The 111892-nt window shown below is 68.3% G+C and carries 110 protein-coding genes, 2 tRNA genes and 1 other annotated feature (2 of these 113 only partly in view); of the genes, 48 read left to right on the top strand and 64 right to left on the bottom strand.

What is annotated here, in order from left to right:
* From M9980_RS13925 to M9980_RS13905, 5 genes are all read right to left on the bottom strand, one after another.
* Positions 1-244 carry the 5' portion of a hypothetical protein gene (locus tag M9980_RS13925; protein ID WP_250751965.1) on the bottom strand. It extends 197 nt beyond the left edge of the window, so only the first 244 of its 441 coding nucleotides appear in the window; its start codon is at positions 242-244; its stop codon lies off the left edge, out of view.
* 107 nt (positions 245-351) lie between these two features.
* Entirely contained in the window at positions 352-4824 is a 4473-nt protein-coding gene (gene gltB, locus M9980_RS13920) for a glutamate synthase large subunit (RefSeq protein WP_250754985.1), read from the bottom strand.
* 41 nt (positions 4825-4865) lie between these two features.
* Positions 4866-6308 (bottom strand): NAD(P)-dependent oxidoreductase, encoded by a 1443-nt coding sequence (locus tag M9980_RS13915; RefSeq protein WP_250751963.1) that lies wholly within the window; start codon positions 6306-6308, stop codon positions 4866-4868.
* 160 nt (positions 6309-6468) lie between these two features.
* A complete protein-coding gene (locus tag M9980_RS13910) occupies positions 6469-7266 on the bottom strand; it encodes an undecaprenyl-diphosphate phosphatase (protein WP_250751961.1) in 798 nt (265 codons plus the stop codon).
* Between the two features lie 11 nt (positions 7267-7277).
* Positions 7278-8261, bottom strand: coding sequence for a complex I NDUFA9 subunit family protein (locus M9980_RS13905; protein WP_250751959.1), 984 nt, complete (start codon positions 8259-8261; stop codon positions 7278-7280).
* 57 nt (positions 8262-8318) lie between these two features.
* Between M9980_RS13905 and M9980_RS13900 the strand changes: the two genes are divergently transcribed.
* Positions 8319-8405 (top strand) — tRNA-Leu (locus tag M9980_RS13900).
* A gap of 7 nt (positions 8406-8412) precedes the next feature.
* On the opposite strand, the gene M9980_RS13895 is transcribed toward M9980_RS13900, so the two are convergent.
* The 5 genes from M9980_RS13895 to M9980_RS13875 form a co-directional block, all read right to left on the bottom strand.
* Entirely contained in the window at positions 8413-9984 is a 1572-nt protein-coding gene (locus tag M9980_RS13895) for a recombinase family protein (protein ID WP_250751957.1), read from the bottom strand.
* Between the two features lie 261 nt (positions 9985-10245).
* Complete coding sequence (locus tag M9980_RS13890; protein ID WP_250751955.1) at positions 10246-10881, bottom strand: hypothetical protein; 636 nt, start codon at positions 10879-10881, stop codon at positions 10246-10248.
* 48 nt (positions 10882-10929) lie between these two features.
* Positions 10930-11136, bottom strand: coding sequence for a hypothetical protein (locus M9980_RS13885; RefSeq protein WP_250751952.1), 207 nt, complete (start codon positions 11134-11136; stop codon positions 10930-10932).
* Positions 11136-11330: a hypothetical protein gene (locus M9980_RS13880; protein ID WP_250751950.1), complete on the bottom strand. Its 195-nt coding sequence runs from the start codon at positions 11328-11330 to the stop codon at positions 11136-11138. The genes M9980_RS13885 and M9980_RS13880 overlap by 1 nt, the downstream gene beginning before the upstream one ends.
* A 117-nt stretch (positions 11331-11447) precedes the next feature.
* The gene (locus M9980_RS13875) at positions 11448-12578 is read right to left on the bottom strand and encodes a ParB N-terminal domain-containing protein (RefSeq protein ID WP_250751948.1); all 1131 of its coding nucleotides are present in this window, start codon (positions 12576-12578) and stop codon (positions 11448-11450) included.
* An 854-nt stretch (positions 12579-13432) separates the two neighbouring features.
* Here M9980_RS13875 and M9980_RS13870 point away from each other — a divergent pair.
* From M9980_RS13870 to M9980_RS13845, 6 genes are read left to right on the top strand one after another with little or no spacing between them, the layout of a single operon-like run.
* Positions 13433-14977, top strand: coding sequence for a DUF389 domain-containing protein (locus M9980_RS13870; protein WP_250754983.1), 1545 nt, complete (start codon positions 13433-13435; stop codon positions 14975-14977).
* Entirely contained in the window at positions 14974-16251 is a 1278-nt protein-coding gene (locus M9980_RS13865) for a cation:proton antiporter (protein WP_250751946.1), read from the top strand. The genes M9980_RS13870 and M9980_RS13865 overlap by 4 nt, the downstream gene beginning before the upstream one ends.
* On the top strand, positions 16248-17657 hold the full coding sequence (locus M9980_RS13860) for a DUF2254 domain-containing protein (RefSeq protein WP_250751944.1): 1410 nt from the start codon (positions 16248-16250) through the stop codon (positions 17655-17657). The genes M9980_RS13865 and M9980_RS13860 overlap by 4 nt, the downstream gene beginning before the upstream one ends.
* Complete coding sequence (locus M9980_RS13855; protein WP_250751942.1) at positions 17654-18862, top strand: hypothetical protein; 1209 nt, start codon at positions 17654-17656, stop codon at positions 18860-18862. The genes M9980_RS13860 and M9980_RS13855 overlap by 4 nt, the downstream gene beginning before the upstream one ends.
* Positions 18859-20217, top strand: coding sequence for a chloride channel protein (locus M9980_RS13850; RefSeq protein WP_250751939.1), 1359 nt, complete (start codon positions 18859-18861; stop codon positions 20215-20217). The genes M9980_RS13855 and M9980_RS13850 overlap by 4 nt, the downstream gene beginning before the upstream one ends.
* Positions 20214-21899 (top strand): SLC13 family permease, encoded by a 1686-nt coding sequence (locus M9980_RS13845; RefSeq protein ID WP_340689105.1) that lies wholly within the window; start codon positions 20214-20216, stop codon positions 21897-21899. Before M9980_RS13850 ends, M9980_RS13845 begins: the two co-directional genes overlap by 4 nt.
* A gap of 48 nt (positions 21900-21947) precedes the next feature.
* Here M9980_RS13845 and M9980_RS13840 read toward each other — a convergent pair whose 3' ends face one another.
* The 4 genes from M9980_RS13840 to M9980_RS13825 form a co-directional block, all read right to left on the bottom strand.
* On the bottom strand, positions 21948-23444 hold the full coding sequence (locus tag M9980_RS13840; protein ID WP_250751937.1) for a SulP family inorganic anion transporter: 1497 nt from the start codon (positions 23442-23444) through the stop codon (positions 21948-21950).
* 61 nt (positions 23445-23505) lie between these two features.
* Positions 23506-23561: a sequence feature (sul1 is cis-regulatory element that is thought to sense ions involved in sulfur or methionine metabolism; They are found in Alphaproteobacteria), on the bottom strand.
* 54 nt (positions 23562-23615) lie between these two features.
* A complete protein-coding gene (locus M9980_RS13835; RefSeq protein WP_250751935.1) occupies positions 23616-24386 on the bottom strand; it encodes a sulfite exporter TauE/SafE family protein in 771 nt (256 codons plus the stop codon).
* A 5-nt stretch (positions 24387-24391) separates the two neighbouring features.
* Positions 24392-24910 (bottom strand): rhodanese family protein, encoded by a 519-nt coding sequence (locus M9980_RS13830; RefSeq protein WP_250751932.1) that lies wholly within the window; start codon positions 24908-24910, stop codon positions 24392-24394.
* A gap of 4 nt (positions 24911-24914) precedes the next feature.
* Positions 24915-25232 (bottom strand): ArsR/SmtB family transcription factor, encoded by a 318-nt coding sequence (locus M9980_RS13825; RefSeq protein WP_250751930.1) that lies wholly within the window; start codon positions 25230-25232, stop codon positions 24915-24917.
* Between the two features lie 68 nt (positions 25233-25300).
* On the opposite strand from M9980_RS13825, the gene M9980_RS13820 reads away from it, so the two are divergent.
* Entirely contained in the window at positions 25301-26170 is an 870-nt protein-coding gene (locus tag M9980_RS13820; RefSeq protein ID WP_250751927.1) for an MBL fold metallo-hydrolase, read from the top strand.
* Positions 26171-26380: 210 nt separating this feature from the next.
* Here M9980_RS13820 and M9980_RS13815 read toward each other — a convergent pair whose 3' ends face one another.
* From M9980_RS13815 to M9980_RS13795, 5 genes are all read right to left on the bottom strand, one after another.
* A complete protein-coding gene (locus M9980_RS13815) occupies positions 26381-27250 on the bottom strand; it encodes a hypothetical protein (RefSeq protein ID WP_250751925.1) in 870 nt (289 codons plus the stop codon).
* A gap of 1 nt (position 27251) precedes the next feature.
* Positions 27252-29756: a fimbria/pilus outer membrane usher protein gene (locus M9980_RS13810; RefSeq protein WP_250751923.1), complete on the bottom strand. Its 2505-nt coding sequence runs from the start codon at positions 29754-29756 to the stop codon at positions 27252-27254.
* 118 nt (positions 29757-29874) lie between these two features.
* On the bottom strand, positions 29875-30630 hold the full coding sequence (locus tag M9980_RS13805; RefSeq protein ID WP_250751921.1) for a fimbrial biogenesis chaperone: 756 nt from the start codon (positions 30628-30630) through the stop codon (positions 29875-29877).
* 72 nt (positions 30631-30702) lie between these two features.
* Positions 30703-31170 carry a hypothetical protein gene (locus M9980_RS13800; protein WP_250751919.1) on the bottom strand — a complete coding sequence of 156 codons (468 nt, stop codon included), beginning with the start codon at positions 31168-31170 and terminating at the stop codon, positions 30703-30705.
* Positions 31171-31277: 107 nt separating this feature from the next.
* Positions 31278-31964, bottom strand: a complete 687-nt coding sequence (locus M9980_RS13795; protein WP_250751917.1) for a helix-turn-helix transcriptional regulator — start codon at positions 31962-31964, stop codon at positions 31278-31280.
* A 219-nt stretch (positions 31965-32183) separates the two neighbouring features.
* Between M9980_RS13795 and M9980_RS13790 the strand changes: the two genes are divergently transcribed.
* Positions 32184-33467: a sensor histidine kinase gene (locus M9980_RS13790; RefSeq protein WP_250751915.1), complete on the top strand. Its 1284-nt coding sequence runs from the start codon at positions 32184-32186 to the stop codon at positions 33465-33467.
* Here M9980_RS13790 and M9980_RS13785 read toward each other — a convergent pair.
* Positions 33384-33995, bottom strand: coding sequence for a response regulator transcription factor (locus tag M9980_RS13785; RefSeq protein WP_250751913.1), 612 nt, complete (start codon positions 33993-33995; stop codon positions 33384-33386). The two genes, M9980_RS13790 and M9980_RS13785, sit on opposite strands and share 84 nt — an antisense overlap.
* Positions 33979-35484 carry a sensor histidine kinase gene (locus tag M9980_RS13780; protein WP_250751912.1) on the bottom strand — a complete coding sequence of 502 codons (1506 nt, stop codon included), beginning with the start codon at positions 35482-35484 and terminating at the stop codon, positions 33979-33981. The genes M9980_RS13785 and M9980_RS13780 overlap by 17 nt, the downstream gene beginning before the upstream one ends.
* A gap of 110 nt (positions 35485-35594) precedes the next feature.
* On the opposite strand from M9980_RS13780, the gene M9980_RS13775 reads away from it, so the two are divergent.
* Positions 35595-36230 carry a peptidylprolyl isomerase gene (locus tag M9980_RS13775; protein ID WP_250751909.1) on the top strand — a complete coding sequence of 212 codons (636 nt, stop codon included), beginning with the start codon at positions 35595-35597 and terminating at the stop codon, positions 36228-36230.
* A 317-nt stretch (positions 36231-36547) separates the two neighbouring features.
* On the opposite strand, the gene M9980_RS13770 is transcribed toward M9980_RS13775, so the two are convergent.
* Positions 36548-37150: a TlpA family protein disulfide reductase gene (locus M9980_RS13770; protein WP_250751907.1), complete on the bottom strand. Its 603-nt coding sequence runs from the start codon at positions 37148-37150 to the stop codon at positions 36548-36550.
* Between the two features lie 16 nt (positions 37151-37166).
* Here M9980_RS13770 and argH point away from each other — a divergent pair, with 16 nt between their 5' ends.
* From argH to M9980_RS13745, 5 genes are read left to right on the top strand one after another with little or no spacing between them, the layout of a single operon-like run.
* The gene (gene argH / locus M9980_RS13765) at positions 37167-38543 is read left to right on the top strand and encodes an argininosuccinate lyase (RefSeq protein WP_250754980.1); all 1377 of its coding nucleotides are present in this window, start codon (positions 37167-37169) and stop codon (positions 38541-38543) included.
* Positions 38540-38776 carry a hypothetical protein gene (locus M9980_RS13760; RefSeq protein ID WP_250751905.1) on the top strand — a complete coding sequence of 79 codons (237 nt, stop codon included), beginning with the start codon at positions 38540-38542 and terminating at the stop codon, positions 38774-38776. Before argH ends, M9980_RS13760 begins: the two co-directional genes overlap by 4 nt.
* A gap of 19 nt (positions 38777-38795) precedes the next feature.
* Positions 38796-40052 (top strand): diaminopimelate decarboxylase, encoded by a 1257-nt coding sequence (gene lysA / locus M9980_RS13755; RefSeq protein ID WP_250751903.1) that lies wholly within the window; start codon positions 38796-38798, stop codon positions 40050-40052.
* 26 nt (positions 40053-40078) lie between these two features.
* Positions 40079-40801 (top strand): precorrin-2 dehydrogenase/sirohydrochlorin ferrochelatase family protein, encoded by a 723-nt coding sequence (locus M9980_RS13750; RefSeq protein ID WP_250754978.1) that lies wholly within the window; start codon positions 40079-40081, stop codon positions 40799-40801.
* On the top strand, positions 40798-41745 hold the full coding sequence (locus M9980_RS13745) for a zinc transporter ZntB (RefSeq protein ID WP_250751901.1): 948 nt from the start codon (positions 40798-40800) through the stop codon (positions 41743-41745). Before M9980_RS13750 ends, M9980_RS13745 begins: the two co-directional genes overlap by 4 nt.
* Before the next feature lie 100 nt (positions 41746-41845).
* Here M9980_RS13745 and M9980_RS13740 read toward each other — a convergent pair whose 3' ends face one another.
* The 20 genes from M9980_RS13740 to M9980_RS13645 all read right to left on the bottom strand — a co-directional run bounded on the left by M9980_RS13740 (position 41846) and on the right by M9980_RS13645 (position 59396).
* Positions 41846-42340 (bottom strand): response regulator, encoded by a 495-nt coding sequence (locus M9980_RS13740; protein ID WP_250751899.1) that lies wholly within the window; start codon positions 42338-42340, stop codon positions 41846-41848.
* Positions 42341-42415: 75 nt separating this feature from the next.
* The gene (locus M9980_RS13735; RefSeq protein WP_250751897.1) at positions 42416-42964 is read right to left on the bottom strand and encodes an NADPH-dependent FMN reductase; all 549 of its coding nucleotides are present in this window, start codon (positions 42962-42964) and stop codon (positions 42416-42418) included.
* Between the two features lie 44 nt (positions 42965-43008).
* Positions 43009-43410, bottom strand: coding sequence for a flagellar export chaperone FliS (locus tag M9980_RS13730; protein WP_340689104.1), 402 nt, complete (start codon positions 43408-43410; stop codon positions 43009-43011).
* A gap of 2 nt (positions 43411-43412) precedes the next feature.
* Positions 43413-44849, bottom strand: coding sequence for a flagellar filament capping protein FliD (gene fliD, locus M9980_RS13725; protein ID WP_250751895.1), 1437 nt, complete (start codon positions 44847-44849; stop codon positions 43413-43415).
* A gap of 45 nt (positions 44850-44894) precedes the next feature.
* Positions 44895-46022 (bottom strand): EscU/YscU/HrcU family type III secretion system export apparatus switch protein, encoded by a 1128-nt coding sequence (locus tag M9980_RS13720; RefSeq protein WP_250751893.1) that lies wholly within the window; start codon positions 46020-46022, stop codon positions 44895-44897.
* Positions 46022-46795 carry a flagellar biosynthetic protein FliR gene (gene fliR, locus M9980_RS13715; protein WP_250754974.1) on the bottom strand — a complete coding sequence of 258 codons (774 nt, stop codon included), beginning with the start codon at positions 46793-46795 and terminating at the stop codon, positions 46022-46024. Before fliR ends, M9980_RS13720 begins: the two co-directional genes overlap by 1 nt.
* Positions 46796-47003: 208 nt before the next feature.
* Positions 47004-47273 carry a flagellar biosynthesis protein FliQ gene (fliQ, locus tag M9980_RS13710; RefSeq protein ID WP_250751890.1) on the bottom strand — a complete coding sequence of 90 codons (270 nt, stop codon included), beginning with the start codon at positions 47271-47273 and terminating at the stop codon, positions 47004-47006.
* A gap of 4 nt (positions 47274-47277) precedes the next feature.
* Complete coding sequence (gene fliP / locus M9980_RS13705; RefSeq protein WP_250754972.1) at positions 47278-48036, bottom strand: flagellar type III secretion system pore protein FliP; 759 nt, start codon at positions 48034-48036, stop codon at positions 47278-47280.
* A 77-nt stretch (positions 48037-48113) separates the two neighbouring features.
* Complete coding sequence (locus M9980_RS13700; protein WP_250751888.1) at positions 48114-48389, bottom strand: FliO/MopB family protein; 276 nt, start codon at positions 48387-48389, stop codon at positions 48114-48116.
* A 4-nt stretch (positions 48390-48393) separates the two neighbouring features.
* Complete coding sequence (fliN, locus tag M9980_RS13695) at positions 48394-48690, bottom strand: flagellar motor switch protein FliN (RefSeq protein WP_250751885.1); 297 nt, start codon at positions 48688-48690, stop codon at positions 48394-48396.
* Positions 48687-49649: a flagellar motor switch protein FliM gene (locus M9980_RS13690; protein WP_250751883.1), complete on the bottom strand. Its 963-nt coding sequence runs from the start codon at positions 49647-49649 to the stop codon at positions 48687-48689. The genes fliN and M9980_RS13690 overlap by 4 nt, the downstream gene beginning before the upstream one ends.
* A 6-nt stretch (positions 49650-49655) precedes the next feature.
* A complete protein-coding gene (locus tag M9980_RS13685; protein ID WP_250751881.1) occupies positions 49656-50327 on the bottom strand; it encodes a flagellar basal body-associated FliL family protein in 672 nt (223 codons plus the stop codon).
* 19 nt (positions 50328-50346) lie between these two features.
* Entirely contained in the window at positions 50347-52383 is a 2037-nt protein-coding gene (locus tag M9980_RS13680) for a flagellar hook-length control protein FliK (protein WP_250751880.1), read from the bottom strand.
* 39 nt (positions 52384-52422) lie between these two features.
* Positions 52423-52851: a hypothetical protein gene (locus tag M9980_RS13675; protein WP_250751878.1), complete on the bottom strand. Its 429-nt coding sequence runs from the start codon at positions 52849-52851 to the stop codon at positions 52423-52425.
* Complete coding sequence (locus tag M9980_RS13670; protein ID WP_250751877.1) at positions 52844-54163, bottom strand: FliI/YscN family ATPase; 1320 nt, start codon at positions 54161-54163, stop codon at positions 52844-52846. The genes M9980_RS13675 and M9980_RS13670 overlap by 8 nt, the downstream gene beginning before the upstream one ends.
* Complete coding sequence (locus M9980_RS13665; protein WP_250751876.1) at positions 54157-54888, bottom strand: FliH/SctL family protein; 732 nt, start codon at positions 54886-54888, stop codon at positions 54157-54159. The genes M9980_RS13670 and M9980_RS13665 overlap by 7 nt, the downstream gene beginning before the upstream one ends.
* Before the next feature lie 153 nt (positions 54889-55041).
* Entirely contained in the window at positions 55042-56007 is a 966-nt protein-coding gene (gene fliG / locus M9980_RS13660) for a flagellar motor switch protein FliG (protein WP_250754970.1), read from the bottom strand.
* A 56-nt stretch (positions 56008-56063) separates the two neighbouring features.
* The gene (gene fliF / locus M9980_RS13655; RefSeq protein ID WP_250751875.1) at positions 56064-57746 is read right to left on the bottom strand and encodes a flagellar basal-body MS-ring/collar protein FliF; all 1683 of its coding nucleotides are present in this window, start codon (positions 57744-57746) and stop codon (positions 56064-56066) included.
* A gap of 1 nt (position 57747) precedes the next feature.
* The gene (gene fliE, locus M9980_RS13650; protein ID WP_250751874.1) at positions 57748-58122 is read right to left on the bottom strand and encodes a flagellar hook-basal body complex protein FliE; all 375 of its coding nucleotides are present in this window, start codon (positions 58120-58122) and stop codon (positions 57748-57750) included.
* Positions 58119-59396 carry a sigma-54 interaction domain-containing protein gene (locus tag M9980_RS13645; protein WP_250751873.1) on the bottom strand — a complete coding sequence of 426 codons (1278 nt, stop codon included), beginning with the start codon at positions 59394-59396 and terminating at the stop codon, positions 58119-58121. The genes fliE and M9980_RS13645 overlap by 4 nt, the downstream gene beginning before the upstream one ends.
* A gap of 290 nt (positions 59397-59686) precedes the next feature.
* Between M9980_RS13645 and M9980_RS13640 the strand changes: the two genes are divergently transcribed.
* Both M9980_RS13640 and chrA read left to right on the top strand, forming a co-directional pair.
* The gene (locus M9980_RS13640) at positions 59687-60523 is read left to right on the top strand and encodes a flagellin N-terminal helical domain-containing protein (RefSeq protein ID WP_250751871.1); all 837 of its coding nucleotides are present in this window, start codon (positions 59687-59689) and stop codon (positions 60521-60523) included.
* 296 nt (positions 60524-60819) lie between these two features.
* Complete coding sequence (chrA, locus tag M9980_RS13635; protein ID WP_250751870.1) at positions 60820-62133, top strand: chromate efflux transporter; 1314 nt, start codon at positions 60820-60822, stop codon at positions 62131-62133.
* Positions 62134-62167: 34 nt separating this feature from the next.
* Here chrA and M9980_RS13630 read toward each other — a convergent pair whose 3' ends face one another.
* The 8 genes from M9980_RS13630 to M9980_RS13595 all read right to left on the bottom strand — a co-directional run bounded on the left by M9980_RS13630 (position 62168) and on the right by M9980_RS13595 (position 68275).
* Positions 62168-62920, bottom strand: a complete 753-nt coding sequence (locus tag M9980_RS13630; protein WP_250751869.1) for a sigma-70 family RNA polymerase sigma factor — start codon at positions 62918-62920, stop codon at positions 62168-62170.
* Positions 62917-65004, bottom strand: a complete 2088-nt coding sequence (gene flhA / locus M9980_RS13625; RefSeq protein ID WP_250751868.1) for a flagellar biosynthesis protein FlhA — start codon at positions 65002-65004, stop codon at positions 62917-62919. The genes M9980_RS13630 and flhA overlap by 4 nt, the downstream gene beginning before the upstream one ends.
* 2 nt (positions 65005-65006) lie before the next feature.
* Entirely contained in the window at positions 65007-65864 is an 858-nt protein-coding gene (locus tag M9980_RS13620; protein WP_250751867.1) for a lytic transglycosylase domain-containing protein, read from the bottom strand.
* A gap of 67 nt (positions 65865-65931) precedes the next feature.
* Entirely contained in the window at positions 65932-66246 is a 315-nt protein-coding gene (locus M9980_RS13615; protein WP_250751865.1) for a flagellar protein FlgN, read from the bottom strand.
* The gene (flgM, locus tag M9980_RS13610) at positions 66233-66463 is read right to left on the bottom strand and encodes a flagellar biosynthesis anti-sigma factor FlgM (protein ID WP_250751863.1); all 231 of its coding nucleotides are present in this window, start codon (positions 66461-66463) and stop codon (positions 66233-66235) included. Before flgM ends, M9980_RS13615 begins: the two co-directional genes overlap by 14 nt.
* A 134-nt stretch (positions 66464-66597) precedes the next feature.
* A complete protein-coding gene (locus M9980_RS13605; RefSeq protein ID WP_250751861.1) occupies positions 66598-67131 on the bottom strand; it encodes a flagella basal body P-ring formation protein FlgA in 534 nt (177 codons plus the stop codon).
* On the bottom strand, positions 67128-67625 hold the full coding sequence (locus M9980_RS13600; RefSeq protein WP_250751859.1) for a flagellar motor protein MotB: 498 nt from the start codon (positions 67623-67625) through the stop codon (positions 67128-67130). The genes M9980_RS13605 and M9980_RS13600 overlap by 4 nt, the downstream gene beginning before the upstream one ends.
* On the bottom strand, positions 67622-68275 hold the full coding sequence (locus tag M9980_RS13595) for a motility protein A (protein WP_250751857.1): 654 nt from the start codon (positions 68273-68275) through the stop codon (positions 67622-67624). Before M9980_RS13595 ends, M9980_RS13600 begins: the two co-directional genes overlap by 4 nt.
* A 292-nt stretch (positions 68276-68567) precedes the next feature.
* On the opposite strand from M9980_RS13595, the gene M9980_RS13590 reads away from it, so the two are divergent.
* From M9980_RS13590 to M9980_RS13525, 14 genes are all read left to right on the top strand, one after another.
* Positions 68568-68915 carry a flagellar basal body rod protein FlgB gene (locus tag M9980_RS13590; RefSeq protein WP_250751854.1) on the top strand — a complete coding sequence of 116 codons (348 nt, stop codon included), beginning with the start codon at positions 68568-68570 and terminating at the stop codon, positions 68913-68915.
* A 4-nt stretch (positions 68916-68919) separates the two neighbouring features.
* Entirely contained in the window at positions 68920-69330 is a 411-nt protein-coding gene (gene flgC / locus M9980_RS13585) for a flagellar basal body rod protein FlgC (protein WP_250751851.1), read from the top strand.
* Positions 69331-69333: 3 nt separating this feature from the next.
* Complete coding sequence (locus M9980_RS13580; RefSeq protein WP_250751848.1) at positions 69334-70020, top strand: flagellar hook assembly protein FlgD; 687 nt, start codon at positions 69334-69336, stop codon at positions 70018-70020.
* Positions 70021-70050: 30 nt separating this feature from the next.
* Positions 70051-71349, top strand: a complete 1299-nt coding sequence (locus M9980_RS13575) for a flagellar hook protein FlgE (RefSeq protein ID WP_250751846.1) — start codon at positions 70051-70053, stop codon at positions 71347-71349.
* A 26-nt stretch (positions 71350-71375) separates the two neighbouring features.
* Positions 71376-72125 carry a flagellar basal body rod protein FlgF gene (locus M9980_RS13570; RefSeq protein ID WP_250751844.1) on the top strand — a complete coding sequence of 250 codons (750 nt, stop codon included), beginning with the start codon at positions 71376-71378 and terminating at the stop codon, positions 72123-72125.
* Between the two features lie 24 nt (positions 72126-72149).
* Entirely contained in the window at positions 72150-72938 is a 789-nt protein-coding gene (gene flgG / locus M9980_RS13565; RefSeq protein WP_250751842.1) for a flagellar basal-body rod protein FlgG, read from the top strand.
* A gap of 14 nt (positions 72939-72952) precedes the next feature.
* A complete protein-coding gene (locus M9980_RS13560) occupies positions 72953-73639 on the top strand; it encodes a flagellar basal body L-ring protein FlgH (RefSeq protein WP_250751840.1) in 687 nt (228 codons plus the stop codon).
* Positions 73640-73650: 11 nt separating this feature from the next.
* Positions 73651-74745, top strand: coding sequence for a flagellar basal body P-ring protein FlgI (locus M9980_RS13555; RefSeq protein ID WP_250751838.1), 1095 nt, complete (start codon positions 73651-73653; stop codon positions 74743-74745).
* Positions 74742-75095, top strand: a complete 354-nt coding sequence (locus M9980_RS13550) for a rod-binding protein (protein WP_250751836.1) — start codon at positions 74742-74744, stop codon at positions 75093-75095. The genes M9980_RS13555 and M9980_RS13550 overlap by 4 nt, the downstream gene beginning before the upstream one ends.
* Positions 75092-76441, top strand: a complete 1350-nt coding sequence (gene flgK, locus M9980_RS13545; protein WP_250751834.1) for a flagellar hook-associated protein FlgK — start codon at positions 75092-75094, stop codon at positions 76439-76441. Before M9980_RS13550 ends, flgK begins: the two co-directional genes overlap by 4 nt.
* 10 nt (positions 76442-76451) lie before the next feature.
* On the top strand, positions 76452-77348 hold the full coding sequence (locus tag M9980_RS13540) for a flagellin N-terminal helical domain-containing protein (protein ID WP_250751832.1): 897 nt from the start codon (positions 76452-76454) through the stop codon (positions 77346-77348).
* A gap of 127 nt (positions 77349-77475) precedes the next feature.
* Positions 77476-78339, top strand: coding sequence for a flagellar motor stator protein MotA (gene motA, locus M9980_RS13535; RefSeq protein ID WP_250751830.1), 864 nt, complete (start codon positions 77476-77478; stop codon positions 78337-78339).
* A 169-nt stretch (positions 78340-78508) separates the two neighbouring features.
* Positions 78509-79417: a flagellar motor protein MotB gene (locus tag M9980_RS13530; RefSeq protein ID WP_250751828.1), complete on the top strand. Its 909-nt coding sequence runs from the start codon at positions 78509-78511 to the stop codon at positions 79415-79417.
* 89 nt (positions 79418-79506) lie between these two features.
* Complete coding sequence (locus M9980_RS13525) at positions 79507-80781, top strand: Hsp70 family protein (protein ID WP_250751826.1); 1275 nt, start codon at positions 79507-79509, stop codon at positions 80779-80781.
* Positions 80782-80827: 46 nt separating this feature from the next.
* Here the strand turns inward: M9980_RS13525 and M9980_RS13520 are convergent.
* Positions 80828-80914 (bottom strand) — tRNA-Leu (locus tag M9980_RS13520).
* 113 nt (positions 80915-81027) lie between these two features.
* On the opposite strand from M9980_RS13520, the gene M9980_RS13515 reads away from it, so the two are divergent.
* Positions 81028-82383 carry an MATE family efflux transporter gene (locus M9980_RS13515; protein ID WP_250751824.1) on the top strand — a complete coding sequence of 452 codons (1356 nt, stop codon included), beginning with the start codon at positions 81028-81030 and terminating at the stop codon, positions 82381-82383.
* Between the two features lie 55 nt (positions 82384-82438).
* On the opposite strand, the gene M9980_RS13510 is transcribed toward M9980_RS13515, so the two are convergent.
* Complete coding sequence (locus M9980_RS13510) at positions 82439-84253, bottom strand: ABCB family ABC transporter ATP-binding protein/permease (protein ID WP_250751822.1); 1815 nt, start codon at positions 84251-84253, stop codon at positions 82439-82441.
* Positions 84254-84351: 98 nt separating this feature from the next.
* On the opposite strand from M9980_RS13510, the gene M9980_RS13505 reads away from it, so the two are divergent.
* Both M9980_RS13505 and M9980_RS13500 read left to right on the top strand, forming a co-directional pair.
* Positions 84352-84579: a hypothetical protein gene (locus tag M9980_RS13505; protein ID WP_250751821.1), complete on the top strand. Its 228-nt coding sequence runs from the start codon at positions 84352-84354 to the stop codon at positions 84577-84579.
* Positions 84580-84626: 47 nt separating this feature from the next.
* Positions 84627-85025 carry a hypothetical protein gene (locus M9980_RS13500; protein ID WP_250751819.1) on the top strand — a complete coding sequence of 133 codons (399 nt, stop codon included), beginning with the start codon at positions 84627-84629 and terminating at the stop codon, positions 85023-85025.
* Here M9980_RS13500 and M9980_RS13495 read toward each other — a convergent pair.
* The gene (locus M9980_RS13495) at positions 85022-85393 is read right to left on the bottom strand and encodes a tRNA-binding protein (RefSeq protein WP_250751817.1); all 372 of its coding nucleotides are present in this window, start codon (positions 85391-85393) and stop codon (positions 85022-85024) included. The genes M9980_RS13500 and M9980_RS13495 overlap by 4 nt on opposite strands.
* 47 nt (positions 85394-85440) lie before the next feature.
* Here M9980_RS13495 and M9980_RS13490 point away from each other — a divergent pair, with 47 nt between their 5' ends.
* A complete protein-coding gene (locus M9980_RS13490) occupies positions 85441-86130 on the top strand; it encodes a uracil-DNA glycosylase (RefSeq protein WP_250751815.1) in 690 nt (229 codons plus the stop codon).
* An 85-nt stretch (positions 86131-86215) separates the two neighbouring features.
* Here M9980_RS13490 and M9980_RS13485 read toward each other — a convergent pair whose 3' ends face one another.
* On the bottom strand, positions 86216-86506 hold the full coding sequence (locus M9980_RS13485) for a DUF1244 domain-containing protein (protein ID WP_250754969.1): 291 nt from the start codon (positions 86504-86506) through the stop codon (positions 86216-86218).
* Positions 86507-86578: 72 nt separating this feature from the next.
* On the opposite strand from M9980_RS13485, the gene pyk reads away from it, so the two are divergent.
* Positions 86579-88045, top strand: coding sequence for a pyruvate kinase (pyk, locus tag M9980_RS13480; protein WP_250751813.1), 1467 nt, complete (start codon positions 86579-86581; stop codon positions 88043-88045).
* 130 nt (positions 88046-88175) lie between these two features.
* Here the strand turns inward: pyk and M9980_RS13475 are convergent, their stop codons facing one another.
* Positions 88176-89873 carry an acyl-CoA dehydrogenase family protein gene (locus M9980_RS13475; protein ID WP_250751811.1) on the bottom strand — a complete coding sequence of 566 codons (1698 nt, stop codon included), beginning with the start codon at positions 89871-89873 and terminating at the stop codon, positions 88176-88178.
* A 53-nt stretch (positions 89874-89926) separates the two neighbouring features.
* On the opposite strand from M9980_RS13475, the gene M9980_RS13470 reads away from it, so the two are divergent.
* Entirely contained in the window at positions 89927-90925 is a 999-nt protein-coding gene (locus M9980_RS13470; RefSeq protein WP_250751808.1) for an L-threonylcarbamoyladenylate synthase, read from the top strand.
* Here M9980_RS13470 and msrA read toward each other — a convergent pair.
* Positions 90899-91441 (bottom strand): peptide-methionine (S)-S-oxide reductase MsrA, encoded by a 543-nt coding sequence (gene msrA / locus M9980_RS13465; protein WP_250754967.1) that lies wholly within the window; start codon positions 91439-91441, stop codon positions 90899-90901. The genes M9980_RS13470 and msrA overlap by 27 nt on opposite strands.
* A 76-nt stretch (positions 91442-91517) precedes the next feature.
* Here msrA and galE point away from each other — a divergent pair, with 76 nt between their 5' ends.
* A complete protein-coding gene (gene galE, locus M9980_RS13460) occupies positions 91518-92513 on the top strand; it encodes a UDP-glucose 4-epimerase GalE (protein WP_422921371.1) in 996 nt (331 codons plus the stop codon).
* Between the two features lie 34 nt (positions 92514-92547).
* Positions 92548-93840 carry a M20/M25/M40 family metallo-hydrolase gene (locus M9980_RS13455; protein ID WP_250751800.1) on the top strand — a complete coding sequence of 431 codons (1293 nt, stop codon included), beginning with the start codon at positions 92548-92550 and terminating at the stop codon, positions 93838-93840.
* A gap of 4 nt (positions 93841-93844) precedes the next feature.
* Here M9980_RS13455 and M9980_RS13450 read toward each other — a convergent pair whose 3' ends face one another.
* Positions 93845-94810, bottom strand: coding sequence for a quinone oxidoreductase family protein (locus tag M9980_RS13450; RefSeq protein WP_250751797.1), 966 nt, complete (start codon positions 94808-94810; stop codon positions 93845-93847).
* A gap of 77 nt (positions 94811-94887) precedes the next feature.
* Here M9980_RS13450 and M9980_RS13445 point away from each other — a divergent pair, with 77 nt between their 5' ends.
* Positions 94888-96312, top strand: coding sequence for an aldehyde dehydrogenase family protein (locus tag M9980_RS13445; RefSeq protein WP_250751794.1), 1425 nt, complete (start codon positions 94888-94890; stop codon positions 96310-96312).
* Positions 96313-96471: 159 nt separating this feature from the next.
* On the opposite strand, the gene M9980_RS13440 is transcribed toward M9980_RS13445, so the two are convergent.
* The 3 genes from M9980_RS13440 to M9980_RS13430 are packed head-to-tail and all read right to left on the bottom strand — an operon-like array spanning position 96472 to position 102865.
* Positions 96472-100635 carry a translocation/assembly module TamB domain-containing protein gene (locus M9980_RS13440; protein ID WP_250751791.1) on the bottom strand — a complete coding sequence of 1388 codons (4164 nt, stop codon included), beginning with the start codon at positions 100633-100635 and terminating at the stop codon, positions 96472-96474.
* The gene (locus tag M9980_RS13435; RefSeq protein ID WP_250751789.1) at positions 100632-102590 is read right to left on the bottom strand and encodes an autotransporter assembly complex protein TamA; all 1959 of its coding nucleotides are present in this window, start codon (positions 102588-102590) and stop codon (positions 100632-100634) included. The genes M9980_RS13440 and M9980_RS13435 overlap by 4 nt, the downstream gene beginning before the upstream one ends.
* Positions 102591-102631: 41 nt before the next feature.
* On the bottom strand, positions 102632-102865 hold the full coding sequence (locus M9980_RS13430; RefSeq protein ID WP_250751786.1) for a hypothetical protein: 234 nt from the start codon (positions 102863-102865) through the stop codon (positions 102632-102634).
* 147 nt (positions 102866-103012) lie between these two features.
* Between M9980_RS13430 and M9980_RS13425 the strand changes: the two genes are divergently transcribed.
* Entirely contained in the window at positions 103013-103207 is a 195-nt protein-coding gene (locus M9980_RS13425) for a YtxH domain-containing protein (protein ID WP_250751783.1), read from the top strand.
* A 244-nt stretch (positions 103208-103451) separates the two neighbouring features.
* On the opposite strand, the gene M9980_RS13420 is transcribed toward M9980_RS13425, so the two are convergent.
* Complete coding sequence (locus M9980_RS13420) at positions 103452-104066, bottom strand: S24 family peptidase (RefSeq protein ID WP_250751780.1); 615 nt, start codon at positions 104064-104066, stop codon at positions 103452-103454.
* 92 nt (positions 104067-104158) lie between these two features.
* On the opposite strand from M9980_RS13420, the gene M9980_RS13415 reads away from it, so the two are divergent.
* A complete protein-coding gene (locus M9980_RS13415) occupies positions 104159-104341 on the top strand; it encodes a hypothetical protein (protein WP_250751778.1) in 183 nt (60 codons plus the stop codon).
* Entirely contained in the window at positions 104338-104652 is a 315-nt protein-coding gene (locus M9980_RS13410; RefSeq protein ID WP_250751776.1) for a hypothetical protein, read from the top strand. The genes M9980_RS13415 and M9980_RS13410 overlap by 4 nt, the downstream gene beginning before the upstream one ends.
* 192 nt (positions 104653-104844) lie before the next feature.
* On the opposite strand, the gene M9980_RS13405 is transcribed toward M9980_RS13410, so the two are convergent.
* Together M9980_RS13405 and M9980_RS13400 are read right to left on the bottom strand one after the other, a co-directional pair.
* A complete protein-coding gene (locus M9980_RS13405) occupies positions 104845-105633 on the bottom strand; it encodes a hypothetical protein (RefSeq protein WP_250751775.1) in 789 nt (262 codons plus the stop codon).
* Positions 105630-106871 carry a TIGR04063 family PEP-CTERM/XrtA system glycosyltransferase gene (locus tag M9980_RS13400; protein WP_250751773.1) on the bottom strand — a complete coding sequence of 414 codons (1242 nt, stop codon included), beginning with the start codon at positions 106869-106871 and terminating at the stop codon, positions 105630-105632. Before M9980_RS13400 ends, M9980_RS13405 begins: the two co-directional genes overlap by 4 nt.
* A 90-nt stretch (positions 106872-106961) precedes the next feature.
* On the opposite strand from M9980_RS13400, the gene M9980_RS13395 reads away from it, so the two are divergent.
* The 3 genes from M9980_RS13395 to M9980_RS13385 are packed head-to-tail and all read left to right on the top strand — an operon-like array spanning position 106962 to position 109520.
* Positions 106962-107111 carry a hypothetical protein gene (locus M9980_RS13395; RefSeq protein ID WP_250751771.1) on the top strand — a complete coding sequence of 50 codons (150 nt, stop codon included), beginning with the start codon at positions 106962-106964 and terminating at the stop codon, positions 107109-107111.
* A complete protein-coding gene (locus M9980_RS13390) occupies positions 107104-108459 on the top strand; it encodes a putative O-glycosylation ligase, exosortase A system-associated (RefSeq protein WP_250751770.1) in 1356 nt (451 codons plus the stop codon). The genes M9980_RS13395 and M9980_RS13390 overlap by 8 nt, the downstream gene beginning before the upstream one ends.
* Positions 108411-109520: an acyltransferase family protein gene (locus M9980_RS13385; RefSeq protein WP_340689103.1), complete on the top strand. Its 1110-nt coding sequence runs from the start codon at positions 108411-108413 to the stop codon at positions 109518-109520. The genes M9980_RS13390 and M9980_RS13385 overlap by 49 nt, the downstream gene beginning before the upstream one ends.
* Here the strand turns inward: M9980_RS13385 and M9980_RS13380 are convergent.
* Positions 109517-110062, bottom strand: coding sequence for a type 1 glutamine amidotransferase domain-containing protein (locus M9980_RS13380; RefSeq protein WP_250751769.1), 546 nt, complete (start codon positions 110060-110062; stop codon positions 109517-109519). The genes M9980_RS13385 and M9980_RS13380 overlap by 4 nt on opposite strands.
* Before the next feature lie 116 nt (positions 110063-110178).
* Between M9980_RS13380 and M9980_RS13375 the strand changes: the two genes are divergently transcribed.
* Positions 110179-111189, top strand: a complete 1011-nt coding sequence (locus tag M9980_RS13375) for a DNA topoisomerase IB (RefSeq protein ID WP_250751768.1) — start codon at positions 110179-110181, stop codon at positions 111187-111189.
* A 4-nt stretch (positions 111190-111193) separates the two neighbouring features.
* Positions 111194-111892: the 5' portion of a mechanosensitive ion channel family protein gene (locus tag M9980_RS13370; RefSeq protein ID WP_250751767.1), read on the top strand. Its footprint extends 519 nt past the window's final position; only the first 699 of its 1218 coding nucleotides appear in the window; its start codon is at positions 111194-111196; its stop codon lies off the right edge, out of view.

Here is a 111892-nt window from a genome sequence, read left to right as displayed (position 1 = left end):
GCCGCTTCAAGTCGCGCAGCGTATCGTTGGGACGAATGTCGTCGCGCGGGTCGGTCCAGCGCGCGAGCGGGCCGACGCGCGTGTCGAGCACGATACCGGCAAGCGCGCTGATCGCGGCGGCGGCACCGTCCTGTACCACCGGGTCGGCCATGCGCCGCGCGACGTCGCTTTCGGGCGTGCGGTGCTGCGCGGCGGCAGGAGCGGCGACCACGCACAGCGCGGCGGCGATGGGGATCAGACGCATGGCAACACTCCCGAGTCGAACAGGAAAGATGCAGGCTTATAGCACAATGGCTTAGCCTCGGCTGAACGGGATTTGATTGCCCAAGCCCGACCCCGTGCAGCGAACGGTCACTCCGACGCTTCCATCACCTCGCGGTCGTCGAGCGGGTGCTCGAGCCGTGCGATCATTTCCTTCGGGCAGACCTGGCGAAAAGCGCCGCGCACGCGTTCCCAGTCCTCCAGCAGGCCGGCGGCCCATTTGCTGTCGGTCGCGGCGACATGCCGGGCGATCAGGGCGCGCAGCACGCCCTCCCAATAGGCCGAGGCGAGGGGTTGCCACACGATGCTCTCAGGATTGGCGCGGCGGTCGAAGCTGCCGTCGGCGTCGTACACGAATGCCATGCCGCCGGTCATGCCCGCGCCGAAATTCGCACCGACCGCGCCAAGGATCACCGCGACGCCCCCGGTCATATACTCGCAGCCGTTGGCGCCGCAGCCCTCGACCACCACCTGCGCGCCCGAATTGCGCACCGCGAACCGCTCGCCGGCCTGGCCTGCGGCGTACAGTCGGCCCGAGGTCGCGCCGTAGAGCACGGTGTTGCCGATGATCGTGTTGTCCTGGCTCGCCAGCGGCGACGAGACCATCGGGCGGACCGCGATGATGCCGCCCGACAACCCCTTGCCGACATAGTCGTTGGCGTCGCCGAACACCTCGAGCGTGATGCCCTTGCAAAGGAACGCGCCCAGGCTCTGTCCCGCCGATCCGCGCAGGCGGACGGTGACGTGGCCGTCGTCGAGCATGCTCATCCCGAACGCGCGTGTCACCGCACCCGACAGGCTGGTGCCGACCGCGCGGTGCGTATTGCGGACACTGTAGGTCAGCTGCATCTTTTCACGCCGGGAGAAGACCGCGGCGGCGTCCTTGATGATCTGCGCGTCCAGGCTGTCGGGCACGGCGTTGCGCCACTCGGGGAGCGAATATCGCCGCTCGGCATCGCTCGCGTCGACCTTGGCGAGGATCGGATTGAGGTCTAGGTCGTCGAGGTGCTCGGCGCCGCGACTGACCTGGCGGAGCAGCTCGGTGCGGCCGATCACCTCGTCCAAACTCCGCACGCCCAGCCGCGCGAGGATTTCGCGCACTTCCTCGGCGATGAAGGTCATCAGGTTTATGACCTTTTCCGGCGTGCCGGTGAATTTCGCGCGCAGCCGCTCGTCCTGCACGCACACGCCCACGGGGCAGGTGTTCGAATGGCACTGGCGCACCATGATGCACCCCATTGCGACGAGGCTGAGCGTGCCGATGCCATATTCCTCGGCGCCGAGGATTGCGGCGATGACGATGTCGCGCCCGGTCTTGAGGCCACCGTCGGTGCGCAGCTTCACGCGACCGCGCAAGGCATTGAGGGTCAGCGTCTGGTTGACTTCCGACAGCCCCATTTCCCACGGCGTGCCGGCGTATTTGATGCTGGTCTGCGGCGACGCGCCGGTACCGCCGTTGTGGCCAGCGACCAGGATAACGTCTGCGTGAGCCTTCGCCACGCCCGCCGCGACCGTGCCGATGCCCGCCGAGCTGACCAGCTTCACGCAGACGCGGGCGCGCGGATTGATCTGCTTCAGGTCGTAGATCAGCTGTGCCAGATCCTCGATCGAATAGATGTCGTGGTGCGGGGGGGGTGAGATGAGGCCGACGCCCGGCGTCGCGTGGCGCAGCTTCGCGATCAGTTCGGTCACCTTGAAGCCGGGCAGTTGCCCGCCCTCGCCGGGCTTGGCGCCTTGCGCGACCTTGATCTCGATCTCGTCGCAGGCGTTCAGATATTCCGCTGTGACGCCAAAGCGCCCGCTCGCGATCTGCTTGACGCCGGAATTCGCGTTGTCGCCGTTCTCGCGCGGGGAATAGCGTTCCGAATCCTCGCCGCCCTCACCCGACACCGCCTTCGCGCCGATGCGGTTCATCGCGATCGACAGCGTCTCGTGCGCCTCGGGGCTCAGCGCACCCAGCGACATGCCCGGCGTCACGAACCGCTTGCGGATTTCGGTGATCGCCTCGACCGCGTCGATCGCCATGCCCTCACGCGGGAAATTGAACTCGAGCAGGTCGCGCAGATACACCGGCGGCAGGTCGCGGACCCCGCGCGCGAATTGCAGGTAGGTCGAATAGCTGTCGGTCGCGACCGCGGTTTGCAGCGTGTGCATCAGCTGCGCCGAATAAGCGTGGGTCTCTCCGCCGTGGCGCTGGCGATAGAAACCGCCGATCGGCAGCGTCACCACGCCCGCATCATAGGCCGCATCGTGGCGCATCGTCGCGTTGAGGTAGAGCGAGTTGTAGCCCTCACCCGAAATCTTGGCGGGCATGCCGGGGAAAAGGTCCGCGACCAGCGCGCGGCTGAGGCCCACCGCTTCGAAATTATAGCCGCCGCGGTAGCTGGAGATCACCGCGATCCCCATCTTCGACATGATCTTCAGCAGCCCCTCGTCCACCGCGGTGCGGTGCCGCGTCAGGCACTGGTCGAGCGTCAGGTCACCGAACAGCCCGCGCGCGTGGCGGTCGCGGATTGCGGCTTCGGACAGGTAGGCGTTGACCGTCGTCGCGCCGACCCCGATCAGCACCGCATAATAATGGGTGTCGAGGCATTCGGCGGTGCGGACGTTGACGCTCGCATAGCTGCGCAGGCCGCGGCGGACGAGGTGGGTGTGGACCGCCGCCGCCGCCAGCACGCCGGCGATGGCGACGCGGTCGGGGCCGACGCTCTCGTCGGTCAGGAACAGCTCGGACTTGCCCTGCCGCACCGCCTGTTCGGCCTGTGCACGGATGTCGGCGATGGCGGCGCGCAGGCCGTCGGGGCCGGAACCGGTGGGAAAGGTGCAGTCGATGGTCGCGGCGCTTAAGCCGAAGTGGCCGCGCAACCGGTCCCAGTCGGCGCAGGTCAGCACCGGGCTTTCCAGAACCAGTACCTTCGACGGCGCCCCCGACTGGTCGAGGATGTTGGCAAGGTTCCCGAACCGCGTCTTCAGCGACATGACGTGGCGTTCGCGCAGCGAATCGATCGGCGGGTTCGTCACCTGCGAGAAATTCTGGCGGAAGAACTGGCTGATGAGGCGCGGCTTGTCGGAAATGACGGCGAGCGGCGTGTCGTCGCCCATCGAGCCGATCGCTTCCTTGCCCCCCTCGACCATCGGCGACAGGATCAGCTCCATATCCTCCAGCGTCTGGCCGGCGGCGACCTGGCGGCGCGACAGCTCGGCGCGGTCCCAGACGGGCAGCGACGGATCGACCTCGGCCAGGTCGGCGATATCGACGAATTCGCCGATCATCGATGCATAATCGGCCTCGCCGGCGATACGGTCCTTTACCGCGCGGTCGTGGAGGACGGTGCCGGCGTCGAGGTCGACCGCGATCATCTGCCCGGGACCCAGCCGCCCCTTCTCGATCACGGTCGTCTCGGGCACCACGACCATGCCGGTTTCCGACCCCACAATCAGCAGGCCGTCGCCGGTCAGCGTGTAGCGCAACGGGCGGAGCGCGTTGCGGTCCATGCCCGCCACCGCCCAGCGCCCGTCGGTCATGGCAAGCGCCGCGGGGCCGTCCCACGGCTCCATGACGGAGGCGAGGTACTTGTACATGTGGAGATGCTCGATCGGCATCTCGCCCTTCGGCCCCCACGCCTCGGGCACCAGCATCAGCTTCGCGGTCGGGGCGTCGCGGCCCGAACGGCAGATCGCCTCGAACACCGCGTCCAGCGCCGCGGTGTCGGATGCGCCCGCGGGGATCACCGGCTTGATGTCCTCGCTGCGCTCCCCGAACGCGATCGACGCCATCTTGATCTCGTGGCTGCGCATCCAGTTCTTGTTGCCGCGGATCGTGTTGATCTCGCCGTTGTGCGCCAGGCACCGGAACGGCTGCGCCAGCCACCATTGCGGGAAAGTGTTGGTCGAATAGCGCTGGTGGAAGATCGCGACCCGGCTTTCGAAGCGGTCGTCGGTCAGGTCGGGGTAGAAGACCGAGAGGCTCTCGGCGAGGAACAGCCCCTTGTACACGATCGAGCGGCAGCTGAGCGAGCAGGCGTAGAAGCCCTGGATCTGCGCCGCGATCACCGCCTTTTCGATGCGGCGGCGAACGAGATACAGCTCCTTTTCGAATTCGGCGGCAGAGGCGTCGTCGGGCAGCGGCCCCGCGATCATGATCTGCTCGATCTCGGGCCGGGTCGATTGCGCCTTCTGCCCGATCACGCCGACGTTCACCGGCACCTGCCGCCAGCCGTAGATCGTCCAGCCCGCGGCGATGATCTCGCTCTCGACGATCGTCCGGCATGCCTCCTGCGCGCCAAGGTCGGTGCGCGGCAGGAACATCATGCCGACCGCCAGCCGGTTGGGCAGCGCGCGGTGCCCGGAAGCGACGATGGCGTCGTCGAAGAACTTCGCCGGCAGATCGACGTGGATGCCCGCGCCGTCGCCGGTCATCCCATCGGCATCGACCGCGCCGCGGTGCCACACCGCCTTCAGCGCATCGATCGCCGCCTGCACGACGCGGCGGGACGGCATCCCGTCGGTGGCCGCGACCATGCCGACGCCGCACGCATCGCCCTCATGGTCGGGGCGGTACATGCCCTCGCGAGCGAGACGCGCGCGTTCGGTTTCGAGGATGCTCACGCCGCCACCTTCGCGTTCGTCGCCTTCGCCTTCAACCAGCTGTGCATCCGCTCGCTCACGTCGCGTCCGTCGCGGATTGCCCAGACGACCAGGCTCGCGCCGCGGACGATGTCGCCGGCGGCGAACACGCCCTCCAGGCTGGTCATCATCGACCGCGCATCGACCCTGAGCGTGCCCCAGCGGGTGACTCCCAGTTCGGGTGCGCCGAACATCGTCGGCAGATCTTCAGCATCGAAGCCCAGCGCCTTGATGACCAGATCGGCTTGCACCGAAAAGCCGCCGTCCGGGTCGACCTCGGGCGCGCGGCGGCCGCTCGCATCGGGGGCGCCCAGCCGCATCCGCGACGCCTTCACCCCGCTCACGACGTCGCCGCCGTCGAACGCTTGCGGGGCGGAGAGCCAGACGAACTCGACGCCTTCCTCCTCGGCGTTGGCGACTTCGCGCTGCGACCCCGGCATGTTGGCGCGGTCCCGGCGGTACAGGCATTTGACGCTGGCGGCGCCCTGGCGGACGGCGGTGCGGACGCAGTCCATCGCGGTGTCGCCGCCGCCGATCACGACGACATGCTTCCCCGCCGCATCGAGTGATCCGTCGTCGAACGCGGGCACGGCGTCGCCGAACCCCTTGCGATTGGACGCGGTCAGGAAATCGAGCGCCTCGACCACGCCCGCCGCGCCGACGCCCGGCGCCTTGATCGCCCTCGCCTTGTACACCCCGGTCGCGATCAGCACCGCGTCGTGGCGCGCGCGCAACTCGTCGAGGCTCGCGTCGCTGCCGACTGCGAACCCTTCATGAAACACGATCCCGCCCGCCTTCAGCCGATCGACACGGCGCATCACCACCGGCTTTTCCAGCTTGAAGCCGGGGATGCCGTAGGTCAGCAGCCCGCCCGCCCGGTCATGGCGGTCATAGACATGGACGTCATAGCCATAGCCGCGCAGATATTCCGCAGCGCTCAACCCCGCCGGTCCCGCGCCGATCACGCCGACCGACTGCCCGCGCGGGCGACCCGGCACCAGCGGCTCGACCCAGCCCTCCTCCCACGCGGTGTCGGTGATGAATTTCTCGACCGATCCGATCGTCACCGCGCCGTGGCCGGAGAATTCGATCACGCAATTGCCCTCGCACAACCGGTCCTGCGGACAGATGCGCCCGCAGATCTCGGGCATGGTCGAGGTCGCGTTGCTGAGTTGATAGGCCTCGCGCAGCCGCCCCTCCGCGGTCAGCCGCAGCCAGTCGGGGATATGGTTGTGCAGCGGGCAATGCACCGAGCAGTACGGCACGCCGCATTGCGAACAGCGCGCGGCCTGGTCCTCGGCGGTGGACGACGCGTAGCGCTCGGCGATCTCGCGGAAGTCATCGGCGCGCGCCTGTGCGTCGCGCTTTGCCGGATAGGCCTGATCGCGGTCGACGAATTTCAGCAGCGTATCACCGGCCATGCCCGATCCCCTTGTTCGGGGAATCGCGTATCGGCGCCAACACATGCTGTCACGGTAAATTAGGCAGATAGGTCAGCTATACTGTCTTAATGAACCGCAGAAAGCAGGATCGTTACGCGCCCACGCAATAAAATACGCCAGGTAAGTTACCGATCCGGCCCTATCTACCGTTCAACCACACCAGAGCGACCGCACCCGCCACTATTCGGTACCAGGCAAATGGCGCGAAGCCGTAGCGCGTCACTACTGCCATGAACGCCTTCACCACCGCCAACGCGACCACGAACGAGACCGCCGCGCCGACCAGGATCAGCTCGATATCGCCGCCATGGATCGCATCGCGGTGCTTGTAGAGCTGCAGCGCGGTCGCCCCGGTCAGCGTCGGGATCGCGAGGAAGAAGCTGAAATCCGCCGCGGTCCGGCGATCGATCCCCAGCGACATCGCGCCCATGATCGTCGCGCCCGACCGGCTGACCCCCGGCACCATCGCGAGGCACTGGACGAGGCCGATCTTCACCGACTGCGCCACGCTGACGCCCGAGATGCCATAGACATTCTCGGTCTTCGCCAGCTTCTCCACGATCAAGATGCCGACCCCGCCGGCGATCAGCGCCCAGGCGACGACCGTCGCATTTTCGAGCAGCGCGTCGATCTGGTCGCCGAACGCCAGCCCCAGCACCACCGCGGGGATGAACGCGATCAGCAGGTTGCGCACGAACGCGACCGATTCGGCCTGCCACTTCAGCAACCCCGCGCCGACCGCCCAGAACGTCCGCCAGTACAACACGACGATCGCCAGGATCGCGCCCGGCTGGATGGCGATGTTGAACACCGACCATTTGGCCGCGTCATAGCCGAGCAGTTCGGTCGCCAGGATCAGGTGGCCGGTGGAAGACACCGGCAGGAATTCGGTGACACCCTCGACGATGCCGAGGATGATCGCGGTGATGAAGTCCATGGGGTGTCCGATCAGGCCGTGGCGCGCTTGGCGAAGCGGCCGTGGCGGCGATAGCGGACCAGCCACGCGCCCGCGACGCTCGCCATCGCGGTCGGCACGATGCCGAGTGCGGCGAACCCATCCTCTGCGCTGGCCACGACATTGTCGCGCTGGAGCATGGTCCACTGGTCCGACGTGATGGGCGCGCCCGGCAGGAAGCCCATCGACGCGATCATCGCGCCCACGCCGTCGGGCAGTTCCAGCATCGCCGGCGACCGCCCGACTTCGTGCGCCAGATAGTCCTGGATCGCGCGCATCGTCAGCACGTCGGGCCCGCCCAGCTCCAGCACCCGCCCCGCCGCCACCGCCGGCGCCTCCAGCGCGCGGACGACGGCATCGGCGACGTCCTTCACATACACCGGCTGGAACCGCGTGCCCGCGCGCAGCACCGGCACCATCGGCGCCTTGGCGATCATCGACGCGAAGCGGTTGGTGAACGCATCCTCGCGCCCGAAGACGAGCGACGGCCGCAGGATCGTCGCGTCCGGGAACGCCGCGCGCACCGCCGCCTCGCCCTCGCCCTTGGTGCGGCCATAGGCCGACGCGCTCTCCGGATCGGCGCCGATCGCGGAGACGTGGACCAGCGCCTGCACGCCCGAATCCCTCGCCGCCTCGGCGATATGGCGCGCGCCATCGACGTGCAGCGCGTCCATGTTCGCGAACGCGCCGACCAGGTTGACCGCCATGTCGGCCCCGGCGAGCGCCCGCGCGACCGTTTCCGGCTTGCGCACGTCGACCGCGACGAACTGCGTCTGGCCAAGGCCACCCAGCGGCTTCAGGAACACCGCCGCCCGCGGATCGCGCTGCGCCACCCGCACCCGCGCACCGGCGGCGAGCAGCGCCTGCGCGACATAGCGCCCGACGAACCCGCCCCCACCGAACAGCACCACCAGCTTGTTCCTGACCACGCGCACGCACCTTCCGACAAAAAAGATCGAACCTTCGCCGACCCCCATGCCGCGCGCTGTTGACAAGCGCAACCGCCCTCCCCTAGAGGCGCCGGCCTACCCCGTGCCCAGATGGCGGAATTGGTAGACGCACCAGCTTCAGGTGCTGGCGCTCGCAAGGGCGTGGAGGTTCGAGTCCTCTTCTGGGCACCATTTCCGGTCAAAACTGGGCACCGCAGCGCGAGCCTCTGCGGTTGCCGTGTAGGATGGCGGCTTCAAGGGCTGCCTTGCGACCGGTAATTGTAATGCTGTCGTTGGTGACGACCACCTTGTCGACATAAGCTTGCCGGAGCGCCGGGCTGTCGTAGCGAACGCGATCGGCGATCAGCTTCCCGCACTTTTTAACCGTCGCCTCGTTGATGCGCAGTGCGCCACGCGCCGACTGCGCCTCGATACTGCGACGAGTCGCATTCATCTGGTCCAGGGCCTCACGAAGCTCCGCCAACCGACCAGCAAGCGTGGGATCGCGCGGGCTGATCAGTCCGGTCTCGACCATCTCGAGAAGATTGCGCAGTCGGCGCTGAGTCGCGCCGTGTTCGGCGGTCACGCGATGCAGGTCCGCGCGACGTCGTTCGTCGGCGGCATCCGAGCGTTCGAGAACCGCCACGAGAAGCTGTTTCAAGCGTTCGGGCTCGAGCACGCGTTCAAGCAGCGTATCGATTACGATACCGTCAAGCGCGTCTTGGCGGATTGCTCTGGTGCCACAGCTTTTTGCGCCGCGCGTCGCCTTGGAGTTGCAGATATAATCGCCATACTGTCCGGACTTGCCGGTTCTGATCGTAAGCCCCGAGCCGCACGTCGGCGCGCCACATTGGCCCACTTTTTTCAACAGGGTTTTGGAGCTAGTGGTGCGCGGCGGAGTGACGCGCGGCGCCGTGGACGCCCGAAGTGCTGCAACGCGATCGACAATATCGGGATCGACCAACTGGGGACAGGCCACAGTGATCTCGGCGGGATGACCGTGCTCGTCCGCCGTTCGATCGACGTGGAAGCCTCGATAGTGCGATCGGGTCAGAATGCCGTCCACCGAGCTATCGTGGAACAGGCTGCCGCGCATCCGATGTCCTTGCGCCTTCAGGTATTCTGAGATCGCGCGAGTGCCCATGCGCTCACCATCGACGCCTTGCAGCGCCAGACTGAAGATCGATTGGACGACCTTAGCTTCAGCCTCGTGCACGAAGAGTTGCTTGCGTTCCTTCTTCCCGAAAACCGCGACGGTTTGCGCTTCATAACCATAGGGAACGCGGCCGCCGTTGAAGTAGCCGGCGCTGGCATTCTCTCGCCGATTCTTGCGCGTATGCGCTGCCGCGTCGATCGAGTATTTCTCGTTGATCAGTGCAATGAAGTTGCGCAGCAGTCGACCGCTGGCATCATCGCTGAAGCGCTCGGTCAGTGAGATGAGCCGGACGCCTGCGGCCTCCAGCTTCTGATCCGTTACGACATGAGTGAAGAGATTGCGGGCATAGCGGTCGAGGCGGAACACGTAGATGATATCGACCGGCCGCTCGGCTGCGGTCGCCAGCGTGACCATCCGATCGAACTGCTTGCGATGAAGCTTTCGTCCGGAGACATCCGGTTCCTCGAACACCTTCACGAGTTCGACGCCCTCCTGCGCGGCAGCCGCTTCGATTGCCGCGCGCTGAGCGGCAATGCTCGCATTCTGGCCGCCGCCTTCCTCTTCACTGGAAACACGGACGTAGCCGAAGGCACGCTGCGGGGTGGTGGCGGTCATCGTCTTTCCTGATCTTGGTCAATCATCAGGACTTCAGCTCTTCATCGACCGAGTTAGCCAGCGTCTCGAGAATGTCGTAGCCGAGATGAGCGATCAGCATTCCTGCCTAGCCGGGGAGCACGTCGATGCTGTCAGGCATTCTGATCACGACACGATGCGTCAACGCGCGCCCGCGCGGCGGGGCATGGGAATTGTGTCGTGGCGAGTCCATGCCACAGCGGTAGCGACGCGTTCACACCCGCCTGGCAGAAGGTAATCCGCTCAGAGGTGCAGGCGGAACCAGAACCGGCTGCGCATCTCGAGCAAGCGGCGGGCGTTTTCAGGATCGCGAGGGTTGGCGGTTGCAGACCGTCGCACCTTGCGCCCTTCGACCTCGAAGTGCGCATCGCGGAGCGGGCGACCTTTCTCGACGTCTGTCAGGCCCTTTCTGACCTGCGCGTAGTTGAACGGCGGCGACCACGACGAGCATTGCGCATCGAGTTGGCGTTGCTGTTTGGCGTATTTGATGAAGCTCGGCGGAGGCGTGTGTCGATCTTGGATCACGGCGATGCGGTGCGCCAGAAACAGCGCATGCACGCAGTCATTGTCGCTTACACAGCTGAGCGACCAGTCGACGGGCTTCTTCCGAGCGATCTGATCAATGACCTGCCCCATACCGACGCCAGACCGTTCATCGACGGTCAGAAGTGAAGCGATGCTGGCCGCGACGCAGTGAAAAATTGGCAAGGCGTCGATTTCGAGGACAGATTCGACCGTATCGCGCGACTTGCCGGTCTGCTTTTTGGATCGCTCTAAGCCCCGTGCAATCGCTGGGAGGAGTTCGATCCCCTGCGCAATCAGTTCTGATGTGATTCGTGGCAACTGCTGACCATGCACAGCGCGATAGTGTTTCTCCATGTGCTCAGGCAACCCGCTCGGGAGCATCTGAACCAATCGGCGTGTATCCTAGTCGTTGGCCTTGCCCGGCGAGCGCGCCCGAATTTTGCGATAGGTCTGCACGAGCGTTACATCGTGTTCGATTTGCTTTCGCGCTTGCCCCATCGTGGGAGCACGGTCCTTGACCTGATCGAGACCGGGGATCCCGGTCGGCCTGTCAATGCGCATGCGCGCATCAAGGGCTGCGAATTGCAGGCACTCGAGGGCGTGAACCATCAATATCGGTTCGAGGCGCGTCGTAGTGCAGCGGCGAGCTTACGGGCATCGGCGTCCGCCCGAAATCGTGTATCCATCTGTTCGCGGAGGAACTTCGAGCGCTTGAGCTTTTCGGCGCGCTTTTCGTCGAGGATGAATTTAAGGTCGCCCGGCGTTACCGCCTTACCGTGTGCATACCAGCGCGGCTTGGTCACAGCGCTAACGTTTGCGTTAGACGGTAAGTGAGGGCCCGGAGCATTCGGATCGCGGCGTCGCCGAGAGATATGAATACGTTATCGCGCGGCCCACACTTAACCTCTGCCGAATCTGTCCTAATCACCTGACTTCTCTCTGTTGTGGGTTTTCTGCCAGTCGGCAGAGAAGGGGGGGTGCGCGCGCAACCCCCGTGGGGTCACTGGATGTACAGGCGCCGCAGCGCGTCGAGGATTGCCGCCGATCTCGTTAAGCGGATGCTGATCTGGGGCATCGATGGTCATGATCATCGCGCCACCGGCGACCTTCTTCGCGCGACCGACCACTTGGTCGTCGGGCAGTACGATCTCGACCTCCCGCTCGCCGTTCTCGATTCGCATTTCTGCGCGCCTGGCTGCGAGCGGGTTCGTCGACGTCGATGACGGGATATCTCCCAACATCTCGTTTGGTGGCGACATGAAGACCGCGGCATCCATGTCCGCATCGACCTCATCATCCGCGCCTGGATCCGCTGCGACGAATTCAGCGACATGAACGACATTGGATGGCGGCGGATCGATACTGAGCGCAATCGCCTCGCGGCAACTGTCGACGAGCCAGGCGGCGGCGGGCCTGTCCTCGAGGCGGGCGAGCTCGCGGAGGTGGTCTTCGAGGACGGCCCTACCCTCACCGCGCCATGCGCGCATGAAATCAGTAGCGGCGCTGGCTGAAATTTCGTGACGATCCTCTACGATATTGAGAACGGCAGCGGGCAGCGCGGTTACGTTGCGGTTGCGACCGATGTTGCTCACATTCAGGCCGATCCTGGTCGCGACCTGCTTGTTCGACCCGAACTGATCACACAGCTTATCGAGGTGCAGGGCATATTCGTGGGCCGACCAGCTCTTGGTCTTCGCCTGCTCGGCGAATACGATCTCGGCCGCGACGTCGTCGGTGGCAGACACGATCAGCAGTACGAGATCGATGTTATGACCTTCTTTGCGGGCGCGACGGACCGCTTCGGCGCGGCAGCCACCGGTCAGGAGCAAGTAACGATCGGGGTTGTCCGGCGCCTCGACCGTGGTCGCGGGCGACAATTGACCACTCGTCAGGATCGACGTCTTAAGGCTTTCGATATGGTCGTCGAGGCGATCGCGGTCGCGCGTGTTGGCCCAATGCAGATCGCAGTCCGCTGGGTCTGCGCGATAGATCCAAGCGCTTTCCAACAGGTGGGCGTGCGCACCGATCTCGCGATTTTCTGTGTCGGTCATATGATCCTCCGGGTGGTGAGGACCTCGTCGTTAGGCATGTGCGAAGTGGCGGCTGGTAGAAGATAACGCGAAAACCCCGGCCGTCGCAGACGGCTGGGGTTCTCACGGGCTATAACGATTTGTCGCGCCGTTACTGGCGATCAGGCTTCTTTTCGAATCGTGCACGGAGCTTTTGAATTGCGCGCGCACGTCCAGCTACATTGATCACTCGCTCATTGACGCTACCCTCGCGCGCCTTGTCGCTCGGCAACTCACTATCGATGTCTTTACCGTCGTCCATATAGCCTCCGTTTCAAGAGGCGGAGCCATCGCACACCCAATTTAGGCGATTGGCAGAAGATAAAGCGGGAACACCAGTTCATGCCGAGGAAGAAGAAACAGCTACGCAAGCCTTCAAGCGATCATAGCAATCCATTCGCACAAGTCATTGCGGCGGTGAGAGCGAGCGAAGGACATAAAACGTTTCAGCCGCTTGTTGCGACCAATAGGCTGATTGAACTTGAGGGAAAGAGCAGGTCGGCGGAGTTCGCCAAGCGTAGCATCGATCGTCGAGAGGCCTGAGCTGATCTATGCCGTCGTTCGGAATCTACGGCTGGGCGCGATTCCTTGAAAACGGCAGAAAAGCGAGGCTCTTCTGTATTCGCTATACAGAACAGTGAGAGCTGTACGTCGACAAATCGGGGTGACAGACCGCACGTTATAGCGGCATACTTGCCTATCCAAGCGCGTGGATCATTTACTGAAGTTCCCGCCGTTCGAGCCGTCGAGGCAGACACGATCGGCTGGCCAGCCTAAATGTGCTTGATCTGGTGATTGTGCACGGGTGGAATGGCATGGCGGGAGCGACTGGCACGATGCAGGCAGGTAGCGACCGGGTTTTCGATCGCCTGCGCGGCTTTACGCTGTACCGGTGGTGGCGGCGGCGGGTCGTCGCACCGGTCGACCACGAGGCCGTCGTTGCGCGGATCGCCGCGGAAAGCGGTTGGTCGCCGCGCTACGCCTTCATGACGATGATGTCGGCGGGCATCGCGGTGCTGGGGCTCTTGTTGTCGTCCCCGGCCGTCGTGATCGGCGCGATGTTGATCTCGCCGCTGATGAGTCCGATCCTCGGCTTCGGATTCAGCCTCGCGCTGTTCGATTTCGCCGAGATGCGCCGGTCGCTCTTCGCACTAGCCGTCGGGTCCGCCGTGGCGATTGCCTTTACCGCGCTGATCGTCACCGTCTCGCCGCTCCAGGCACCGACCGCGGAGATCGTCGCGCGGACGCGGCCGAACCTGTTCGACCTCGGCGTTGCGCTGTTCGCGGCGCTGGCGGGCAGCTTCGCGATCATTCGCGGGCGGGGCGAGACGATCGTCGGCGTCGCGATCGCGACCGCGCTGATGCCGCCGCTTGCCGTCGTCGGCTATGGCTGTGCCACCGGAAACCTGCCGGTGCTCGGCGGCGCACTGGCCCTGTTCGTCACCAACTTCATCACCATTGCGCTCTCGGCGACGGTGATGGCGCGCTACTATGGGTTCGGACACCATCTCTCGACGCGACAGAGCTGGACGCAAACTGTCCTGCTGCTGCTGGTGTTCGCGGTGATGGCGGTGCCGCTGGGACTGGCGCTCAACCGCATCGCGCGCGAGGCGCTGACAGTGTCGCAGGTGCGCTCGCTGCTCAATGCGCGGTTCGGTGACGATGCACGCGTGACGCAGCTCGAGGTCGCGTTCGACCGCGATCCGATCACGGTTCGGTCCGTGGTGATCGCGCCGCGCGCGCGAATGCAGAAGACCGCAACCCTCCAGGCCGCAATCGAGCAATCGCTCGGCAGGCCCGTGCGGCTCGATATCGACCAGATCATGCTGGAAGCCGGGGCCGACGCGCTCGAAGCGCAGCGCGAGGAGTTGCGCCAGGCGGGAGCCGCGCCCGAGATCGAGGCGCAGCGCATGACTGCGCTGGCTCGCATGATCGGGCTCATCACCGGAGTTTCCGCCGACGACGTGACGATCGATCGCGACCACCGCAGGGCAACCGCGGCGGCCGTCCCGCTGCCCGGCGCGACGATCGCCACCTACCGCACGCTGGAAGCCCGCGCTGCTGCGGAGGCTGACGGCTGGAGCGTGGCGATCGTGCCACCGCAGGGGCCGCTCCCCGAAATCGCCTTCGCCGACAATGCCGACACGCTGGATGCGGCGGGACGAGCCGCGGTGCTGACCTCGGCCTGGGCCGCGCGGCGATGGAACGTGGCCGCGCTCGCGGTGCCCGGCCTGCCGGCGGGCGACACGCCACGGCGCTTGAGCCTGACACAGCGGCGCGCGCAGGCCATCGCCGCCGTGCTCGCGACCCAGAGCATCGCGGCGGTCGGGGCACCGGCCGCTGGACAGCGCTTCACGCTGACGATCGGGGTCGCTCAGTGATCGGCGGTCTCGCGCTCACGCCGTTCGACGCAGCGGCGATCCTGATCGCGCTTGCCGCCGTGCTCGGTTACGTCAACTATCGCTTCCTGAAGCTGCCGTCGTCGATCGGGCTGACTGTGATGGGGGCGATCGCGTCGCTGCTCGTCGTTGCGATCGATCGCGTCCTGCCGGGGGCCGACTTCTCGAACGACATCGTGCGGTTCATCGAGGGAATCGATTTTCATACGACGCTAATGGACGGGATGCTGTCGTTCCTGTTGTTTGCAGGCGCGCTCCATGTCGACTGGCACGAGCTCCAGCGCGGACGCTGGCCAATCATCGTGCTGAGCACGATCGGCGTGGCGCTGTCGACCGCACTGGTCGGCGGCGGGTTCCTGCTGCTTGCGCGGGCGGTCGGCTTCGAACTCCCGCCGATCTGGTGCTTCGTCTTCGGCGCGCTTATCAGCCCGACTGATCCGGTGTCGGTGATGGGCGTGCTCAAACGGGCGGTGGTTTCGCCGACCCTGGAGGCGACGGTCGCCGGCGAAAGCCTGTTCAACGACGGCGTCGGCGTGGTCATCTTCACGATCCTGCTGGCGTCGGCGCTGTCGGGGCAAGCCTTTTCCGTCGGCCATGCCGCCGAGCTGTTCGCCGTGGAGGCAGGGGGCGGCGTGGTGCTGGGCCTCGTCATCGGCTGGATCGCGTTCCGGATGATGCGCTCGATCGACGACTACAAGGTCGAAGTGCTCATCAGCCTCGCGGTCGTGATGGGGGGCTACGCGATCGCGCGGCCATTGCACGCCAGCGGCCCGGTCGCGATGGCGGTTGCGGGCCTCATCATTGGCAACGCCGGCGTCGCCCACGCGATGAGCGCCACGACGCGCGACTATCTGCACAAGTTCTGGGACCTGATCGACGACATTTTGAACACCGTGCTGTTCCTGCTGATCGGGCTCGAGGTGGTGACGATCCCTGGCGACCTCAGGCTGGTGGTGCTGGGCGTGGCGGCGATCCCGCTGGCGCTCGCTGCACGCGCGCTGTCAGTGCTGCTTCCGCTCAGGGCGATCCGGCCCACGCATCGCTACGGCTTGGTCGCGCCGGTGACGCTGATCTGGGGCGGTCTGCGCGGCGGCATATCGATCGCGCTGGCGCTGGGTCTGCCGGACGGTCCGGCGCGTTCGGTCATCCTGGCGGCGACCTATGTCGTCGTCCTGTTCTCGGTGATCGTGCAGGGCGGCACGATCAAGCGGGTGCTGCAGCGACTGAACACGACCGAGGCGGAGATCGACACGTGAAAGCCCGCCTGCTGCGCCTGTCGAACGACCTGCGCGAAAGCTACTGGTTCGTGCCGACGGTGATGGCGATGGCCGCGCTGCTGCTGGCGTTGGCGATGGTCTATATCGACAGCCACGCCGGCTCGACCTGGATGGACGGACTGCCCTGGCTCTATGCCGCCCGGCCGGATGGCGCGCGAAGCCTGTTGTCGTCGATCGGCGGCTCGATGATCGGTGTCGCCGGCACGACCTTCTCGGTGACGATCGCTGCGGTGGTCTATGCCTCCGGACAATACGGCCCGCGGCTGCTCAGCAACTTCATGTCCGATCGCGGCAACCAGGTGACGCTTGGCACATTCATCGCCACCTTCGTCTATTCGCTGATCGTCCTGCGCACGATCCGCTCGGCCGGCGAGAGCGGAGCGGGGACACCGGCGTTCGTGCCGCAGCTCGCGCTGCTCGTGGCGCTGATCCTTGTCCTCTGCTCGATCGCGGTGCTGATCTTCTTCATCCACCACGTGCCGATGCGGATTCACATCAACAATGTGATCGAGCGCATCGGCGATCGGCTCATCGAAGAGATCGACCTGCGCTTTCCCGTGTTCGTGGGCGTTCCTCTCGACGAAGGGACTGACGGCCCGCGCGTGCCGACCGCCTTTCGCGCGGATGTCGGCCGCACCGAATACGAGCGCCGAGCCCCCGTCCGCGCCAAGCATACCGGCTATATCCAGCTGATCGACGAAAGCACCCTGCTGGACGCCGCGCGTGACCACGACCTCATCCTTCGCCTCCAGTATCAGTCGGGGGATTTTGCGCACAAGGGCAGCGTGCTGCTGGAGGCGTGGCCCGCCGAACGCTGCGACGAAGATACCGTCAAAGCCCTGCGCGGCGCGTTCGCGGTCGGATCGCGGCGCACCGCGCTGCAGGATTTGCGCTTCCTGATCGACGAACTGGTCGAGATCGCTGCCCGGGCGCTGTCGCCCGGCGTCAACGACCCGTTCACCGCCAACAGCTGTCTCGACTGGCTAGGGGCCGCGATGGCGGACCTCGCCCGGCGCGACCTGCCGTCGCGGTTGCGCGCCGACGAGGACGGAGTGCTGCGTGTGATCGCACATCCGATGACCTTCGCCGGCTTCATCGATCGCGCTTTCGGCGCATTGGCGCAATATGCCAGCGCCGACATGATTGCCGGGAAGCGCTTCCTGAACGCGCTGGGCGACGTCGCACTCAGCTGCGACGATCCGGGGCGGATCGCCACGCTGGCGCGCCACGCCGGCGATTTCCGTGCGCTTGCGGACGGTTCGCTAGACGGAGCCTGCCGCGATGCCGTGCTATCGCGCGCCGACGACCTGCTCCGTGCGCTTGCGGAACCGGATTACAAGCGTCGCGTCCGCGACGGCAATGCCTGGTTGGGAGGAACCGCATGATCGTCACCATTGCTCTGGTCGTCGCCGTCGTCGTCGCGGCGGCGCTGACGTTCGGCAGGTTCGCGCGATCGGACGGCTGGCGGGCGACGGTGACTCCGCTCGCCTCGATCATCGGATCGGGCTTCCTGATATGTGGGCCGCTGCTCGCGCGCGAATTCGGTGGCGCCGCGCTGGGCGCGATGGCCCTGCTGCTGGCGATCGCCTATGCCGCCGGCTGGGTGATCCGGTTCAACATCGTCCATGTCGAGCCGCACCTGGCCGCGGCGCGATTCAACGATCCGGTCGCTTGGCTCGCGCGGGTCACACAGGGGGTGCTGGCCCTCGCCTATGCCGTATCGGTCGCCTATTATCTCAAGCTGCTGGCCGAGTTCTCGCTGAAGCCGATCGCGATCGATCCCGCGTCGCAGCCGCTGGCAGCCAACATCATCGTCACCGTCTTGATCGTGCTGATGACGCTGCTGGCGCTCGGCGGCAACCTGCGAAAGGTCGAGCATCTCGCGCATGGCACCGTCTCGATCAAGATCGGGATCATCGCAGGCCTGCTCGCCGCGCTGGGCATTGCCTGGGCCATGACCGGCGCAGGCGATCCGCTGCCGCCGCTCAAGCTTTCCTTCGCCAGCGTGCCGATGCTGCTCGGCCTGCTCATCACGGTGCAGGGGTTCGAGACGTCGCGCTATCTGGGCCACGCCTACCCGACCGAATTGCGGGTCCGCACGATGCGCCATGCGCAGTGGATCTCGTCAGCGATCTACCTTGCCTTCATCGCGTTGCTGACGCCGTTCCTCAGCCGCGCCGCCGCGACCGAGGGCGTGGCCGGCATCCTCGACATCATGGAGCTGATCGCGCCGGCGCTGGGGATATTCGTCCTTGCCGGTGCGGTGTCGAGCCAGCTGAGCGCGGCCGTCGCCGACTCGATCGGATCGGGTGGACTGGTAAACGAAGTGTCGCGCCGCAAGATCAGCGTGCCGCTCGCCTTCGCGCTGGCGGGGGCGCTCGCCATCATCGTCGTGTGGCTGACCGACCCCTTCGAGGTCGTTGCGCTGTCGTCGCGCGCCTTCGCGCTATTCTATGGGCTGCAGTGCGCGCTGGCGCTGATCGTCTCGATCAAGGACGGAAAGGGGACCACCGCGCAACGGATCGGCTTCGTCGCGGTCGGGCTGATATGCCTTGTCGCCACGGCAGTCGGCGCACCCGCGGAGGGATGATGGGGCCGCGATTGCCAGAGCAGGCGCGCGACCTGCTGCGCCAGCACGGACCGACGGCACCGGTGTGGCGGCGCCGCGTGGCGATCCTCGGTGGGGCGGTGACGATCGGTCTGGTCGCGCTTGCCTTCGCGCATCTCGCCGACTGGGCGGGAGAGCGCTTCATCGCACTGGTCGCGCGGTGGTGGTGGGCGCCGCTGATCGTCACGCCGTTGGGATATGCCGCCATCGCTTGGCTGACCGCGCGTTTCGCCCCGGCAGCGCGGGGATCGGGGATTCCGCAGGTCATGGCGGCAACCCGCGATCCGGATCACGCGATGGGCGCGCTTGTCTCGGCGCGGACAGTCATCGTCAAGCTCGTCCTGACGATTGGCACTTTGCTGGTCGGGGCATCGACTGGCCGGGAGGGACCAACCGTACAGGTCGCTGCCGCGATCATGGGCTATGCCCATCGGCTGATGGCGATCCCGCTGAGGGCGTCGGTGTTCATCGCCGGTGGAGCGGCCGGCGTTGCCGGCGCCTTCAACACGCCGCTCGCCGGGGTGGCATTTGCGATCGAGGAACTGGCCGCCGCCTACGAGCAGCGCATGACGCTGCTGGTCATGACCGCGGTGCTGATCGCCGGCATGACCAGCCTGGGGCTGTCGGGCGACTATATCTACTTCGGGGTCATGCGTCAGACTCTGTCGGTTCGCGAGACGATGCTGGCTGCTCCTGTGGCAGGGGTGCTGGGCGGGTTGATGGGCGCGTTCTTTTCGCGCGCTGTACTGGCGACCGGCAGGACGCGCTGGGCGGCAGTCGCGCGGGCGCGCGCACGGCCTGCGCTCTTCGCGGGATCGCTCGGTCTCATCGTGGCAATCATCGGCGTCGGTAGCGGCCTGACCTGGGGAACCGGGTACGGGGCTGCGCGAGCGATCATCACGGGTGCCGACGTGCCGCACTGGTTCGGGATCGCGAAGCTGGCGACGACCCTGGCAACGGCGGTTTCGGGCATGCCGGGCGGCATCTTCGCGCCTTCGCTGGCGGTCGGCGCGGGCGTCGGCGATATGCTGCGCTGGCTGTTTCCGACCTATCCCGCCGGCGCGATCGTGCTGCTCGGCATGGTCGCCTATTTCACCGGCGTCGTCCGCGCACCGCTGACGGCAGTCATCATCATTTCCGAGACGACCGCCAGCCGCGGTTTGATGATGCCGCTGCTCGCGTCGGCATTGATTGCCGACGTCGTGGCGCAGGCAGTCTCGAAGGAGCGGCTCTACCACGCGCTCTCGCAGGCTTTCCTGCCGCCTGGGGATCCACGCGAGCCTGAAAGCGACGCCCCTGATGCTCCTATCGGCTCAGCGCGGAGCGATGGGAATTGAGCCGCCTGCTCACCGCCCCGTCCGCCCACGCCATCGGCGCGATGCTGTTGACCGCGGCGATGTTCTACGGCTTCGTATCGGGCCGCGCGCGGGTGGAGATCATTTCGCTCCTGACGATCAGCGCGATTGCGCTCGGGCTCTACTGGTTCCCACTGCCAGGCCAGGCTCCCACCGATGGGCTCAAGCTAGCGTTCGAGGGTTTCGGCCATTACGCGCTCATCACGATCTGTGCGCTGATGGTGCTGGGACGCGGGCTGGTCACCACCGGCGCACTTGAACCGGCAGCACGGTTGCTGACGCGGGTTTGGCAGTTCAATCGACAGATCGGCTTGCTCGTCACACTGCTGCTGGCGTTCGGCATGAGCATGATGGTCAACGACACGCCGGTGCTCGTCCTGATGTTGCCGGTGATGGCAGCCATCGCGGCGAACGGCGGATTGCCCGCGTCACGCACGCTGATCCCGGTGAACAGTGCGGTGCTGATCGGCGGCATGTCGACGACGATCGGCACCTCGACCAACCTGCTGGTCGTATCGATCGCCGGCGACCTCGGCCTACCGCCGATGTCGGTGTTCCACTTCACGCCGATCGTGTTGCTGGCGGCGCTCGTGGCGTTGCCGTTCATCTGGCTGGTTATGCCGCGTCTGCTACCCGACAATTCGGTCGAGGCGGGGCACGAACCACGCCGTTTCACGGCGATGCTGCGGCTGGGTGAGAATTCGTTCGCCCGTAACCTGCCGCGCGATCAAATGGCCGCCCGACTGCCGGCCGATGTCGAAATCCTCGGCGACGCCGCGATGGGCGACCAGATGCTGGTGCGGGCATCGCATGATGCCCTGGAGGAGACAATGCGGATTCTTGGCGCCACGGCGGCCCCCGCCTGGCTGATGGATCGACTGCACAGCGGCTATTCAAGGACGGGGGAGGACCTGACCGTCGCGGAACTTGCGGTGACGAAGGATTCGGGACTGGTCGGAAAAGGGGTGGCATCCGCGAACGTCGCCGAACTGTATAACGTCGCGATCCTTGGCGTGCATCGCGCGCATCGCCCGTGGATCGCGCAGCCGGTGGTCGAGACCGCGGTCGAAAGTCCTTTTGACGAGGGCGATATCCTGCTGGTCGCCGGGTCACTCGGCAGTATCGAGCGAATGTCGCTAGCCGAGAACATGTTTGTTCTCGACGGCGCGAAGGAACTGCCGCGCACTGCCAAGGCATCGCTCGCGCTTGCCATTATGGCCGCCGCGGTCCTCCCCGCCAGCATCGGCCTCGTGCCCATCGCGATCGGTCGGATTGTGTTAGAAAGTGGGGCAGCTAGTTGGCTGAGCGAGTTGATCGCGCTGGGACTGCAGTTCCTCCCGCCGGCGGGTGTTCTGGCTGCGGTGATGCTCTTCGTTACAATCCTTACCAATTTCGCGTCGAACACCACGGCGGCGGCGGTGGGCACACCGATCGCCTTCAGCCTCGGGCAACAATTGGGGATCCCCGTCGAGCCGCTGGTCCTTGCCGTGCTGTTCGGCTGCAACCTTTGCTACGCGACGCCGGTCGACTATCAGACCAACATGCTGATCATGTCGGCCGGCGACTACAGGTTCAAGGATTACACCCGCACCGGCCTGCCGCTCGTTGCGATCATGGTGGTCACCCTCTCCGGTCTGCTCGTCCTGCGCTACGGCCTCTACTGAAACGCAAAGCGGGGGGGCCGAGGCGCTAGACGATAGATCTCGACCGCGTCAGTGCGGTGCCAGACCCATTTCGACCCCTGTTTTGTCGTGCAGCGCGAACCGATCGACGAGGTCGGCACTGGCGCGGTTGTAACCAGCCACTTCGACACTTCGGCCATCGCGCCGCAGACGAGCAACAATCTTATCGAGCGCGCCCACACCTGAGATATCCCAGAAATGGGCGTCGGTAACATCGATGACAATTTCGCGGGCTTTTTCCTCAATCTGAAACGCCCGCGTGAAACGATCGCCCGACGCGAAGAAAATTTCACCGGTCACGCGATAGGTTGCCCGCTCGCTATCCGGCGTCGCAAAGCGCTCGACGGCAAACATCTGCTGAACCTTGCCGGCGAAGAAGATGCCGGAGAGGAGGACGCCGGCGAGGACGCCCAACGAAAGGTCATGGGTCGCGACCACCACCACCACGGTCGTCAACATCACGACCGACGACGTCGGCGGATGACGGCGCAAATTCACGATCGAGTTCCAGCTGAACGTGCCGATCGAAACCATGATCATGACCGCGACCAGCGCCGGCATCGGCACCTTGCCGACGAATGGTCCGAGAACCGCTAGCAGGAACAGGAGAAACGCGCCGGCAACAAAGGTCGATAGGCGTCCCCGCCCGCCGGAAGTGACGTTGATGACCGACTGGCCGATCATCGCGCAACCGCCCATGCCGCCGAAGAATGCGGCGATGATATTCGAACCGCCCTGACCCGCACATTCGACGCGCTTGTCGCTGTCGGTGTCGGTCATGTCGTCGACGATCTGGGCGGTGAGCAGCGATTCGAGCAGGCCGACCGCCGCCATCGTCAGCGAGTAGGGCAGGATTATCCTCAGCGTGTCGAGCGAAAGCGGCACGTTCAGCAAAGCGAGACTGGGCAGTCCTTCGGGCAGCTTGCCCATGTCGCCGACTGTATTGACGTCCAAACCCATGCCAATGCTGATCACGCTAAGTATGAGGATTGCGACTAGCGGCGACGGCACGGCCTTGGTGAGGCGAGGCAGGCCATAGATGATCGCGAGCCCTCCAGCGACCATCGCGTAGGTTTCCCAGCCGACGTTTGTGAGCTGGGGCAGCTGCGCCATGAAGATGAGGATGGCCAACGCATTGACGAAGCCGGTGATAACCGACCGCGATACGAATTGCATGACGAGATCCAGACGAAGCAATCCCGCAATGATCTGGATGAACCCCATCAGGATCGTTGCGGCAAACAGATACTCGACTCCGTGCGTGTGAACGAGCGGGAAGACGAGAACGGCGACGGCGGCAGTCGCCGCCGAGATCATGCCGGGCCGCCCGCCAATCAGCGAGATCGTGATGGCGATGGCCACCGAAGCGTAAAGGCCGAAGCGCGGATCGACGCCGGCGATGATCGAGAAGCCGATCGCCTCGGGAATGAGCGCGAGCGCAACGACTATGCCCGCCATGATGTCGCGGCGGGCGGCGGCGCCGTCGGTGAACCACTGGCGGCGATAGGAGACGATATCGAAAGTCATGGGAATCCACATCAGGGCACATGACGCAGCTATCCGCGGCGCAGTCTGGTTGCATGTGTGATGTTGTCCGGCGGATTGGCGGCCGGCATAGCCACCCGGGATTTCACCGGGTCCTTGCGATTGGCGCGGCTCTTACCCGGGGAAGCAGGCGCAAGGCAACCCGTGCTGCTATCAGAGAGATGAGGCGACGACGTAGAGACCGACGCCGATCACGATGACGGCGAACAGCCGCTCGAGCAGGCCCTTGCGCGCGGCGAGCAGCCGACCGGCCGCGATACCGCCCAGCGTGCCAAGGATGCCACCTACGATCAGCAGCGCTGTGATGCGCCAGTCGATGAGGCCGGAAACGGCATAGGACGATGCCGTCGTCAGGCCGAGCGCGGTCACGACGACCAGCGACGTGCCGATAGCAATTGACAGCGGCATCGCCGTCGCCAGGATCAGGCCGGGCACGATCAGGAAGCCACCCCCGATCCCGAAGAATCCGGCGGCGAGCCCCACGCCGAGGCCGATCGGGACCAGTCGCGGCAACAACATCGCGGCACTGTCGCGAGTCAGCCGGACGTCCGGAGCCTCCGCCGTGCGGCGCTTGCGGAACATCGACAGCCCGACGCCGATCATCAGCACGCCGAACAGTGCGAGCAGGCGCTTGCCGTCGACCGCCTTGCCGAGCTCTGCGCCCAGCGCCGCGCCGACGACACCGGCGAGCGCGAACACGCTCGCGCAGCGCCACTTCACCCGCCCCGCACGCGCGTGTCCGATCAGGCTGGCCAGCGCGTTGGCGGTGACCGCCACCGCCGCCGTGCCGATCGCGGCGTGCGGCGACCCGATACCGACGACATAGACGAGCAGCGGAACTGCCAGGATCGACCCGCCCCCGCCGACCAGGCCAAGAACGAGCCCGATGAGCCCGCCGGACGCGAGGGCGAGAACGGTCTGCATGATCGTCAGGCCGCCGCGCGCCGGTTCCAGGGCATGATGCGCAGTAGATTGGCCATGCCGCACCAACCCGTCACACCCGCGAACATCAGCCCAGCCCCGACGAACGCGGACAGGCCGAAGAAGCCGGGGGCGACGAACAGGCCGAGCAGCACGCCGGTCAGCACCAGCGCGCCCGCAGTGATCTGCACCTGCCGCATGATTTCCAGGGGCTGGGAGCGATCGGCGATCGTTGGCAGGCCGGCGCTCCGCCATGCATCGATCCCGCCGTCGAGCAGGAACGCCGGCGCGTCGCCGACGACTGCCCGTAACTGCGCCGCGTTGGCGGCGGTCCTCATGCCCGACCGGCAATGGAACACGACGGGACGCCCGTCCCGCGGCAGGTCGGCAATGCGGTCGAGCGGCACGTTGGTCGCCCCGGGAATGCGCTCGCGCGCATGTTCGTCGGCGCCGCGGATGTCGATCAGGCGCGCGCCGCTGTCGATCGCGAGGCGGGTATCGGCAGGCGAAAGGGCGTTTACGGTCATCGGATTAGTCCTTGCAATAGAGCTGGTAGAGGGTGGCGAGCAGCGTCTCGACGCGGGGATCGGCGATCCGATACCAGAGCGTCTGGCTCTCCCGCCGAAAGGCGACGAGCCCCTCGTCGCGCATCTTGGCGAGGTGCTGCGAGCATGCCGACTGCGACAGCCCGACGTCGCGGGCGAGGTCGCTGACCGTCACTTCGCCTTGCTCGACCAGCTTGCACAGCAGCATCAGCCGCCGCGCATTGCCAATCGCCTTCAGCGTATCCGCGACTGCACCGGCCTTCGCCTCGAACGTCGTCATGTCCATCGGCGGCTTGAGCATCATAATTACTCCATAAGGTATTGCTTATGTAGCATTCTCTAATATATTAGCAAGAGCTAACGGAGGAAATCATGACCCAGCCCTTCATCGAGGCGTTCTTCGACGAGCCGACGAACACGATCAGCTATCTGGTCGGTGACCCAGCCACGCGCGTCGCCGCGGTCATCGATCCGGTGCTCGATTTCGACCTGGCGAGCGGCGAGGCGGACACCCGCTCGGCCGAGCGGATCGTCGCCTTTGCCGCCGAGCACGACTGGCGGATCGAGATGGTGCTGGAGACGCACGCTCACGCAGACCACCTGTCCGCCGCGCCGTTCATGAAGGCGAAGACGGGCGCGTGGATCGGCATCGGCGCCCACATCCGCGATGTGCAGAAAATCTTCCGCCCGGTCTTCGCGATGGACGATCTGAAGACCGACGGGTCGGACTTCGACCGCCTGTTCGACGACGGCGATCGGTTCATGATCGGCGGGCTGGAGGTGGAGGTGCTGCACGTTCCCGGCCACACCCCTGCCGACGTCGCGTATCTGATCGGCGATGCAGCCTTCGTCGGCGACACGCTGTTCATGCCCGACTACGGCACCGCCCGCGCGGACTTCCCGGGCGGTGACGCACGGACGCTGTACCGTTCGATCCGCCGCCTCCTGTCGCTGCCAGCCGCGACCCGGCTGTTCCTGTGTCACGACTACAAGGCACCCGGGCGCACCGAATTCGCCTGGGAAACGACTGTCGGCGAGCAGCGGCGCGCAAGCGTCCACGTTAATGACGGCGTGAGCGAGGACGACTTCGTCGCGATGCGCGAGCAACGCGACGCCGGATTGTCGGTGCCCAAGCTCCTGCTGCCGTCAATTCAAGTCAACATCCGCGCTGGCCGTTTCGAGGAAGCGGAGGCCAACGGCGTGACCTATCTGCGTATTCCGGTGAAATGGTTAGCAAAGTGAGATAGCAGCGTGGCTACTCAACTGGCGGTTTCGTCTGAACGTGCGCAACATCGCGCGCACATCACCCGCGGTTTACGGAAATTGTCCAACGATCTGAGTGCCAATTTTTGTCCTCTATGTGGCACCATTTTTCCGATGCGCCGGCCCCCGCCCGATCCAGGTCGGCGGGAGATCGTGTGGCATATGGCTTCCCCCTTTCGGATCGCTCCCTTACGGCGAGACGTCGATCACCACCGTGTCGCTGTAGCGGCCGGCGACCGCGCCGGTGACGTCGGGGACGCGGACCGCCAGTTCGAACGAGGCGCCGCGCAGCGAGGGCGGGGCGTCGATGGCGATGGTCGCCGGCGCGGCAAGGTCAACCGGGCGCCCGTCGAAGGTCATCGCATAGGCGATCCGCCCGCTCGCCCCGGTGCTCGCGAGATAGCCGTGCTGCTGCGAGGTGAACGACAGATGCGCCTGGGTATTGCCACGCAGCTGCAGGAAGGCGCGACCGCTGCTGCCGCTGCGCAGTTCGCCGAGTTCGATCGTCGCAGCATCGGACCCGGAGTCATAGGCGACGGCGGTGCCGGCAAGGTTGATCTGCGCCCGCGCGACGCTGCGCAGCGCCACCGCGCCGGTCGACGGCGGCCCGCCCTCTACCGGCGCGCGGACCTGCACCTTGACCGGCTGGACATAGTCGCCCGGCGGCAGCACGCCGTCGCCGGTGCTTTCGAGGTACCAGGCGATCTCGGCATGCGGGCTGGCGGCGGTCAGCGCCACGCTCGCCTCCGCCGGGTCGGTACCCTCGCGCACGTTCGCGCCGGGCCGCAGCCGCGGGCGGAACGCGACCGCGGCGCCGGGACCGAACGTCAGGGTGCGCAGCGGCGACGCGCCGTCGTCGGTCAGCACCACCGCGGTGTCGCAGGCGTCGCCGTCGACCAGGTCGACCGACACGCGGACCCATCCCCCCGCCGCCGCGACGACGAACGGGTCGTAGGCGATCGGCACCGCATTGACCGGCCCGAGCCGCACCGTGCAGGCGGCGGCAGGCGTGGCGGCCAGCGCGGCGATGCCGGCCGCCACCAGCACCGCGAGCGGCACCTTATTGCGGGATAGCTTTCGCAGAGAGCTTTCCGACATCGACCAGTCCTTCGCTCTTGGAACCGATCGCGAACCGCGCGACCTCGGTCGTTCCGATCATCATCCGGTAGGTGCCGGGCTCCAGGCTATCGACCGCGAAGCGCCCGGCGGCGTTGGTGAAGAAGGGACGGGGTTCGGACTTCGGCCCGCCGATCCGCTCGACGACGCCCGACATCGTCGCGATCGGCCCGTCGGGACCGATCAGATATCCGATCGCGACCCGCGACGCGTCCGAGCCGACCGGCACGCGGTAGCCCGAAAAGGCGCCGGGGAAGGCCGACAGCCGGCTTTCGCCCAGATCATAGCCGGTCGGCACCGGATCGACCTCATAGGTCTGGAGCACGGGGCTGAACACGCGGTTGAACGGCGCGATCGGCGCGCCCAGCCAGTCCTGCCTGGCGACGACCAGCCCGGATTCGTCGCGAACCGTGATCGCGGCCCCCTTCAACGAGCGGTGCCGGTCGTAGATCGCGAAATTGCCCGTGGTCGGACGCCCGAGCGCGATCGAGCCGTCGGCGATGCCGACGAATGTGGAGGCGCGCACGATCGTCTCCCGCGTGCCGATGCCGTTCGGATTCTGCGCATAGAAGAGGCTCTGTTCCAGCCCGGCGATGAAGCGGTTGCCGAAATAGCGCGCGTCGCCGGCCAGGCCGATGCGGTCGTGTTCGCGGACCAGTTGCACCCTTCCCGACACGTCGCCGACCTGGTCGAGCGGGTAGCGGCTGATCTCGCCCACCACCGCGCCGCGGCGGGTGTCGGCGCGGATCGAGGCGGTCGTGCGCTGGCCGAGCTGCACCGAGATGCCGAGCAGCGCACGCGGGCGCCAGCCGTTCGTGCCGAGCTTCTCGAACCCGCCGCCCCCGCTGAAGGCCACGCGTCCCCGCGAATAATAGCCGGTGAGTTCGATCCGCTGCTCCTCGGTACGCGACCGGTTGCGCGCCAGCGTCGAGGTGAGCGCCAGCGACAGCGGCCCGCGGCGCCAGTCGGCGCGCGCATCGATCCGCCACTTGTTGTCGTTGACCCGCCCCAGCCGGTCGAAGGGCGATGCGAAGTCGCGGCTGAACAGCGTCGACAGCACCGTGAAGCTCCACGACGTGCCGCCCCGGTCGAAGCTGTGCAGCCAGTCGAGGCTGACCGCGTGGCCGGCGCGGCCCGCGACGTTGCTGGCGCTACCTTGCAAGCGGAACAGGCCGAGCGGAGTCCCGACCACCGCCTCGCCATTGGTCTGCCAGTCGCCGGCGGCATATTGCCCCCCCGCCCCCAGCGTCAGGTTGCCGCCGATGCCGCGCCGGACGTATCCGGTCGCGGTCAGCGGCCCGCCGTACACGGTGCGCACGCTTTCCCGCCTGCCGAGCGCGAAGCCGAAATCGGTGAGCCCGGGGGCGAGCATCGCGGTGGCGGTGAAGAACGCCGCCGAGGCGACTTCGCGGCGGCCGAGGTCGTCCTGCACGAACAGCCGCACGTCGTTGGCGCCCGATGCCGCCGACAGGTCGGTCAGCTGGTAGCGGCCCGAATCGAGCTGCAGCCGGCGCGTCTCGATCCCGTTCACCTCGACGATCACGGTGGACGGCCGCTCCAGCGTGATCCCGCCGCGGCCCGAGGGGCGGATATTCTCGAACGGGCGGATGCCGGCATAGTCGCGCGCGACGCCGATGCCGAGCATCCGCGCGCCGCCCTGGAAACCGGTGAGCGCCGGATTGAACTCGCCGGCGACATAATGGATCGCCTTTCCGAAATCGTCGTAGCTGACGCGAGTCTGCGCGCGTTCGAAGGTGTAGCGACCGCCCGGGACTTCGGTGAACAGGCCGCCGCTCTGCAGTGTGACGCCGGGGAACCTGCCGACCGTCAGGAAGCCGTCGGCACTCAGCAGCAGCGGCGCGCGCCCGGTGTTGGGGCCGCTTTCGATGAAGCGTTGGGTCGCCCCCAGCGCCACGCCGCCGGCATAGCGCGCCTGCGGCATGTAGCGTCCGGGTTCGGGCGTCTCGCTGCCACGGAAACTGACGGTCTGCGACAGCATGCGCGCCGGCGGCAGGGTGACGCGCACCTCCAGCGTCGCGGGGTCGTACACGATGGTCATCGGGTCCACCGACAGCCCGTCGAGCGGTACCCGCGCGCGTCCGGCGATCCGCGCGGTCAGCCCGGCGCGCAGTTCGGGATCGAGCAGGCCGCCGAGCAGCGCCGCGAGCCGTGCCGCGTCGATATCGCCCGATCCTGCCGCATCGGCCTTCACATCGATCTCCCCGACCAGACGGTCGTTGACGAGCAGGGGCGCCAATATGTCGACCTGTCCGCGCGGCACGATCGACCGTGGCGCCGGCGCATCCTGCGCGTCGGCTGGCGTCACCGCGCCCGAGCGGGGGGGAGGCCCGGGCGCCGTGACGCGCTCGTCGCCGGCCAGCGGGGCCGGATCGACCATGAGCCGGGGCGACGCGGTGCCGGCGCCGGCGATGCCGGCTGCGGCTGCCATGTCCGTCGCTCCGGCGATCCCGGGCGCAGCGGCGATCGCAGCGACCGCCACCGTCGTCATCAGGCGGCGCGTGATCCCGCGCCGGCGTCGTCCCACCCCAGATCGAGGATATGCCTCGCTACGATCGCCGCGCTCCATTTTTGTCCCCCGGTTGCGTCAGGACCAGCCGGGCCGGTGTCCTGATCTTGTCCGACAGCGCGATGTCGCGGCTATGCCCGGGTTCGAGGAAGATCGCCTCGCCGTATTTCACCTGGTCCTGCGCGATCGCTTCCTGCTTGCCCGCGCGGTCGAGCCCCCAGGCGACGCGGGTCAGATCGGCCACCCCGACGCCGGTGTTGGTGATGCGGCCGCGCAGGATGCCGTTGGCGTCCGGGGCCAGATCGCGCTCCACGCTGATCTTCGGGGTCATCTCGCGCGGCTGGACGATGGCGGTCGTGTTGAAATTGACCGACATCTTCAGCTGGGTCTGGGTCTGCGCGGCCGGATCCTGCGGCTTCACCAGGTCGATCGTGTTCATCTGGCGCACGCGCAGGACATAGACCTTGCCCTTGGCCAGCGTCGGCGCGCCGACGTAGCGGACCTGGAACAACTGGCTCTTGTCGCCCTGGATGCTCGCCTGCGGCGGGAAGATCAGGAAATCGTCGGGCGCGGGCGTGAAGGTGCGCTTGCCCGCATCGTCGGCGACGACCGAATAGGGCTCGATCTCGACGTTGAGCAGGCCTTCCTTGGAATTGGTGATGGTGATCCGCGCGCTCGCGCCCGATCCGGACGGCGTCAACGAATAGATCATCGGCTGGACGCTGTAGGCATAGGCCGCGGGCAGCGACACCGTCGCCAGCGTGAGCATCAGGCCGATCCGGACGTGCGATCGCATCACCATTCCCCCCATCAGAAAAAATGGCCAGGACCGCCGGGCGCCCCCCGACGATCCTGGCCGGACCGACCGTCAGGCGACGGTCATCACCCAGGTTTCGGTGTACGAGCCCGCGAGGAACGCGGTGTTGAGCAGCGTCACCGAGAAGTTGCCCGGCAGGCCGCCGGCGACATTGGCGTCAGGCGCCCCGATCACCGAGCTCTGCGGCGCGCCGGTGAAGTTCACCGCGTTGAACGGCAGCAGGCCGCCGTCGAGGTCGAGCGTCAGCAGATAGTCGAGGTTCGTCGGGCCACTGAAGAATCCGTTGAGCGGATCGACCGTGAGGCTCTTGGTCCCCGGGATGTTGCACTTCACCACCACGCCGGCGATGTTCTGGATGGTCGCCTTCTGGGCATCGAACGACCGCGCCGTCGAGGTGACCGAGCAGACCGGCGTGACCGAGCCCGAGGTGGTCAGCGTATCGGCGTTGGCCGTGCCCGACAGACCCATCGCCCCGACCGATGCCAGAACGCCCATTGCGAAAAGCTTGGAGATCGACATATCAATTTCCTTAATGCTGTGTGAATGCCCCCATCGGGCAATTCCACTTAGGACCAGTCTTTTGGTCGATCTTCCCCGAGATTATCTATCATCGCGACTGACGCCGATCAGCTAATAGATTTCATTACGTAGTATACCTGAAGCACCCGGCGCTGCGCCTCGGCAGCTGTTCTTACGCCGATCTTCGCGTAGATCGCGCGGATGTGCGAACGGATGGTGTGGATCGACAAGCCGAGCGAGCGCGAGATCTCCTTCGGACAGATCGCCTGGGCGAGCCCCTCGAGCACCGGCGCCTCGCTGTCGCTGATGCCGAATTCGTCGGCGACCATCGACAGGTCGATCTCTCCGTCCAGGCGGATTTCGCGGGCGCGGACGTGGAGCAGCTCGGGCGCGCCGGGGATCGGCCGCACCATCACCGCCAGCCAGCGGTTCGGCGCGATCTGGCGCACCTGCGTGCCGATGCTGGACCGCAGCGACGGGGATGACGGATAGCCATGCCGACCGACGCCCCGCGCCAGCCCCAGCCGCTGCTTGGCATCGATCTGCAGCAGGCCCGAAAACACCATGCCGCGCGCCGCGTCGTTGGCGTGGCGCAGCGTCCCGTCGATGTCGATGACGAAATTGGCGCTGGTGTCCGACTCGAAGCACAGGCTGCGTTCGTCGACCAGTTCCGGAATGATCGCCGGTTGAACCGAACCGTTCTCCATCAACATATGCACCGGCAGCGCCCCCGCTTCGCACAGCACAACATTGCGACAGGACGTCGCCGGCTGCGCCATAGTGCTATTGTTCAATTTGTATAACCGGATACCCCGGACAGGGACGGCCCGGAATCAGGACGAATACCTAGTCAATCGACGTGAGCAGCCCGGATGATGGCGCGCGGTCGCGGCGTTGCGTACGACGGATGCGGGCCGGGCGGACCGCTGGCGCCGCCGGCATCTTCAGCAGTCGGATCGTGGCGTCGGATCGGCGCGCCGGACCGGCACGGGGCACGGCAGCGGGAGGCGGGCATGGACATCCACGAGATCGCGGGCTGGACCGCCACCGATACCGCGCGCGGGGCATCGCCGGTTGTGATCGCGCAGCAGGTCGAAACGCCCGCCGAATCGCCCGCCCAGCCACTCGCCGCGCCTTCGGCCCAGCAGCCGTCCGGTGCGCTGCCCGACCACCTGCCCGGCACGCCGGGCGTGGTTCCGGTCGCGGTGTCCTTCGCCGCCGATGGCACAGCCCGAGTCGATGTCGCCGCCGAGTCGCTGCTGATCGAGCAGGAACCGGTAGTGTCGGCCATCCTGGCGGATCAGGGGCAGCCGGCGATCGCGCTGGCCGAACTGGCGTTGCCGCTGTGCCTGGTCGACCGCGCCGGCGCGATCCTGTGGGCCAATGCGCCGTTCTGGCTGCTGGCGCCGGGCGCAGAGGGCATCGCCCGCGCCGGCACGATGCTCGCCGCGCTGATCGACCCGGTCGATCGCCACCGCCTGACCCTGCCCGTGACCCAGCCGGTGGAGCTGCGATTCGCCGATGCCGGCGGTCCCGGGCGGCGGCACGAGCTGCGGCTGGCGGGACGCCCGGCGATCGCCGCGGACGGCGGTCGCGCGACGAGTCTGCTGGCGGCGATCGATGTCGAGGACCGCCGCGCGGAAAGCGATTTCGACGCGGTGCTGCGGCAGGAACTCGGCCACCGGTTGCGCAACATCGTGACGTTGATGGCGGCGCTGACCACCGACACTTTGGGCCGCCACCCCGATGCCGCGGGCGTCGCGCGGCTGCTCGACCGGCTGCGCTCGCTCCAGACCGCGGGCTATGTCGGCAACGAGGTGCTCGCCGCCGACTGTTCGGTGGCGCGGATCGGGCGCCGCATCCTCGACCGTTTCCACGATCCCGCCGACCGCCGCGTCCTGATCGAGGGCGACGACGTCGCGGTCACGCGGCGGTGGGGCAACACGCTGGCGCTGATCCTGCACGAGCTGGCGACCAATTGCGTGAAACACGGCGCGCTGTCGGTCCGGGCGGGCATGGTGACGCTGCGCTGGTGCCGGATCGCCGAGCCCGACCGCACGATGCTGCACGTCGAATGGCGCGAGATCGGCGGCCCGCTGGTGCGCGAGCCCGCGGCGCGCGGGCAGGGACTCGATTTCATCGACCGGGTGCTGTCGACGTCGAAGGGCGCGCACGCCGCGTTCCGCTTCGCGCCCACCGGCTTCGTCTGCCAGCTAGACCTGCCGATTGAGCATCACCGGCGCAGCCGACACATCGTGGCCGAGCCCCGCCTCCACGCCCAGCCGCACCAGGCGTGACAGGCTGCTCGCCTGCATCTTTTCCATGACCTTCGCGCGGTAGATCTCGACCGTGCGCGGGCTGATGCCGAGTTCCAGCGCGATCCGCTTGTTGGTGGCGCCGTCGACCAGATAGACGAACACCTCCAGCTCGCGCTTGGTGAGCGAGGCGAGCATGCGCCGCGCCTCCGACTGGTCGGCGGCGGCGCAGTGGCGGATCGCCGAGACGATCGCGTCGGCGACGAACGGCTTTTCGATGAAGTCCGCCGCCCCGCCCTTCAGCGCCTGCACCGCCAGCGGCACGTCGGCGTGACCCGTCATCACCACCACGGGGTCGGTGCGATCGTGCGCAGGCAGCGCCGCGAGCAGCTCGATTCCCGTCATCCCGGGCATGCGCACGTCGGTCAGGATGATGCCGGGGACCAGCGCGGGCAGCGAGTCGATGAACGACTCGGCGGAGGCGAACGTCCGTGCATCGAACCCCTCGGCAGCCAGCAACATAGCGAGCGAGCGGCAAACTTCCGCATCGTCGTCAATGATGTACGTCACTATCCTGCCAACTGTCACTATCGCCCCCCCGCTGCATACTGTGCTTGAGCGTCAGGCAGAAACGCGCCCCCTTTGGTCCACTTTCGTACCATATTCTGCCGCCGTGCGCTTCGATAATCGTCTTCGAAATGGCGAGGCCCACGCCGAGCCCCAGTCCCTTGGAGGTATTGAACGGCTGGAACAGCCGCTCGCGGATTTCCGGGGACACGCCGCCGCCGGTATCGGTCACCGACAGCTCGATCTCGTCGCGGGGCAGCGGACGCGCCGCGATGCGCACGTTGCGTTCGTCGCGGTCGGCGACGGCTTCCGCGGCATTGCTGATCAGGTTGACCAGCACCTGCTGAATCTGGACGCGGTCGGTCCAGACGAAATGCACGCCGTCGGCGATGCGCGTGGTCAGTGTGACGCGCAGGTCGTTGAGCACGAAATGGCCGAGCTGCGCCGCCTCGCGCACCACGTCGTGGATGTCGAGCCACTGCGGCGCGAAGGGTGCGGCGCGGACGAAGGTGCGCAGACCCTTCAGTATCTCGCCCGCGCGGACGATCTGGGTGACCGTCGCATCGACCGCCGCGAGCGCAGGCGCCGGTGCATCGCCGCGCGCGACCAGATGCGACCGCGCGGCACCCGCATAGTTGGCGGCGGACGCGAGCGGCTGGTTCAGTTCGTGCGCGATCGCCGACCCCATCGCGCCCAGCGCCGCCGCACGACCCAGCTGCGCGACGCTCGCCTGCACCTCGGCCATCGCCTCCGCGGTACGGCGCGCCGGCGTCTCGTCGCGCAGATAGACGGTGATGAGCTGCGGGCTGATCGTCTGGAAATGCGCGACCGCAATCGCCAGGTGCAGCTGGGGCCGGTCGCCGCGCGGCTGGCCGATCACCGACGGCGATCGCTGCGCGGTGGCGACCAGCCGGTCGACATAGGCGGTGGGCGAGGCGCCAGGGGCTTCGGGCAGCGCGATAAGATCCTGGATCGACAGCGATTCGCGGTCGGCCTCGTCGATCGCGAACAGCTCGACTGCGGTCTTGTTGATGGCCAGGATCGCGCCTGCCCGGTCGATCACCATCATCGCCGCGGGCAGCGTTTCGAAGATCGACTGGAGATACTGGTCGCGCTTCGTCAGCCGCTCGGTCTGGAGCGCCTCGCGCCGGCGCGCGCGCATCAGCAGTTCGCCGGTAACCGCCAGCACGACCGAGAAGACGCTCAGAACCACCAGGTTCAAGGTCTCCACCGGCGGCAGGTCGCGGGAGACCAGATGGCCGAACACCAGCATGAGCACGGTCGCGAGCAGCGCCGGCCCCGCCCCGCCGATCCAGGCGCTGGCCATCACCGCGCCCAGCCCGAACAGGAACGGCATCGCGACGCCGAAATAATGGACCAGCGCCGCCGTCATCGCGCCCGCGACGCACGCCGCCGCGCAGGCGAACACATAGGCATGCAGCCGGGACTGCACGGCGCCCGCGCGATCGATGGTAGCCAATAGGCGCTTCATGTGCCCTGCCCCGCGCGAGGTGCGCTGCGACGAGTGTACAGCAAGATGCGCGCCGCCAGAAGCCGATGCATCGCTTCCGCTAACGGCGGCGGCGCACTAGGCTGGGACACATGATCCGCCGACTCGCCTCGATCGCAGCGGTGCTGGTGCTGACCGCCCAGACTGCCCCGCCCGTTCCGCCGGCCACGCCGCCCGCTCCGATCGCGGCGCCCGCGCCACTGGCACCGCAGCCGCAGCCTGCGCTGGTGATGGTGCGGCTGACGACGACCAAGGGGCCGATCGTGCTGGCGCTGGAAAAGGAGCGCGCGCCGGTCACCACCGCCAATTTCCTGCGCTACGTCGATGCGAAGCGGTTCGACGGCATCGCCTTCTACCGCGCGATGAAGGTGTCATGGGGCGGCGGGCTGATCCAGGCGGGGGTGCGCGAGACGCCGAAGCTGTTCCCGCCGATCAGGCACGAGCCGACGAGCCTCACCGGCATCCACCACAGCGAAGGCGCGATATCGATGGCGCGCAATGCGCCCGGCAGCGCGACCGCCGACTTCTCGATCATGGTCGGCGACATGACCGGCCTGGACGCATCGCCGACCGATCCCGGCTTCGCCGCGTTCGGCCATGTCGTCGAGGGGATGGACGTGGTGAAAGCGATCCTGGCCTCGCCCACCTCCCCCACCAGGGGCGAGGGGGTGATGAAGGGCCAGATGCTGGAGCCGACCGTCAAGATCCTGACCGCGCGGCGGCTGTAAGGTCGGGTCCGGCGAAGGTTCGGAAAGTTCCGTGAAACGGGGTGGTATGGGAACTTTCGGCGAGGTCTGGGGACGGGGTGCGCGGGGCCGGTCGAATCGGGGACTGGCTGGGACCATCGGTCGAGTGAACCAGATGGCGGCGGTGTAGGACAGCGTTTGTTTGGGGTGGGGTGATCCGGGGAGCGGGGGCTTCATCGTGAGGCCTGTGTGCTGACGCTTTCGATTGGGCGGGGGCCAGCGCCGCTGCAATCCTCCCCTGAAGGGGAGGTGGCTGGCTTTAGCCAGACGGAGGGGTGTCGCGGTATCCGGATGGCGAGCTACTGCGCCGTCGCGATCGCCTCCGCCGCTTCCTCGCCCGACCAGTCGCGGTCACCGACCACGCGCCACACTTCCTTGCCGGCGGCATCGTAAAGGATCGTCGTCGGCAGCGTCGCGGTGACGCTGGGGAGCCACGCCATCTTTGCATCGGTATAGGCGGTTGCCGCCTTCAGTCCGCGCTTGGCGACGAACGGCGCGACCTTCGATGCGTCGGTGTCCTGGCTGAGCAGCACGACCTGGAGCTTGCCGCCTTCCCGCGCGGCGAGTGCGTCGAGGGTCGGAAGTTCGCGGATGCAGGGGATGCACCACGTCGCCCACAGGTTGACCAGCACCGGGTTGCCGCGGAAATCGGCGAGCGTCTTCGTGGCGCCGGACGGGTCGGCGAAGGCGTGCGCCGGCGCCGCTTCGCCCTTGTGGCTCGCATCGAACGTCCCGGCCTTGGGCGCGGCGGGGCCGGCGGTCGCCTCGTCGGGCTGGACTTCGTCGGCGCTGGCGACGTTGGCTGCGTCCAGCACGTTGCCTTGCGAGCCCGGCGCCGATTGCCTATCGCAGCCGCCGGCCAGCAGGGCACACAGAAGGACCGGGACGATCGTCGAGCGCATGAATTCCTCCAACAGCATGTGGGGTGGGCGGTTCGCCGAGGGGCCGTCCGCGGTGATGCGCGCGATCAATGCATCGATCCCGTTCGACAAGCAAATGTGGGCGCAGGACATCGCCGGATCGAAGGCGCATGTCGCGATGCTGGCGGCGCAGGGAATCGTGTCGGCGGAGGATGCCGCGACGATCACCGACGGGCTGGAAGAGGTCGCGGCGGACTATGCCGCGAACGGCGTGCCCGAGGATCTGGCGCTGGAGGACATCCACATGCTGACCGAGGCGCGGCTGGCCGAGCGGATCGGGCCGGTCGCCGGGCGCCTCCACACCGCGCGTAGCCGCAACGACCAGGTCGCGACCGACTTCAAGCTGTGGGTGCGCGACGCGATCGACCAGACGATCGCGGCGCTGGGCGCGTTCCAGGACGCGCTGATCGCCCGCGCCGACGAGCACGCCGATGCGGTGATGCCGGGATTCACCCATTTGCAGAGCGCGCAGCCGGTGACGCTGGGCCATCATCTGATGGCGTATCACGACATGATCGCGCGCGACCGCGGGCGGTTTAGCGATGCGCGGGCGCGGCTGAACCTGTGTCCGCTCGGCAGCGCGGCGCTGGCCGGCACCGGCTTCCTGCTCGACCGCGATGCGACCGCCGCGACGCTGGGGTTCGATGCGCCGACCACCAACAGCCTGGATGCGGTGAGCGACCGCGACTTCGCGATCGAATATCTGACCGCGGCCAGCCAGTGCGCGCTGCACTTGTCGCGGCTGGCCGAGGAATTCGTGCTGTGGGCGTCGCAGCCGTTCGGGTTCGTCGCGCTTTCCGACCAATGGTCGACCGGCAGCTCGATCATGCCGCAGAAGCGCAACCCCGACGCCGCCGAACTGGTGCGCGGGCACAGCGGGCGCATCATCGGCCTCGCCACCGGGCTGATGATTACGATGAAGGGCCTTCCGCTCGCCTACTCAAAGGACATGCAGGACGACAAGCCGCCGGTGTTCGAGGCGCACGGCCTGCTGGCGCTGTCGATCGCGGCGATGACCGGCATGGTCGAGAGCGCGACGTTCCGGACCGAGCGGATGCGCGGCGTGGCCGAGGCCGGCTTCGCCACCGCCACCGACCTGGCCGACTGGCTGGTGCGCGAGGGCGGGATTCCGTTCCGCGAGGCGCACCACATCACCGGCCGCGCGGTGGCGCGGGCCGAGGCGCTGGGGTGCAAGCTCGACCAGGTGCCGCTCGCCGACCTGCAAGCGATCGACGCGCGCATCGACGACCGCGTGTACGGCGTACTGACCGTCGACGCCTCGGTCGCCAGCCGTACCAGTTTCGGCGGCACCGCGCCGGTGCGGGTGCGCGCCGCCATTGCCGCGGCGCGCCGGATGCGCGAGGAGGAAGCATGAGAAAGCTCGGTCCCGCCCTGTTGCTCCTGACGCTGGCGGCCTGCGGCGGTCGCGGCGAGCTGAAGCCGCCCAAGGGCGTGTCGCTGCCCGTCAAGCCGTACGGCGCGCCCGCCACGCCGACCGCGACGCAGCTGCTGACGCCCTCCACGCAGGCACGCCCGCTGCGCAGCGACGAGCTGCTGAAATCGAGCGAACAGCGCAGCCGCGACGATTTCGACCTTCCGCCCAACTGATACGAAAAACCCGGCTTCGATGGACCATTTCCACTACCGCGACGGCGAACTGCACGTCGAGGACGTCCCCGTCCGCGTAATCGCGGAAGCCGTCGGCACGCCGGTGTACATCTATTCGCGCGGCACGTTCGCGCGGCATGCGCAGGTATTCCGCGAGGGGCTGGAGCAGGCCGGCGACGTCCACCTGGCCTATGCTATCAAGGCCAATCCGAACCTGGCCGTACTGCGCGTGCTCGCGAACGAAGGCTATGGCGCGGACGTTGTATCCGGGGGCGAGATGCGCCGCGCGATCGCCGCCGGAATGCCGCCCGCCGACATCGTGTTTTCAGGGGTAGGCAAGACCGAGGACGAGCTGGTCGCCGCGCTGGAGGCCGGGATCGGCCAGTTCAACCTGGAGCTGGAGGAGGAGGGCCATGTCCTCGCCCGCCTCGCCGCCGAACGCGGGCTGACCGCGCCGGCAGTGCTGCGCGTCAATCCGGACGTCGATGCGGGCACCCATGCCAAGATCTCGACCGGCAAGGCCGAGAATAAGTTCGGCGTCGCGATCAGCGATGCGGCGGGCATCTTCGCGCGGCTGTCGGGGTTGGCGGGCTTGAACCTGCGCGGGGTCGCGATCCACATCGGCAGCCAGTTGCAGAGCCTTGCACCGCTCGAGCGCGCGTACGCGCGCGTCGGCGAGCTGGTCGCCGAACTGCGCGGCGCCGGCCACACGATCACGCACGTCGATCTGGGCGGCGGTCTCGGCGTGCCGTACCGCCACGGCGATGTGTTCCCGACCCCCGCGGAACTCGGCGCGATGGTGGCGCGGGTGACCAAGGACTGGGGCGTCACGCTGATGTTCGAGCCCGGCCGCGTCATCGCCGGCAATGCGGGCGTGCTGGCGACGAAGGTGATCTGGGTGAAGCCGGGCGTCGGCGACCCCTGGGTGATCGTCGATGCGGCGATGAACGACCTCGCCCGTCCCGCGCTGTACGATGCCTTCCACGATTTCGCCGCCGTGCGCCCCAATGGCGAGCGGATGACCGCGAACATCGCCGGGCCGGTGTGCGAGAGCGGCGACACCTTCGCGATGCACCGCGAGATCGACGCGGTGGCGTCGGGCGACCTTGCGGTGTTCCGCACCGCCGGCGCGTACGGCGCGACGATGGCATCGACCTACAACAGCCGCGCGCTGGTGCCCGAAGTGCTGGTCGACGGCGACCGGTTCGCGGTGGTCGCCGACCGCATCGATCCGGGCACGATCATGGCCGCGGAGCGGGTGCCGGACTGGCTGTGAGCAGCCTCGCCAGCCTGCCGATCTTCATGCGCCTGCGCGGGCGACCGGTGATCTTGATCGGCACGGGCGAGATGGCGGCGGCGAAGCGGCGGTTGCTGGAGCGGGCCGGCGCGGTCGTGGTGGGCGAGGATGCGCAGGCTGCGCTGGCGATCGTGGTGGATGACGAGGGGGCGGTCGCGCGGCTGAAGGCGCGGGGCGTGCTGGTGAACGCGGTCGATCGGCCCGATCTTTGCGACTTCACCCTGCCCGCGATCGTCGAGCGGGGTGACGTGATCGTCGCGGTCGGGACCGGGGGTGTCTCGGCGGGGCTGGCGGCGGCGCTACGCCAGCGGATCGAGGCGTGGTTGCCGGCGGACCTCGGAGCACTGGCACGCGCGCTTCATGCCGCGCGCGAGCGTATCCGCGCGCGCTATCCCGACGGCGGCGAGCGGCGGCGGGCGATCGGGGCGGCGCTGGCGCCCGGCGGGGTGCTCGATCCGCTGGCCGGGGATGGCGATGTCGAAGGCTGGCTGGCCGGGGCGGAGGCGGCGCCCGCGCGGCTGGCGGTGTTCGCGATCACCTCACCCGATCCCGACCAACTGACCCTCGCCGCCGCCCGCGCGCTCGCGCAGGCCGACCGCGTCTATCACGCGCCCGGCATCGCCGCCGCCATCCTCGACCGCGCGCGCGCGGATGCGGTGCGGATCGCTGGCAGCCCGCCCGCCGAGTTGCCGCCGGGTATCATCGTCCATCTGGAGGATCGCCGATGAGCGGTTTCGCCGTTGCCGTGACCAAGGGGGTTGCTCGCGACATCCCGCTGAAGACCGCGCCCGCCGAGCAGGCCGATCTGGTGTGGATCCACCTGTGCGTGTCCGACGGCGAGGCGAAGGATTGGCTGGCCGACACTGCCGGCCTGCCCGATTACGCGATCGAGGGGTTGACCGCCGCCGAGACGCGGCCCCGCTGCACCGCGATGGGCGATGGTGCGCTGCTGAACCTGCGCGGCCTGTCGCAGGAGAAGCTCGGCAGCGACATGCTGGCATCGGTGCGGCTGTTCGCGCGCGCCGGATTCGTTTTCTCGGTGACGCGCAAGCCGCTCGACGCGCTGGAGGCGGTGAAGGCGGAGATCAAGACCGGCACCATCGCCGACCCCGGCGATTTGATCGCCGAATTCGCCAGCGCGATCACCGAGGAGCTGGACCCCGTCGTCGCCGATCTGGGCGACGAGCTGGACGATTGCGAGAGCCGGCTTGACGCGCATCACGCCTTCGAACTGCGCCGCAAGGTCAACCATGTGCGGATCGAGGCGATCGGATATCGCCGCTTCCTGTTCCCGCAGCGCGCCGCGCTCGAAAAGCTCGCCGCGCTGCCCGCCGACTGGCTGCACGACGACGACCGGCTCCATTTGTCCTCCGCCGCCGACCGCGCCGCGCGCATGGCGGAGGAAGTCGAATCGATCCGCGAACGCGCCGGGCTGATGCACGAGACCCTGACCGACCTGCGCGGCGAGCTGATCGACCAGCGCAGCCTGGTGATCGCGATCGCGGCGATGGTGTTCCTGCCGCTCACCTTCCTGACCGGTCTGTACGGCATGAACGTCGACGGGCTGTGGTTTGCGAAGGAGCCGTGGGCGTTCGACGCGATCGTGGCGCTGTGCGTGGTGATCGGGCTGGGCGTAACGGGCTATTTCGTGCGGCAGCACTGGACGCGGTAGGACTGGGGTGGAAGCCGGGGCCCATTATCCCCCGTTCGTGCTGAGCCTGTCGAAGCACGTGCCCGGAACACGTGCTTCGACAGGCTCAGCATGAACGGGATTACAGGGTCAGCCGCGCGACCTGATCGTGCAGTGCCTGGATCGACGCGACCAGCCGGGCGCGATCCGCGGTCGGCGTCAGGGTTGGCCGGGCCACCGACCGCGCCAGCGCGCGCGCGATGCGGGCGATGAGACTTTCAAATGCGAAGGGCTTGGCGATCCAGTCGTCGGCGCCGGCGGCCAGCGCCTCGACCGCGGCCTGCGGTTCGGCGCGGGCGGTGACCATGATGACGGGCAGGTCGCGGGTCTCGGGATCGGCGCGAATCTCGGCCAGCACGTCCACGCCGGACAGGCCGGGCATCACCATATCGAGCAGGACGAGATCGATCCCGCCGCGCGCGATCCGTTCCAGCGCCGCGCGCCCGCCGTCGATCAGGACCACGTCGTAGCCGCTTTCGCGCAGACGCCTGCCGAGCGCGGCCAGATTGGCGGGGCGATCGTCGACCGCCAGGATCGTGGCGTGCCCGCTGCGTTCGATGTCGCTGTACCCGGCCATGACACACCGTCTCCCCATGATGGCCGGAGACGCTAGGCGGTCATGGTTAACGCCGCGTCAACCGCGCGCGGACCGTCAGCTCCGGACCCGCGGTGCGAGAAAGGCGAACATCTGCCCCACCATGATCTCGATCTGCGGTTGCGCGCGGGGGATCGCATCGGGCCCGTCGGCGGTGTTGATCGCGACCCCCAGCGGCGTCGGCCAGCCGCGCAGCGCATGGGTGACGCTGCGCAGGCCAATGAGCGTCGAGACCGCCGCCTGCCATCCTGCCGCGGTGGCGATCAGCCCGACCGGCAGGCCGTGGAAATAGGGGCGCTCGTCCCCCGCCATCAGCTCGACGTAATCGAGCGCGTTCTTGACCATGCCGGAGAAGGTGCCGTGATAGCCGGGTGACCCGACGATGACCCCATCGGCGGAGCGCAGCGCCGCGACGAAGGCCTCGACGTTCGGCTCGCCACCAGTCGAGCCGGGCTCGAAATTCGGGAAGCCGATGGCGTCGCCGGTCAGCAGAGTCGTGCGCGCGCCATGATCCTCGGCGACTTTCAGTGCGGCGGCGAGCGCGCGGCCGGTGGAGGATTGCGGGCGGGTGGTGCCGCCGAGCGCGACGATATGCGGTTGGCTCATGGCGGGTGCGCTACCGGAGAAAATCGTTCGCGCCTAGCACGGGCTCAGCTCAGGCGGCGCGCCGCTTCCCACGCGCCGGCGATTTCCTCGAGCGTAGTGGCGACGGTCAGGAACGGCTGCGGATCGCTGCCGATGCTCGCCTCCACCACTTCGCTGCGCGCGCCTTGGTAGAGGCGCGACAGCGTCTTCGAGATGTCGCCGCCACGCTCAAAATCGAGCCCGCTTTCGAGTGCGAACAGGATCGCGATGGCGCGGGTGACGCGCTCGCTCTTGATGTCGTAGCGGTTGTTCTCGGCTGCCCAGGCCGCCGAGCGCAGCGCGCGCACCGCTTCGCCGTAGAGTAGCCCGACGAGGCCGGCGGCATCCTCTCCCCCCGTGCGTCCGGCGAGATCGACGGCGCGGTAGGTCGCTTCTGGCCGGGCGAAGGCGGTGGCATAGCGCGGCACGATCAGTTGCCCGAATTCCAGGCATCGACCTGCTGGGTCAGGAAGGCCTGGGTCGAGCGATAGGCGGCGACGCGCGAATCCATGCTGGCGAACTGCTGCGTCAGACGGGTCTTGGTCGATGCCTGCTGGTCGGCGAGGCGCGACTGTTCGTCGCTGAGCAACGTCTGGGCGCGCGAGTAGCGGGCCTCCGACGCGCCGAGGCCGTAGGTCCGGTCGGTGGTGCGCACGCTGATCGCCGCCAGCGCCGCGCCGAGCCCCTTGCCCGATGCGCCGGTGCCGCCGTTCGCGAACATCTTCTCGACCGCGGCGGGGTTCGCCACCAGAACCTTGGCGAGCTTGCCCGCATCGACCGACAGCGATCCGTCGCGGTTGGTTACGACGCCGATCGACGCGAGCGACGCCGGGCTGCCATCGGTCGCACCGGTCAGGTTCGTGGTCGTCAGGTTGCGCAACATGCGCTGCAATTCGGCGGCGGCGGGGTCGCGCGCGAGCGGGCCGGTCGCGGGGTCGGTCGCGGCCTTCACCATCTTCTGCAATTCGTTGAACGTCTCGATGACGTCGTTGACCGCCTGTTGCAGCGCGGTGGTCGGCGCGGTGGTGCCGAGCGTGACGATGGTCCCGGGCGCGACCGACTGAAGCTCCAGCTTCACGCCGGGCACCAGATTCTGGATGGTGTTCGAGGTGCGGCGGAACTCGATGCCGTCCACCGCGACGCGGGCGTCGGCAGCGGCGCTGCCACGCGCCATGCCGTCCGTCCCGGTCGCCGCGTTGATCCGCGCGGCAAGCCCCGGGTCGGCGGGATCATCGGTCGCGGTCAGCGTGAACGCCTTGTCCGCGCCGTTCGGCCCCTTGACCACCAGCCGCTCGCCGGTGCCGTCGGTGACGACCGACGCGACGAGGCCGAGGCCGGCGGTTCCGTTGATCTTCGCGGCGATGCCGGCGAGCGTGCCGTCGGTCTGCGCGATGTCGATGGCGGGCAGGTCGGTGGCGTCGGCGATGAAGGTGTCGATGCCGTTCTCGTCCGCGGCATAGCTGCCGAACTGCACCTTGATCTGGCCGCTGCCGATATGCGCGCCCGCCGGCGTCGCCGCGTTGGTCGCCATCGACTGGCCCGAGGTGAGCGAGCGTACCTCGATCCGCGCGTTGAGCCCGGCGACCGAGGCGCCGGCGATCAGCGTCGCCTTCACGACGCCGGTGTTGCTGCTCGATACCTGCGTCGCGAGCGAGCCGCCGCTGACAAGGCCGGCGAGCGCGGTCGAAAAGCCCGACATCGCGCTCTTCAGGCTGGCGACCGTCGAAATCTGGGAGGTCAGCGTCTCGGCGCGGTTCTCGAACTGCTTCGACTTCACCGAATATTGCGCCTCGACGAGGCTCGTCACCAGCGAGCCGATGTCGATGCCCGATCCGGCCCCCAGGGTCTTGGCAATCGAATCGACCACAACGCGTTCCCTTCCCCGAATAGAACGACCGGGTTCGGCCCCGGTTTAGCCCTGTTTCACGCCGTTTTCGTCGAAGCGCGCGGTCGCGGGCACGGTGACGAGCGGCTGGATGCCGCCTGCCGCCTGGTTCACCCCGAACACGAAGGCGAGGACGGTGGCGATCGCCATGTACAGGTCGTCGCGGACCTCCTGCCCCTCCTTGCTGGTGTAATAGACCGCGCGGGCGAGCGAGGGATATTCGAGCGTCGGCACGGCCATGTCGGCGGCGAGTTCGCGGATCGCGAGCGCGGTCGCCCCGCGGCCCTTGGCGACCACCACCGGCACCTGATCGCGACCCTGGTCGTAGCGCAGCGCGACCGCGAAGTGGGTCGGGTTGGTGAGCACGACATGCGCCTCGCCCATCGCCTTGCGGAAGCCGCCTTTCAGGATTTCGCGCTGGCGCGAGCGGATGTGCGCCTTGTTCTCCGGGCTGCCCTCGCTTTCCTTGTGCTCCTGTTTCACCTCGTCCTTCGACATGCGGAGCATCTTGTTCAGGCGGAAGGCAGCGATCGGCACGTCGATCATCGCGATCAGGACGAGACCGCCGGCCATCACGAACAGCAAGGTCAGGAACTGCCCGCCGAGCGTGCCGACCGCGCGGTTGAAATCGGCGCTGACGAGCCCGATCGAACTCGCCGAGATCGACGACAGCATGTACCAGCCGATCGAACCGAGCAGCGTGACCTTCAGCAGCGACTTGCCGAGTTCGACCCAGCCGTTCGCGCCGAAGATGCGCTTCAATCCGGAGGCGGGGTTGAGTTTCGACGGCTTGGGCGTCCAGAGCTTGGCGTTGAAACTCAGCGAGCCGAGGCCCGCCTGGCTGGCGATCGCGGCGAGGATCGAGACGGCGAACAGGATGGCGAGCGACGGCGCGAGCTTCCACCCGGCTTCCGCCAGCGGACGGAACGGTTCGAAATGCTCGACGTCGGCGCGCCCGAAGGTGAAGCCTGCGGCCATTACCGCCTTGCACGCCGACAGCAGTCCGGGGCCGAGCATCGCCAGCCACGCGCACCCGACCAGGATGCCGAGTGCGGACGCGAATTCGCGGCTGCGCAGGATCTGGCCGTCGTCGCGCGCCTTGGTCAGGCGCTTTTGAGTAGGGAGTTCTGTCTTTTCGCCGGCGGATTCGGACATCAGCCGAACACCAGCATCGCGGTCATCTCCAGTGCCTCATGCACCATGACCAGCATGTAATCGCCCATCGCCGGCATCGCCGCGACCAGCGCGACGACCCCGACCGCGAGGCTGGCGGGCAGGCCGACCGCGAACAGGTTGAGCGCCGGCGCCGATCGCGAGAGCATGCCGACGATCAGGTTGAGGCACAGCAGCAGGAACCCGACCGGCAGCGCCAGCAACAGCCCGGCGAGAAACGCATAGCCGCCGAAGAAGGCGATGTTGCGCAGGCGGTCGGGCGACAGCCAGGCGGCGCCCGGCGGCATCGCTTCGTAACTGCGCAGGATCAGGTCGACCAGGATCAGGTGCCCGTCGACCGAGAGAAACAGCAAGGTCAGCAGGATCGAGAGGAACTGGCCGATCGCCGGCGACGACCGCCCGTTCAGCGGATCGACCGCCTGCGCGAAACCGATGCCCATCGACGTGCCGATCAACTCGCTGGCGATCAGCGGTGCCGCGAACGCGATCTGGAGAACGAAGCCGATCGCCAGCCCGACCAGCGCCTCCCCCATCACCATGACGATGGTGGTGAGCGAGAAGATCTGTTCGGGCGCGGCGATGGCGCGCGCGTTCATCGCCAGGATGGAGATCGCGCCGGCCAGCAGGATGCGGACCTGCACCGGCACCGACACCGCACCGAACACCGGCGCGGCGACGAATGCCGCGCCGACGCGCACCATCGTGAAGACGAGCGTCCAGAGCTGCGGCTCGATCGAGAGGCCGAAGCCTAGCATGGCGCGGGCCGTGAGAGCGCGCACGCTGCGCGCCACTCGGCCAAGCCCAGCCAGCGGGCGCGATGCGCCCGACTGACGGCGCGGCTTTGCCGCGGCGCGACCACACGCGCAGCGCGCCGCGGCAAAGCCGCGTCGTCGGACGTCGGCGTCGCCGTCGCCGGCCGTGCTTGCGCCGGGCGCGCGGGCGTGGCCGCGCTGGCGCTTCGCATCATTTTACCAGATCCGGAATGCGCTCGAAGATGCTCGTCGTGAAATCGCTCAGCAGCCCCAGGATCATCGCGCCGAACACGACCAGCGACACCGCGACCACGATCAGCTTGGGCACGAAGCTCAACGTCTGCTCGTTGATCGACGTCGCCGCCTGGATCATGCCGAGGATCAGGCCGGAGACCAGCGCGGGGATCAGGATCGGGGCGGACGCGAGCGCCAGCACCCACATCGCTTCGCGCGCGACGGTCAGGAAATAATCGGCGTCCATTACGCTAACTCACGAAGCTGTTGGCGAGGCTGCCCATCGTCAGCGCCCAGCCGTCGACGAGGACGAACAGCAGCAGCTTGAACGGCAGCGAGATGATCTGCGGACTGAGCATCATCATGCCCAAGGACATGAGGACCGTCGCGACCACCAGGTCGATGACTATGAAGGGCAGGAAGATCAGGAACCCGATCTGGAACGCGGTCTTCAATTCGGAGGTGACGAAAGCCGGCAGCAGGACCGCAAAGGGCACGTCGGCGGGGTTCGCGTATGGACCGCTCTTCGCCATGCCGGCGAACATCGTCACGTCCTTCACGCGGGTCTGCTTGATCATGAAGGCGTGGAAGCTCTTGCCGCCCTCCGCAATCATCTGCGTCGCCTCGATCTTGCCGGCCGAATAGGGCTGGATCGCGCGGGTGTTCACGTCGGAGATGGTCGGCGCCATCACGAACAGCGACAGGAACAGCGAAAGGCCGATCAGCACCTGGTTGGGCGGCGAATTCTGGAGGCCCAGCGCCTGACGCAGGATCGCGAGCACGATGACGATGCGCGTGAAGCTGGTCATCATCAGGAGCAGGCTCGGCAGGATCGTGAGCAGCCCCATGATGATGAGGACCTGCAGCGACAGGCTGAGCGGGGCCTGCCCACCGCCGAGCTGGCCGAGCGCACGGTCGATGCCGTCGCCGACGCCGGGCGCGACGGGCGCGATCGGGGCAGCGGGCGCGGCTTGCGCGAACGCCGGGAAGGCGACGAGCATCGCGGTCATCACCGCGAACACGACGAGCAGCGCGCGGAAGGTGCGGCCCGACGTGCTGTCGAAACTTGGCAGAATCAGGTCGCGGATCATTTCAGGTCGGTCCCGACGCTGGCGCCAGCCTTGTCGATCAAGGTCACGCCACCGCGACCGACCGAGATCAGCAGCCGGCGCCCTTCGAAATCGAGCACCGCGAGGCGCAGGCCCGGTGAGATCATCATCGTCTCACGCACTTTCAGCAGCTTCTCGCCCTGGTTGCCGGGCATCCGCGCCTCGAGCCGGCGCCAGAGATACAGGCAGCCGATCAGCAGGCCGCAGACCAGCGGCAGCAGAATGACGAGCTTCAGGATATAGGACCACATCATGGCGTCAGCGGCTCGCGCGCTTGTCGGGGCTGACCAGCTCGGTCATCCGCACGCCGAACTTGTCGCCGACGGTCACGACTTCGCCGCGGCCGATCAGCGTGCCGTTGACGAAGACGTCGAGCAGCTCGTTGGCGTGGCGATCGAGCTCGATCACGCTCGCTTCACCGAGCGCGAGCAGTTCGCGCAGGGAAAGCTGGGTCGAGCCGATCTCTACGGTCAGCTTGACATCGACGTCCTGGAGCAGCCGGAAATTGGCAGCGACCGAAGGCTCGACGGGAAATCCGCCGGTCATGTCGTTCATTGGAAATCCTCTTCGTCGAGACGGTCGATCTGGGTGATGCGGATGGCTGCATAGCCGTTGGAGGTGCCGACAGTGCCCGTGCCGAGGCGGTCGCCGCCGACCATGACAGGCACGTCGGCGCCGAAGCTGACCGGGATGACGTCCCCGACCTTCAGCTCCATCAGCGTGGTGAGCGCGATGGTCGGTTCGGCGAGCACCGAGCGGACCGGGAATTTGACGTTCATGGCGGCGCGGGTCAGCCCGGCGCGCCATTTGGGCTCGGCGGTCGCGGTGCGTCCGACGACCTTGCCGGTCAGCGTCGGCGCGAAGGGTTTCAGCGCGGCGACCGGATAGACGAGGTCGATGAATACCGGCTCCCGGTCCCCGGCGGCGAGGCCGAAGCGGGTGACGATCATCGCATCGTCGCCGTCCACCCCCTGGAGCATCGCGGGCGACGCCTCGGGATGGCCCGGCGTGAACGCGACGCGGGCGAGCGGTTCCCACGCGCGGCTCAAGGGGTCGGCGACCATCTGGCCGAGGCGACGGATCATCGCTTCGGCAGCGGGGGTGAATTCGGACGGCATGACGCGCGGACGATCGCCGTTGCCGCCGAAGAACAGGTCGAGCGTCTCGACGACGAAGCCGCCGTCGAGCACGGCCAGCACGCGGCAGTCGCTCGCGGAAGCGCCGGCGGTCGTCATCGCCAGCGGCAGCCAGGCGGTCAGCGCGCCGTCGCGTTCCGCCGAATAATCGGCGAACCGCTGCACGACGATCGGCTCCGCCCAGGTGCGCAGGGAGGTGCGCAGCACCGGCTCGAACACCGTCCTGAGGCTGCGCGCGAGCCGTGCGGAGAGGTGCTGGAGCGTGTGCAGGTCGCCGAACGGATTGAGATTCGCGCCCCCCAGCGAAGCCGTATGCTCCGCCGGGGCCCGTGGCCGTTCGCGCCGTTCGATCGTTTCGGTTGCCGTGCTGTTAACCATGCACGGTCACTGAACAACGAAATTGGTAAAGTAGACGTTACCAACGCCGCCGAATCCTTCTTTCTGCTTCAGCACGCCGTTGATCGATTGGGCCAGCCGGCGCTGCAATTGCTGCTTGCCGTCGTTGGTGAAAACCGTATCCTCGTCGGTGTCGCCGAGCGTCATCAGCACCGCGGAGCGCACCGCGATCTCATGGGTCTTCAGATTGTCGATGACGCGGTCGTCGTAGGGCGTGGAGACGGCCAGCCCGACCTGGATGAAGTGCACGCTTTCCTTCAGGTTCGACGTGAACTCCTTTTCGATGGTGTAGTAGGTGGAGGCGTATTTGTCGCCGCCCGCCCCCTTTGGCGTCGGCAGGCCGGCGTGCGATTCGGCCTTGGCCGCGCCCTCCCCTTCGCCCTCTGCCGCCGCACCCTCGCCGCCGCCCTCGCCGCCTTCAGAGCCGGCGGCAGACGCGCGCTTCTCCTCGGCCTTGGGCACCAGCCGCGGGGTATCGGCTTCGGCGGCGCCCTCCGCCGCATGGCCGCCACCGATCAGGCCACTCGACGCGGCATAGAGACCGGCGCCGACGCCCCCGCCGACCAGCGCGATCAGGCCGACGCCCATCATCAGCAGCTTGACCAGCTTGCCCTTCTTCTTCGGGGTTTCGGCGGTGTCGGTCTTGGTCTTGTCGCTCATCGTTCAGATCCTTTCACGGTCACGCAAGGCGCGAATCGGTGGTGGTGTCGGTGTCGTCGTTGGCGGCGGCGCGGCGCGGGCGCGGCGGCGTGGCGGGCGTCGGCGCCTGTGGCTGGCGCGCGTCGCTTTGGCCCTGCGACTGAGGCTGCGCGTGCGTATCGACGCTGGCGCCGCCCATGCGAAGACCGCGCGATTCGGCCATATCGGCAAGGCGCGGCGCGGCTTCGGTCAGCAGCGCGCGGGCGTGCGGATTGTCGCTGGTCAGGCGGACCTGCACGGTGCCGCTGTCGTCGCGGCTGACCGCGACGTCCACGGTGCCGAGCGCGTCGGGCGACAGGCGGATGCGCGTCTCGCCCACGCCGTTCTCCCCCTGCAGCGTCTCGATATGGTCGATCATCGCGCCGATCCATTCGGCGCGGGCGGTGTCGACGTGCGCCACCGGCACGGGAGCCGTCGGCGCCAGGGCATGCGGCAACGATGCGACCGGCGCGGCGATACCCGCCAGCGGGAACGCGTCGGCGAGATCGGCAAGCGGATCGTCGCGCCGGACACGCGCGGCGGGGCGTTCGGCTTCGAAGATCGCGGCGGCGAATGCCTGGCTCGCGACTTGCGGTGCGCTGATGGCTGCCGGCGGGGTTGCGGGTGCGACGACCGTCACCTGCACCGGAGCAGCCGGTTCGAACGAGGGCGCGCGCGCCGCTATCGCTGGGGCGTGGGCGGTGGGTTCGATCGTCGGCATTGTAATTACCGACGTGCTGGCGGGCACGACGACCGACGGGGCAGCGGTCGGCGGCGCGATCGACGCCATGATGACGGGCGCCGGGGCCACGGAGGGTTGGGTCGGCGTCGCGGCGACACGCGGGCGTGCAACGGCAGCGGGCGTCGGCTCTCCGGGCACGGGGCGTCCGATCACTGCCGAAAGCGCAGGCGACGCTGCGACTGCGGCAGGGGCCGGCACGTCGGGGCGCTCCGGCGTCGGGACAGGCGTATTCGACGGCGACACCTCGTGCGACTGCACCGGCGCGCGCGGGTCGGTCACCGGTCGGGATTTCGGGTCGCTAGCCGGTGCTGCGATGTCGATCGGCGGCGCGGCGGATGGCGCGGTAGGCTGCGATGTCGGCGCGCCGCTCGGTGGCGGGCTGGCCGGCTCGACGACAAGGGCTGTGTCGGGGATTGGCGCCTTGCCGCCAATGACCATTGCAGCCCCGTCGGGTTTGGCGGAGCTGACCTCCATCGCCGGCGAGACGGGCGGTGTCGGAACGACGGGTGGCGGTCCGGCGACGGTGGGCGCTTCAGGCGTCGGCGGCGCGATGCCGGCAGCAGCATCGACACGCTTGCGACGCGTCGGGGTTGCGACGGCCTCGGTGGTCGGCTGATCCTTGCCCATCGACGGTCCCGACGCGGCAACAGCGACCTGCGCGGGTTTGCGATCGCGGCTCCGGGGTGCGCGGGGCGTTTCCGGAGCCAGCGTGTCGGGCGCAGCGAGCGCAGCGGGCACCGGTTCACTCGAAACTGTGGCGATCGTTTCAGGGTCGGCACCGAGCGCGACGGGCTGCGTCATCGGGCGCGGCAGCGGCGCGCCCTGCCGGGGCGTGGTGGTGGTGATGACGACGGGCGCGACCGGGGCCGGCGTACCCGGGTCGAGCGGCGTGACGAAGACGATATCGGGGGTCACCGTTGGCCGTGGTTTTCCGGGCACTGCGGCGACAGGTTCTGCCTCGACGGTCACCGGCGCGTCGGGCGCTGGCGGCTCGACGACCGTCAACTCGAGCGCACGCGTGCCCGATACCGGCACCACCGCCGGCGGCGGCACGAAGCGGGCGACGTCGCCGGTCGCGATCACCGGCAACGGCTTGCCGGGGTCGGCAACGGCTTGCAGGGCGTCGTCGCCCATAACGGGCGATGGCGCTACGAGCGCCGGCGTCACGGCGGCTGCGCCCGGCGCTGCCAACTGGGCGAGCGCGAGCGCGAAATCGCTGGTGGTGGCAAGGGGAGACCCGGCGGGGCGGGCGGTGTCTATCGCGCCCGGTGACGGCAGGGTCGAAAGCTGGATCATGCGGGCGGCGGTCCTCTGGCGAAAGCTAGCCCGAACCCCTCAGCAAGGAGCGTGCCGGTTTCGCCTGAACGCCGGCGCTTCCTCCATCGCGCGCAATTCCTTCAGCGCCGCCTGCGCCTCGGCACGGACGATCAGCTTCTCGATCGCGGACTGGTCGCGGCGGGCTTCGCGGGTCGCTTCGCGCGCGCGCTCGAGACCGGCTGCGGCGACCTCGACGCGCTTTTCGGCGGCGAGCGCGGAGGCGTGGAGCCGGTCGCGGTAATAGGCTGCGGCGGCGAGGCTCGCGGCGAACCCCGTGTCCTCGGCCTGCGGGGTGATGTTGGCGGCGAGCTGGGCGATGCGCGACTGGAGCGCCGATTCGCTGTCGACGCGCGCACCGGCGGCAATCTCCTGCGCCTGCACCTGCCCCAATTGCAGCGTGCGGACGCGGTGCAGGCGGGCGAGCTTCGCCTTGTTCTTGTCAGCCATCGCCGAAGACGCCGGTCAGCTCGGTCACCGCTTCCTCCAGCCCGACGACCTGGTCCGCATCCTGGCGAACATAATCCATCACCGCGCCGTGATAGGCGATGGCGGCGTCGATCGCGGGGTCGGCGCCGGCGCGGTAAGCGCCCATCAGAACGAGGTCGCGGTTTTCCTCATACGTCGCCAGATGACGGCGCAGGATGCGGGCGGCGTGCTGATGCTGGCGCGGCACGATATCGGTCATCACGCGGCTGACGGACGGGCCGATGTCGATCGCGGGATAGACGCCGCGTTCGGCCAGCGCGCGGTTCAGAACGATGTGCCCGTCAAGGATCGAGCGCGCCGAATCGACGACCGGGTCGTTGCCGTCGTCGCCGTCGGCCAGCACGGTGTAGATCGCGGTGATCGCGCCCCCGGTCAGCGCGCAGGTGCCGGCGCGCTCGATCAGATTGGGCAGCATCGCGATTGCCGACGGCGGGTATCCGCGCGCGGACGCGGGCTCGCCGAGCGCCAGCCCGATCTCGCGACCGGCATGAGCAACACGGGTCAGCGAATCCATGATGAGCAGGACGTTCTTGCCCTCGGCACGGAACGCCTCGGCAATGGCGGTGGCGCGCAGCGCGCCGCGGATGCGCAGCACGGGCGAATGGTTGGCGGGGACGGCGACGACTACGCTGCGCGCGCGCGCTTCGCCGAACACCTTGGTTTCGAGGAAATCGGCGACTTCGCGGCTGCGCTCGCCGATCAGGCCGACGACGACCACGTCGGCCTTGGCTGCGCGGACGATCATGCCGAGCAGCACCGACTTGCCGACGCCCGAGCCGGCCATGATGCCGACGCGCTGGCCCTGGCCGATGGTGAGCAGCCCGTTGATCGCGCGCACGCCGACGTCCATCGGCTGGAGCACGCGGCCGCGGTCGAGCGGGGACTGGAGCTTGCCCGCGAGCGGCCAGCGTTGGGCACCGCGGATCGGCCCCTGCCCGTCGATCGGTTTGCCGGCACCATCGACCACGCGCCCGAGCAGCGCCGCGCCGACCTCCGCCTCTCCGGGCGGGCCGATCGGACGGACGGGCGCGTTGGGCAGGAGAGCGGCGGGGCCGCCGAGGTTCATCAGCAACGTCTTGCCGCTGCGGAAGCCGATCACCTCCGCTTCCACCGTGTCGCCGACCGAACAGACCGTGCCGACCGGCAGCGACAGGCCGATCGCCTCCATCAGCAAGCCATCGTAGGACGACAGTCGCCCCGACACGCGGGGACGGGGCGCGAAGTCGCGCACGCCCAGATCGTCGAGATAGCGTTCCGCGAAGACGTTCAGCATGCGGGCACGGCAACCCGGTCGATCGCGGCAGTCAGCTGCGCGAGCCACTGGTCGGGGCCGTCCTCGACGATGGTCGACGCGCTTTCGAGCACGAAGCTGCCGCGCGCGATCGCTGCGTCGCCGACCGGGAACAGCGTCTTGGGCAGCCGCCCCTCGACCAGCGCGACATCGTCGGGATGGAGGCGCAGCAGCGCGCTTTCGGCGGAGTCGGCGAGGATATCGACCGCGGATTCGATGCGGCCCGCGAGCAGCTCGGCGGACACGCCGACGTCGCCGACCAGCCGCGCGACGAGCAGCAGCACCGTCTGGCGCATCTGCCGCGCGATCCGGTCGCGGTCGAACGCGATCCCCTGCCCCAGCGCGGTACCGAGTGCGGCGGCGAGTGCCGCGTCACGCCCGGCGTCGGCGGCGGCCTCGGCAAGCGCGGCGGCATAGCCCTCCGCGTGCCCCGCGGCGTGGGCGGCGGCGACCGGATCGACGAAGCCCTTGGGATCGCCGGCCTGGTCGAGCGAGGGATCGAGCGGATCCCAGCCCTCGGTCGGGTTGGCGTCGGGATCGCGCGGCGCGAAATGGCGCGGGCCGGCTTCCCCCTGCGGCGCGAAGCCGCGCGGCTTGGGACGAGCGGTCAGGTCGCGCGTCTCGAACGCAGCGGGCAGCGCGAAGGCGGCACCGAGCGCGGCAGCGGCGGCATCGTGGCGGCTGGCGAAACCGGGGAGGAAGCTCATGCCACCGCCCCCGTCACACACCGTTCGTTTCGAGTAGGGATCGAGCGTAGTCGAGAGCCCGTATCGAGAAAGATTTCTCGATACGTCGTCTCGACAAGCTCGACGACTACTCGAAACGAACGGATTTTGCGGGGCAGAATTACCCCATTACCCTCAAACATAATCGTCCTCGCCCCCGCCCATGATGATCGTGCCATCCTTGGCGAGGCCGCGGGCGATGCCGATGACGACCTTCTGCGATTCGAGCACTTCGGACAGGCGCATCGGCCCGCGGCTTTCCATCTCGTCGCGGATGCCGTCGGCGGCGCGGCTCGACATGCAGCCGAGGAAGCGGGTGCGGACGCTTTCGTCGACGCCCTTCAGCGCGCGGACCAGCGTGTCGCTGTCGATGTTGCGGATGAGGACGCCCAGGTTCTTGTCGTCGAGGTCGAGCAGGTTGTCGAAGACGAACATCGCCTCCTCGATCGCCTTGGCCACATCCTTGTCGATCTTGTGGAGCTTGGGCATCACGCGCGCCTCGGTCGCCTTGCGCGCCGACTGCATGATCTTGGCGGCTTCCTTCGTGCCACCGAGCTGGACCGCGGCACCGCCGCTGCCCCCGCCGCCGTTGCCGACGCGGCTCGACAGCATGGCCTTCAGCGTCTCGACCGCCTCGGGCGTGATCGGCCCCAGTTTCGCGACGCGGTGGAGGATGTCGGGCTGGATCGCTTCCGGCAGGATTTCGAGCACCTGCGCCGCCACCCCGGCATCGAGGTTGGCGATGATGAGCGCCGCGACCTGGGGATGTTCCTCCTCGATCAGGTTCGCGATCTCGTTCGCGTCGAGCCAGTCGAGCAGGTCGATCTGGCACTGCGCCTCGGGCGGGGTGATACGGGCGAGCACGCTGTCGGCCTTGTCCTGGCCGAGCGCGCGGGTCATCATGCCCTCGATCTTCGGACGCGGATCAAAGCCGATGTCGGTGCGGGCGCGGGCATGGCCGACGAAATCGTCGAGCACGTCCTCCACCTCATGTTCGCTGACGTCGGCGACCGCGAACATCGCCTTGCCGAGCAGGCGGACTTCCTCGGGATCCAGCTTCTGCAGGATCGCCGCCGCCTCCTCGTCGCCGACGAGCATCATCAGCACCGCGGCGCGCTCCACCCCGGTATAGGCGCGGGCACCGCCCTGGATCTCGGTCACTGGCCGTCCCCCGCCTTGATCATGTCGCGCACGGCAAGCGCCGCCCGCGCCGGGTTCTCCCGGGTGAAGCCACGCACCAGCCCCACGCGGTCGTCGTAGTTGCGGGTGCTGTCGAGCATCTCGATCGACACCGGCGCATTGGGATCGATCGGCGCGCCGGGGCTGCGCGGATCGGCGTTGGGGTTGGCGAAGGCGAGGCGGGCACCGGCGGGCGCATCGTCGCGCTTCTTCATCAGCGCCTTGGCGAGCGGACGCACGCCGAGCAGCAGCACGAGTAGCGCGATGACGAGCGCGGTGGCGTTGCGCAGCACCATCGGCACCCATTCGGCCTGATACCAGGCCGGCTCCGCCGCGGCGTCCAGCGGACTCGAGAACTTCTTCGAGATGACGTTCACCTGGTCCTGGCGCTGGGCATTAAAGCCGACCGCCGCCTGGACGAGGCCCGTGATCTGCTGGATCTCCATCGCGGTACGACGGCCCTTGTCGGGATCGCGCAGCAGGACCGCGACCGACAGGCGCTTGATCTCGCCGGGCGCCGAGCGGCTGACCGAGATTTCCTTGCCGAGGTCGTAGGAGCGGGCGAAGCTGTCCGACTGTTTCATCGCGTCGGTCACCGGGCCGGCGGGCGTCGTCTGGCCGTTGGGCGCAGGCTGGGCGCCGCCGGTCGCCGGCGTCGCAAGCGTCGAGGCAGCCGGCGCGGTGTTGCTGAGTGCACCGGGGATGCCGCCCGGCTGGCCGCCGGCGCCGGGCTGATTGCCGGTCCAGCTGCCCTGTTCGGCGCGCACGGTGCCCTGCTTCTCGTAGCTTTCGCGCGTCGCCTGGGTCTCGTCGAGATTGACGTCGGCCTGCACCTCCGCGGTGAAGTTGCCGGCGCCGACCAAGGGCGTCAGCAGCTGGGCGATCTGGGCGCGTACCTTTTCCTCGACGCGGCGCTGGATCTCGATGCGCTTGTCGCTCTCGCCGCCGCCCGAGCCGTCGGTCGACTTGCTGAGCAGCGTGCCCATCTGGTCGACGATCGTGACCGCATCGGGCTTCATCCCCGGCACCGATGCAGCGACGAGGTTGACGATCGAGCGGGTCTGCGCGTCGCTCAAGGCGCGGCCGGGCTGGAGCTTCAGCACCACCGACGCGGTGGGCGCGGCCTGGTCGCGCACGAACACGGTGGATTCAGGGGTAGCGAGATGGACGCGCGCTTCGGCAACGGCGTCGAGTTCCTGGATCGACCGCGCGATCTCGGTTTCGCGCGCCTGCTTGACGCGCTCGCCCTCGACCGCGCGGGACACACCCATCGGCAGCTGGTCGAGCAGCGCATAGCCGCCCGGCGCCGCCTTCGGCAGGTCCTGTCCGGCGAGCAGCATCCGCGCCTTGTGATAATCGTCGTCGCCGACGGTGATCGATCCGGTGTCGTCGACCGCATTGTCGATATTGGCAGTATCGAGCGCCTGCATCACCGCGGCCTTGTCGGCATCGCCGAGGCCGGGGAACAGCACCTTCTGCGGCGGGGTACGCATCGTCGCCCACGCTAGCGCGGCGGCGGCGATCAGGCCGACCATGAAGATCATCGGCAGCGCGCGCTTGACCGCGGGCTGCGACAGGAACCCGCGCGCCTGGACGAGCGGATTGGCGAAACCGGTGGCGGGCGTGCCCGTTGCGGGGATGTTGGCGAGTTGCGTGGCCATATTACACCGGCATGCTCATGATGTCCTTGTACGCAGACAACAGCTTGTTGCGGACCTGGAGGGTGGCTTCGAACCCGACCGACGCCTGCTGGCGGGCGAGCATGACTTTGGCGATGTCGATGGTCTCGCCGCGCTCGTACTGGGCGGAAAGATCGCCGGCACGCGCCTGGCTTTCGTTGACCGATTTCAGCGCCTCGCCGAGCGTGTCGGCAAAGCTGACCGGGCCCTTTGCGGCCGGCGCGCCGATCGCGGGCGCACTGGCGCCGGCTTCGGAAGCCGCGCGGCTGAGCGCCTGGTTGCGTTCCATGATCTGGCTGCGCAGCGCCAGCACCCGGTCGATGCCCATCGCACCGCCCACCCCGTCGATCCCGCTCATGCTGAAGCCTTCCGGTCATGCGGGGCGACGATCGCGTCGCCCTGTTCGCGCGCCTTGGCGAGGCGGTAGCGCAACGTGCGCTCCGAGATACCGAGGCGCTTTGCGGTTTCGATCCGGCTGCCGCCGCACGCGGCCAGCGTCTCGCGGATCGCGGCGAATTCGCTCATCTGGACGACCTTGCCCAGCGTCTGCTCGCCCTCGTCCAGCCGCTCCTCGAACAGGCGCTCGGGGACGTGGCTGGGACGATCGAAGATGATGTCGCCGATTTCGATCGTGTCGCCGCGTGCCAGAAGCAGCGCGCGCTGGATCACATTCTCCAGCTCGCGGACGTTGCCCGGCCAGTCATGGCGCACCAGCATGTCGAGCGCATCGCCCGACAGCCACGGCAGGAACGCACGGTCGCCGGCGTGACGGACGATCATCGCGGCGGCGAGCGCCGGGATATCGCCGCGGCGATCGGCCAGCGCGCGGGTCGAGAGCGGGAAGACCGAAAGGCGGTAGTAGAGATCGGCGCGGAAGCGGCCGGCGGCGACTTCGCTCTGCAAGTCGCGGTTGGCGCAGGCGATGACGCGGACGTCGATCTTCTCGGCATGGGTCGCGCCGATCGGCACGACTTCGCGCTCCTGCAGCGCGCGCAGTAGCTTGGCCTGCAGGCCGAGCGGCATCTCGGCGATCTCGTCGAGCAGCAAAGTCCCGCCGTTCGCGGCGCGGAAGAAGCCCTCGCCCCCCGAAGACGCGCCGGTGAAGCTGCCTTTCACATGGCCGAACAGCATCGCTTCCAGCATCGTCTCGGGCAGCGCGGCGCAGTTGATGGCGATGAATGGGCCGTCGGCGCGCGGCGATCCGTTGTGGATGGCGCGGGCGAGCACTTCCTTGCCGGTGCCGGTCGGGCCGCCGATCAGGACGGTGATGTTCGACGCGGCGATCCGCTCGGCGAGCGTGTAGAGCGCCAGGCTCTCGGGATCGGCGGCGACCGGCGCGTTCGGGCGCAGCATCGCGGTGGCGAAGCCGGCGCCGAGTGCCGCGTTCTCGGCGGAAAAGGTCAGGCGGGCGGGATTGCCGTCCTTGAACGGGACCGCGTGGGGATCGCCCTCCCCCATCACCAGCGTGCGACCGGCGACGGGCGGCGTCTCTCCGTCGGCGATCAGGAACAGGTCGCCCGGCGTCGGCTTGCCGGTCTCGAACGAGCCGATCGCGAAGCCCTGCGCACGCAGTCCGGAGACCAGCGCATATTTCTGGCGGAGCACAGCGGCCGATGGGAAGAGTGACACCATTGCGAGAAAATCCCCCTGAACGAGACGGGAGATGCGCGCCGAGTGGTTAACGGCGCGTAAAGCATGGCCGGTTGCCGGCAAATTTCTGCCTCAACGATCCGGGCGCAGCCGCCCGTGTATCGCGCGCGGGAGTCGTGATTCCCGGGTGGCGGTGCCGCGTCCGAGAAAAATTCGGGTGGTTGGCGAAAGTGCTTAATGTCGCCCGCAACCGGCCGTTACCCCACCTGACGGCTCGAACTTCCGCAATAGGGGGGGTGGCGGGATCGTCAGCTGAAACGGAGACCCAGATAATGACTGTTATCGGAACCAACATCGGCTCGCTTCGCGCCGCAAACGCCTCGACGATGGCGAACAACGCGCTGAATTCGAGCATGGAGCGCCTGTCGACCGGCAAGCGCATCAACTCGGCCAAGGACGACGCCGCCGGCCTCGCCATCGCTTCGTCGATGACCGCGCAGATCCGCGGCATGAACCAGGGCGTGCGCAACTCGAACGACGGCATCGCTCTCGCGCAGACCGCCGACGGTGCGCTCGGCGAAGTCACCAACATGCTGCAGCGTATCCGCGAACTGGCCGTCCAGTCGGCGTCGGACACCTACAGCAGCGACGACCGCGCCAACATGAAGACCGAAGTCGACGCGCTCACCACGCAGATCGGCGCTATCGTCACCAACACGCAGTTCAACGGCAAGGCGCTGTTCGGCGCGGACACGTCCGGCGTGGGTGACGGCACCGAGACGACCAAGAAGATCCAGACCGGCGCCAACGCCGCCGACACCGTCGATCTGACGATCGGCGACCTGTCGGACCTGGTCGGCCTGACGGTCACCATCGACACCGACGCCGACACGGCGAACGGCGCGCTGAGCGAGATCGACGGCTATCTGAAGACGGTCAACGACGTCCGCGCCGGCCTGGGTGCTGCCCAGAGCCAGCTGCAGGCAGCGGTCAACAACACGACGGCGAACGTCACCAACCTGACCGACGCTCGCAGCCGCATCGAGGACACCGACTTCTCGTCCGAAACCGCAGCACTCGCCAAGGCCCAGATCCTGAGCCAGGCGTCGACCGCGATGCTGTCGCAGGCCAACCAGAGCCAGCAGGGCGTCCTCTCGCTGCTGCGCTAACGGCGTCGCACAGGGTTTGCGGGGGTGGCGTCACCCCCCTAACAGACGCCGCCTTCGCAAATGGCCTTCCGCAAGGCGGGCATGGCAGAGCCCCGGTGATCCTCGGATCATCGGGGCTTTCGTCGTTAAGGACCGTGGTTAGCAAAGTGCTGCCGCCGCGCACCCATTGCGTGGCCCCTGCCGCCGCGATATCGTCGCGCACATCGGGGCACAGCAACCTCCCGGTCAGGCGTCGCTAGCACGCCCAAGCGTTGCCTTTCTCGCCCGCGTCGCCGGGCCCGGGAGGCATTGCCGCGATGGCCGACACCGATATTCCGACCACCCCACCCAGCTTCGCCGATCTCGTCCGCGCGTCGGCGGCGATCGGCTGCACCAGCTTCGGCGGGCCCGCCGGCCAGATCTCGCTGATGCACGCCGAGTTCGTCGAGAAACGCCGCTGGATCGACGGCGACGCATTCCTCCATGCCCTCAATTTCTGCCACCTGCTCCCCGGACCCGAGGCGCAGCAGCTCGCGACCTATATCGGGTGGCGGTTGCACGGCGTGCGTGGGGGGCTGGCGGCGGGCGGCTTGTTCGTGCTGCCCGGCGCGATCGTGATGCTGGCGCTGTCGATGCTGTACGTAGCCGCCACCGGGCTCGGCTGGTTCGCGGCGATTTTCCTCGGGGTAAAGGCCGCGGTGCTGGCGATCGTCTCGCAGGCGCTGGTCCGCGTCGCCGGGCGGGCGCTGACCACCGATTTCAAGCGGGGCCTCGCGATCGTCGCCTTCGTCGCGCTGACGGTGTTGCGCCTGCCGTTTCCGGTCGTCGTGATCGGTGCAGGCGCGATCGGGTGGATCGTCGGACGGTCGCGGCCCGAATGGCTCGGCGCGCATGCGGCGGGGAATGGCGACGCCGGCCCGCGTCCGCGGCTGACGGCGACGCTGCGCACGGTCGCGATCGGGATGGCGCTATGGGCGGCGCCGCTGCTGCTGGTGCTCGCCACGCTCGGCCCCGACCATCTGCTGTGGCAGGCGGGGGTGTTCTTTTCCAAGCTGGCGGTGGTGACGTTCGGGGGCGCCTATGCGGTGCTCGCCTATATGGCGCAGGCCGCGGTTTCGACCCACGGGTGGCTGACGCCGGAGCAGATGGCCGATGGGCTTGGTTTGGCCGAGACGACGCCGGGGCCGCTCATCATGGTCACGCAGTTCGTCGGTTATCTCGCCGGCGTCGACGCCCCTGCCCCATTCGCGCCGATGGTGGCCGGCACGCTCGCCGCGGCATTGGTCACGTGGGTGACGTTCGTGCCGTGCTTCCTGTGGATCTTCGCGTTCGCGCCGTGGATCGACCGGTTGCGCCGGATCGAGGCGCTGGCGGCGGCACTCGCCGCGATCACCGCGGCGGTGGTGGGGGTGATCGCCAATCTGGCGCTGTGGTTCGCCATCCACGTGCTGTTCGTGCGCAGTGTCGTGGTCGGCCCGCTCGGGATCGAGATGCCGGTGTGGTCGAGCATCGACTGGCGGGTGGCGGGAATCGCGATCGTCGCCGCAGTGCTGCTGCTGGTGCTGAACCGGAGCGTGTGGCTGGTGCTCGGAGTGTCGGCGGGTTTGGGGCTGGCGACGTTGGTCGCTTGACCCCCATCCGTTGCGGGGGGCGTGGTTGGTCGGCCTACCCCATCCGCCGCAGCAACCCCTTCTTCAGCCGGTCGTGCGCGGCCTTCTTGATCTGGCACACGCGCGCGGCGCCGACGCCGATCACCTGGCCGATCTCCTCGAGGTTCAGTTCCTCGACGTAATAGAGCTGGATGACCATCTGCTCACGCTCGGGCAGTTCGGCGATCGCCGCGATGAGCGCGTCGCGCTGGTCGGCGTCGGCGAGCTGGTCGAAGGCGGAGGGTTCGTCGGAGATGAACCACGGGCCGTCGTCGGTATAGACATCGTCGACGCTTTCGAACCGCACCGCCTCCGCGGTCACGTAATCGGTGCGCAGCTTTTCCAGCGTCACGCCCAAAGTCTCGGCGACCATCAGGTCGGTCGGACGCGTGCCGATCGCGTCGGTCATCGACGCGACGGTGTCGGTGTAAAGTTTGCGCCGCCGCATCGCCCCGCGGGTCAGCGTCGCCTGGCGGCGCAGCTCATCGATCATGCTGCCGCGCAGGCGGGTGAGCAGATATTGTTCGAAGGTGACGGCACCGCGATCCTCGAAGCTGCCGGCCGCCTCGACCAGTGCGACCAGACCGATCTGCACCAGATCCTCGACATCGACGATCGACGACATGCTGCCGTGGATGTGCCACGCGATGCGCCGCACCATCGGCAAATGCTTGCGGACCAGCGCGTCCATGTCGCGCGCGGGGCGCGGACGCGGCGCGTAGGTGAGCGGCACCCCCGCTTCGGGTACGATGCGCTGCGCCATCGTCATGCCGCCACCAGCGCGGGTTCGGGGGCGCCGATGACAGCGACGACTTCGACCGACTTGTCTTCGGGCACTTCGAAAAAGCTCATGACGGGGGTATCCGGCAGGATGGTCTTGACCAGCTTGCGCATCGCGACGCGGATGGCGGGCTGGACGACGAGCGCGAAGGGCTTGGCCTCCGCGATCAGCGGCGACGCGGCGCGCTGCATCGCATCGACGATGCGGCGGCCGAGGTCGGGTTCGATGGTGTGGCGACGCGCCGGGTCGGAGCGGACCGCCTGGCCGAGCAGCGCTTCCAGCTGCCCCTCCAGCGTCATCACGCGCAGCGGCTCACGCACGCCGCACAGCTTCTGCACGATCAGCGCGCCAAGTTCGGGGCGGATCGCCTCGACCAGTTCCTCCGCGCTGCCGCCGTGCGGTGCGGCGACCGCGATGGCGGCAGCGATGCGGCGGAATTCTTTCAACGACACACCCTCGGCCAGCAGTCCGCGCAGCACTTGCGTTAGGACGGTGAGCGGCACCGGTTGCGGACAGAGCGCGGCGACGAGCTGGCCAGCGCGTTCCTTCAGACCGTCGAGCAGCGATTGCACCTCATCCGGGCCGAGCAGGTCGGAGGCATTGCTCAGCAACTGCTGATTGAGGTGGGTGGCGATGACGGTGCCCGGATCGACGACCAGATAGCCAGCCCCCGTTGCGGCATCGGCGTCGGCGGCAGAGATCCATACGGCATCGAGGCCGAAGGTAGGGTCTTTGGCGCGCTTGCCGGGCAGTGATCCGACCGCCTGGCCGGTGTCGAGCGCTAGCATCTCGTCGGGCGACACCTGATCCTCACCCACCACGACACCGCCGATGATGAGGCGGTAGGTGTAGGGCGCGAGGTTGATGTCGTCGCGCACGCGCACCTGCGGCACGACAAAGCCCAGGTCCTTCGACAGCTGGCGGCGGACACCGGTGATGCGCCCCATCAGCGGCGATCCCTTGCGCTCGTCGACCAGCGGCACGAGGCCATAGCCGATGTCGAGCATGACATGGCAGGTGTCGGTGACTTCCTCCCATCCGATCTTCGACAGGTCGGTCGTCTCGACCGGCGCAGCCTCGACGATGACCGGGCGGTCGGCGGCCTGCTTCAGGCGCCACGCGGCATAACCCGCTGCGGCGGCCATCGGCAGGATGATGAAATGCGGCATGCCGGGCATGACGCCGAGCAGCGCGAGGATCACAGACACGGGCAACCAAGTGCGGAAGCTGCCGAACTGGCTGCCGATCTGGCCGGCAAGGTCGTGGCTGGAGGTGACGCGCGTGACGATCGAGGCGGCGGCGATCGAGAGCATCAGGCCCGGCAACTGCGCGACGAGGGCGTCGCCGATCGCGAGCAGGACATAGGTCTGCGCCGCTTCGCCGACCGCCATCTTGTGGCTGACGACGCCCAGGATCAGCCCGCCGATGATGTTGACCGCCAGGATCAGCAGGCCGGCGACGGCATCGCCCTTCACGAACTTCGACGAACCGTCCATCGAGCCGTAGAAATCGGCCTCGGTCGCGGTATCGATGCGGCGTGCGCGGGCTTCGTCGGGGGTGATGAGGCCGGCGTTCAGGTCGGCGTCGATCGCCATCTGCTTGCCGGGCAAGGCATCGAGGGTGAAGCGCGCCGAGACTTCGGATACGCGCCCCGCGCCCTTGGTCACCACGATCAGGTTGATGATGATGAGGATCGCGAACACGAACAAGCCGACGACATAGTCGCCGCCGATCAGGAACGTGCCGAACGCCTCGATCACATGGCCCGCCGCCGCCTCGCCCTCATGCCCGTGGACCAGCACGACGCGGGTCGAGGCGACGTTGAGCGCCAGGCGGAACAGCGTCGCGAACAGCAGCACGGTCGGGAAGGACGAGAAGTCGAGCGGCTTCTGCGCATTGAGTGCCACCATCAGCACGGCGAGGCTGATGATGATGTTGGTGATGAAGAACACGTCGAGCAGAAACGCCGGGATCGGCACCACCATCAGCGCGACGAGCATCAGCATCGCCGCGGGCAATGCCGCGCCGCGGGCGAACGGACCGGCCTTTGCCGCCATCGTCATCGTCGCCATCGTCAGACGTTCCCGCCGAGCTGGGCGAGCATCAGATAGGCGAGGCGCGCGTTATCGGGATTGGGGCGCAGCAGCGCGGCGTCGGCGGTGGTCGACCGCCCCGCCCCCGTGAACCGGTCGAGCGTCGAGGCGAGCCACTGGCGGTCGCCGCCGGTCGCTTCGCTGCCGAGCACGACTTCCATGTTCGGGTCGAGCGACAGGCTGTCCATCGCGCGGCTGGCGAAACCGGTCGCGCCGACGGCGGCGGCGCCCTTGTCGAGCTTCGCGGAGAAACGCTGGTACACGTCGCCGAGCGAACGGGCCGAACCGTCGGCGGCATAGAATACGCCGCGATTGGCGCGCGCGGCGGCGGGGAACAGCGACGCCGCCGAACGATCGGCATTGGCGTCCATCGCGCCCAGGAATTTCTTGGCGCCGCCGATGCCGAGGAAATGCGCCATGTACAGATCGGTGCCGGTGACGTCGCGGTCGAGCGATTTGCTGAGCGCGTCCTTGTTGTCGGACGCATGTTCGGCGGCCATCAGCGACGATGCGGTGGCGTCGTTGCGCAGGCCCAGAATCGCCTTGCGCGCCGACGGGTCGGATACGACGTAGCGCCCCGACGACGTCTGGGTGATGCTGTCGGCGGCCCAGGCCATGCCGTGTTCGGCGCCATGCGACTTGACGACGCCCAGCCAGCTCTGTTCGATGAACTGGTAGAGGCCGGTCGCCGACGACGTGCCCGCACGCGCGGATGCGTTCAGGCCGCTTTCGACCTGCGCCTGCCCGAGCAGATAGTTGAAGTCGATCCCCGTGCGCTGGCTGGCGAGCTGGATGGCGTTCTGGACGCCGCTCACGCGCTGGATGTTGGCGACTGTCATCGAAACCCTGCCTGAAACCTCTGGTCAGAGAGGATCAGCAAGGATCGTGCCAGTCGGGCCCAGCGGCTCAGGCGAGCGCGGCGTTACCCTGCGGGCGATAGGATTGCGCGCCCGAACCGGCAAGAACCTGCAGGCGGCGGCGGACGTTTGCCGCCATCAGGTTGACGTAGATGCGGCAGGTTTCGTTCAGCCGGTGCGCCTCGCGCGCCAGTTCGTCGAGTTCGGCGCTCGGCGCCTCGTCGGTGGCGTGGGCGACACGCTCGATCTGGATCAGCTTCGCCGAGGTCGCAGCCTCCAGCGCGTCGATATCGTTCGATTTCAGCGCGGCGATCTCGGCATGCAGCGCCTCGATCACGCCGATCAGCGCGTCACGCCGGCTCATTGGGATGCCATTCGAGCTTCAGCGCCAGCAGGCGGTCGGCGATCGAGGAAGGGATGAGCGGAAACTTGCCGTCCGCGATCGCCTTCTTGATCTTGGCGACGCGCTCCACGTCCACCGGCGGGGTTGCCGCGGCAGGCTGCGACAGCGCCTGGAGCGTCGACGGCGCGCGTGCCGCGTCGGACTGCACGGCGGCTTGCGACGCCTGCAGGCCAGACACCGGCGCCACGGGTGCGAGTCGCTGGGCGATGCTGGCAATGGCCTTGGGTCCGACCGGATCCACCACGGTTTCCGTCCTCGAATTGCTTCGTCAGACCGAAGAACGACCGGTTGCGCGGTGCCTTTAGCACTTTTTTACTGGGCCCAGCCGGGCAGTGTCGCGCGACCGGTCTCGATCGCGACCGCCTGGATCGGCGGCTTGGCGGGATCGACCTTCACCATCAGGCGCCCGCCGGCGGGGGCATCGCCCATCGCCACGCCGTCGCGCGTGATCGAGAAGCCGCCCGAGCCGACCTCGACCGTGATCGGGTCGCCGCGGCGGATGACAGGTTCGGCCTTGGTGGACGGAGCAGCCGCGGCGGCAGCCGTGACCGGCGCGCGCGCAGTCTGCGGCGGCATGCGCACGGGCACATAGATGCGCCACTTGGGAGCATCGCACGTCACGACCACCGCGTCCTGCGACGTGCCACGCCAGTCGAGTTGCGGCAGCGGGCAGGCGGCGAGCTTCAGCCGCGGATCGACGACGGTGCGGGCACCCCCCTCCTCCGCGATCGCATGGCCGGTGAAGGCGCTGACGGCGACGTCGATCGCGCGCGTATCCTGGAAGCGCAGCTGCGCGGCGACGGGCAGCGGCGCGAGCGCGGCGAGGATCAGGAGCGGGCGGATCATGGGTATTCCCCTGCGAAGGCGAGGTTGAGCTGGACCGAGCGACCGGCGCCGGGCCGCGTGTCGATGGCAAGGCGGGCGGGTGGCACCGCGCGCGCCAATTGCGTGGCCACCGCGCGGGCGCGGTCGGCGGCGAGGATCGCGGGCGAGCCGGTGGCGGGATCGACGTCGCGTGCCGAGCCGTCGGTGCCGCCGGTCACGCGGATGATGGTGCGCGGGTCGCGGGTCGCGGCGCGCGCCCAGGCAAGGGTGTCGTTTGCCGGCACGACCGCGGACGCGCGCGCGAAGCCGGCGACGATCGTGGCATCGACCGCCATCGGTGCGGGCGCGGCGACGCCGAAGCCCTCGCGCAGGCCCGCCGCGATCTGCTGACCGTCGAGGCTGCGGTTCGCCTCGAGGAACACGAAGAAGCCGACGAGCAGGAGCATCACGTCGGCCAGGGTGACCAGCCAGATCGCGCGGCGCGGTTCGTCGGCGAGGATGTCGAGATCGGTCACGCGGCGTCCTGCAACCGGAAGCGCGGCAGTTCGCGCTCGGCAAGCTCGGCAAGCGGCGCGATCAGGCGAGCGCGCTCGATATATTCCGCGCGCGACAGACGCTTCAGGCGTGCGGCGATCGGCATGCACAGCAGGTTGCCGATCAGCGCGCCATACAGGGTGGCCAGCACCGCGATCGCCATCGCCCCGCCGATCGCCGAGGGATCGGTCATCGCGGTGAACAGGCGGACGAGGCCGACGAGCGTTCCGACCATGCCCATCGCGGGCGCGATCTCGGCGGCGGCGGCCCACATCTCGGCGGCGGCGCGCTGGCGCTCGAACCGCGCGGTGCGGGCGTGGTCGAGCCGGGCCGTCACCGCGTCCGCATCGGCACCATCGACGATAGCAGCGATCGCCACGCCGACATCGGCATCGGCGATGACCGAACGATCGAGTTGCATCACGCCGTGGCGTGCCGAGATGCGCGACAAGGCGTCGATCTGGGTCAGCAAGGCGTCGGCGGTGAACAGGCGACGCGGCAGCACCGTCAGCGCGGCGATACCGCGGCCAAGGTCGGCGAGCGGCGTGCGCAGCGCCGTGGCGAGCAACGTGCCGCCGCCGACGATGGCGATGGCGACGGGATCGAGGAAGGGGGCAAGTGCGGGAGTCATCGCGCGATACCTTGCAAGGGGCGTGCCGATTTTGTCGTCTCCCACCTTCCCCCGTTCGTCCTGAGCGAAGTCGAAGGACATGCCGCGCACGGCTCGCCTGTAACATGTGCTTCGACTTCGCTCAGCACGAACGGGTGGGGAGGATGTACCTCATTCCCCCGGCAACCGCCTGCCGGAACCGGCAATCCCTTGCCGCTTCCCCCTGCCGCACGCCGGCAATCGGGCAAATCGGGGCAATTGGCACGGGGGTTGCAAAGCTGGTTCCGCAACCATTTCGCAAAAGGCCGATCACATGGCTGAGGACACACTTTTCGGGGTACACGGAGCAGCGCTGGCGGTGCGGTCGCAGCGCATGGGGCTGCTCGCGTCGAACATCGCGAACGCCTCCACGCCCGGCTACAAGGCGAAGGATATCGACTTCGCCGCCGCGCTGCGCTCCGCCGAGCACGGCCAGGTCGACGCCGGCATCGCCGGCGCCACCAAATACCGCGTGCCGCTGCAGATGAGCATGGACGGCAACACCGTCGAGCTCGCCACCGAACAGACCGCGTTCGCGGAGAATGCCGTCGCCTACCAGACGACGCTGTCGTTCCTGAACGGGCGCATCGGCACCATCACCCGCGCGCTGAAGGGGGAATAAGGCAATGCCCGACACGCCCATGAACATCTTTCAGGTCGCCGGTCGCGCGATGTCCGCGCAGCTCGTGCGGATGAATACGACCGCGTCGAACCTGGCGAATGCCGGCGGCGTCGCGACGACGGCGGACGCCGCCTATCGTTCGATCAAGCCGGTGTTCCGCACCCAGTTCGATGCCGCCAGCGGCCTCTCGACCGTCAACGTCGAGCGCGTCGTGACCGCGGGCGAGGAGCCGACCAAGCGCTACGACCCCGGCAATCCGATGGCGGACAAGGACGGCAACGTCTTCGAAAACGCGGTCGATGAGACGCGCGAGCTGGTCGACATGCTCGAGAGCGCGCGCACCTACCAGAACAACGTCGAGGTCATGAACACGGCCAAGTCGCTGATCGTCGACACCCTCAAGCTGGGACGCTGATAGATGGCTACCTCCTTCGACAGCACGCTCGCCTCGCTCGGCATCAGCCGCACGAACCCGACCGCCACTGCCGCCGCTTCCAGCAAGGGCGTCGGTCAGATGGATCAGTCCGACTTCATTGCGCTGATGACCGCGCAGATGAAGAACCAGGATCCGTTCGATCCGGTCGATAACACCCAGATGGTCGCGCAGATGGCGCAATTCTCGTCGCTTGCCGGCATCTCGGAGATGTCGTCGACGCTGAAGGCGATCTCCGAGAAACTGGGCGCCACCAGCAGCAGCGACGCGCTGTCGTTCGTCGGCAAGACCGCGCTCAGCGAAGGATCGGTCGCCTATCCGCGCACCAGCGGCGGTTTTGCCGGCGCGATCGAACTCGATGGCGCTGCAACCGCCGTCAACGTCACCATCAGCAACGCCAATGGCGAAGTGCTGAAATCGGTGAACCTCGGCGCCCACGCCGCCGGCACCGTCAACTACGACTGGGACGGCACGACCGACAGCGGCACGCCCGCCGGCGACGGCCCGTTCACCGTCACCGCCAATGCCCGTGACGGCGGCAAGACCGTCGGCAGCCGAACGCTCGTCTGGGCACCGGTCACCTCGGTGTCGCTGCCCGCAGGGTCCGAACCCGTCCTCAATCTCGCCGGCATCGGCGCCGTCAAGGCGTCCGCCGTCCGTTCCTTCGCCTGATTTCACCGTCTTAGAAAAGGAGTACGTCTCATGTCCTTCTACACCTCGCTCTCCGGCCTGCAGGCCTCGCAAACCGAAATGTCGACGATCTCGCATAACCTCGCGAACGTCTCGACCAACGGCTTCAAGAAGAGCCGCACCGAATTCGCCGACGTGATGGCGTCGAGCGTGTCGATCTCGCCCACCCAGATGATCGGGTCGGGCACGGTCGTGAAGGCGATCCGCCAGCAGTTCGGCCAGGGCGGCGCCCAGCAGTCGACCAACGCGCTCGACATGATGATCTCGGGTGAAGGCTTCTTCGCGGTCAAGCCGGACCTCAATTCGGCGAAAGTCGCGTTCACGCGCAATGGCGGCTTCTCGGTCGATGCCGACCGTTACGTGACCGACGCCAACGGCGGCCACCTGCAGGTTTATCCGGTCGACGGTTCGGGCACGGTCGTCGCGACCGGCCTCGATTCAACGATCAACCTGCGCCTGCCCGCCACCAGCGGCACGCCGCAGGCGACGGAGACCGTCAACCTGTCGGTCAACCTGTCCGCGCAGGCCTCGATCCCCAAGGACAACGCGATCTTCACGAGCGCGAACCCCTACGCCTTCGACCGGTTCAACCCGGCGACCTACAACAACTCGTCGCAGACCACGATCTACGATTCGGTCGGCAACGCGGTCACCATGACCAACTATTACGTCCGCGATACCGCTTCGTCGGGCGCCGGTTCGTCGAGCACGTGGAACGTCTATTCGTTCGCCGCGGATCAGCAGCTGACGGTCGGCGGTTCGACCGCCCCGACGACGCTGACCTTCGACTCCTCGGGCGCGCTGACGTCGCCGACGACGCCGATCGCATTCGATGCGTTCACGCCGTCGGGCACCACGACCGCCCAGCAGACGACGCTCGACTTCGGCACCGCCACCACCCAGCTGGGCCAGCCGTTCGCCAAGCTTAACGAGACGCAGGACGGCCGCGCGGTCGGCCAGCTGGAGGGGGTGAGCGTCGGCGACGACGGCATCGTCCGCGCCAGCTTCTCGAACGGCGATACCCAGGCGCTGGGCAAGGTCGTGCTCGCCAACTTCTCCAATCCCTCGGGGCTGCGCCAGCTCGGCAACAGCTACTGGTCGTCGACCGGCGTGTCGGGCGAAGCCAAGCTCGGCGAGGCCGGCGCCAACGGTTTCGGCAATTTGATGTCGGGCGCGATCGAGCGGTCGAACGTCGACATCACCGAGGAGCTGGTCGGGCTGATTGCAGCCCAGCGCAACTTCCAGGCGAATGCGAAGGCGCTCGATACGTCGAGCCAGATTTCGCAGACCATCTTCAACATCCGCAGCTGATCGCGGACAGGTAGGAGGCACGCGCGATGGACCGGATGGTCTATACCGCCCTGTCGGGGCTCAAGGGGCAGATGTCGGCACAGGCCGCGATCGCGAACAACATCGCGAACGCGTCCACCACCGGCTTCCGCGCCGACCGGGTCTCGTTCCAGCAGATGATGCTGAAGGGCGGCGACGGTCTGGAATCGCGCGCGCCGACGTCCGAGCAGGTGATGGATGCCGACCGCCGGTCGGGCACCATCGTCTCGACCGGACGTGCCCTCGATATCGCGGTGCCCGGCACCGCCTGGATCGCGGTCCAGGCCACCGACGGCACCGAAGCCTACACCCGCCGCGGCGATCTGAAGATCGCCGATACGGGCGTGCTGGAAACCGGCGACGGTTTCCCGGTGATGGGGTCGGGGGGCCCCATCACCGTGCCCCCCGCGCAGAAGGTGATGATCGCCGGTGACGGCACATTGTCCATCATCCCGATGGGCGCGCAGCCGGGCACCGAGCCGCAGGTCATCGACCGCATCCGCCTGGCGAACCCCGAAGGGTCGCAGACGGTCAAGGGCCTCGACAACCTGCTCCACGTGAAGGGCGGCGGGGTGCTGCCCGAAGACCTCGATGCGACCGTGCAGACCGCCGCGCTCGAGCAATCGAACGTCAACCTGACCGAGGCGCTGGTCGACATGATCGAGAACCAGCGAAGCTACGAAGTGCAGGCCAATCTGCTGAAGGAAGCCAAGTCGATGGACGAAAGCTCCGCCTCGCTCATGCGCCTGCCGTCGTAACACGAATTTCAAGGAGTTAGCCTGATGGGTTCCGCCGCTCTCCATATCGCCCGCACCGGCCTCGACGCGCAGGATACGCGGATGCGGGTCATCTCGAACAACCTCGCCAACGTGAACACGACCGGGTTCAAGAAGGATCGCGCGGCGTTCGAGACGCTCGCCTATCAGGTCGTGACCGCACCCGGCGCCGCCTCCACCTCGGAGACTAAATACGCGACGGGTCTGAACCTCGGCACCGGCGTGCGCGTGCAGGGCACGGCGCGCATCGATACGCAGGGGTCGCTCCAGACCACGGGCAACTCGCTCGACCTGGCGCTCGATGGCGACGGCTATTTCCAGGTGCAGCTGCCCGGCGGGCAATTGGGCTACACGCGCGCCGGCAATTTCAGCCGCTCGCCCGAGGGTCTGATGGTCACCTCGGAGGGCTATCAGGTGATGCCGGGCATCACCGTGCCCGAAGGCACCACCGCGATCACGATCGGCCAGGACGGCACCGTCTCCGCCTCGGTCGCGGGACAGACCGAGGCGACGCAGCTCGGCCAGATCCAGGTCGGCAGCTTCGCCAACCCGGCGGGCCTGCAGTCGACCGGCGACAATTACCTGATCGAGACCGCCGCCAGCGGCGCCGTCAACATGGGCATCGCCGGCCAGGACGGCCGCGGTCAGGTCCGCCAGGGCATGCTCGAAGGATCGAACGTCAACGTCGTCGAGGAACTCGTCGACATGATCGAGACCCAGCGCGCGTACGAGGTCAATTCGAAGATGATCTCAGCGACCGACGAAATGCTCAAATACGTCAACCAGAACATCTGAGGGCGATGATCGTCATGCGTACCCTGCTCCTCGCCTGTGCCGCGCTGTCGGCGGTCGCCGCCACGCCGGCCGACGCCGGCCTGTTCGGATCGAAGAAGAAGGCCGTGCCGCCGCCCGAATACCGGACGGTCTATGCCCCGCCCCCGGCGCCGGTGCCCGCGCCTGCCAACGGCGCGATCTTCCAAGTCGCGGGCGGCTATGGCGGCCTGTACGAGGGGACGCGCGCGCGCGCCGTCGGCGATCCGCTGACGATCGTGCTGGTCGAGCGCACCAGCGCATCGAAATCGGCGGGCACGAAGCTCGATTCGGGCGGCGGCTTCGGCATCACGCCGCCGACCACCGGCGCGCTCAACCTGTTCAACCAGAGCGATGCGAGCATCAGCGGCAAGCGCAATTTCGGGGGCACCGGCACCGCCGACCAGTCGAACGCGCTGTCGGGTGAGATCAGCGTGACGGTCGCCGAAGTGCTGCCCAACGGCACGATGATCGTGCAGGGGCAGAAGACGGTGACGCTGAACCGCGGCGACGAATTCGTCCAGATCCGCGGCCTCGTTCGCCCCGCCGACATCAGCGCCGACAACCGCGTGCTGTCGACCCGCGTGGCCGATGCGAAGATCGCCTACACCGGGCGCGGCGACGTCGCCCGCGCCAGTCGGCAGGGGTGGCTCAGCCGCTTCTTCCAGGTCGTCAGCCCGTTCTGAGGTTCCCACGCATGATCCGCCTTCTCCTCGCCGCGCTGACCGCGCTCCTGATCGCGACGCCGGCGCACGCCGACCGCATCAAGGATCTCGGCACCTTCCAGGGCATCCGCACCAACCAGCTGACCGGATACGGCGTCGTCGTCGGCCTGCCGGGCACGGGCGACGACAACCTGGAATATACCGTCCAGTCGATGAAGGGCGTCACGTCGCGCTTCGGACTGCAGCTGCCGCCGGGCGCCAATCCGGGGCTGAAGAACGCCGCGGTCGTGATGATCACCGCGGAACTGCCAGCCTTCGCGAAGCCCGGCCAGAAGCTCGACATCACCGTGTCGTCGATGGGCAAGGCCAAGAGCTTGCGCGGCGGCACGCTGATTCTGTCGCCGCTCTACGGTGCGGACGGCGCGATCTATGCGATGGCGCAGGGCAACCTCGCGGTCGGCGGCCTGGGTGCGGAAGGCGCCGACGGGTCGAAGATCGTCGTCAACGTCCCCTCGTCGGGCCGCATCCCCGAGGGAGCGACGGTCGAGCGCGCGGTCGATACCGGATTTGCGTCGGCCCCAACCCTCACCTTCAACCTGGCGCGCGCCGACTTCACCACCGCGCAAAACGTCGCGAACGCGATCAACGCGCGCTACGGCATGGGCACCGCCCGCGCGCTGGACGGCGTGTCGATCGCGGTGAACGCCCCCGCCGGCGCCGACGTCCGCGCGACCGCGATGAGCGGAATCGAGAACCTCGACGTCACCTCCGCCGAGGCGCCGGCCAAGGTCATCGTCAACGCGCGCACCGGCACCGTCGTCATCAACTCGGCCGTCCGGGTCAGCCCCGCTGCGGTAACACATGGTAAACTTACTGTTCGTATTGATGAACAGCAGCGCATCAGCCAGCCGGCACCCTTTTCGAAGGGCGAGACGGCGCTGGAGCAGAAAAGTGCCGTCGGTATCGAGGAAGAGAAGCGCCCGATGTTCCTGTTCGCACCCGGACCGAAGCTCGCCGACGTCGTGAAGGCGGTGAACGCCATCGGCGCATCGCCGGCCGACCTGGTCGCGATCCTGGAGGCGCTGAAGGAAGCCGGCGCGCTGAAGGCGGAGCTGATCGTCCTGTGACCCAGATCCCCGCCTCGACCATGCCGCTCAACGGTATCGCCGGAACCGCCGGCGGCGTGTCGAACGACACGTCGCGGCTGAAGTCCGACGCGAACCTGCAGAAGGCGGGCGAGCGGTTCGAGGCTATCTTCACCGGCATGATGCTGAAGTCGATGCGCGCAGCCAAGCTTGGCGACGGCCTGTTCGACAACAAGGCGGGCGAGCAATTCCGCGACATGTTCGACGGCCGCATCGCCGAGAGCATGGCGAGCCACGCGCCGATGGGCATCGGCAAGGCGATGACCGCATTCCTCGAGAAGACGCAGGGCGCAGCCGCCCCGGCAGCTGGCGACGGTGAGGCGACGCCGTGAGCGACCTGTTCACCATCGGCTATTCGGGTGTGCGCGCCTATCAGGCGGCGCTGGGCACCACGTCCGAGAATATCGCGAACGCGGGCACCGCAGGCTATGCGCGGCGCACCGCGACCATCGCCGAGGTCACGCGCGCGACCAGCATGTCGCTGGGCCAGACCACCAACCTGGGCGGCAACGGATCGATCGTTACCGGCATCGCCCGCTCGGCGGATGCGTTCAAGGTCGCCGAGGTCCGCGTCGCGGGCGCCGACCTGGCGCGTACCGAAACCGGCGTGATTTGGCTCGACCGGGTCGAGGGCGCGCTGACCGGCAACCAGCTCGGCGAGCGGCTGACCGCATTCTTCAACGCCGGCAAGGCGGTCGCCGCCGACCCCGCCGCCGGCGCCCCGCGCGCCGTGATGCTGGAGACCGCATCGAGCCTGGCATCCGCATTCGCCGGCACGGGCCGTGCGATCGACGCCGCGCGCGCCGACCTGAAGGGCAGCGGCAACGATGCCGCGAGGAAACTGACCGATCTGTCCGACGCTCTGGCCCGCGTGAACGCCAGCCTGACCCGCGCGAAGCCCGCTTCGGTCGAACAGGCCGCCTTGTTCGACGAACGCGACCGGGTGCTCGAATCGATGAGCGCGCTGGTCGATGTCGACGTGCAGACCGACGCCTATGGCCGCGCCACGGCGCGCGCCGGCGGCAGCACCGGCCCGGTGCTGGCCGATGCCGCCGGGTCCGCCTTCGTGACCTTTACGATGAACGCAAGCGGTGGCGTCTCGTTCGCGGCGAATCGCGGCGGCGGGACAGAGCTGATCCCCGCGCACGGCGGGACGCTTGCCGGCATCGCCGATGGCGCCGCACGCGTCGTGGCCGCGCGCGAGACGCTCGACGATCTCGCCACCCGCTTCACGACCGGGATCAACGAGCTTCAGGCCGATGGCCGCGATCTCGACGGCGCTGCCGGCCAGCCGATGTTTACCGTCGGCGCCACCCCGACCGAGATCCAGATGACGCTGACCGACCCGCGCGGCATCGCCGCGGCGGCGGTCGGCGAAGGGGTGCGCGGCAACGGCAACATGGCCGCGCTCGCCGCCTTTCGCACCGACGGCGCGTTCGAGACGCGGCTGGCCGACAGCGTCACCGCCAACGCCGCCGCGCTGTCCGCGCGCCGCGACGTGGCGAGCGCGCAGGGCACGATCCGCGATGCCGCGGTCGCCGCGCGCGAGGGCGTGAGCGGCGTCGACCTCGACGAGGAAGCGGTGAATCTCATCCGCTTCCAGCAGGCGTATCAGGCATCGGGCCGGGTGATCCAGGTCGCGCGCGAGATCCTGCAGACCATCATCGACATCCGCTAGGACAGCCGGCATGCGCATCTCCTCCTCCCTGCTGTACGATCGCGCCGCGCAGTCGATGGGCGGCCTGACCGCGCGCGCCGACACGCTCCAGACCCAGATCGCGACCGGCAAGCGCATCGTCGCGCCGTCGAACGATGCCGCGGGCTATCGCCAGCTGAACACGCTGAAGCGCGCCGCCACCGACGATGTGCAGAATGCCGCGAACGTGCAGCTGGCCGCCAGTCTGGTCACCGCATCCGATACGGCGCTGTCGGCGATCGAAACCCAGTTGCAGCGCGCAAACGAGCTGGTCGTGCAGGGCGCGTCCGACACGCTGTCGGCGGACCAGAAATCGGCGATCGCGACCCAGCTGGATGCGGTGCTCGAGGATATCGTGCGCCTCGCCAACGCTACCGATTCGCGCGGCAGCCCGCTGTTCAGCGGCGCGAGCGAGGCGACGCCCTATACGCTCAACGCCGACGGCACCGTCAGCTACGGCGGCAGCGGCGAATCCTCCCCCATCCCCATCGGCGGGGCATCGATCCAGGCGACCGTCAGCGGCGAGCGCATCTTCGGCGGCGTCGCCACCGCCGCCGGGACGAGCGACGTCTTCGCGATCGTCAAATCCGTCGCCGATTCGCTGCGCGCGGGAACCGGTATCGGCAGCGGCATCGCCGACGTGCAGGCGGCGCTCGGCGCGGTCACCGACGCCCGCGCATCGGCGGGCGCACGCGGTGCGCGGCTCGACCTCGAGACCGCGCGCCTGGCCGACATCGCCACCGCGCGCGAGGAAGTGCGCACGGGCATCGAGGACGTCGACGTGACGCAGACGATCACCGAGCTGCAGAAGACGCTGACCGTGCTGCAGGCGACGCAGGCGAGCTTTACGAAGCTGACCTCGCTGTCGCTGTTCGATTACATTCGCTGAAGCGCGCACGGCGCGACAAATTCGGCGCCGTCGTTAACCAAATCCCCACCTCCTGCCGCCAAGGATGGCAAACGGCGTCCGTTAACCCTTGTGGGTTGCGGCACGCGTTGTGGGGGTTGGTGTATCCATGTTTCCTGTCATCGGCCTGGTCGTCCTGCTCGCGATGGTGTTCGGCGGTTTCGTCATCACCGGCGGTGCACTGGGGCCTGTCCTGCACGCCGTCCCGCACGAGATGCTCATCATCGGCGGCGCCGCGATCGGCGCGCTCATCATCGGCAATTCGGGCAAGGAGCTGAAGGCGATCGGCGGTGGCCTCGGCAAGGTGTTCAAGGGGCCCAAGTACAAGAAGCAGGATTACCTCGACACGATCTTCCTGGTGTCGAAGCTGATGAAGATGCTGCGCACCGACGGGCCCATCGCACTGGAGCCGCATGTCGAGGATCCGGCGTCGTCGGCGATCTTTGCCGAATATCCGCGGCTGCTGGCCGACCACACGCTCATCAACCTGATCGCCGACACGCTGCGGCTGGTCGTGGTGTCGTCGGGCACGCTCGACGTCCACGCGGTCGAGGAAGTGATGGATAACGCGATCAAGACCCACCATCACGAGGTGCAGGGGCCGCAGGGCACGCTGACGTCGCTGGGCGACGCGCTGCCCGCGCTCGGCATCGTCGCTGCGGTGCTGGGCGTGGTGAAGACGATGGGATCGATCGACAAGCCGCCTGCGATCCTGGGCGGCATGATCGGCTCCGCGCTGGTCGGCACCTTCCTCGGCGTGCTGCTCGCCTACGGTATCGTCGGCCCGCTCGCCAACCGGTTGCAGCAGGTGATCGACGCCGACGGCGCGATCTATCATGTGGTCAAGCAGATCATCATCGCCTCGCTCCACGGCCACCCGCAGCCGCTGGTGATCGAGGCCGCCCGCTCGGGCATCGCGCATGCGAACCAGCCCGGCTTTGGCGAAGTCTTCGACGGGCTGCGCGGACGGTGATTCCTGATCGGCTCCCGCCGATGATCGGCACCGGCCCGCTCCCCCACCCGGGGCACCTCGCAAAATTTTACTTTGCGGGGACCCGGTCGGCCACCCAGCTAGGCTACACATATGGGTGGCCAGGCAGGGGAGCGGGCCGGTGCCGCCGCGCGCCGGGAGGCGCCGCATAATGGCCGCCGCACGCGCTCCGCACGGGTCGAACCAGCCGCCCAAGATCATCATCGTCAAGAAGATCATCGACGCCGGCCACGGCGGCCATCACGGCGGCGCGTGGAAGGTCGCCTATGCCGATTTCGTGACGGCAATGATGGCGTTCTTCCTGCTGCTCTGGATCCTTGGCGCCACCACCGAGAAGCAGCGCAAGTCGATCGCCGATTACTTCACGCCGACGCTGGTCGAGATGAAAAAGAATTCGGCCGGCTCCAACGGCATTTTCGGCGGGTCGTCGATCACCGACAAGGACAATTATCCCCACAAGGCGCAGCAGACGGGCACCCGGTCGCTGACCATCCCGGTCGCCGCGACCGGCGGCAACCGCGAGGGATCGGGCGACAAGGGCTCGCTGAAGACGATGGCGACCCGCGCCGAGGATGCGAAGACGTTCAGCCGCATGAAGCGCCAGGTCGAGGCGCAGATCGCATCGAACGCGAAGCTGGCGAAGCTCGGCAAGCACGTCCGCTTCGTGATGACCCGCGACGGCATGCGCATCGACCTGGTCGACGACGCCGATTATTCGATGTTCGCGCTCGGCACGACCGCGCTGGTGCCGGAGGCGTCGGGGCTGATCGGGCTGGTCGCCGACGCGATCCGCGGCACGCAGAACCCGATCATGATCCGTGGCCATACCGACAGCGTGCCCTATGGTGACCCGCGGGCGATGAACAACTGGATGCTGTCGTCCAGCCGTGCCGAGGCGACGCGTCGGCGGCTGGCATCAGGCGGCGTCGAGGAAGCGCGGTTCGAACGGATCGAGGGCGTCGCCGACCGCGAGCCGATGATCGGCGACAACACCGCCGACCCGCGCAACCGCCGCGTGGCGATCACCCTGCTGTATCGTGGGGGCAGTTTCGGGCAGTAGCGGCCGTGTCATTCTCCCCTCCCTTCCAGGGAAGGGAGTTGAGCCGGAACCTAGCGCCCTCCCCTTCCCCCGTGTAAGCGCCGCGGCCCATGTCCGCGCCCTTTGCCCTTGGTTTCGATTTCGGCACGACCAATTCGGTCGCCGCGGTGGCGCGCGGGGGCACCGCGGACCTCGTCGCAATCGACGGGCCGGAGGGCAGCGACGCGGTGTTCCGCTCCGCATTGTGCTTCTGGGAAGACGCCGGCATCCACATCGCCGCGGGGCCGTGGGCGATCGCCGAATATCTCGAGTTTCCGGAAGGCAGCCGGTTCCTCCAGTCGTTCAAGTCGGTCGCCGCCAGCGCCAGCTTCGATGCGGCGACCCTGTTCGGCAAGCGCTATGCCTTCGAGGATCTGGGCGGCTTGTTCCTCGACCGGATGGCGGCGCGGGCGCATGGCGCGCTGAGCGGCGCGACGCGGGTCATCGTCGGGCGACCGGTCGAATATGCCGGCCACCGTCCCGACGAGGCGCTCGCCCGCCGCCGCTACGATGCGGTGTTCGCGCGATTGGGGGCCGAGGTTCACTATGTCTATGAGCCGATGGGCGCGGCGTTCAGCTATGCCGCGCGGATCGACCGCCCCGCGACCGTGCTGGTCGCCGATTTCGGCGGCGGTACGTCCGATTTCTCGGTCGTCCGCATCGCTGCCCCCGGCGCGGCGCGGCGGTGCGAGCCGCTGGCCCATGCCGGGGTCGGGATCGCCGGCGATCGCTTCGACTACCGCATCCTCGAACACCTCGTCCTGCCGCTGCTGGGCAAGGGCGGCACGTATCGGTCGTTCGACAAGCTGCTGGAAATCCCGCGCGGGCATTTCGCCGATTTCGCCGACTGGTCGCGCCTGGCGTTGATGCGCAACCGCAAGACGCTCGCCGAGCTCGAGACGCTGCGTCGCGCCGCCACTGACCCGGATGCCATCGCGCGGATGATCGCGGTGATCGAATCCGAGCAGGGGTATCGCCTGTACGATGCGGTCGGCCGGGTGAAGCGGGCACTGTCGAGCGCGGACACCGCGACCTTCACCTTCGATGGCGGCGGGCTGAAGATCGCAGCCGACGTCACGCGCGCGGAATTCGAGGCATGGATCGCGCCCGACATCGTCCGGATCGAGGCCGCGGTCGACCGCGCCCTGGCCGGCGCCGACGTGACGGCAGTGGCGATCGACCGCGTGTTCCTGACCGGCGGCACATCGCTGATCCCGCGCATCCGTCAGCTGTTCACGGGCCGGTTCGGCGCGGACCGGATCGCGACCGGCGGCGAGCTGACGTCGATCGCGCATGGCCTGGCACTGATCGGGGCGGAGGACGACATCACGGCCTGGGCCGCCTGACGCCCATACGAAAAAGGGGCCCACGATGGGGCCCCTTCGTAGTTTCTGGTGCGGCCGAGAAGACTCGAACTTCCACGGGCTTTCGCCCACAACGACCTCAACGTTGCGCGTCTACCAGTTCCGCCACGGCCGCATTAGAAACCACCGGGCGAGTGCCGGTGTCTGGTAAGGCGAGCGCCCCTAGCAACTCCAAACCGGGCTGGCAATGGCGCTTCGTCGCGGGAGCGGGTAGAGCCCCCGCCTCCCATGGCCACCCCGCCCCCGATCACCAGCACGGCCCGCGAGGCCCGCACGCTCATCGGCCTCGCCTGGCCGGTGGTGCTGACGGGCCTGAACTGGACGATCCTGCACGTGACCGACGTCGTGGTCGTCGGGCTGGTCGGCGGCCACGAAGTCGCGGCGTTGTCGGCCAGCCGGGCGCTGACCTTCATCGGTATCGTCACGATGCTCGGCTGCCTGTCGGGGGTGATCGTGTTCGTGTCGCGGGCCGATGGGGCGGGCGACCTGCCCGCGACGGGTAAGCACTTCCGCGAGGGGATCATGCTCGCCGCGCTGCTCGGGCTGGCAAGCGGAGGCGTGCTGTATGCCTTTGCGCTGCCGGGGCTGCTCGCGGTCGGGGTCGCGCCGGGGATTGCGCCAGCCGCCGCGGCGGTGGTGCGGACGATGGCGCTGGCCTACCCGTTCCAGCTGTTGCTGATCGCGGCGAGCTTCTTTCTGGAAGGCGTCAGCCGCCCGCGTCGGGTGATGACGGTCAATCTTGCCACGCTGCCGCTCAACGCCGTGCTGGCGTGGGCGCTGTCGGGCGGGCACCTGGGCCTGCCGATGCTGGGCGCGGTCGGGGCGGCGGCGGCGACCGTAGTGGCGTCGGTGGCAGGCGCGGTGCTGATGCTGGTCGCGGCGACCACCCTGCCCCGCGCCGCCGAGCGGGGGGTGCGCGACTGGGCGGCGTATCTGACGCCGGCCACGGTTGCGGGCGCATGGCGGTTGCTGAAGTTCGGAACCGTGCCGGCGATCGCATCGGGCTTGGAACTGGCCGGCTTCTCGATCCTGATCGCGCTGTCGACGCAGCTGGGCGACGCCGTCACCCATGCCTTCCAGATCGTGTTCTCGATCCACAACGTGACCTTTGCGGTGGCGCTGGGGCTGGGATCGGCGGCGGGGGTGCGGGTCGGCAATGCGGTGGGCGAAGGCGTGCCGCGCGACGCCCCGCGCCGTGCCGCCATCGCCGCGGGGCTGGCGGCGCTGGCGACGGGCACGCTGGCGCTGGGGCTGATCGTGTTCGACCGGGCGGTGACGGGCGCTTTTCCGGCAACGGCGGAAGCGCAGATGCTGGCGGCGGCGATGCTGCTCGTCTGGGCACCGTTCATCCTGTTCGACGGGTTGCAGGTGGTGTTCGTCTATGCGCTGCGCTCGCTTGGCGATCAGGTCGCGGCGGGGATCAACGGCATCGTCGCGTTCTTCCTGGTGACGGGCGGGCTGGGGTGGTGGCTGGTCGGGCAAGGCCTGGGCGCGATGGCGCTGGTGTGGGCGTCGGGCCTCGGCATGGTCGCGGCGGCGGCTCTAGGCGGCGTGCGACTTTGGTGGGTCGGGCGGCGGTTGTAAGCTACAGCCATTCGTTTCGAGCGCAGTCGAGAAACGAACGGATTGGGGGGAATAGCTATTCGCCCACCGCCAGTGCCTCTTCGCGCTCGGCCTGCTGGCGCGCCCACATCTCGGCATAGACGCCGTTCGCCGCGAGCAATTCGGCGTGCGTCCCCTGTTCGGCGACCCGGCCCGCCTCCAGCACGACGATGCGGTCGGCGTGGACGACGGTCGACAGGCGGTGGGCGATGACGATGGTGGTGCGCCCGCGCTCGATCGCCTCCAGCGTGTCGAGGATTTCGGATTCGGTACGGCTATCGAGCGCGCTGGTCGCTTCGTCGAGGATCAGGATCGGCGGGTTCTTGACGAGCGTGCGGGCAATGGCGACGCGCTGCTTCTCGCCCCCCGACAGCTTCAGCCCGCGCTCACCGACGCGGGTGTCGAAGCCGTCGCTCAGACTCTGGATGAACGAGGCGATCGCCGCCCCGCGCGCCGCCGCCGCGACTTCCGCGTCGGTAGCTCCCTCGCGGCCATAGGCGATGTTGTAGCCGATGGTGTCGTTGAACAGCACCGTATCCTGCGGGACGATGCCGATCGCACCGCGCAGCGACGTCTGGGTGACCTGCGCGATATCCTGTCCGTCGATGGTGATGCGCCCGCCGGTGACGTCGTAGAAACGGTAGAGCAGCCGCGCAAGCGTGGACTTGCCGGCGCCCGACGGGCCCACCACCGCGACGGTCTGGCCGGCGGGGATATTGAGGTCGATGCCCTTCAGGATCGCGCGGTCGGGGTCGTAGCCGAATTGCACGCCCTCGAACCGGACCGCCCCGCGCGTTACTGCCAGCGGCGCCGCGCCGAGCGCGTCGGTGATCTCGGACGGAGTGTCGATCAGGTCGAACATCGCGCCCATGTCGATCGCGCCCTGGCGGATCGTGCGGTACACCATGCCGAGCAGGTCGAGCGGGCGAAACAGCTGGGCGAGCAGGGTCGACACCAGCACGACGTCGCCGGGCGAGAACCGCCCGCTCGCCCAGCCCCACGCGACGAGCGCCATGCCGCCCGCCATCATCACATTGGTGATGAGCGCCTGGCCGATGTTGAGCCACGCGAGCGAATTCTCAGATACCACCGCGGCGTCGGCATAGGCGGCGACGGCGTTCGAATAACGCTTCGCCTCGCGGGCTTCGGCATTGAAATATTTGACGGTTTCGAAGTTGAGCAGCGAATCGACCGCATGCGCCACCGCTCCGGTGTCGAGGTCGTTCATCCGCTGGCGCAGCGCCGCGCGCCAGTCGGTGACGATGCGGGTGAAGACGATGTACACGACGACCATCGTCACCGTGCCCGCGACCAGCCACCAGCCGAACCGCGTCGCGAAGATGCCTAGCACCAATGTCAGTTCCAGCACCGTCGGGGCGATGTTGAACAGCAGGAAATACAGCATCGTGTCGATGCTTTTCGTGCCGCGCTCGACGACCTTGGTCACCGCGCCGGTCCGACGTTCGAGGTGGAAGCGCAGCGACAGGTCGTGCAGGTGGCGGAACACCGCCGCCGCCAGCCGCTGGGTCGCATCCTGGCCGACGCGTTCGAACACCGCGTTGCGCAGATTGTCGAACACCACGGTCGAAAACCGCGCCGCGGCATAGCCGATGACGAGCAGCAGGACGAGGTTGGCAAGGCCGCGGTCGCCCGACGCCATCCGGTCCACCGCCCCCTGCAGGGCGAACGGCGCGCCGTACACCTGCACCAGCTTCGACAGCACGACGAACACCATCGCGCCGACGATGCGCGCCTTCAGTGCGGGCGCGTCGTCAGGCCAGAGATAGGGGAGGAAACGGCGGAGCGTCGGCCCGAGCGGACGGTCGGCGCCGTCGGAGCGGGCAGGCGGCATGGACGCATAGGTAGGGACATGTCGCGTCGGCGCAACCGGGCGCGGGCGGGAACCGTCCGGGCGCACCATGTGTTTAGCTGTCCGAAGGGACATTCGACATGGAACCGCTCTATTTCGTGATGGCGATCCTCGGCTGCGGCGACGACGGCCTCGCATGCCAGCAGCAGCGGGTGGCGCCGGTCCGGTACGAGACGGCAGCCGCCTGCCAGGCGGCGATGGGAAATGTCCTCCAGCAGAATGCCGACCTGTCGTTCCCGGTCGTACAGGCCGCGTGCCAGCGCCGCGGGTTGACGATCGCGTCGAACGATCGCCCGTCGCGGGGCTGATCTCCACCGAAAGTTGAGTTAGCATGCGCCCGGCAGGAGGGCGCGGCATGCGGAAATTTCTGGGCGTGGTGATAGGCGTCGTCGTGGCGATGCTGGCGATCACGGTGGTCGATCTGGTCGGCCATCAGGTCTATCCGCCCGCCCCGGGCCTGGACATGGGCGATGCCGCGTCGGTGGCGCGCTATATCGCCGATCTGCCGATGGGCGCGTCGTTGTTCATCGTTGGCGCGTGGTTCGTCGGAGCCTTTGCCGGCGGATGGACGGCGCTCAAAATCTCGGACTGGGCGGTTGCGACGTGGGTTGTCGGGGCGCTGATCGCGTGCGCCGGCATCTTCAACGCCACGCAGATTCCGGCGCCGTTGTGGATGCAGCTGTCGACGGTGCTGGCGCCCGCACTCGGTGCGTGGATGGCTCTGCATGTGCCCGGATGGCGGCGGAGCGTCTAGAACAGGCGTCCGCCGTTCGGTACAGTCGCGCTCGGCGTAACCAGCACGACGTGGCCGTGGGCGTCGGGGAAGCCGAGCGTCAGGACTTCGGACATCGTCGGCCCGATCTGACGCGGCGGGAAATTGACGACGGCGACGACCTGACGACCGATCAGGTCGGCCAGCGCGTAATTCTCGGTGATCTGCGCCGACGACGCCTTGCAACCGATCGTCGGCCCGAAATCGATCGTCAGGCGATAGGCGGGCTTGCGTGCCTCGGGGAAGTCGCACGCCTCGACGATGGTGCCGACGCGGATGTCGATGGCGAGGAACTGGTCGAAGTCGATGGTAGCGGCGGTCGGCGCGGCGGTGTCGTGGGTCAGGTGCATGGTCCCTGCGATTTGCCATAGCGGCGGGCGGTGGCATAGGCCGCGCGATGACCTCACCGATCCTCGATGACCTGCCGTCCGCGTGGCGCGATGCGATTGTGGGCGCGGTGCCGCCCGCCGCGCTGGCCGCACTCGACGCGTTTCTGGCGGCGGAAGATGCGGCGGGCGCGACCATCTTCCCGCCGGCGCGGGACCGTTTCACGGCGCTGGCGCTGACGCCGCCTGAAGCGGTGCGCGTCGTCATCCTCGGGCAGGATCCCTATCATGGGCCGGGACAGGCGCACGGCCTCGCCTTTTCGGTCGCCGCGGGCGTCCGCGTGCCCCCAAGCCTTGCCAACATTCACCGTGAACTCGCGAGCGACCTGGGCATCACCAAACCGGTTTCGGGAAGTCTGACCGGATGGGCGAAGCAAGGTGTGCTCCTGCTCAACACCACGCTGACGGTGCGGTCGGGCGAAGCGGCGTCACATGCCGGGCGCGGCTGGGATGCGGTGACGCAGGCAATCCTGCGCGCGGTCGATGCCGGGCCGCACCCGGTCGCGTTCCTGCTGTGGGGCAGCCATGCGCAGAAGGCTGCGGCGTTCGTCGACACATCGCGGCATCTGGTGTTGCCCGCGCCGCACCCGTCGCCCCTGTCGGCGCACCGCGGCTTCCTCGGCTGCGGGCATTTCAGCCGGGCCAACGCCTTCCTGGCCGACCACGGGCGCGGCACGATCGACTGGGCGGCGACCGGCTAAGGCGGCCCGGGAAAAGGTCTCTCGATACGGGCTCTCGACAAGCTCGATCCCTACTCGAGACGAACGGATGGAGGGGGCTGGGCGGCTAGGCGTTCTTCGCGACGCTTTCGGCCATGCGGCGCAATTGGTCGGGGCTGGCGTCGCCCTGATGCTGCGCCTTCCACTCACCATAGGGCATGCCGTAGATCGCCCGACGCGCGGCGTCCTTGTCGAGCGCGCCCGCCTCCGCCACCCAGTCGCTCAGGCAATTGCGGCAGAACCCCGCCAGCCCCATCAGGTCGACGTTCTGGGCATCGGTGCGGTGGCGCAGGTGGCGGACCAGCCGGCGGAATGCCGCCGCGGCCACCGTGTCGTCGAGCGTGTCGAGTTCGTCCATCACCGCATTCCTATTCATTGAACGCAGTCACACTTAGGCGCTAGGGCGGGGCGAACAAGCCGAAGGACGACCATGACCGCCACGATCCACCCGCGCAGCCGCAAGGTCCGCGTGCTCGCGACCCTGGGGCCGGCCAGCAGCACGCCCGAGATGATCGCGAAGCTGTTCGCGGCGGGCGCCGATGCGTTTCGCGTGAACATGAGCCACGGCGACCAGGCGTCGAAGATTCCGGTGATCGAGGCGATCCGCGGCCTGGAGAAATCGCTGGGCCGGCCGACCACGATCCTGGCCGACCTGCAGGGGCCGAAGCTGCGCGTCGGGCGGTTTGCCGAGGGCAAGGTGATGCTGGAGACGGGCAGCGTCTTCACGCTCGACCGCGATGATATCGAGGGCGATGCGACCCGCGTGCAATTGCCGCACCGCGAGATTTTCGCAGCGATCGAGCCGGGTGCGCGGCTGTTGCTCGACGACGGCAAGCTCGTCCTGCACGTCATCGAACATGACGCCGACCGTATTGTCACCCGCGTGACGGTGGGCGGGGCGCTGAGCAATTCCAAGGGACTGAACGTCCCCGACGTCGTCCTGCCGCTCGCCGCGCTGACGCCGAAGGACATCAGCGACATGGCGTTCGCGCTGGAACAGGGCGTCGACTGGGTGGCGATGAGCTTCGTCCAGCGGCCCGAGGATCTGGCCGAGGGGCGCAAGCTGATCGGGGGCCGCGCGGCGCTGCTCGCCAAGATCGAGAAGCCGTCTGCGGTCGCCCGTCTGGAGGAGATCGTCGAGGGTTGCGACGGGGTGATGGTCGCGCGCGGCGACCTGGGCGTCGAATTGCCGCCCGAGGCGGTGCCGCCGCTACAGAAGCGCATCGTCGAGACGGCGCGGCGACTGGGTCGCCCGGTGGTGGTCGCGACGCAAATGCTCGAATCGATGATTACCTCGCCCTCCCCGACCCGCGCCGAAGTGTCCGACGTCGCGACCGCGGTCTATGACGGCGCGGACGCGATCATGCTGTCGGCGGAGAGTGCGGCGGGCGCGTGGCCGATCGAATCGGTGGCGATGATGAATTCGATCGCCACCTCGGTCGAACTCGATCCCGCCCACGGCGACCGCGTCCACTTCACCATCACCAAGCCCGATCCCACCACCGCCGACGCGCTGGCCGAGGCGGCGAAGGGCATCGCGCGGACGGTGTCGGCAAAGGCGATCATCTGCTTCACGGCGTCGGGATCGACCGCGCGGCGCATCGCCCGCGAGCGGCCGTCGGTGCCGATGCTGGTGCTGACGCCCGAGATTTCGACTGCACGCAAGCTGGGACTGCTCTGGGGCGTCCATGCCGTCCACACCCGCGACGTCGATTCGTTCGAGGACATGGTGGCGAAGGCCAAGCGCATGGCGCTTCGCCACAACATCGCCGCAGCCGGCGACCGCGTCATCATCTGCGCGGGCGTGCCGTTCAAGACGCCGGGCAGCACGAATGTGCTCCACGTGGTGAGCCTGACCGGGGATGAGCTGAAGGGCTATCGCGGGAACGAGGGGTAGGCGCGCGGTTGGGGTTTGGGGATGCGCCCCCTCCCACCGTTCGTTTCGAGCATAGTCGAGAAACTGCCAAGCAGCGCCTCGTATCGGTTTCTCGACTGCGCTCGAAACGAACGGTGGGGGTGAGGAACCGTCAGGCAGCCAGCGTCTCCGCATCGACCGCGTACAGTGCGTCCGCCTTCGCCATCGCGGCGGCCTGCAGGCCGAGCGCTTCGGGCACGATCTGCGCTACGAAAAAGCGCGCCGTCGCTGCCTTCATCTTCAGGAACGGCGTCTCGCCGCCCTCGGCGATGCGGCCCTGCTTCTCCATCAGCCACCCACACACCGCGACCGAGAGCATCGTCAGGAACGGGTAGCTCGCCGCCAAGCGGTCGTCGGGATCGGACACCGACAAATGTCGTGCGACGGCTTCGCATGCCGCGATCAGATCGCGCAGGCCCGCGTCCTGCACCTCGCCCTTCATCTCCGCGACCAGCCGCTGGAACACGCCGCCATTGTCGAGGCCGAGCTTGCGCCCGACCAGATCGGCGGCCTGGATGCCGTTGGTGCCTTCGTAGATCGGGGTGATGCGCGCGTCGCGGAAGTGCTGGGCGGCGCCGGTTTCCTCGATATAGCCCATGCCGCCGTGGACCTGGACGCCAAGGCTCGCGACCTCGTTGCCGAGATCGGTGCCGTGGGCCTTGGCAAGCGGAGTCAGCAGGTCGAGCCGGGCCTTCGCCTCCGCATCGCCGGCCTGCGCGCGATCGACCTGGCCACAGGCGAGATAGACGAGCGCGCGCGCCGCCATCGTCTGCGCCTTCATCCTGAGCAGCATGCGGCGGACGTCGGGATGCTCGACGATCGCGACCGGTCCGGCGCCGGGGGCGGAGGCGCGCGGGCTCTGCACACGGTCACGGGCATAGGCGATGGCGCGCTGGGTCGCGGCCTCGGCCACCTGCACGCCCTGGAGACCGACGTTCAGGCGGGCGTTGTTCATCATCGTGAACATCGCGCGGATGCCGCCGTACTCGCCGCCGATCAGTTCGCCGATGCACTCATTGTGGTCGCCGAACGAGAGCACGCAGGTCGGTGAGGCGTGGAGGCCCATCTTGTGCTCGATCGACACCGTGCGGACGTCGTTCGCCTCGCCCGGATTGCCGTCGGCGTCGAGGCGATATTTGGGAACGAGGAACAGGCTCAGCCCCTTGGTCCCGGCGGGTGCATCGGGGGTGCGGGCGAGGACGAGGTGGACGATGTTGTCGGCCATGTCGTGGTCGCCGAACGAAATGAAGATCTTCGTGCCCTGGATAGAGAAAGTGCCGTCACCGCGGGGGGTGGCGCGGCTGCGCAGCGCGCCCACGTCGCTGCCGGCCTGCGGCTCGGTCAGGTTCATCGTGCCGGTCCATTCGCCGGTCGACAGCTTCGGCAGGTAGAGCGCCTGCTGCTCGGGTGTGCCGTGGTGGAGCAGCGCCTCGATCGCGCCGACCGTCAGCGTGGGGGCGAGTGCGAAGCCCATGTTGGCGGTCCCCAATGTCTCCAGCACCGCCGCCGCCAGTACGAACGGCATACCCTGCCCGCCGTAGGCCTCGGGCGAGCCGATCGTGCCCCAGCCGCCGGCGACATACGCTTTGTAGGCGTCGGAAAAGCCCTCCGGCATCACGACGCCGTCGGCGGTCCATTTTGGCCCCACGGTATCGCCGATGCGGTCGAGCGGCGCCCATTCGCCCGCGGCAAACTCGCCCGCCCCCTCCAGCACCGCGTCCAAAATGTCGCCATCGACGCCGAGGTCGGCGATGCCCGCGACATGTTCCAGCACGAAACGCTGCTCGGCGACGGCGGGGGTGAAGGGCATCGAACGCGTCCTCTGGCTTGCTGGTCCTGATCGCAGCCTATAGCCACTCAGCCGTGACGATCACAAACACCCGCACCTTACCCTACGGCGACGCCGCGATCGCCGAAGCCGCGCGCATCATCGCGGACGGCGGATGCGTCGCGGTGCCGACCGAGACGGTGTACGGCCTCGCCGCCGACGCCACCGATTCGCGCGCCGTGGCAGGAATTTATGCGGCCAAGGGGCGGCCGAGCTTCAACCCGCTGATCGTGCATGTCGCGGACCTGGCGGCGGCGGAGGCACTCGCGGTGTTCGACGACGACGCGCGCGCGCTGGCGACGCGGTTCTGGCCGGGGCCGCTAACCTTGGTGCTGCCCGTGCGCGATGGCGCGGTGGCGGGGCTGGTGACGGCGGGGCTCGCTACGGTGGCGGTGCGTGTGCCCGCCCATCGCGCGATGCAGGCGCTGCTCGCCGCGACGGGCAAGCCGCTGGCCGCACCATCCGCCAACGCCAGCAACCGCATCAGCCCGACCACCGCGGCGCATGTGCTGGCGACGCTGGAGGGGCGGATAGCGCTGGTGATCGACGACGGGCCGACGACCGCGGGGCTTGAGTCGACGATCGTGCAGGGGCGGGAGATTTTGCGGGCGGGGCCGATCACGGCGGACCAGATCGCGTCGTGCTCCCGCGTAGGCGGGAGTCCAGAGCCTCGAACGCTGCCCTCCGCAACCCTGGGCTCCCGCCTGCGCGGGAGCACGAAGGGAGTGGTGGCGCCGGGGCAGCTTGCCTCGCATTACGCGCCGACGAAGCCGGTGCGGCTGGACGCGACTGATTGGCGCGAGGGCGAATGGCTGATCGGCTTCGGCGCCATTGCCGGCGACGACACACTGTCCGCGGTCGGCGACCCGGTCGAGGCCGCAGCCAATCTATTCGCCGCGCTCCACCGCGCCGACGCGAGTGACCGCGCCGCAATCGCGGTCGCGCCGATCCCGCGCGACGGCATCGGCGAGGCGATCAACGACCGCCTCGCCCGCGCCGCGCACGGCTCAGGCGTCGGCGGTCGCGGCCTTTGACCGGGCGGCGAAGGACTTGCGCAGCTTCTGCAACTTGGGCGGGATGACCGCGAGGCAATAGGGGTTCCGCTGCCCCTCTCCGTCCCAATATTCCTGGTGATAATCCTCGGCCGGGTACCAGGTCGCCATCGGCTCTATCGTGGTGACGATCGGCGCGGGCCATGTGGCCGAATTGCGCTCGATGGCGGTCTTGGCATCGGCGGCCTGCTGTTCGTCCTTCGGGAAGATCGCCGAGCGATATTGCGTGCCGACGTCGTTGCCCTGGCGGTTGAGCTGCGTCGGATCGTGCGTCGCGAAGAAGATGTCGAGCAGGTCGCCGTAGCTGACCTGATCGGCGTCGAAGGTCACGCGGATCGCCTCGGCATGGCCGGTGTCGCCGCCGCACACCTGCTTGTAGGTCGGGTTGTCGACGTGGCCGCCGAGATAGCCGCTTTCGACTTCGGTGACGCCGATCACGTCCTTGAACACAGCCTCGGTGCACCAGAAGCACCCACCGGCGAGAATTGCGGTTTCCATGGTCACGCTCAACTCCTTGCTTACGCCGCGTAGATAGGGTTGGGGTCGGGCGCGAACAACGGCGGGAGCGATCGGGGTGATGGACGGATCGGTGATGGTCACCGGGGGCGCGGGCTATATCGGCAGCCACGCGGTGCTGGCACTGCTCGACGCCGGATACCGCGTCGTCGTGATCGACAACCTCGTCACCGGGTTCGACTGGGCGGTCGACCGGCGTGCCGATTTCGTGCCGATGGCGGTGGAGGATCCGGGTGTGGCGCGCGTCATCGCGGCGCATGACGTGCGCGCGATCCTGCATTTCGCAGGCTCTGTGGTGGTGCCCGAATCGGTCGCCGATCCGCTCAAATACTATCGCAACAACACCGCCGCCTCGCGCAGCCTGATCGAGACCGCGGTGGCGGGGGGCGTGCGGCACTTCATCTTCTCCTCGACCGCCGCGACCTATGGCATCCCCGAAACGGTGCCGGTCGCGGAGGGCGACCCGACCGTGCCGATCAACCCGTACGGCATGTCGAAACTGATGACCGAGGCGATGCTGCGTGATGTCGCCGCGGCGCATTCGATGAATTTCGCGGCGCTCCGCTATTTCAACGTCGCCGGGGCCGATCCGGACGGGCGTGCCGGGCAGTCGACGGCGGGCGCGACGCACCTCATCAAGGTCGCGGTCGAGGCGGCGCTGGGCAAGCGCGCGTCGGTGGGCGTGTTCGGCACCGACTTCGCGACTCCCGACGGGACGGGCGTGCGCGACTACATCCACGTCACCGACCTGGCGGCGGCGCATGTCCATGCGCTGGAAAAGCTGGTCGCGGCGCCGACCGAGAGCCATATTTTGAACGCCGGCTATGGCAAGGGATTCTCGGTCCTCCAGGTGCTCGATGCGGTCGACCGGGTGACCAACCGGACGATCGCGCGGGTGATCCAGGGCCGGCGCGCGGGCGATCCGGACGCCCTGATCGCCGACAATGCCGCGATCCTGCGGACGCTGCCCTGGCGCCCCCGCCACGACGACCTCGACGGGATCGTCCGCGACGCGCTGGCGTGGGAGCGCCAGCTGGCGGAACGCGGCCTGTAGAAATGGCGGGGCTGGGCATGATAGCCCTGTCGGCATGATCCGCCCCGCTATCGCCCTCGCCGCAGCGCTGCTGCCCGTCGCCGCCCACGCCCAGACCGCACCGCAGCTCGCCAGGATGCGCGCCACCGTCGCCGCCGAACAGGAGCGGTCGGTCGCGCTGCTCGAGCGGCTGGTCAACCAGAATTCTGGGTCGCTCAACATCGCCGGGGTGACCAAGGTCGCCGATATGATGCGCGCCGAACTGACGCAGCTGGGGTTCGGGGTCGCGTGGGAGGACATGAAGGCGACGGGCCGCGCCGGGCATCTGGTCGCGACCAAGCCCGGCAAGGGCAAGCGCGTGCTGCTGATCGCGCACCTCGACACGGTGTTCGAGCAGTCGTCGCCGTTCCAGCGGTTCGTGCGCAAGGGCGACGGCGCGACCGGGCCCGGCATCGGCGATGACAAGGGCGGGCTGGTCGTGATCGTCGCTGCGCTGCGCGCGATGCAGGCGGCGGGGACATTGAGGGATGCGGCGGTGACCGTGTATTTGACCGGCGACGAGGAGAAGACGGGCACGCCGCTTTCAACCGCGCGTGGCGGACTGATCGCCGCGGGCAAGGCGGCGGACTACGCGCTGGAATACGAGGGCCTGGTTGCCGACGCCGGGCGCGACATGGGCACGATCGCACGGCGCAGCGCGGCGTCGTGGGAGCTGAAGACGACCGGCGTCACCGGCCATTCGGCGGGCATCTTCAACGCCGCGAGTGGGTATGGCGCGGTGTACGAGATGGCGCGCATTCTGGATACGTTCCGGCGCGAACTGCCCGAGCCGAACCTGACCTACAACGTCGGCGTGATGGCCGGCGGTACCCCGGCGACGGTCGACGCGAGCGGGACCGACGTGACGGCGTCGGGCAAGACCAACATCATCGCTGCGCAAGGCGTCGCACGCGGCGACCTGCGCACGCTGACGCCCGAGCAGGACGCCGCGGTGCGGGCCAAGATGCAGGCCATCGTGGCGCAGCACCTGCCCAAGACCGGCGCGACGCTGACCTTCTTCGACAGCTATCCGCCGATGGCGCCGACCCCGCGCAACACCGCGCTGCTGGATAAGCTGAACGCGGTCAACAAGGCGCTTGGCCTGGCGGAGATGCCGGCGCTCGACCCGTCGCGGCGGGGTGCGGCGGATTCGGGGTTCGTCGCTGCCGATGTCGCCACGCTCGGGGGCCTCGGCACGCTCGGTGCCGGATCGCATGCGGAGGGCGAGAGCGTCGACCTGACCTCGATCCCGCGGCAGGCGCTGCGATCGGCGGCGCTCATCACGCGGCTGACGCAGGAGCGGCGCTGACCGGTCAGGGCAGCAGCAGCGTGCTGCCCCGCGTCTCTCCCGCTTCCAGCGCGCGGTGGGCTTGTTGGGCATCCTCCAGCGCGAAGGTCTGGCCGATATCGGGGCGGATCGCGCCGGAGCGGAGCATCGCGAAGACTGCGTCGAAGCCGGCGCGGCGCTCCCCGGGCGCGGCATAATAGTCGAACATCGTCGGGCGAGTGACGAACAGCGATCCGTGCGCGGCGAGTGCGCCCAGGTTCACGCCATCGACTGCGCCCGAGGCGTTGCCGAAGCTGACGATCAGGCCGCGGCGCTTCGTGGACTTGAGCGAGGCGGCCCAGCTCGCCTTCCCCACGCCGTCGAACACCACGTCCACGCCGCTGCCGCCGGTCAGGTCGCGGACGCACGCGGCGATGTCGTCGTGGCGGTGGTCGAGGACATGGTCGGCGGCGACGGTTGCGGCCTTCTCCGCCGAGCCGACAACGCCGATCACGGTGACCCCGCGCGCCTTCAGCCAGCCGACCAGCAGGTGACCGACACCGCCCGCCGCCGCCCAGACGAGCGCGGTCTGGCCGGCGACGACCTTCGCGCAACGATCGGCAAGGAATTCGGTGGTGCCGCCCTTTAACAGGATCGCCGCCGCGGTGGAATCGTCGATGTCATCAGGCAGTGGGATCAACTCGACGGCGGGCACGATGCGGGCGGTGGCATAGGCGCCGCGGGTCGGGCCGAACGTACCGACACGCGCCCCGATTGCGAGGTCGACACCCTCCCCGACCGTCTCGACGACGCCGGTCGCTTCCGAGCCCAGCCCGGCAGGGAGCGCGGTCGGATAGAGGCCGCTGCGGAAATAGGTGTCGATGTAGTTGAGGCCGACCGCGGTGGTGCGGACCAGCACCTCGCCGGGGCCGGGCGCGGGCAGGTCGACGTCATGCCACTGGATGACCTCGGGACCGCCGGTCGCCTCGATGCGTGCTGCTCTGGCTTTCATCTCGACCCCTTTCGGCTTGCAACATAGCAACTGCCCGGCCATTTCCATACCCGATATTCGAACACATGGAGGCGAGGATGCTGAGCTACCGGCAGAACTACATCGATGGCGCGTGGGTGGACAGCGTCGGGGGCACGCCGCACGCGGTCATCAATCCGGCGACCGAGCAGCCGTGCAGCGACATCGTGCTGGGCACCGCCGCCGATGTCGATGACGCGGTGACGGCGGCACGGGCGGCGTTTGCGACGTTTTCCCAGACGTCGGTCGAGGAGCGGGTCGCGCTGCTGGAGGCGATCCTGGCGGAATACAAGGCGCGCGCCGGCGATCTGGCGCAGGCGATCGCGACCGAAATGGGCTGCCCGATCTCTGTCGCCAAGACCGCGCAGGTGGGCACCGGCATCGGCCATCTGATGGCGGCGATCCAGGCGCTGAAGGACTTCGAATTCTCGCAGGAAGTGGGTCGAAGCCTGGTGGTCCACGAGCCGATCGGCGTCGTCGCGCTTATCACGCCGTGGAACTGGCCGATGAACCAGATCGTCGCAAAGGTCGCGCCGGCGCTGGCGGCGGGCAATACCATGATCCTGAAGCCGTCCGAGGAAGCGCCGTCGTGCGCGGCGATCTTCGCCGAGATTCTCGACAAGGCGGGTGTGCCGAAGGGCGTGTTCAACCTGGTGCAGGGCGATGGGCCCGGCGTCGGCAGCGCGATGAGCGCGCACCCCGGCATCGACATGGTGAGCTTCACCGGATCGACCCGCGCAGGGATCATGGTCGCGAAATCCGCCGCCGACACGGTGAAGCGCGTGCATCAGGAGCTGGGCGGCAAGTCGCCGTCGGTAGTGCTGGAAGGCGCCGACCTGACCAAGGCGGTGCCGGGAACGTTGATGAGCGTGCTGGTCAATTCGGGGCAGAGCTGCATCGCGCCGACCCGCCTGCTGGTCCACACAAGCCAGCATGACGAAGCGGTCGCCATCGCCGCGCAGATGATGAAGGCGACGCAGACCGGCGACCCGATGGCCGAGGGGCGGCATATCGGCCCGCTGGTCAACAAGGCGCAGTACGAGAAGGTGCAGGGCCTGATCCGCAAGGGGATGGAGGAAGGCGCGACGCTGGAGGTCGGCGGGCCCGGGCGGCCCGACGGGGTCGAGGCGGGGTGGTTCGTGAAACCGACATTGTTCTCGAACGTGCGCAACGACATGACCATCGCGCGCGAGGAAATCTTCGGGCCCGTGGTGACGATCATCCCGTACGAGGACGAGGAGGATGCGGTGCGGATCGCCAACGATACCGACTATGGCCTGTCGGCCGTGGTGTTCGGCGATGCCGAAGGCGTGAAGCGCGTCGCCCCGCGGCTGCGCGCCGGCATGGTCTATGTGAACGGCGGCGCGCCGGACCCGAGCGTGCCGTTCGGCGGCTACAAGCAGTCGGGCAATGGCCGCGAATACGGCAAGTTCGGACTCGCCGAATTCATGGAAGTGAAGTCGATGGTTGGGGCGCTGGCCTGAAGCGAAAGGGCGCCGAAAGTTCCGCGAAACGACCCCGTACAGGAACTTTCGGTGCGCCTTCAGCCGAGGTGAATTCGATAAGCGACCGGCAATTTCAAAGAGCGCGGCAGCGGTGAAGCACGGACGGGCGCCTGTAGGACAGCGGTTTGTGGCGCGCGCTCAGTAATCCTTAGACACGCGTACGTTGGCGCTCTGGCGACCGATCGTGCTGATCGACGACAGCAATGACAGCCAGCGGGTGACCTGGAATTCGACGCGGGTGGCGGAATAGCCCTGACCGTCGGAAATGATCTCCGCATAGACGCGCCGCGTCAGATACTTGCCCGCGGCGATGGCGGTGCCGGCACCCGTCTGGGGATCGGCGGGCAGGATGCGCAGGCGGTCGAGCCCGGCGGCGCGGCGGACGGCGTTGATCGGGTTGAGGCCGTTGCCGCCGTTCTGAAGCGCCGAGACCGCGGCGGCGAGCTGTAGCGCTTCGGGCGCAGACAAGCTGGTGATCGAGGTGCCAAAGAGCAGGCGCGACAGCAACTCGTCCTCGGGCAGGGCGGGGACGCTGGTGAAGCCGATCTCCGGCTTTTCGGCGGTGCCGGTGACGCGGATCGTCGCGTTCAGCCCTTGCGTATCGGCGTTGGCGGCGATGTCGAGCGCGGGGTTGGCGGGGACGCTGCCGTCGAAGCGGATGATGCCGCGATCGATCTCGAACTCGCGACCGGCGAATTCATAGTCGCCTCGGACGAGGTCGAGCCGCCCGGTGATGCGCGGATTGGTCGGCTCCCCGCCGATCTTGAGCGCGCCCGACCAGATGCTGTCGAGGCCGAGGCCCTGGACAACGAAGCCGTCGGCGATGCGCGCGTCGAGATCGAGCCGCCACGGCGCGCGGACCGGGCCGTCGTCCTCGTCGCCGCCGGGCACGTTCACCTCACGGATGTTGAGCCGCGGGACGGCCACTGCCTGTGCCGCGCGACCGAGGCGATAGCGGCCCTTGCCGACCACCACCTGCCCCGAGATGACGCCGCCCGATCCGTCGGAGCGGAAGCGCAAGGGGCCGGTGACGGTGGCGGCGATGTCGTCGCGACCGATCAGCTGGGCGTCCTGCGCCTGTACCGACAGGTCGATGCCGATGCCGTTCGCGGCGGCGAAATCGAATGCGCCACTGCCCGAAACGCGGCCCTGCCCCGCGTCCTGCGCGGTGAAGCGGTCGATGACGAGGCGCGATCCGCCGAACCGCCCGCTGGCGGCGACGCCGCGCAGGACGGTGCCGGTCGTCGCGCTTTCGATGCGGGCGTTTTCCGTCCGCACCGACCCGATAATGCGCGGCGACGCCAGCCGCCCCGACACGTCGGCGCCGATCGCCACGGGTCCGGACAAGTCGAACAGTTCCACCCCGGTGAGGCGCCAGAGGGTGTCGGCCGGCCCCTGATAGCGAATCTGGCCGACCAGCGGGGCGTTGGCCAGCCGGGTGGCGAGATCGCCGCCGGCAAGCGGAGTCAGCAGCGCCTGCGCGCGCCCGATGGTCTGGCCGCCCGACGCCATCACCGCGCGCACCCCCGCCTTCGACGCATCGAGTACCCCGGCGATGCCGACGTCGATCGGGCGCGACGACAGGATCAGGCCCGAGCGGGTGAGGCCGCGCACCGTCATGTCGATGCGGCCCGTAGGCGCGCCACCGGCAGTCGCGACATAGCGCAGCGTGCCGGTCGCGCTGCCGCCGAGGCCGAGGCCGGGGTAGCCGATGTCGAGCACCGACAGCGGCATCCGCGCGAGGCTGGCCTCGACCGCGCTCTCGGTGCCGGAAAAGCGCCCGGCGACCTGCGCCTCGCCGCCGGCGAAGCTCAGCCGTGCGCCCTGCAGGCGCCAGCCGTCACCGTCGCGGGTGAAGATCGCGGGCTGGGTGAGCGCGATCGGGCGGCGATCGACGGTGCCCTGCGCCTGGACGGTGTAGCGATCGGGGGTGACGCCGATCACCGACTGGATGGCGAAGGCGCGCCCGCGGTTGCCGGCGAAGGACGCGCGGACTTCGCCGACCCCGCCGACGAGCTTCACATTGGCGGCGAGGCGCCCGAGCGACAGGGCGCCGCGGCGCAACCCCTGCGCGGTCACGGTCGCGTCGATCGAGGTGCCGGCGGGGTCGAGCAGCACGGCCGCCTCGACATGGCCGCGGCGGATGGTAAGCGCGTCGGCAAGCCGCGCGGCGCGGGCGTCGAGGCTGATGTCGATGCGCTGGATTCCGCCTTGCGGGCGGAAGGCGAGGTTGCCGGACAGCCCGCCGCCGGACACGTCGAGCTGGCCGGCGAACCCGCCGTCGACGATATCGAGCGCACCGCTCGCGCGCGTGCCGGCGACGTCTAGGCGCGCAACCTGGATGCGGGCGGCGCCCCCCTTCGGCAGCAGGATCGCGCCGTTTCCGGTGAACGCCCCGAGCCGCGAGCCGCCGGCGGCGATGAAGGCGAAGCCCTCCGCGGTCGGATCAAGGTGGGCGCGGACGTCGCGCAGGCCGAGCGCATCGGCGGGACGGGCGAAGGTGAGGTCGAGGGTCGGCCGCTCGATCCGGCCATCGAGGCGCAGCGTCAGCGGGCCGTAGCGGACCTGGCTGCCGCTGCCTTCGAAATGGAAAGTGCCGTCGCGGCGGCGGAAGCCGTTGCCGCTGAGCTTCAGCCCTGGCGAGGTGAACTGGAGCCCGCGCAGGTAGAGGATGCCGTCGTTGCCGCGTTCCAGCCCAGTGGTGATGCGCGGCAGGCCATTGGTCAGCGAGGCGAAGAAGGCGTTGTCGAGGCGGACGACGTTGGCGCTGCCGCGCCCGACGACGCGCGTACCCTTGCCGTTCGGGCCGGGCACGACCTTCAGCTGCGACTGGACGTCGACCAGGCCGATGCCGGGGATCAGGTAACGGCGGAGACCCCCGGTCAGCCCGACTTCATACCTCCCGGTGCGCAGGTCGAGGAACAGGGTGATGCGGCCATTGAGCTTGTCCGAGCGCAGGACGAGCGCGTCGCCGGTGATCTCTCGCGACGTGATCCGAAGCGGGCCGGTCACCGAGAGGTTGCGCAGGATGCCGCCGGCGACGTCGCCGACGCCGGTGACGCGCTGCGCCGTCAGCGCGACCGGCAGGATGACGGGCATTGGCGACAGCCGCCCGCGTCCGGCGGCGCGCACGCCTTCGAACCCGGTGTCGTCGAAGGCGACGCGCTCCGCGGTCAGGCGATAGTCGAAGGCCGCGGTGGCGAACGGGCCGTCGAGGATCGCGCGCAGGGCGACGCCGCGCCCGGTCATGTTGGGGAACAGCGCGGGCGGGCGCAGCAGCCGCGCGGCGATGCGGACGTTACGATAGGTGGCGGCGGCGAGGTCGATCGCGCCGACGGTGTCAACCGCAAGTGCCGGTGAGCGCAGCGATAGCGTGCCGTCGAGGCGGCGGTCGGCGAGCGTCGCGGCACCGTTCACAGCCACGCGCGGGGCGGTCAGCCGCTGGACCTTGCCGCCGGCGATCAGCGACGGCGCGACGCTGCCCGACAGGCCGTAGCGCCCGGCGGCGTTGGTGAGGGTCAGGTCGGCGAGGCGCGCATCGCCGACGTCGGCGCGCGTGGTGCCGCGCCACGCACTCCAGCGCCCGTCGCCGTGGAGTTCGAGCGCCAGCGGCCGGGCGATGCCGGTCAGCTTGGCGAGCACCCCGCTGGCGGTGCCGCGCGCGCTGACGTCGGCGTCGAAACGGTCGCGGTCGGGCTCCGCATCGAGACGCAGTCGCAGGCGGTCGCTGCCCTGGACCACCGCGTCGAGGTTCACGAGCGCGCGGCCCTCGTGGATTTCGGCGCGGGCGTTGAGCGACCCGCTACGGGCGATGCCGGTGACCGCCGGCGCGATCATGAGACGATCGATGCGCAGCTCGCCGATCGAAATGTCGAAGCCAGGGAGGATCGGCGTCTTGCGCCCCGATTTGAGGATGCGGGGCAGCTTTTCGAGTGTAGCGGCGGGGATGACCAGGCTGCGGATCGTCAGGCGGTTGGCGACCCAGGCGAAGGGGCGCCAGTCGAGCTGCGCGCGCGGGGCGCGGAAGACGAGGCCATCGGCGTCGCGGATGCGGACGTCGACCAGCGTCGCCTTGCCGTAGAGCGACCCCTCGATCCGGCCGACCGAGTAGCGCAGGCCGTTCGACGGACGCTGCGCGGCGATGCGGTCGGCGACGAAGCGGTGGCCGAGTTGGGTGTCGAGCAGCGCGGCGGCGGCGACGAGGACGCCGGCGAGCAGAAGCGCGAGCAGCAGGAAGCGCCCGATCCACAAGCGGTGGACGCGCGGCGGCGGGCCCTCAATCTCGGTCGCGGCGTCGGTCAAAAAGCCTGGCCCAGCGAGACGTACACGCCGATACGGGGATCGCCCGGCTGCGGATTGAGCGGCGTGCCCACGTCGATGCGGATCGGGCCGAAATTCGAATAATAGCGCACGCCGAGCCCCGCGCCGTAACGGAACTGCGAGAATTTCGGCAGCGGCGAGGTGTAGATGTTGCCGCCGTCGAGGAACGGCACGATGCCGAAATTGCCGAACGCCTTCACCCGCGCCTCGATCGAGAATTCGGTGAGGCTGCGTCCGCCGATCGGGTCGTTGTTCAGGTCGCGGGGGCCGATCGACTGATAGCCATAGCCGCGCACCGACGCGCCGCCACCGGCGTAGAAGCGCCGCGACGGGGCGATCGCGTCACGCGGCGCGCCGGCGATGGTGCCGAGGCGGATGCGCGCGGCGGCGACGACGGTCGGGGTGACCGGGCGATAGACGCTGGCGTCCACCTGGATGCGGGCATAGCCGAATACGCTGCCCGACAGCGACGCCTCCGGGCTGAAGCGCCCGCCCAGACGGAAACCGCGGGTCGGGTTGAGCAGGTCGTCGGAGCCGTCGTAGGTGAGGCTCGTCGGCAATGCGCCGATGAAATAGGTGCGGCGGCGTAGTGCCCCGGTTGCGAGGATGACGTCGCGCTCGTCGGTGGCGACCAGCTCGGCGCCCAGCGACCACGTCCACGCCTTCTGGAAGAAGATGTTGGTCTGGCGTTCGAGCGAACCGGCCAGCTGGAGCGTGTCCGCCTCATAGGCGTCGCGCTCGGTATGGGCGGCGGACAGCTGGAGCGTGAGAACGCGGTCGCGCCCGTTGAAATTGTTGCGGCGGAAGACGACGCTGCCGAGCTGCTCGCGCGTGCCGAGCACGCCGCGCACGGTCAGCGCGCCTTCGGGTGGGAACAGGTTGCGGTGGGTCCAGCTGACTTCCGCGCGCGCGCCCTCGCCGGTGCCGTAGCCGAGCTCGCCCGCGATCGTGCGCGGCGGCGCGGGTTCAAGCGCGACGGCGACATCGACGGTGGCGGTATCGGCGCCCTCTACGGGCTCGACCTTCACCGACGAGACAAGCCCGGTCTGGATCAGCGCGCGGCGCAGGTCGGCGAGCGCGGAGGCGTCATATTCCTGGCCGGGCGTGAAGCGGGCGATATCCTGAACGTGGTCGGGCCCGAAGATGCGGGTGTCGTCCATGCGGATGCGCCCGAAACGGCGCTGGGTGCCGGGCGCGAGCGTCAGGTCGAGCGTCGCGGTGCGGGTGGCGCGATCGACGACGATCTGCGGTTCGCCGACCGTCCCGAACGCGAACCCCTCTTCGCCGACCGCCGTGCGCAACCGGTCCTCGGCGGCGGCGATCGTGTCATTGTTGACCGGCGCGTCCGCGGCCAGGCCGAACGCATCGCGCAAACTCTGGGCCTTGGCGCCCGCCCCTTCCACCCCGGCGAGCGTGACGCCGGCGAAGCGGTACAGCGTGCCGGGCTCGGCATCGAGCGTGACGACCAGCGCGCCCGCCTGCGGTTCGACCCGGGTGGTGACGCGGGCGTCGTAATAACCCTCCGATCGCAGGAGGCTTTCGAGCAGCGCCGAATCCTCGCGCGCGCGGCGGTCGATCTGTGCCGAGAGCGCGGTGTCGCCGCGGTTGGCGCGCAGCGTCGAGGCGGCGTCGAACCGCTGGCGCAGCAGGTCGCTGCCGATGCCGTCGATGCCGGTGACCACATAGCTGTAGCGCGTTTCCGGCGCGATCTGCGCGCGCTCGGCGGAGGCCGCGTCCTGGTCGAGCGGCGCGGCGGCGAGATCGGGCCAGTCGACGCCGATGCCGGGCAGCGGCGCCATCGGCGACATCGGGTCGAGCGTATCCGGCCCGACCGGCGGCTGCGGCGGGGCGGGCGCGTCCTGCGCGTGAGCGGTGATCGGCGCGAGCGCGAGCCAGGCAGCGGCCATCACGCGGCGCCGGCGGACGGGCCCGAACATGAGCGCCACCCTAGCGCGGGGGAGCGCGCCGCGACAATGGTTTAGTGGACGGTGCCGACCGCTTCGTCGCTCGCGAGGAACGCGATGAGGCGTTCGACCTGCCGCCAGCGCGCGAAGCTGACCGCATTGCCCTGATCGCGCCCATGATCGGCGCGGCTCGCCGCCTCGTAGCCGGCGTCGTCGCCGTACGTCGCGATCAGCGCGTCGGCATCGGTCAGGGTCGCCCGGTCGGAGAGATACGGGACGGGCAGAGCGAAGGGATCGTCGATGAACATCGCGGCCAGCCACACAAGGGGCGTGCCAGACCGGAGGCCTGCGAGGATGCGGGCGGCAGACGACGGTAAACGAATTTCGCGGGCGCGTGCCACCGGTCCCGCGACGGGACGGTGGCGTCCCGGCACAGGACATGGCAGACGCCGGCCATGACGATCCCGGACACCCGCCCGCCCGCGCCCAACCGCAATCCGAAGGGTGCCGGCGCGCCGATCGTCCTGTCGCTGGTCGTCGGCGCGGCGATCGGCTTCGTGGTGCACCAGCCGACGGTCGGCTTCCTGGTGGGGGCCGCGGTGGGCGGAGGAATCGCGCTGCTTCTGTGGATGCGGGATCGGCGGGGGTAGGTCCAATCTCGGTGAGACATCCCCCTCTCCCAACCCTCTCCCCAAGGGGAGAGGGCTCTAGGGACACCCCCGGTTTGCATATCCGCCGAAACCCCACCGTTCGCCTCGAGTAGGGATCGAGCGCAGTCGAGAGCCCGTATCGAGAGGGCGTCTCTCGGGGCACCGACCTCTCAATACGTCGTCTCGACAGGCTCGACGACTACTCGAGGCGAACGGATAAATTGCTGGCGGGTTAGAAGCCCCCCTACAGCGCCCGCACCAGCTGCATCACCCGGCCGAGCACCTCCACCTCGCCCCGCCCCCGCGTCTCCTCCGCCGCATTGTCGCTGACGATCCGCCACGCATCGCCATCGGCCAGCAGCCGCTTCACGTGCAGCGTATCGCCGGTGCGGATCACCCAGATCGCGCGGGCGCCGCCGCCGGCGCGGCGGGCGCGGTCGACGAGGATACGGTCGCCGTCGTGGAGGGTTGGCCACATCGAATCGCCCGATACCTCGAAGATCGCGGCATTGGCCGGGGCGACGCCCAGCCGGTCGAGGTCGGCGCGGGCGTAGCCGGCGCCGGCAACGGCACGTTCGTCGGTCACGAAGCGACCCGGCCCCGCCGACACGCGGATCGCCAGCCGCGGCACTTGCACCAGCGCGGGCTCGACCGGTCCGCCGAGCGCCGCATCGGCGACGCCGAAGAACCGCGCGAGCGCCCCCCGCTCCCGCTCCGGCAGCAGGCGCGGCGTACCGCGGCGCAGATACTGCTGCATCCACGCCGCATTGCGCCCCGCGACGCGTGACAGCGTCGCCAGGCTGACGCCGTCGCGGGCGATCAGGGCGCTAAGCGCGGTGCGTTGGGCGGCCTCGTCCACGACCGCACCATAGTCGTAGGAATTATCCTAGACAAGTTGGATTTTGCGGAACAGATCACGAACATGACTCGCGGCGAAAGGACTCGGGGACGATGGTTTTGATGGTGGTGCACAAATATCTGAAGGCGACGGGCATGCCCCCGACGAAGTTCGGGCGGGGCGTCGCGAACGATCCGCGACTCGTCGGCGACATGGCGCGCGGGCGGGTGCCGGGGCCGGACATGGTGGCGCGGATCAAGGCCTTCATCGCCGCCCATCCGGAGGGCCGGGCATGAGCCGCGGGCCGGACGCAGCCGTGCTGCTGGAACGCACGCTGATCGCCGACGCCGCGCGGTCGGCGGTGATGCTGGAGGTGACGGCGGGGAAAGCGACGCGCTGGGCGAGCGCGACGTTCGTCGGCGCGCGCCACGCGCTGACGCTGTCGGCGGCGCGCGACCTGAATGCCGACACGTGGATCGGCGAGCTGGAGGATGCCGAGCTTCCGGTGCGGGGGCATCTGGTGGCGGATGTGCAGGTGGTGCGAATCGTGCGCGCGGATGGGCGCGTGGTCGCGGACGTGGAGGTGCTGACGGTCGAGGAGGGGTGAGGAGCTTTACTCCACTCGACGCCCCCTTCTCATCCGTTCGCCTCGAGTAGGCGTCGAGCTTGTCGAGACGACGTATCGAGAGGTTGGTGCCTCATGGAGAGCACTTCTCGATACGGGCTCTCGACTGCGCTCGATCCCTACTCGAAGCGAACGGATTTTGGTTTGAGGTCGGAATCCTTATCAGCCTCCCCCTTACCGCGCCGCCATTCTCCGCAATTCGGCAAGGGTGCCGTCGACGCGGTGGATGATGGCGGCGGTTTCCGCGTCCACTTCCGTCGGTGCCGCGCGGCGGCCGATGCCGCGTTCGAGGCGGTCGAGCAGCGCGTGGATGGTGGCGTCGGTCTGTGGCGCGGCGATCGGGCGCGGGGTGCCGCGGGCGATGCTGGGGACCGGGCGCGGCAGGTCGAAGCTTTCGAAGCGTTCACCCGCCTGCTGGATCGCGGCGGGGCGCGGGCGGGCGAGCGGCGCGGGGACCGGCACCGGCGCGGCGGGGCATTCGGGAATCGCGGCGGGATCGAACGCGGCGAGCGGCGTGTCGAGGTCGCGCGGCAGGTCGGCCTCGACCGGCGGCGCGGGCTTTGCCTTCACCTCCAGGAACGGCACGCCGAGATCGCGGGCCGCCATCAGCGGGGCACGCGGCGGGGCGTCGGGGTGCGCGTCGGAACCACGAAGCGATGGCAGGGCGAATTTCGGAACCGCGAACGGCGCGGCACGCCGCGGCACCCGCAGGGTGACGACCCCCTCCCCGCCCAGGATGACATAGGCGCCGCACCAGGCGAGCGCGCCGAAGCCGGCGCCGGCGGTGACCGCAAGCGCGATCCGCGCGGTCAGGCCGAGCGGCGGGGCGGCGGCGGGAAGCAGCGCGGGGATGCCGCTGGCGCTCACCATCGCCTCCAGCACGTCAGCGGGAATCAGCAGGCATGCGGCAGCCACCATCAGCCCCGCCGCGACCGCGGTGATCGGGGCCAACGGCAGCTTCACGCGCGGTGGAATCGGGAACGCGACCATGAAGGCTTCATTGCGGCAGCATCGGTGATGTTTTGGTAAACGCCGTCGTAGCGCGCGACATTCGTCGCCCAGTCGCGCTCGGTTTCCACGAAGGCGCGGGCGCGGGCGCGGCGGGCGTCCCAGTCGCTGCGGTCGACGAACACGCCGGCGACCGCGCGGGCGAGCGCGGCGGGATCGTCGGGGGCGAACAGCGTTCCCGTCTCTCCGTCGCGAATCAGTTCGCGGTGGCCGCCGACGTCGGAGGCGGCGACCAGCCGGCGCTGCGCCATCGCCTCCAGCGGTTTCAAGGGGGTGACCAGATCGGTCAGCCGCATGTGCTTGCGCGGATAGACCAGTAGGTCGATCAGCCCGTAATATTTCTCGACATCGCCGTGCGGCACGCGACCCACGAAGCGAATAGCGTGGGCGGCGCTCGATGCGGCGGCCTGGGCGCGGAGCGCCTCCTCCATCGGTCCACCGCCGACCATCACCAGCCGCGCTGCGGGCCGTGCGGCGACGAGCGCGGGCATTGCCGCGATCAGCGTGTCGAGCCCTTCATAGTCGTAGAAGCTGCCGATGAAGCCGATCGTCTCGGCACCCAGCAGGCCGAGCTCCGTCGCCAGACCAGGATCGGCAGGCGCCGGCGCGCCGAACAGCGTCAGGTCGACGCCGTTGGGCGACACCATGATCTTGTCGCCTGCAATGCCGCGCGCGATGAGGTCGCGGCGCAGGCCATCGCAGATCACCGCGACGGCATCGGCGCGACGCACCGCGAACGTCTCCGCCGCGCGGGTCAGGCGGTATTTCCACGACCCTTCGGTGCCGGTGCCGTTGCCGACCGCGGCGTCCTCCCAGAAGGCGCGGATCTCGTACATCAGCGGGATGCGGCGGGCGCGCGCGACTTTCAGTGCGGCCAGCGCGTCGAGGACGGGCGAATGGGCGTGGAGGACGTCGGGGCGAAACTCCTGCACCACCTGGTCGATGCGGCGCGCATAGGTCGCGATCTCGCGCAGCTCGCCAAGCGGCGCGGGCAGCGTGTTGACCGGCGGGGTGCGATGGAAATCGATGCCGTCGACCGTCTCGAACGGGACGCCCAGCGCGCGCTGGCGCGGGCCGGTGATCGCCGCCACCCGGTGCCCGCGCCGCATCTGCGCCGACAGGATCGCGCGGGTGCGGAAAGTGTAGCCGCTCTGAAGCGGCAGGCCGTGGTCGAGGATGTGGAGGATGCGCATCGTGAGCGCGGGTCTGGCACGCGGGTGTTTAACGTGGCGTCAACCGGGGACGGCTAAGCCCGTCCGAAGGTTTGGGATGCGCGCGGCAAGATGATCGACAATTTCTCGCTCGGCATATCGCACGGCCTGATGCTGCTCGCCGCCTGGTATCTGTTGCGCCGCCGCGACCTCGATCATGAGGCGAGCCCCCGCGACGAGGCGGCGAAACCGCGCGGGCGGTGGGGTCGGCGCGATGCGTGACCTGGCCTTCATCGCCTTCCTCGTCGCGATCTTCGCGTTCGGGTTCCGGCGACCGTTCCTGTTCGTGCTCGCCTATGTCTACATCGACATCGTCTCCCCCCAGCGGCTGACGTACCTGCTGCTGAACAGCGTGCCGATCTCGCTGATCGCGGTCGGGCTTGCGGTGCTCGCGTGGTTGGCGGTGGACGACAAGAGCGACGTCCGCGTCGCCCCGCGCCAGGGGCTGATCGCGCTGCTGCTCGTCTATTGCTGGTACACGACCGGGCACGCCGACTTCCCGGTCGACGCCGCGTTCAAATGGGAATGGGTGTGGAAGGCGCTGGCGTTCGCGATCTTCCTGCCGCTCACCCTGCGCACGAAACTGCGCATCGAATCGCTGCTGCTGTTCATGATCCTGTCGGCGGCGTCGATCATCATCGTCGGCGGGATCAAGACGATCGGGTCGGGCGGCGGCTACGGCCAGCTGAACCTGATGGTGGCCAACAATTCGGGGCTGTACGAAGGGTCGACGATCTCGATGGTGGCGATCGCGATCATTCCGATCATCCTGTGGTTCACGCGGTTCGGGACGATCTTCGCACCCGACTGGCGGGTGAAGACCTTCTGCTACGCGCTCGTCTTTGCGTGCCTGCTGATCCCGATCGGCACGTCGACGCGCACCGGCCTGCTGTGCATCGGGCTGCTCGCGGTGCTGATGCTGCGCGATACCAGGCGGCGGGTGCTGTACCTGTCGCTGATGGGCGTCGCGGGACTTATCGCGGTGCCGTTCCTGCCGTCGTCGTTCACCGAGCGGATGGGGACGATCAAGACGTACCAGGCGGACGCTTCGGCCTCGACCCGGATCGCGGTGTGGCAGTGGACGATCGCCTACGCCAAGGATCATCCCTTCGGCGGCGGGTTCGAGGCCTATCGCCAGAACCACATCCGATACGACAAGGTGAAGGTGGAGGGCGACGCCAACAACGCGACCGTCGATACCGAGCTCGAGATCGACAAGGGCCGCGCGTATCACAGCGCCTATTTCGAGATGCTGGGCGAACAGGGTTATCCCGGCCTTGCGCTGTGGCTGGCGATCAATCTGGCCGGGCTGATCCGGATGGAGGTGCTCCGGCGGCGCTATGCGAAGGATGAGGCCTTCGCCTGGGCCGGGCCGCTGGCCGCCGCGCTCCAGAACGCGCATGTCGTCTATCTGCTGGGTGCGGCGTTCGTCGCGGTCGCGTTCCAGCCGTTCATCTACATGCTGATCGGCGCGCAGATCGGGCTCGACACCTATCTGGCACGACGGCGCAGCGAAACGCAGTGGCGACCGATCGGCCCGCGCCGCCAGCCGACGCCAGCGGCGGCATGAGCGAGCGGGTCGATCTGCGCGCGCTGACCGGCGCGCGCGGCATCGCCGCGTGGCTGGTGGTGCTGTACCACATCCGCCTGTCGATCGCGGGACTGCCGCAGGGCGTCGTCGATGTGCTGGCCAAGGGGTATCTGGCGGTCGATTTCTTTTTCCTGCTGTCGGGCTTCGTCATGTGGATGACGTGGGGCGTGCGGCTGCGCGAGGGCGGCTGGCGCGCGGCGGTGGCGTTCCTCACCAAGCGGGTCGCGCGGGTGTGGCCGCTCCATGCCGTACTGCTGGGCGCGGCGGCGCTGCTGGCGATGGCGATGGCGGCGACCGGGCGGCACGACCCGCGCGAATTTCCGTTCGACGCGCTGCCAGCGCACCTGCTGCTGGTGCAGGACTGGGGACTGGCCGACCCGCTTAGCTGGAACGATCCGGCATGGTCGATCAGCGCGGAGATCGCCGCCTATCTGCTGTTCCCGCTGCTTGCGCTGGCGATCGACTGGCGGCGGGTGCCGTCATGGGTGGTGATCGCAGCGATCGCGGGGCTGTGCTTTCTGCTGGCCGCCGCCTTCGCGCAGAGCGGGGCGCCGACGCTCGGTACCGATATCGCGCGGTTCGGCGTGGTGCGCTGCGTGATCGAATTCGCCGCCGGCACTGCCGTCGCGGCGCTGTGGGCGCGCTGGCGTGGATCTGCACGGGCGAGCGTCGGCGCGGCCATCGTCGCGGCGATCGTCCTCGCCTCCCCGCTGCCCGAGCCGCTGCGCGTACCAACCGGCTTCGCGTCCCTGCTGCTGGCGCTCGCGTTGACGTCGGAGAGGCGCGGCAATCCGCTATCCGCGACCGCGATCCACTATCTGGGACAAGTCAGCTACGCGACCTACCTCGGCCATTTCCTGTTGTGGATCGTGTTCAAGCTGCTGCTGGTCAGCGACGCGCACGCGGTGCCGTCGGTGCTGGTCGCGCTGTACCTGATGCTGGTGTTCGCGAGTTCGGTCGCGCTCCACCATCTGGTCGAGATGCCGGCGCAGCGGGCGATCCTCGCCCGGGCGCCGCGCCGGCCCCTCGCACGCGTTTAGGCGTCGATCTTCGACAAGGCGTCGATCAGCGCCTTGCTGAAGGCGGGGATATCGTCCGGCTTGCGGCTGGTGATCAGGTTGCCGTCGATCGCGACTTCCTCATCGACCATGTCCGCGCCGGCGTTGGCGAGGTCGGTACGGATCGAGGGCCAGGACGTCATCGTCTTGCCGTCGACCACGTCGGCCTCCGCCAGCAGCCACGGCCCGTGGCAGATCGCCGCCACGATCTTGTCGTCGTCCATGAATTCGCCCGCGATCTCGACCGCGCGGTCGTTCATGCGCAGCGTGTCCGGATTGGCGACGCCGCCGGGAAGCAACAGCGCGTCATATTCGGCGGTATCGACGTCGTCGACGGTGATGTCTGGCGTGATCGTATCGCCCTTCTCGTCATGCTTCATGCCCTGGATCGGGTCGGTCTTCAGACTGGCGAGCGTCACCTGGACGCCGGCGTCGATCAGCGCCTGACGCGGGTCGAACAGTTCGGACTGTTCGAAACCGTCGGTGGCAAGAATCAGGACCTTGGTGCTGGTGAGATCGGGCATGGGGATTTCCTTGGGCTGGAGTTCGCGCGCTCAACCCCCGATCGCGGGCAAGCGTTCCGGAACGGATCGATCACCCGAGCATTGGTCGAGCCGTTGCGAAAGAGGAACGACCGCGCGTGGCCAGACTGAGCTATTCCGACGACAGTGCCCCCGGCATCACCCGCAAGAAGGCGGGGCATGGCTGGGGCTATTGGGACGCTGACGGAAAGCGCATCACCGACCGTGACGAGATCGACCGGCTGAACGCGATCGGCCTGCCGCCCGCCTACCGCGACGCCTGGTTCTGCCCCAATCCGAACGGCCATATCCAGGCGGTCGGGTGGGACGAGAAGGGTCGCAAGCAATATCGCTACCACCTCGATTTCCGCGCCAAACAGGACAGCGCGAAATACGAGGGCTGCGCGACGTTCGGGCGCAAGCTGCCGAAGCTGCGCGCGCAGGTGGAGGCCGACCTGAAGCTGTCGGGCCTGAGCCGGGAGAAGGCGGTGGCCGCGGTCGTCCGCCTGCTCGACATCGGTCACATCCGCGTCGGCAACGAGGGCTATGCGAAATCGAACAACAGCTTCGGCGCGACCACGCTGCGTAATCGCCACGTCAAGGTCGCGGGCAACGCATTGAAACTGAAGTTCCGCGCGAAATCGGGCAAGGAGCGGGTGATGACGATCACCGACCGCTCGCTGACGCGCTTCGTGAAGAAGTGCCAGGACCTGCCCGGCCAGCACCTGTTCCAGTGGCTGGATGCCGAGGGCGAGCCGCACCCGGTGTCGTCGAGCGACGTAAACGAATATATCCGCGCCAGCATGGACGACGATTTCACCGCCAAGCATTTCCGTACCTGGAGCGCCAGCGTGATGGCGTTCGAGGCGCTGGTGGAGGCGGACAAGGACATCGGCCTGAACACGATGCTGGAGCCGGTGACCGAGGCGCTGGGCAACACGCCCGCGATCGCGCGGAAAAGCTATGTTCATCCGATGCTCATCGACATCGTGAAAAAGGGCGACCAATCCGCCCTGCGGGCGCGCGCCCTGCCGCGCACCGCCACCCATTTGAGCCGCACCGAACGCGGCCTGATCGCCCTGCTGGACAGCAGCGCCAAGGAGAAGCGCGCGTTGAAGCTCGCTGCATGATTCGATGAGCAATACCACCACTGCCAACGCGACCGCCGCCAAGGCGACGATCACGTCCGAGGGCGTGCAGCAACACGCCAATCGCCTGGTCGCCGACAGCATGGTCTGGTTGCAGGCCAACTGGCTCCAGATCCTGATCGCGCTGGGTATCGGCGCGGTCATCGTCGTCGCGCTGATCGGGGCGCGGCGGGTCGGGCGCAAACTGTGCGACCGCCCGAACCTCGCTGCCGGCTGGGGCGTTGTGCTGGGGCGCGCGGTGTCGAAGACCGGCAATTTCTTCATCGTCATGGTCGCGGCGAAACTGGTGTCGGGCTACGCCGCGGCGCCGCCGGCGGTGTCGAGCACGATCACCTTCCTGTTCACGGTCGCCGCGGTGTTTCAGGCCGCGGTCTGGGCCCGCGAGCTGATCCTGGGCGGGATCGAGCATCGCACCGCGGGCCAGGACCATGCGACGCTGGGCAGCGCGTTCGGCCTCATACGCCTGCTCGTCACCTTCGCATTGTTCGCGATCGCGCTGATCGTCGTGCTCGACAATCTGGGCGTGAACGTCACCGGGCTGGTCGCGGGGCTTGGCGTCGGCGGCATCGCCATCGGTCTGGCGGCGCAGGGCATCTTCGCCGACCTGTTCGCGGCACTCGCCATCATCTTCGACAAGCCGTTCCGCGTCGGCGACGCCGTCAGCTACGACCAGTCGTCGGGCACG

Source organism: Sphingomonas donggukensis, from assembly GCF_023674425.1.
In the GTDB taxonomy this organism is placed as follows: domain Bacteria; phylum Pseudomonadota; class Alphaproteobacteria; order Sphingomonadales; family Sphingomonadaceae; genus Sphingomonas; species Sphingomonas donggukensis.
The sequence above is the reverse complement of the archived record's forward strand: the minus strand, read 5'-3'. Positions and strand labels throughout refer to the sequence as shown.

Excerpts from the sequence above, each read along its gene's own strand:
- M9980_RS13540 (WP_250751832.1), top strand. The coding sequence starts at position 76,452 with ATGCGCATCTCCTCCTCCCTGCTGTACGATCGCGCCGCGCAGTCGATG.
- M9980_RS13825 (WP_250751930.1), bottom strand. The coding sequence starts at position 25,232 with ATGATGCTCAAGCCGCCGATGGACATGACGACGTTCGAGGCGAAGGCC.
- M9980_RS13430 (WP_250751786.1), bottom strand. The coding sequence starts at position 102,865 with ATGTTCATCGACGATCCCTTCGCTCTGCCCGTCCCGTATCTCTCCGAC.
- M9980_RS13685 (WP_250751881.1), bottom strand. The coding sequence starts at position 50,327 with ATGAGCGACAAGACCAAGACCGACACCGCCGAAACCCCGAAGAAGAAG.
- lysA (WP_250751903.1), top strand. The coding sequence starts at position 38,796 with ATGGACCATTTCCACTACCGCGACGGCGAACTGCACGTCGAGGACGTC.
- M9980_RS13525 (WP_250751826.1), top strand. The coding sequence starts at position 79,507 with ATGTCCGCGCCCTTTGCCCTTGGTTTCGATTTCGGCACGACCAATTCG.
- fliQ (WP_250751890.1), bottom strand. The coding sequence starts at position 47,273 with ATGGACGCCGATTATTTCCTGACCGTCGCGCGCGAAGCGATGTGGGTG.
- M9980_RS13425 (WP_250751783.1), top strand. The coding sequence starts at position 103,013 with ATGACGATCCCGGACACCCGCCCGCCCGCGCCCAACCGCAATCCGAAG.
- M9980_RS13530 (WP_250751828.1), top strand. The coding sequence starts at position 78,509 with ATGGCCGCCGCACGCGCTCCGCACGGGTCGAACCAGCCGCCCAAGATC.
- M9980_RS13750 (WP_250754978.1), top strand. The coding sequence starts at position 40,079 with ATGCGCCTGCGCGGGCGACCGGTGATCTTGATCGGCACGGGCGAGATG.
- M9980_RS13675 (WP_250751878.1), bottom strand. The coding sequence starts at position 52,851 with ATGGCTGACAAGAACAAGGCGAAGCTCGCCCGCCTGCACCGCGTCCGC.
- M9980_RS13580 (WP_250751848.1), top strand. The coding sequence starts at position 69,334 with ATGGCTACCTCCTTCGACAGCACGCTCGCCTCGCTCGGCATCAGCCGC.
- flgC (WP_250751851.1), top strand. The coding sequence starts at position 68,920 with ATGCCCGACACGCCCATGAACATCTTTCAGGTCGCCGGTCGCGCGATG.
- gltB (WP_250754985.1), bottom strand. The coding sequence starts at position 4,824 with ATGTACCGCCCCGACCATGAGGGCGATGCGTGCGGCGTCGGCATGGTC.
- M9980_RS13735 (WP_250751897.1), bottom strand. The coding sequence starts at position 42,964 with ATGAGCCAACCGCATATCGTCGCGCTCGGCGGCACCACCCGCCCGCAA.
- M9980_RS13605 (WP_250751861.1), bottom strand. The coding sequence starts at position 67,131 with ATGATCCGCCCGCTCCTGATCCTCGCCGCGCTCGCGCCGCTGCCCGTC.
- fliN (WP_250751885.1), bottom strand. The coding sequence starts at position 48,690 with ATGAACGACATGACCGGCGGATTTCCCGTCGAGCCTTCGGTCGCTGCC.
- M9980_RS13455 (WP_250751800.1), top strand. The coding sequence starts at position 92,548 with ATGATCCGCCCCGCTATCGCCCTCGCCGCAGCGCTGCTGCCCGTCGCC.
- fliG (WP_250754970.1), bottom strand. The coding sequence starts at position 56,007 with ATGATGCTCGTCGGCGACGAGGAGGCGGCGGCGATCCTGCAGAAGCTG.
- M9980_RS13895 (WP_250751957.1), bottom strand. The coding sequence starts at position 9,984 with ATGACCGCCACCACCCCGCAGCGTGCCTTCGGCTACGTCCGTGTTTCC.
- flhA (WP_250751868.1), bottom strand. The coding sequence starts at position 65,004 with ATGGCGACGATGACGATGGCGGCAAAGGCCGGTCCGTTCGCCCGCGGC.
- M9980_RS13435 (WP_250751789.1), bottom strand. The coding sequence starts at position 102,590 with ATGTTCGGGCCCGTCCGCCGGCGCCGCGTGATGGCCGCTGCCTGGCTC.
- M9980_RS13855 (WP_250751942.1), top strand. The coding sequence starts at position 17,654 with ATGATCGTCACCATTGCTCTGGTCGTCGCCGTCGTCGTCGCGGCGGCG.
- M9980_RS13720 (WP_250751893.1), bottom strand. The coding sequence starts at position 46,022 with ATGTCCGAATCCGCCGGCGAAAAGACAGAACTCCCTACTCAAAAGCGC.
- M9980_RS13590 (WP_250751854.1), top strand. The coding sequence starts at position 68,568 with ATGGCTGAGGACACACTTTTCGGGGTACACGGAGCAGCGCTGGCGGTG.
- M9980_RS13780 (WP_250751912.1), bottom strand. The coding sequence starts at position 35,484 with ATGAAGCGCCTATTGGCTACCATCGATCGCGCGGGCGCCGTGCAGTCC.
- M9980_RS13800 (WP_250751919.1), bottom strand. The coding sequence starts at position 31,170 with ATGTCGATCTCCAAGCTTTTCGCAATGGGCGTTCTGGCATCGGTCGGG.
- M9980_RS13760 (WP_250751905.1), top strand. The coding sequence starts at position 38,540 with ATGAGAAAGCTCGGTCCCGCCCTGTTGCTCCTGACGCTGGCGGCCTGC.
- M9980_RS13475 (WP_250751811.1), bottom strand. The coding sequence starts at position 89,873 with ATGCCCTTCACCCCCGCCGTCGCCGAGCAGCGTTTCGTGCTGGAACAT.
- M9980_RS13910 (WP_250751961.1), bottom strand. The coding sequence starts at position 7,266 with ATGGACTTCATCACCGCGATCATCCTCGGCATCGTCGAGGGTGTCACC.
- M9980_RS13505 (WP_250751821.1), top strand. The coding sequence starts at position 84,352 with ATGGAACCGCTCTATTTCGTGATGGCGATCCTCGGCTGCGGCGACGAC.
- motA (WP_250751830.1), top strand. The coding sequence starts at position 77,476 with ATGTTTCCTGTCATCGGCCTGGTCGTCCTGCTCGCGATGGTGTTCGGC.
- chrA (WP_250751870.1), top strand. The coding sequence starts at position 60,820 with ATGGCCGACACCGATATTCCGACCACCCCACCCAGCTTCGCCGATCTC.
- M9980_RS13400 (WP_250751773.1), bottom strand. The coding sequence starts at position 106,871 with ATGCGCATCCTCCACATCCTCGACCACGGCCTGCCGCTTCAGAGCGGC.
- M9980_RS13690 (WP_250751883.1), bottom strand. The coding sequence starts at position 49,649 with ATGGTTAACAGCACGGCAACCGAAACGATCGAACGGCGCGAACGGCCA.
- pyk (WP_250751813.1), top strand. The coding sequence starts at position 86,579 with ATGACCGCCACGATCCACCCGCGCAGCCGCAAGGTCCGCGTGCTCGCG.
- M9980_RS13875 (WP_250751948.1), bottom strand. The coding sequence starts at position 12,578 with ATGACCGACACAGAAAATCGCGAGATCGGTGCGCACGCCCACCTGTTG.
- M9980_RS13380 (WP_250751769.1), bottom strand. The coding sequence starts at position 110,062 with ATGCCCGATCTCACCAGCACCAAGGTCCTGATTCTTGCCACCGACGGT.
- fliF (WP_250751875.1), bottom strand. The coding sequence starts at position 57,746 with ATGGCCACGCAACTCGCCAACATCCCCGCAACGGGCACGCCCGCCACC.
- M9980_RS13390 (WP_250751770.1), top strand. The coding sequence starts at position 107,104 with ATGCGTGACCTGGCCTTCATCGCCTTCCTCGTCGCGATCTTCGCGTTC.
- fliP (WP_250754972.1), bottom strand. The coding sequence starts at position 48,036 with ATGACCGCGATGCTCGTCGCCTTCCCGGCGTTCGCGCAAGCCGCGCCC.
- M9980_RS13395 (WP_250751771.1), top strand. The coding sequence starts at position 106,962 with ATGATCGACAATTTCTCGCTCGGCATATCGCACGGCCTGATGCTGCTC.
- M9980_RS13445 (WP_250751794.1), top strand. The coding sequence starts at position 94,888 with ATGCTGAGCTACCGGCAGAACTACATCGATGGCGCGTGGGTGGACAGC.
- M9980_RS13665 (WP_250751876.1), bottom strand. The coding sequence starts at position 54,888 with ATGAGCTTCCTCCCCGGTTTCGCCAGCCGCCACGATGCCGCCGCTGCC.
- M9980_RS13630 (WP_250751869.1), bottom strand. The coding sequence starts at position 62,920 with ATGACGATGGCGCAGCGCATCGTACCCGAAGCGGGGGTGCCGCTCACC.
- M9980_RS13850 (WP_250751939.1), top strand. The coding sequence starts at position 18,859 with ATGATGGGGCCGCGATTGCCAGAGCAGGCGCGCGACCTGCTGCGCCAG.
- M9980_RS13770 (WP_250751907.1), bottom strand. The coding sequence starts at position 37,150 with ATGCGCTCGACGATCGTCCCGGTCCTTCTGTGTGCCCTGCTGGCCGGC.
- M9980_RS13905 (WP_250751959.1), bottom strand. The coding sequence starts at position 8,261 with ATGGGGGTCGGCGAAGGTTCGATCTTTTTTGTCGGAAGGTGCGTGCGC.
- M9980_RS13570 (WP_250751844.1), top strand. The coding sequence starts at position 71,376 with ATGGACCGGATGGTCTATACCGCCCTGTCGGGGCTCAAGGGGCAGATG.
- M9980_RS13885 (WP_250751952.1), bottom strand. The coding sequence starts at position 11,136 with ATGGTTCACGCCCTCGAGTGCCTGCAATTCGCAGCCCTTGATGCGCGC.
- M9980_RS13485 (WP_250754969.1), bottom strand. The coding sequence starts at position 86,506 with ATGGACGAACTCGACACGCTCGACGACACGGTGGCCGCGGCGGCATTC.
- M9980_RS13775 (WP_250751909.1), top strand. The coding sequence starts at position 35,595 with ATGATCCGCCGACTCGCCTCGATCGCAGCGGTGCTGGTGCTGACCGCC.
- fliR (WP_250754974.1), bottom strand. The coding sequence starts at position 46,795 with ATGCTAGGCTTCGGCCTCTCGATCGAGCCGCAGCTCTGGACGCTCGTC.
- M9980_RS13915 (WP_250751963.1), bottom strand. The coding sequence starts at position 6,308 with ATGGCCGGTGATACGCTGCTGAAATTCGTCGACCGCGATCAGGCCTAT.
- M9980_RS13790 (WP_250751915.1), top strand. The coding sequence starts at position 32,184 with ATGGACATCCACGAGATCGCGGGCTGGACCGCCACCGATACCGCGCGC.
- M9980_RS13745 (WP_250751901.1), top strand. The coding sequence starts at position 40,798 with ATGAGCGGTTTCGCCGTTGCCGTGACCAAGGGGGTTGCTCGCGACATC.
- M9980_RS13645 (WP_250751873.1), bottom strand. The coding sequence starts at position 59,396 with ATGGTGTCACTCTTCCCATCGGCCGCTGTGCTCCGCCAGAAATATGCG.
- M9980_RS13575 (WP_250751846.1), top strand. The coding sequence starts at position 70,051 with ATGTCCTTCTACACCTCGCTCTCCGGCCTGCAGGCCTCGCAAACCGAA.
- M9980_RS13615 (WP_250751865.1), bottom strand. The coding sequence starts at position 66,246 with ATGAGCCGGCGTGACGCGCTGATCGGCGTGATCGAGGCGCTGCATGCC.
- M9980_RS13415 (WP_250751778.1), top strand. The coding sequence starts at position 104,159 with ATGGTTTTGATGGTGGTGCACAAATATCTGAAGGCGACGGGCATGCCC.
- M9980_RS13700 (WP_250751888.1), bottom strand. The coding sequence starts at position 48,389 with ATGATGTGGTCCTATATCCTGAAGCTCGTCATTCTGCTGCCGCTGGTC.
- M9980_RS13840 (WP_250751937.1), bottom strand. The coding sequence starts at position 23,444 with ATGACTTTCGATATCGTCTCCTATCGCCGCCAGTGGTTCACCGACGGC.
- msrA (WP_250754967.1), bottom strand. The coding sequence starts at position 91,441 with ATGGAAACCGCAATTCTCGCCGGTGGGTGCTTCTGGTGCACCGAGGCT.
- M9980_RS13560 (WP_250751840.1), top strand. The coding sequence starts at position 72,953 with ATGCGTACCCTGCTCCTCGCCTGTGCCGCGCTGTCGGCGGTCGCCGCC.
- M9980_RS13890 (WP_250751955.1), bottom strand. The coding sequence starts at position 10,881 with ATGGAGAAACACTATCGCGCTGTGCATGGTCAGCAGTTGCCACGAATC.
- M9980_RS13595 (WP_250751857.1), bottom strand. The coding sequence starts at position 68,275 with ATGACTCCCGCACTTGCCCCCTTCCTCGATCCCGTCGCCATCGCCATC.
- M9980_RS13450 (WP_250751797.1), bottom strand. The coding sequence starts at position 94,810 with ATGAAAGCCAGAGCAGCACGCATCGAGGCGACCGGCGGTCCCGAGGTC.
- M9980_RS13510 (WP_250751822.1), bottom strand. The coding sequence starts at position 84,253 with ATGCCGCCTGCCCGCTCCGACGGCGCCGACCGTCCGCTCGGGCCGACG.
- M9980_RS13740 (WP_250751899.1), bottom strand. The coding sequence starts at position 42,340 with ATGGCCGGGTACAGCGACATCGAACGCAGCGGGCACGCCACGATCCTG.
- M9980_RS13490 (WP_250751815.1), top strand. The coding sequence starts at position 85,441 with ATGACCTCACCGATCCTCGATGACCTGCCGTCCGCGTGGCGCGATGCG.
- M9980_RS13620 (WP_250751867.1), bottom strand. The coding sequence starts at position 65,864 with ATGACAGTCGCCAACATCCAGCGCGTGAGCGGCGTCCAGAACGCCATC.
- M9980_RS13835 (WP_250751935.1), bottom strand. The coding sequence starts at position 24,386 with ATGCAGACCGTTCTCGCCCTCGCGTCCGGCGGGCTCATCGGGCTCGTT.
- M9980_RS13820 (WP_250751927.1), top strand. The coding sequence starts at position 25,301 with ATGACCCAGCCCTTCATCGAGGCGTTCTTCGACGAGCCGACGAACACG.
- M9980_RS13500 (WP_250751819.1), top strand. The coding sequence starts at position 84,627 with ATGCGGAAATTTCTGGGCGTGGTGATAGGCGTCGTCGTGGCGATGCTG.
- M9980_RS13555 (WP_250751838.1), top strand. The coding sequence starts at position 73,651 with ATGATCCGCCTTCTCCTCGCCGCGCTGACCGCGCTCCTGATCGCGACG.
- M9980_RS13870 (WP_250754983.1), top strand. The coding sequence starts at position 13,433 with ATGCAGGCAGGTAGCGACCGGGTTTTCGATCGCCTGCGCGGCTTTACG.
- flgG (WP_250751842.1), top strand. The coding sequence starts at position 72,150 with ATGGGTTCCGCCGCTCTCCATATCGCCCGCACCGGCCTCGACGCGCAG.
- fliE (WP_250751874.1), bottom strand. The coding sequence starts at position 58,122 with ATGAGCGGGATCGACGGGGTGGGCGGTGCGATGGGCATCGACCGGGTG.
- M9980_RS13680 (WP_250751880.1), bottom strand. The coding sequence starts at position 52,383 with ATGATCCAGCTTTCGACCCTGCCGTCACCGGGCGCGATAGACACCGCC.
- M9980_RS13670 (WP_250751877.1), bottom strand. The coding sequence starts at position 54,163 with ATGCTGAACGTCTTCGCGGAACGCTATCTCGACGATCTGGGCGTGCGC.
- M9980_RS13640 (WP_250751871.1), top strand. The coding sequence starts at position 59,687 with ATGACTGTTATCGGAACCAACATCGGCTCGCTTCGCGCCGCAAACGCC.
- M9980_RS13410 (WP_250751776.1), top strand. The coding sequence starts at position 104,338 with ATGAGCCGCGGGCCGGACGCAGCCGTGCTGCTGGAACGCACGCTGATC.
- M9980_RS13830 (WP_250751932.1), bottom strand. The coding sequence starts at position 24,910 with ATGACCGTAAACGCCCTTTCGCCTGCCGATACCCGCCTCGCGATCGAC.
- argH (WP_250754980.1), top strand. The coding sequence starts at position 37,167 with ATGTGGGGTGGGCGGTTCGCCGAGGGGCCGTCCGCGGTGATGCGCGCG.
- M9980_RS13810 (WP_250751923.1), bottom strand. The coding sequence starts at position 29,756 with ATGGCAGCCGCAGCCGGCATCGCCGGCGCCGGCACCGCGTCGCCCCGG.
- M9980_RS13805 (WP_250751921.1), bottom strand. The coding sequence starts at position 30,630 with ATGCGATCGCACGTCCGGATCGGCCTGATGCTCACGCTGGCGACGGTG.
- M9980_RS13495 (WP_250751817.1), bottom strand. The coding sequence starts at position 85,393 with ATGCACCTGACCCACGACACCGCCGCGCCGACCGCCGCTACCATCGAC.
- M9980_RS13515 (WP_250751824.1), top strand. The coding sequence starts at position 81,028 with ATGGCCACCCCGCCCCCGATCACCAGCACGGCCCGCGAGGCCCGCACG.